Annotated in this window: 106 protein-coding genes, 3 tRNA genes and 1 riboswitch (2 of these 110 only partly in view); of the genes, 52 read left to right on the forward strand and 57 right to left on the reverse strand. The window is 60.6% G+C overall.

Going from position 1 to position 113,793, the window contains the following annotated elements:
- From CAK95_RS20610 to CAK95_RS20625, 4 genes are all read right to left on the reverse strand, one after another.
- Window positions 1-448: the 5' portion of a proteasome-type protease gene (locus CAK95_RS20610; RefSeq protein WP_086091550.1), read on the reverse strand. Its footprint begins 299 nt before the window's first position; only the first 448 of its 747 coding nucleotides appear in the window; it begins with the start codon at window positions 446-448; the stop codon falls past the left edge of the window.
- 136 nt (window positions 449-584) lie between these two features.
- On the reverse strand, window positions 585-1,406 hold the full coding sequence (locus tag CAK95_RS20615) for a transglutaminase family protein (protein ID WP_086091551.1): 822 nt from the start codon (window positions 1,404-1,406) through the stop codon (window positions 585-587).
- Window positions 1,407-1,487: 81 nt separating this feature from the next.
- Window positions 1,488-2,429, reverse strand: a complete 942-nt coding sequence (locus CAK95_RS20620) for an alpha-E domain-containing protein (RefSeq protein ID WP_086089619.1) — start codon at window positions 2,427-2,429, stop codon at window positions 1,488-1,490.
- On the reverse strand, window positions 2,429-3,847 hold the full coding sequence (locus CAK95_RS20625) for a circularly permuted type 2 ATP-grasp protein (protein WP_086089620.1): 1,419 nt from the start codon (window positions 3,845-3,847) through the stop codon (window positions 2,429-2,431). Before CAK95_RS20625 ends, CAK95_RS20620 begins: the two co-directional genes overlap by 1 nt.
- Window positions 3,848-4,058: 211 nt before the next feature.
- Here CAK95_RS20625 and CAK95_RS20630 point away from each other — a divergent pair, with 211 nt between their 5' ends.
- The 8 genes from CAK95_RS20630 (at window position 4,059) to CAK95_RS20665 (ending at window position 10,993) form a co-directional block, all read left to right on the forward strand.
- Window positions 4,059-4,811 (forward strand): competence/damage-inducible protein A, encoded by a 753-nt coding sequence (locus tag CAK95_RS20630; RefSeq protein ID WP_086091552.1) that lies wholly within the window; start codon window positions 4,059-4,061, stop codon window positions 4,809-4,811.
- Between the two features lie 165 nt (window positions 4,812-4,976).
- Window positions 4,977-5,531 carry a dioxygenase family protein gene (locus CAK95_RS20635; protein ID WP_198343746.1) on the forward strand — a complete coding sequence of 185 codons (555 nt, stop codon included), beginning with the start codon at window positions 4,977-4,979 and terminating at the stop codon, window positions 5,529-5,531.
- Window positions 5,532-5,642: 111 nt separating this feature from the next.
- Entirely contained in the window at window positions 5,643-6,146 is a 504-nt protein-coding gene (gene gpt, locus CAK95_RS20640) for a xanthine phosphoribosyltransferase (RefSeq protein WP_086091553.1), read from the forward strand.
- 720 nt (window positions 6,147-6,866) lie between these two features.
- Window positions 6,867-7,295 carry a PEGA domain-containing protein gene (locus tag CAK95_RS20645; protein WP_342588016.1) on the forward strand — a complete coding sequence of 143 codons (429 nt, stop codon included), beginning with the start codon at window positions 6,867-6,869 and terminating at the stop codon, window positions 7,293-7,295.
- A 155-nt stretch (window positions 7,296-7,450) separates the two neighbouring features.
- Window positions 7,451-9,568, forward strand: a complete 2,118-nt coding sequence (locus CAK95_RS20650; protein WP_086089623.1) for a hybrid sensor histidine kinase/response regulator — start codon at window positions 7,451-7,453, stop codon at window positions 9,566-9,568.
- A gap of 206 nt (window positions 9,569-9,774) precedes the next feature.
- Window positions 9,775-10,161, forward strand: coding sequence for a response regulator (locus CAK95_RS20655; protein ID WP_086089624.1), 387 nt, complete (start codon window positions 9,775-9,777; stop codon window positions 10,159-10,161).
- A gap of 188 nt (window positions 10,162-10,349) precedes the next feature.
- Window positions 10,350-10,610 (forward strand): hypothetical protein, encoded by a 261-nt coding sequence (locus CAK95_RS20660; protein ID WP_086089625.1) that lies wholly within the window; start codon window positions 10,350-10,352, stop codon window positions 10,608-10,610.
- A gap of 221 nt (window positions 10,611-10,831) precedes the next feature.
- The gene (locus tag CAK95_RS20665; RefSeq protein ID WP_086089626.1) at window positions 10,832-10,993 is read left to right on the forward strand and encodes a Thivi_2564 family membrane protein; all 162 of its coding nucleotides are present in this window, start codon (window positions 10,832-10,834) and stop codon (window positions 10,991-10,993) included.
- A gap of 20 nt (window positions 10,994-11,013) precedes the next feature.
- On the opposite strand, the gene CAK95_RS20670 is transcribed toward CAK95_RS20665, so the two are convergent.
- Window positions 11,014-13,374 carry a heavy metal translocating P-type ATPase gene (locus CAK95_RS20670; RefSeq protein WP_280949827.1) on the reverse strand — a complete coding sequence of 787 codons (2,361 nt, stop codon included), beginning with the start codon at window positions 13,372-13,374 and terminating at the stop codon, window positions 11,014-11,016.
- A 53-nt stretch (window positions 13,375-13,427) separates the two neighbouring features.
- Between CAK95_RS20670 and CAK95_RS20675 the strand changes: the two genes are divergently transcribed.
- On the forward strand, window positions 13,428-13,703 hold the full coding sequence (locus tag CAK95_RS20675) for a metal-sensitive transcriptional regulator (RefSeq protein WP_086089628.1): 276 nt from the start codon (window positions 13,428-13,430) through the stop codon (window positions 13,701-13,703).
- Between the two features lie 10 nt (window positions 13,704-13,713).
- Here CAK95_RS20675 and CAK95_RS20680 read toward each other — a convergent pair whose 3' ends face one another.
- From CAK95_RS20680 to CAK95_RS20690, 3 genes are read right to left on the reverse strand one after another with little or no spacing between them, the layout of a single operon-like run.
- Window positions 13,714-14,772, reverse strand: coding sequence for a methionine synthase (locus CAK95_RS20680; RefSeq protein WP_245303479.1), 1,059 nt, complete (start codon window positions 14,770-14,772; stop codon window positions 13,714-13,716).
- On the reverse strand, window positions 14,753-15,946 hold the full coding sequence (locus tag CAK95_RS20685) for an FAD-dependent monooxygenase (protein WP_086089629.1): 1,194 nt from the start codon (window positions 15,944-15,946) through the stop codon (window positions 14,753-14,755). The genes CAK95_RS20680 and CAK95_RS20685 overlap by 20 nt, the downstream gene beginning before the upstream one ends.
- Before the next feature lie 16 nt (window positions 15,947-15,962).
- A complete protein-coding gene (locus CAK95_RS20690; RefSeq protein WP_086089630.1) occupies window positions 15,963-16,211 on the reverse strand; it encodes a zinc-finger domain-containing protein in 249 nt (82 codons plus the stop codon).
- 205 nt (window positions 16,212-16,416) lie between these two features.
- Here CAK95_RS20690 and CAK95_RS20695 point away from each other — a divergent pair, with 205 nt between their 5' ends.
- The 5 genes from CAK95_RS20695 (at window position 16,417) to CAK95_RS20715 (ending at window position 20,548) form a co-directional block, all read left to right on the forward strand.
- On the forward strand, window positions 16,417-17,580 hold the full coding sequence (locus CAK95_RS20695; protein WP_245303480.1) for a hypothetical protein: 1,164 nt from the start codon (window positions 16,417-16,419) through the stop codon (window positions 17,578-17,580).
- A gap of 41 nt (window positions 17,581-17,621) precedes the next feature.
- Window positions 17,622-18,374, forward strand: a complete 753-nt coding sequence (locus CAK95_RS20700) for an alpha/beta fold hydrolase (RefSeq protein ID WP_086089631.1) — start codon at window positions 17,622-17,624, stop codon at window positions 18,372-18,374.
- 10 nt (window positions 18,375-18,384) lie between these two features.
- Window positions 18,385-19,293, forward strand: coding sequence for an alpha/beta fold hydrolase (locus CAK95_RS20705; protein WP_086089632.1), 909 nt, complete (start codon window positions 18,385-18,387; stop codon window positions 19,291-19,293).
- Between the two features lie 159 nt (window positions 19,294-19,452).
- The gene (gene cysE, locus CAK95_RS20710; RefSeq protein ID WP_086089633.1) at window positions 19,453-20,274 is read left to right on the forward strand and encodes a serine O-acetyltransferase; all 822 of its coding nucleotides are present in this window, start codon (window positions 19,453-19,455) and stop codon (window positions 20,272-20,274) included.
- Window positions 20,275-20,335: 61 nt separating this feature from the next.
- Complete coding sequence (locus CAK95_RS20715) at window positions 20,336-20,548, forward strand: DUF3126 family protein (protein WP_086089634.1); 213 nt, start codon at window positions 20,336-20,338, stop codon at window positions 20,546-20,548.
- 3 nt (window positions 20,549-20,551) lie between these two features.
- Here the strand turns inward: CAK95_RS20715 and CAK95_RS20720 are convergent, their stop codons facing one another.
- Entirely contained in the window at window positions 20,552-21,238 is a 687-nt protein-coding gene (locus tag CAK95_RS20720; protein ID WP_086089635.1) for a hypothetical protein, read from the reverse strand.
- Window positions 21,239-21,456: 218 nt separating this feature from the next.
- Between CAK95_RS20720 and CAK95_RS20725 the strand changes: the two genes are divergently transcribed.
- Window positions 21,457-21,783: a DUF6949 family protein gene (locus CAK95_RS20725; RefSeq protein ID WP_086089636.1), complete on the forward strand. Its 327-nt coding sequence runs from the start codon at window positions 21,457-21,459 to the stop codon at window positions 21,781-21,783.
- Between the two features lie 85 nt (window positions 21,784-21,868).
- Window positions 21,869-22,399: a gamma carbonic anhydrase family protein gene (locus tag CAK95_RS20730; RefSeq protein WP_086089637.1), complete on the forward strand. Its 531-nt coding sequence runs from the start codon at window positions 21,869-21,871 to the stop codon at window positions 22,397-22,399.
- Between the two features lie 117 nt (window positions 22,400-22,516).
- On the opposite strand, the gene CAK95_RS20735 is transcribed toward CAK95_RS20730, so the two are convergent.
- The 3 genes from CAK95_RS20735 to CAK95_RS20745 all read right to left on the reverse strand — a co-directional run bounded on the left by CAK95_RS20735 (window position 22,517) and on the right by CAK95_RS20745 (window position 24,807).
- Window positions 22,517-23,092 carry a transglutaminase-like cysteine peptidase gene (locus CAK95_RS20735; RefSeq protein WP_245303889.1) on the reverse strand — a complete coding sequence of 192 codons (576 nt, stop codon included), beginning with the start codon at window positions 23,090-23,092 and terminating at the stop codon, window positions 22,517-22,519.
- 382 nt (window positions 23,093-23,474) lie between these two features.
- Window positions 23,475-24,107 (reverse strand): PilZ domain-containing protein, encoded by a 633-nt coding sequence (locus CAK95_RS20740; protein ID WP_086089638.1) that lies wholly within the window; start codon window positions 24,105-24,107, stop codon window positions 23,475-23,477.
- 109 nt (window positions 24,108-24,216) lie between these two features.
- Complete coding sequence (locus tag CAK95_RS20745; protein WP_086089639.1) at window positions 24,217-24,807, reverse strand: PAS domain-containing protein; 591 nt, start codon at window positions 24,805-24,807, stop codon at window positions 24,217-24,219.
- 415 nt (window positions 24,808-25,222) lie between these two features.
- Here CAK95_RS20745 and CAK95_RS20750 point away from each other — a divergent pair, with 415 nt between their 5' ends.
- Entirely contained in the window at window positions 25,223-25,978 is a 756-nt protein-coding gene (locus CAK95_RS20750; protein ID WP_086089640.1) for a rhomboid family intramembrane serine protease, read from the forward strand.
- A 190-nt stretch (window positions 25,979-26,168) separates the two neighbouring features.
- Window positions 26,169-26,600 (forward strand): CBS domain-containing protein, encoded by a 432-nt coding sequence (locus CAK95_RS20755; protein ID WP_086089641.1) that lies wholly within the window; start codon window positions 26,169-26,171, stop codon window positions 26,598-26,600.
- Between the two features lie 28 nt (window positions 26,601-26,628).
- On the opposite strand, the gene CAK95_RS20760 is transcribed toward CAK95_RS20755, so the two are convergent.
- From CAK95_RS20760 to CAK95_RS20770, 3 genes are all read right to left on the reverse strand, one after another.
- The gene (locus tag CAK95_RS20760; protein ID WP_086089642.1) at window positions 26,629-27,627 is read right to left on the reverse strand and encodes a patatin-like phospholipase family protein; all 999 of its coding nucleotides are present in this window, start codon (window positions 27,625-27,627) and stop codon (window positions 26,629-26,631) included.
- A 197-nt stretch (window positions 27,628-27,824) separates the two neighbouring features.
- The gene (locus tag CAK95_RS20765) at window positions 27,825-28,433 is read right to left on the reverse strand and encodes a flavin reductase family protein (protein WP_086089643.1); all 609 of its coding nucleotides are present in this window, start codon (window positions 28,431-28,433) and stop codon (window positions 27,825-27,827) included.
- Between the two features lie 9 nt (window positions 28,434-28,442).
- Window positions 28,443-29,012, reverse strand: a complete 570-nt coding sequence (locus tag CAK95_RS20770; RefSeq protein ID WP_086089644.1) for a nitroreductase family protein — start codon at window positions 29,010-29,012, stop codon at window positions 28,443-28,445.
- Window positions 29,013-29,150: 138 nt separating this feature from the next.
- On the opposite strand from CAK95_RS20770, the gene CAK95_RS20775 reads away from it, so the two are divergent.
- Entirely contained in the window at window positions 29,151-30,164 is a 1,014-nt protein-coding gene (locus tag CAK95_RS20775) for a hypothetical protein (protein WP_245303481.1), read from the forward strand.
- Window positions 30,165-30,170: 6 nt separating this feature from the next.
- Here CAK95_RS20775 and thrS read toward each other — a convergent pair whose 3' ends face one another.
- On the reverse strand, window positions 30,171-32,144 hold the full coding sequence (gene thrS / locus CAK95_RS20780) for a threonine--tRNA ligase (protein ID WP_086091557.1): 1,974 nt from the start codon (window positions 32,142-32,144) through the stop codon (window positions 30,171-30,173).
- 620 nt (window positions 32,145-32,764) lie between these two features.
- Between thrS and CAK95_RS20785 the strand changes: the two genes are divergently transcribed.
- Together CAK95_RS20785 and CAK95_RS20790 are read left to right on the forward strand one after the other, a co-directional pair.
- Window positions 32,765-34,894 carry a hybrid sensor histidine kinase/response regulator gene (locus tag CAK95_RS20785; protein ID WP_086089646.1) on the forward strand — a complete coding sequence of 710 codons (2,130 nt, stop codon included), beginning with the start codon at window positions 32,765-32,767 and terminating at the stop codon, window positions 34,892-34,894.
- 70 nt (window positions 34,895-34,964) lie between these two features.
- Window positions 34,965-35,882 carry a protein-methionine-sulfoxide reductase heme-binding subunit MsrQ gene (locus CAK95_RS20790; RefSeq protein ID WP_086089647.1) on the forward strand — a complete coding sequence of 306 codons (918 nt, stop codon included), beginning with the start codon at window positions 34,965-34,967 and terminating at the stop codon, window positions 35,880-35,882.
- On the opposite strand, the gene yidD is transcribed toward CAK95_RS20790, so the two are convergent.
- A complete protein-coding gene (gene yidD / locus CAK95_RS20795) occupies window positions 35,837-36,184 on the reverse strand; it encodes a membrane protein insertion efficiency factor YidD (RefSeq protein ID WP_086089648.1) in 348 nt (115 codons plus the stop codon). The two genes, CAK95_RS20790 and yidD, sit on opposite strands and share 46 nt — an antisense overlap.
- A gap of 235 nt (window positions 36,185-36,419) precedes the next feature.
- Here yidD and CAK95_RS20800 point away from each other — a divergent pair, with 235 nt between their 5' ends.
- Entirely contained in the window at window positions 36,420-37,727 is a 1,308-nt protein-coding gene (locus CAK95_RS20800; protein WP_086089649.1) for a COG3904 family protein, read from the forward strand.
- Between the two features lie 29 nt (window positions 37,728-37,756).
- Here the strand turns inward: CAK95_RS20800 and CAK95_RS20805 are convergent, their stop codons facing one another.
- From CAK95_RS20805 to CAK95_RS20825, 5 genes are all read right to left on the reverse strand, one after another.
- The gene (locus tag CAK95_RS20805) at window positions 37,757-39,418 is read right to left on the reverse strand and encodes a hypothetical protein (RefSeq protein WP_086089650.1); all 1,662 of its coding nucleotides are present in this window, start codon (window positions 39,416-39,418) and stop codon (window positions 37,757-37,759) included.
- Window positions 39,419-39,492: 74 nt separating this feature from the next.
- Window positions 39,493-40,935: a hypothetical protein gene (locus CAK95_RS20810; protein WP_086089651.1), complete on the reverse strand. Its 1,443-nt coding sequence runs from the start codon at window positions 40,933-40,935 to the stop codon at window positions 39,493-39,495.
- Window positions 40,936-41,065: 130 nt separating this feature from the next.
- Window positions 41,066-41,485, reverse strand: a complete 420-nt coding sequence (locus CAK95_RS20815) for a GtrA family protein (protein ID WP_086089652.1) — start codon at window positions 41,483-41,485, stop codon at window positions 41,066-41,068.
- A gap of 14 nt (window positions 41,486-41,499) precedes the next feature.
- Window positions 41,500-42,972 (reverse strand): UbiA family prenyltransferase, encoded by a 1,473-nt coding sequence (locus CAK95_RS20820; RefSeq protein ID WP_086089653.1) that lies wholly within the window; start codon window positions 42,970-42,972, stop codon window positions 41,500-41,502.
- A gap of 144 nt (window positions 42,973-43,116) precedes the next feature.
- Window positions 43,117-43,578 carry an iron-sulfur cluster assembly scaffold protein gene (locus CAK95_RS20825; protein ID WP_086089654.1) on the reverse strand — a complete coding sequence of 154 codons (462 nt, stop codon included), beginning with the start codon at window positions 43,576-43,578 and terminating at the stop codon, window positions 43,117-43,119.
- A gap of 179 nt (window positions 43,579-43,757) precedes the next feature.
- Between CAK95_RS20825 and folE the strand changes: the two genes are divergently transcribed.
- On the forward strand, window positions 43,758-44,396 hold the full coding sequence (gene folE, locus CAK95_RS20830; RefSeq protein WP_086089655.1) for a GTP cyclohydrolase I FolE: 639 nt from the start codon (window positions 43,758-43,760) through the stop codon (window positions 44,394-44,396).
- 152 nt (window positions 44,397-44,548) lie between these two features.
- Entirely contained in the window at window positions 44,549-44,977 is a 429-nt protein-coding gene (hisI, locus tag CAK95_RS20835; RefSeq protein ID WP_086089656.1) for a phosphoribosyl-AMP cyclohydrolase, read from the forward strand.
- 44 nt (window positions 44,978-45,021) lie between these two features.
- Here the strand turns inward: hisI and CAK95_RS20840 are convergent, their stop codons facing one another.
- Window positions 45,022-45,855, reverse strand: coding sequence for a helix-turn-helix transcriptional regulator (locus CAK95_RS20840; protein WP_086089657.1), 834 nt, complete (start codon window positions 45,853-45,855; stop codon window positions 45,022-45,024).
- A 100-nt stretch (window positions 45,856-45,955) separates the two neighbouring features.
- Here CAK95_RS20840 and CAK95_RS20845 point away from each other — a divergent pair, with 100 nt between their 5' ends.
- Window positions 45,956-46,843, forward strand: coding sequence for an SDR family oxidoreductase (locus CAK95_RS20845; RefSeq protein ID WP_086091558.1), 888 nt, complete (start codon window positions 45,956-45,958; stop codon window positions 46,841-46,843).
- A gap of 13 nt (window positions 46,844-46,856) precedes the next feature.
- On the opposite strand, the gene CAK95_RS20850 is transcribed toward CAK95_RS20845, so the two are convergent.
- From CAK95_RS20850 to CAK95_RS20860, 3 genes are all read right to left on the reverse strand, one after another.
- Window positions 46,857-47,270 carry a hypothetical protein gene (locus CAK95_RS20850; protein WP_086089658.1) on the reverse strand — a complete coding sequence of 138 codons (414 nt, stop codon included), beginning with the start codon at window positions 47,268-47,270 and terminating at the stop codon, window positions 46,857-46,859.
- A gap of 168 nt (window positions 47,271-47,438) precedes the next feature.
- Window positions 47,439-48,320, reverse strand: coding sequence for an HpcH/HpaI aldolase/citrate lyase family protein (locus CAK95_RS20855; protein ID WP_086089659.1), 882 nt, complete (start codon window positions 48,318-48,320; stop codon window positions 47,439-47,441).
- Between the two features lie 123 nt (window positions 48,321-48,443).
- Complete coding sequence (locus tag CAK95_RS20860; protein WP_086089660.1) at window positions 48,444-48,929, reverse strand: MaoC family dehydratase; 486 nt, start codon at window positions 48,927-48,929, stop codon at window positions 48,444-48,446.
- A 195-nt stretch (window positions 48,930-49,124) separates the two neighbouring features.
- Here CAK95_RS20860 and CAK95_RS20865 point away from each other — a divergent pair, with 195 nt between their 5' ends.
- Both CAK95_RS20865 and CAK95_RS20870 read left to right on the forward strand, forming a co-directional pair.
- Entirely contained in the window at window positions 49,125-50,297 is a 1,173-nt protein-coding gene (locus tag CAK95_RS20865) for a transglycosylase SLT domain-containing protein (protein ID WP_086089661.1), read from the forward strand.
- Between the two features lie 111 nt (window positions 50,298-50,408).
- Window positions 50,409-51,878, forward strand: coding sequence for a DUF2336 domain-containing protein (locus CAK95_RS20870; protein ID WP_086089662.1), 1,470 nt, complete (start codon window positions 50,409-50,411; stop codon window positions 51,876-51,878).
- Between the two features lie 6 nt (window positions 51,879-51,884).
- Here CAK95_RS20870 and CAK95_RS20875 read toward each other — a convergent pair whose 3' ends face one another.
- From CAK95_RS20875 to CAK95_RS20895, 5 genes are all read right to left on the reverse strand, one after another.
- A complete protein-coding gene (locus CAK95_RS20875) occupies window positions 51,885-52,118 on the reverse strand; it encodes a ribbon-helix-helix domain-containing protein (RefSeq protein WP_086089663.1) in 234 nt (77 codons plus the stop codon).
- Window positions 52,119-52,127: 9 nt separating this feature from the next.
- A complete protein-coding gene (locus CAK95_RS20880; protein WP_086089664.1) occupies window positions 52,128-52,352 on the reverse strand; it encodes a hypothetical protein in 225 nt (74 codons plus the stop codon).
- A 57-nt stretch (window positions 52,353-52,409) separates the two neighbouring features.
- Complete coding sequence (locus tag CAK95_RS20885; protein ID WP_086089665.1) at window positions 52,410-53,003, reverse strand: Hpt domain-containing protein; 594 nt, start codon at window positions 53,001-53,003, stop codon at window positions 52,410-52,412.
- A gap of 10 nt (window positions 53,004-53,013) precedes the next feature.
- Entirely contained in the window at window positions 53,014-53,562 is a 549-nt protein-coding gene (locus tag CAK95_RS20890; RefSeq protein ID WP_086089666.1) for a response regulator, read from the reverse strand.
- 91 nt (window positions 53,563-53,653) lie between these two features.
- Complete coding sequence (locus tag CAK95_RS20895) at window positions 53,654-54,433, reverse strand: NAD kinase (RefSeq protein ID WP_086089667.1); 780 nt, start codon at window positions 54,431-54,433, stop codon at window positions 53,654-53,656.
- Between the two features lie 72 nt (window positions 54,434-54,505).
- Here CAK95_RS20895 and cutA point away from each other — a divergent pair, with 72 nt between their 5' ends.
- Window positions 54,506-54,838: a divalent-cation tolerance protein CutA gene (cutA, locus tag CAK95_RS20900; RefSeq protein WP_086089668.1), complete on the forward strand. Its 333-nt coding sequence runs from the start codon at window positions 54,506-54,508 to the stop codon at window positions 54,836-54,838.
- 166 nt (window positions 54,839-55,004) lie between these two features.
- On the opposite strand, the gene CAK95_RS20905 is transcribed toward cutA, so the two are convergent.
- The 4 genes from CAK95_RS20905 to CAK95_RS20920 form a co-directional block, all read right to left on the reverse strand.
- On the reverse strand, window positions 55,005-55,262 hold the full coding sequence (locus CAK95_RS20905; RefSeq protein ID WP_086089669.1) for a hypothetical protein: 258 nt from the start codon (window positions 55,260-55,262) through the stop codon (window positions 55,005-55,007).
- A gap of 402 nt (window positions 55,263-55,664) precedes the next feature.
- Window positions 55,665-57,485 (reverse strand): hypothetical protein, encoded by a 1,821-nt coding sequence (locus CAK95_RS20910; protein WP_086089670.1) that lies wholly within the window; start codon window positions 57,483-57,485, stop codon window positions 55,665-55,667.
- 291 nt (window positions 57,486-57,776) lie between these two features.
- Window positions 57,777-58,343 carry a tetratricopeptide repeat protein gene (locus CAK95_RS20915; protein WP_086089671.1) on the reverse strand — a complete coding sequence of 189 codons (567 nt, stop codon included), beginning with the start codon at window positions 58,341-58,343 and terminating at the stop codon, window positions 57,777-57,779.
- A gap of 21 nt (window positions 58,344-58,364) precedes the next feature.
- The gene (locus CAK95_RS20920) at window positions 58,365-58,964 is read right to left on the reverse strand and encodes a tetratricopeptide repeat protein (RefSeq protein ID WP_086091559.1); all 600 of its coding nucleotides are present in this window, start codon (window positions 58,962-58,964) and stop codon (window positions 58,365-58,367) included.
- Window positions 58,965-59,135: 171 nt separating this feature from the next.
- Window positions 59,136-59,339, forward strand: a riboswitch (cobalamin riboswitch).
- Window positions 59,340-59,611: 272 nt separating this feature from the next.
- On the opposite strand from CAK95_RS20920, the gene CAK95_RS20925 reads away from it, so the two are divergent.
- Window positions 59,612-61,744, forward strand: coding sequence for a TonB-dependent receptor (locus CAK95_RS20925; protein WP_086089672.1), 2,133 nt, complete (start codon window positions 59,612-59,614; stop codon window positions 61,742-61,744).
- A gap of 73 nt (window positions 61,745-61,817) precedes the next feature.
- Here CAK95_RS20925 and CAK95_RS20930 read toward each other — a convergent pair whose 3' ends face one another.
- The gene (locus CAK95_RS20930) at window positions 61,818-62,798 is read right to left on the reverse strand and encodes an MBL fold metallo-hydrolase (protein ID WP_086089673.1); all 981 of its coding nucleotides are present in this window, start codon (window positions 62,796-62,798) and stop codon (window positions 61,818-61,820) included.
- 251 nt (window positions 62,799-63,049) lie between these two features.
- Between CAK95_RS20930 and CAK95_RS20935 the strand changes: the two genes are divergently transcribed.
- The 3 genes from CAK95_RS20935 (at window position 63,050) to CAK95_RS20945 (ending at window position 66,446) form a co-directional block, all read left to right on the forward strand.
- Window positions 63,050-64,045 (forward strand): Bug family tripartite tricarboxylate transporter substrate binding protein, encoded by a 996-nt coding sequence (locus CAK95_RS20935; RefSeq protein WP_157699690.1) that lies wholly within the window; start codon window positions 63,050-63,052, stop codon window positions 64,043-64,045.
- Window positions 64,046-64,157: 112 nt separating this feature from the next.
- Complete coding sequence (locus CAK95_RS20940) at window positions 64,158-65,141, forward strand: Bug family tripartite tricarboxylate transporter substrate binding protein (RefSeq protein ID WP_086089675.1); 984 nt, start codon at window positions 64,158-64,160, stop codon at window positions 65,139-65,141.
- A gap of 21 nt (window positions 65,142-65,162) precedes the next feature.
- Window positions 65,163-66,446 (forward strand): cupin domain-containing protein, encoded by a 1,284-nt coding sequence (locus tag CAK95_RS20945; protein WP_086089676.1) that lies wholly within the window; start codon window positions 65,163-65,165, stop codon window positions 66,444-66,446.
- A 42-nt stretch (window positions 66,447-66,488) separates the two neighbouring features.
- Here the strand turns inward: CAK95_RS20945 and CAK95_RS20950 are convergent, their stop codons facing one another.
- From CAK95_RS20950 to CAK95_RS20960, 3 genes are all read right to left on the reverse strand, one after another.
- Complete coding sequence (locus CAK95_RS20950; RefSeq protein WP_086089677.1) at window positions 66,489-67,592, reverse strand: cupin domain-containing protein; 1,104 nt, start codon at window positions 67,590-67,592, stop codon at window positions 66,489-66,491.
- The gene (locus CAK95_RS20955) at window positions 67,589-68,683 is read right to left on the reverse strand and encodes a carbon-nitrogen hydrolase family protein (protein WP_086089678.1); all 1,095 of its coding nucleotides are present in this window, start codon (window positions 68,681-68,683) and stop codon (window positions 67,589-67,591) included. Before CAK95_RS20955 ends, CAK95_RS20950 begins: the two co-directional genes overlap by 4 nt.
- Window positions 68,684-68,788: 105 nt before the next feature.
- The gene (locus CAK95_RS20960; protein ID WP_086089679.1) at window positions 68,789-69,568 is read right to left on the reverse strand and encodes a GntR family transcriptional regulator; all 780 of its coding nucleotides are present in this window, start codon (window positions 69,566-69,568) and stop codon (window positions 68,789-68,791) included.
- Window positions 69,569-69,751: 183 nt separating this feature from the next.
- Here CAK95_RS20960 and CAK95_RS20965 point away from each other — a divergent pair, with 183 nt between their 5' ends.
- Both CAK95_RS20965 and CAK95_RS20970 read left to right on the forward strand, forming a co-directional pair.
- The gene (locus CAK95_RS20965; RefSeq protein WP_086089680.1) at window positions 69,752-70,651 is read left to right on the forward strand and encodes a fumarylacetoacetate hydrolase family protein; all 900 of its coding nucleotides are present in this window, start codon (window positions 69,752-69,754) and stop codon (window positions 70,649-70,651) included.
- Between the two features lie 126 nt (window positions 70,652-70,777).
- The gene (locus tag CAK95_RS20970; protein ID WP_086089681.1) at window positions 70,778-71,218 is read left to right on the forward strand and encodes a DUF3617 domain-containing protein; all 441 of its coding nucleotides are present in this window, start codon (window positions 70,778-70,780) and stop codon (window positions 71,216-71,218) included.
- A gap of 6 nt (window positions 71,219-71,224) precedes the next feature.
- Here the strand turns inward: CAK95_RS20970 and CAK95_RS20975 are convergent, their stop codons facing one another.
- Window positions 71,225-72,385: an AI-2E family transporter gene (locus CAK95_RS20975; protein WP_157699691.1), complete on the reverse strand. Its 1,161-nt coding sequence runs from the start codon at window positions 72,383-72,385 to the stop codon at window positions 71,225-71,227.
- A 234-nt stretch (window positions 72,386-72,619) separates the two neighbouring features.
- Here CAK95_RS20975 and CAK95_RS20980 point away from each other — a divergent pair, with 234 nt between their 5' ends.
- Entirely contained in the window at window positions 72,620-72,958 is a 339-nt protein-coding gene (locus CAK95_RS20980) for a hypothetical protein (protein WP_157699692.1), read from the forward strand.
- Window positions 72,959-73,198: 240 nt separating this feature from the next.
- Here the strand turns inward: CAK95_RS20980 and CAK95_RS29335 are convergent, their stop codons facing one another.
- Window positions 73,199-73,354 carry a hypothetical protein gene (locus tag CAK95_RS29335; protein WP_157699693.1) on the reverse strand — a complete coding sequence of 52 codons (156 nt, stop codon included), beginning with the start codon at window positions 73,352-73,354 and terminating at the stop codon, window positions 73,199-73,201.
- 369 nt (window positions 73,355-73,723) lie between these two features.
- On the opposite strand from CAK95_RS29335, the gene CAK95_RS20985 reads away from it, so the two are divergent.
- Together CAK95_RS20985 and CAK95_RS20990 are read left to right on the forward strand one after the other, a co-directional pair.
- Window positions 73,724-73,798, forward strand: a tRNA-Thr gene (locus CAK95_RS20985).
- A gap of 193 nt (window positions 73,799-73,991) precedes the next feature.
- Complete coding sequence (locus CAK95_RS20990; RefSeq protein ID WP_086089684.1) at window positions 73,992-75,047, forward strand: alpha/beta hydrolase; 1,056 nt, start codon at window positions 73,992-73,994, stop codon at window positions 75,045-75,047.
- A 13-nt stretch (window positions 75,048-75,060) separates the two neighbouring features.
- Here the strand turns inward: CAK95_RS20990 and CAK95_RS20995 are convergent, their stop codons facing one another.
- Together CAK95_RS20995 and CAK95_RS21000 are read right to left on the reverse strand one after the other, a co-directional pair.
- Entirely contained in the window at window positions 75,061-76,371 is a 1,311-nt protein-coding gene (locus CAK95_RS20995) for a calcium-binding protein (protein ID WP_086089685.1), read from the reverse strand.
- 556 nt (window positions 76,372-76,927) lie between these two features.
- Window positions 76,928-77,347: a hypothetical protein gene (locus CAK95_RS21000; protein WP_086089686.1), complete on the reverse strand. Its 420-nt coding sequence runs from the start codon at window positions 77,345-77,347 to the stop codon at window positions 76,928-76,930.
- A 487-nt stretch (window positions 77,348-77,834) separates the two neighbouring features.
- Here CAK95_RS21000 and CAK95_RS21005 point away from each other — a divergent pair, with 487 nt between their 5' ends.
- Together CAK95_RS21005 and CAK95_RS21010 are read left to right on the forward strand one after the other, a co-directional pair.
- Window positions 77,835-78,338 carry a hypothetical protein gene (locus CAK95_RS21005; RefSeq protein ID WP_086089687.1) on the forward strand — a complete coding sequence of 168 codons (504 nt, stop codon included), beginning with the start codon at window positions 77,835-77,837 and terminating at the stop codon, window positions 78,336-78,338.
- Between the two features lie 24 nt (window positions 78,339-78,362).
- Entirely contained in the window at window positions 78,363-78,752 is a 390-nt protein-coding gene (locus CAK95_RS21010) for a hypothetical protein (protein ID WP_086089688.1), read from the forward strand.
- A 19-nt stretch (window positions 78,753-78,771) separates the two neighbouring features.
- Here CAK95_RS21010 and rlmB read toward each other — a convergent pair whose 3' ends face one another.
- On the reverse strand, window positions 78,772-79,578 hold the full coding sequence (rlmB, locus tag CAK95_RS21015) for a 23S rRNA (guanosine(2251)-2'-O)-methyltransferase RlmB (RefSeq protein WP_086089689.1): 807 nt from the start codon (window positions 79,576-79,578) through the stop codon (window positions 78,772-78,774).
- A 98-nt stretch (window positions 79,579-79,676) separates the two neighbouring features.
- Between rlmB and CAK95_RS21020 the strand changes: the two genes are divergently transcribed.
- The 12 genes from CAK95_RS21020 (at window position 79,677) to CAK95_RS21080 (ending at window position 102,988) form a co-directional block, all read left to right on the forward strand.
- On the forward strand, window positions 79,677-81,293 hold the full coding sequence (locus CAK95_RS21020) for an ABC transporter substrate-binding protein (protein ID WP_086089690.1): 1,617 nt from the start codon (window positions 79,677-79,679) through the stop codon (window positions 81,291-81,293).
- 255 nt (window positions 81,294-81,548) lie between these two features.
- A tRNA-Tyr gene (locus CAK95_RS21025) sits at window positions 81,549-81,633 on the forward strand.
- 186 nt (window positions 81,634-81,819) lie between these two features.
- A complete protein-coding gene (iaaH, locus tag CAK95_RS21030) occupies window positions 81,820-83,370 on the forward strand; it encodes an indoleacetamide hydrolase (RefSeq protein ID WP_086089691.1) in 1,551 nt (516 codons plus the stop codon).
- Window positions 83,371-83,478: 108 nt separating this feature from the next.
- Window positions 83,479-83,552: transfer RNA gene (locus CAK95_RS21035), tRNA-Gly, on the forward strand.
- A gap of 122 nt (window positions 83,553-83,674) precedes the next feature.
- Complete coding sequence (locus tag CAK95_RS21040; protein WP_086089692.1) at window positions 83,675-83,884, forward strand: DUF6538 domain-containing protein; 210 nt, start codon at window positions 83,675-83,677, stop codon at window positions 83,882-83,884.
- Window positions 83,885-83,963: 79 nt separating this feature from the next.
- Window positions 83,964-84,431, forward strand: a complete 468-nt coding sequence (locus CAK95_RS21045; RefSeq protein WP_086089693.1) for a hypothetical protein — start codon at window positions 83,964-83,966, stop codon at window positions 84,429-84,431.
- Between the two features lie 308 nt (window positions 84,432-84,739).
- Window positions 84,740-91,399, forward strand: coding sequence for a calcium-binding protein (locus CAK95_RS21050; protein ID WP_120265349.1), 6,660 nt, complete (start codon window positions 84,740-84,742; stop codon window positions 91,397-91,399).
- Between the two features lie 200 nt (window positions 91,400-91,599).
- Window positions 91,600-93,300: a type I secretion system permease/ATPase gene (locus tag CAK95_RS21055; RefSeq protein WP_086089694.1), complete on the forward strand. Its 1,701-nt coding sequence runs from the start codon at window positions 91,600-91,602 to the stop codon at window positions 93,298-93,300.
- A 13-nt stretch (window positions 93,301-93,313) separates the two neighbouring features.
- Window positions 93,314-94,657 carry an HlyD family type I secretion periplasmic adaptor subunit gene (locus tag CAK95_RS21060; RefSeq protein WP_147413487.1) on the forward strand — a complete coding sequence of 448 codons (1,344 nt, stop codon included), beginning with the start codon at window positions 93,314-93,316 and terminating at the stop codon, window positions 94,655-94,657.
- Window positions 94,658-95,154: 497 nt separating this feature from the next.
- Complete coding sequence (locus CAK95_RS21065; RefSeq protein WP_086089696.1) at window positions 95,155-100,650, forward strand: 5'-nucleotidase C-terminal domain-containing protein; 5,496 nt, start codon at window positions 95,155-95,157, stop codon at window positions 100,648-100,650.
- Window positions 100,651-101,539: 889 nt separating this feature from the next.
- The gene (locus tag CAK95_RS21075) at window positions 101,540-102,289 is read left to right on the forward strand and encodes a haloacid dehalogenase type II (protein WP_086089698.1); all 750 of its coding nucleotides are present in this window, start codon (window positions 101,540-101,542) and stop codon (window positions 102,287-102,289) included.
- A gap of 30 nt (window positions 102,290-102,319) precedes the next feature.
- Window positions 102,320-102,988 (forward strand): methyltransferase family protein, encoded by a 669-nt coding sequence (locus CAK95_RS21080; protein WP_086089699.1) that lies wholly within the window; start codon window positions 102,320-102,322, stop codon window positions 102,986-102,988.
- 29 nt (window positions 102,989-103,017) lie between these two features.
- Here the strand turns inward: CAK95_RS21080 and CAK95_RS21085 are convergent, their stop codons facing one another.
- From CAK95_RS21085 to CAK95_RS21105, 5 genes are all read right to left on the reverse strand, one after another.
- Complete coding sequence (locus CAK95_RS21085) at window positions 103,018-103,374, reverse strand: response regulator (RefSeq protein WP_157699694.1); 357 nt, start codon at window positions 103,372-103,374, stop codon at window positions 103,018-103,020.
- 186 nt (window positions 103,375-103,560) lie between these two features.
- A complete protein-coding gene (locus tag CAK95_RS21090) occupies window positions 103,561-104,892 on the reverse strand; it encodes a CmpA/NrtA family ABC transporter substrate-binding protein (RefSeq protein ID WP_086089701.1) in 1,332 nt (443 codons plus the stop codon).
- Window positions 104,893-104,967: 75 nt separating this feature from the next.
- Window positions 104,968-105,849: a sulfurtransferase gene (locus CAK95_RS21095; RefSeq protein ID WP_086089702.1), complete on the reverse strand. Its 882-nt coding sequence runs from the start codon at window positions 105,847-105,849 to the stop codon at window positions 104,968-104,970.
- Window positions 105,850-105,905: 56 nt separating this feature from the next.
- The gene (locus tag CAK95_RS21100) at window positions 105,906-107,033 is read right to left on the reverse strand and encodes an acyl-CoA dehydrogenase family protein (RefSeq protein ID WP_086089703.1); all 1,128 of its coding nucleotides are present in this window, start codon (window positions 107,031-107,033) and stop codon (window positions 105,906-105,908) included.
- Window positions 107,034-107,072: 39 nt separating this feature from the next.
- Window positions 107,073-107,615 carry an OsmC family protein gene (locus CAK95_RS21105; RefSeq protein WP_086089704.1) on the reverse strand — a complete coding sequence of 181 codons (543 nt, stop codon included), beginning with the start codon at window positions 107,613-107,615 and terminating at the stop codon, window positions 107,073-107,075.
- 297 nt (window positions 107,616-107,912) lie between these two features.
- Here CAK95_RS21105 and CAK95_RS21110 point away from each other — a divergent pair, with 297 nt between their 5' ends.
- Window positions 107,913-108,590 carry a TetR/AcrR family transcriptional regulator gene (locus CAK95_RS21110; RefSeq protein WP_086089705.1) on the forward strand — a complete coding sequence of 226 codons (678 nt, stop codon included), beginning with the start codon at window positions 107,913-107,915 and terminating at the stop codon, window positions 108,588-108,590.
- 24 nt (window positions 108,591-108,614) lie between these two features.
- On the opposite strand, the gene CAK95_RS21115 is transcribed toward CAK95_RS21110, so the two are convergent.
- From CAK95_RS21115 to CAK95_RS21145, 8 genes are all read right to left on the reverse strand, one after another.
- Window positions 108,615-109,535: a prohibitin family protein gene (locus CAK95_RS21115; RefSeq protein ID WP_086091561.1), complete on the reverse strand. Its 921-nt coding sequence runs from the start codon at window positions 109,533-109,535 to the stop codon at window positions 108,615-108,617.
- Between the two features lie 252 nt (window positions 109,536-109,787).
- Window positions 109,788-110,117: a c-type cytochrome gene (locus CAK95_RS21120; protein ID WP_147413489.1), complete on the reverse strand. Its 330-nt coding sequence runs from the start codon at window positions 110,115-110,117 to the stop codon at window positions 109,788-109,790.
- A gap of 44 nt (window positions 110,118-110,161) precedes the next feature.
- Window positions 110,162-110,788: a protocatechuate 3,4-dioxygenase subunit alpha gene (pcaG, locus tag CAK95_RS21125; RefSeq protein ID WP_086089707.1), complete on the reverse strand. Its 627-nt coding sequence runs from the start codon at window positions 110,786-110,788 to the stop codon at window positions 110,162-110,164.
- 2 nt (window positions 110,789-110,790) lie between these two features.
- Window positions 110,791-111,579: a protocatechuate 3,4-dioxygenase subunit beta gene (pcaH, locus tag CAK95_RS21130; protein WP_086089708.1), complete on the reverse strand. Its 789-nt coding sequence runs from the start codon at window positions 111,577-111,579 to the stop codon at window positions 110,791-110,793.
- 172 nt (window positions 111,580-111,751) lie between these two features.
- A complete protein-coding gene (locus CAK95_RS29340) occupies window positions 111,752-111,982 on the reverse strand; it encodes a hypothetical protein (protein WP_147413491.1) in 231 nt (76 codons plus the stop codon).
- 345 nt (window positions 111,983-112,327) lie between these two features.
- On the reverse strand, window positions 112,328-113,077 hold the full coding sequence (locus CAK95_RS21135) for an amino acid ABC transporter ATP-binding protein (RefSeq protein WP_086089709.1): 750 nt from the start codon (window positions 113,075-113,077) through the stop codon (window positions 112,328-112,330).
- Window positions 113,064-113,714, reverse strand: coding sequence for an amino acid ABC transporter permease (locus CAK95_RS21140; RefSeq protein WP_086089710.1), 651 nt, complete (start codon window positions 113,712-113,714; stop codon window positions 113,064-113,066). Before CAK95_RS21140 ends, CAK95_RS21135 begins: the two co-directional genes overlap by 14 nt.
- Window positions 113,715-113,717: 3 nt before the next feature.
- Window positions 113,718-113,793 carry the end of an amino acid ABC transporter permease gene (locus tag CAK95_RS21145; RefSeq protein ID WP_086089711.1) on the reverse strand. 587 nt of this gene lie beyond the right edge of the window, so the window shows 76 of its 663 coding nt (coding positions 588-663); the start codon falls outside the window, past its right edge; the stop codon is at window positions 113,718-113,720.

Here is a 113,793-nt window from a genome sequence, read left to right on the forward strand (position 1 = left end):
GCAGGTAGGGCGTGTCGGTGGTGCATTCGATGAAATTGCCGGCGGAATAGACCATGAACAGGCGCATTCTTTCGCCCTTGATCTGACCGCCAAACAGGAAGGACACGTCGAATTTCACCTCGGACGCTTCAAGTGCGCTGCCCTCAAGCTCGTGAAGTTGGCGCACGACCCGGCCGATACGCTGCGCTGCCTGAAACATCGTCGGGGCGTTCATCAAGGTCTCGCGTTCGCCGGTGTCCTTGTTTTCGATTCCCTCGATCATGGTGGAAACGACAGACTGACTGAGCGATAGATTGCCGGAGGAGGCGATCGCCATGATGCGCTCGCCCGGCTGCTTGAACACATGTAACTTGCGAAAGGTCGAAACATTGTCGAGCCCGGCATTGGTCCGGGTATCGGCGATCATCACGAGGCCCTCGCGGACCAGAATTCCACAGCAATAAGTCATGTCAGCAAGCATCCGGCCAGTATGGCGGTTTGGGACAGCCCCGTGCCGCGACGCATTTATCCTCATTCGGTGGGATTGAAAAAGGGTTGTAGCGGCCGAAGGCTAGGCCATTGGGCTAGTTCTATGTGTCACTGGGCTAGTTTTGTGATTGACGCATGGCTTGATCGACCCGGACCTCGACGGTGAGATTTTCGCCGCTGCCGCCATAACGTGTGCCGCGGACCGGGGCCGCGCTCAGATAGTCCAGTCCAACGGCGACCCGCAGATGCGCATCGGTGGCACTGATACCGTTGGTCGGATCGAACGCAACCCAGCCGAGGTCTGGAACGAAGATTTCGGCCCATGCGTGTCCGGCCTCCTGTTCGACGACACCATCGGCACGATGGAAATAGCCTGAGACGTAGCGGGCCGGCATCCCGAGACTGCGGGCGGCGGCGATGAAAATATGGCTGATATCCTGGCAGACGCCACGTTTGAGCGCGAAAGCTTCTGCGGCCGTGGTGGCGGTGTGAGTCGGATCGGGATCAAAGATGATCTCGCGATGAAGGGCGTTCAGCATATTGTGCAGAAGCGCCAGATGGCCATCGCTGTTCGAGAAATCAGCTGCAAATCTGCGGATGGCGTCATCGGCCTCGGTGAGATTTGTTTCGCGCAGAAACAGTGATGGCGGAAAACGTTCAATCGTCCCCTTCACGACGCCGTTGGTGTCCTCGACTTCGGCTACGCCTTCGACATGGACGACAAGCTCTTCCAGCGGGCCATCGGCCGTGAAAGTGTGGGTCTTGTTGCCGAAAGCATCGATGTGACAGGATAGCGGACAATCGGCGGAAATATCCACCCGCCAGCTCGTGATGTATTGACCGTCGTGATTGCGCGGCGTCAGGCGGAGCGTCTGGATGACACCCGAAACAGGCCGGTCATAACGGTAGATTGTGTCGTGCAGGATTCGAATACGCATGTTCGGCCCGATGCTGGCGTCATCGCGCCGCAAAGGCAAGTGCCTGATGATCCGGGGGCTTCGGCCATCTCGGCCGCCAGGCTAGGCCAGATATTGCTGGGAAATCGTTCCGCCGATGCGATTGTTGTCGGCGATGAATTCCTGAATGAATTCATGCAGACCATTCTGGAAAATGTCTTCCATTTTGGCGTTTTGCAGCCGTGTCCGGATGCCGCGGGCAAGTCGTTGCGAGGGACCCTGCCGCCCATAGGCCACGGCAATGTCGTCAAGATAACGGACGACATTTTCGTAACAACTGGCCAGTGAGCGCGGCATTTCGTCCTTCAGGATCAGAAGGTCGGCCACGTGCCACGGCTTCAGGCTCTCGCGATAGACCCAGTGATAGGAGGTCAGGGCAGAGACCGAACGCAGGATTGCAGCCCATTGGAAATAGTCGAGTGGGCCGCCGATCTGCTCCTGCGCCGGTAGCAGCAGGTGGTATTTGACGTCGAGAATGCGCGCGGTGTTGTCGGCCCGTTCGAGATAGACGCCGAGACGCGTGAACCAGTAAGCATCGTTGCGCAGCATGGTCCGATAGGCCGAGCCATCGAAGCGCAGCGACGATTCCTGAACCCAGCGCAAGAAGCGCGACAATTCCTCGCGCGAGGTTGGGCCGTTGCCGTAGCGTTTGAGTTCGAGCCAGGTGCCGTTGATGGCATCCCACATCTCGACCGTCAGCGCGGTGCGTACCGCCCGCGCATTGGTGCGCGCGACTTCGAAACAGGAGCGGATCGAGGATGGGTTGGCGGTCGAGAAAGCCAAAAAGTCGGTGACGTTTTCCTCGTTGGCTTCGTCATAGATTTCGAAAAAAGCATGCGCACAGCCAGCAGTCGCAACGGCAGATTCCCATTCGTTGCTTTCGCGAATATAGGCGATCGGCAAGGAGGTCAGACGTTGCGTCGCCTCAAGGATACGCGCCAAATATTCGGCGCGTTCGACATAGCGCGCGAGCCAGTAAAGATTGTCTGCGGTGCGCGAGAGCATCAGCCGTCCAGTACCCAGGTGTCCTTGGTGCCGCCGCCCTGACTCGAATTCACCACCAGTGAGCCGGCCTTCATCGCCACGCGCGTCAGTCCGCCCGGCACGATACGAATTTTATCGCGGCCGGTCAGAACGAAAGGCCGCAGATCGACATGGCGGGGTGCGACGCCGGCATCGACATAGGTCGGGCAGGTGGACAGAGCCAGCGTCGGCTGCGCAATGAAATTCTTCGGCGTTGCTTTCAGCTTGGATCGGAAGACATTGATGGTCGCCTTGTCGGAGGTCGGTCCGATCAGCATGCCGTAACCGCCGGAACCGTGAACTTCCTTCACCACAAGCTGCTCGATGTTATCGAGCACATAGGTGAGGTGTTCTTCCTCCCGGCAGCGCCATGTCGGCACATTCTTCAGGATCGGTTCTTCGCCGAGGAAGAATTTCACGATGTCGGGCATGTAGCTGTAGACGGCTTTATCGTCGGCAACGCCGGTGCCGACCGCATTGGCCAACGTGACATTGCCGGCCTGATACGCAGCCATCAGCCCAGGAACGCCGAGTGCGGAATCGGGGCGGAAGGCGAGGGGATCGAGGAAGTCGTCGTCGATGCGGCGATAGATGACGTCGACGCGCTTTGGTCCCTGTGTCGTGCGCATATAGACCATTTCGCCCTTGACGAAGAGATCACGGCCTTCGACCAGTTCGATGCCGATCTTGTCGGCAAGGAACGAGTGTTCGTAATAGGCCGAGTTGAAGACGCCGGGCGTCAGCAGCACCGCGTTGGGTTCGGTGGGAGCGCCATTGGGTGCAACCGATTGCAGGGTGGCGAGCAGTTCGTCGGGGTAATTCTCGACCGGCGCCACGCGATGGCGTGAAAACAATTCGGGAAAAAGCCGCAGCATGATCTCCCGGTTTTCCAGCATGTAGGACACGCCCGATGGTGTCCGCGCATTATCCTCCAGCACATAAAAAGTATCGGCATCGACCCGCACGACATCGATTCCGGCGATATGGACATAAATGTCGTGCGGCACTTTTTGCCCGTTCATCTCGGGCCGGAATGCCGGGTTTTGAAAAACCAGATCCTCCGGCACGACGCCGGCTCGCATGCATTCGCGTTTGCCGTAGATGTCTTTGATGTAGGCGTTGATCGCCTTGACGCGCTGTTCGAGACCGCGCTGCAGCGTGCGCCATTCGGGTCCCGATAGAATACGGGGGATGACGTCGAAGGGAATCAGGCGTTCCTGCGCATCAGCTTCGCCGTAGACCGCAAAAGTGATGCCGATGCGCCGGAAGAGGAGTTCGGCCTCGCGGCGCCTGTAATCGAGGACGTCCGGCCGCACCTCGGAAAGCCAGGCCGACAATTGCTGGTAAGCCGGCCGGATCTGGCCGTCCACACCACTCATCTCATCGAACGCGACCGGCATGTCCCCCAAGCGTCCTTCCCAGCAGTCCTGTCAACGCTGCAAGCTTCGCGCCAGTTCCGTCCGGAGGGAAGAGCGGATTTTCGTCCTGCCGAAGACTCCGATGCCTAGCGTTTGTGCGAGGGTGGGGGCGGCTGGCTGCTTTTCGGTCATCGGCTTGAGCCGGAACGGCGCGCGGGGTACCAAGTCAGGACCGACACATGCGACGACCGACATGAGCCCAGATCAGACCGTTACCGCTGCAATCCTTGTCATTGGCGACGAAATCCTGTCCGGCCGGACCAAGGACAAGAATATCGGCTACATCGCCGAATACCTGACGGCGATCGGTGTGGACCTGCGCGAGGTCCGCGTGGTGCCGGATGTGGAAGAGGAGATCGTCGACGCACTGAACGCGCTGCGGCATCGCTACAGCTATGTGTTCACCACCGGCGGGATCGGCCCGACCCACGATGACATCACCGCCGACAGCGTTGCCAAGGCCTTTGGCGTGGCGATCGACTATGATCCACGCGCGGTTGCACTGCTCAGGCAGCGTTTCCATGGTGCCGAGCTGAACGAAGCCCGCATGCGCATGACCCGTATTCCGGACGGGGCGGACCTTGTCTCCAACAAGATATCGCTCGCACCGGGCTTCTGGATCGGCAATGTCATCGTCATGGCCGGTGTCCCCACCATCATGCAATCCATGCTCGACGAAGTCGGGCCAAAGCTGAAGACCGGCAAAAAAATGCTGGCGGAATCGGTGCGGGCCGACACCAAGGAAGGTGATATCGGCACCGAACTCGGCGAAATCGCCAGGGCGCATCCTGATGTGTCGATCGGCAGCTATCCGTTTTTCGACGACAAGCTTGGCCCGAACACCAATGTTGTCATCCGCTCACGCGATGCCGACAAGCTTGCAACAGCCAAGGCCGCGGTCGAAGCCATGCTGGCCTCCGTCAAGGCCAGGCTCAAAGCCGGGTAGCGACACCTCCACATCTGTTTCGATCTGACAGGTTTGTGACTCCAGACAACCTCGACGCCGCGAAATCGCCGTGAATGGCACGCGTTGTCCGAAGGGCGGTGGCTCAATTCCATCGAGGATGCCATGGGAAACGATCGTACTCCCTTGAGGCGTGATGTTCTGGTTATGGGTGCCGGTGCCCTGGCGGGCTTCGCGTTGCCAGGGTTGGCTGCAGGGCAGGAACTGACGCCGACACCACAATGCGATGCTGGCGGCGCCCCCACAGTCGCACAGACGGAGGGGCCGTTCTTTAAACCGAAATCGCCACGCATGTCCGATCTGCGCACTTCCGGTCTGTCCGGTGTGACGGTGACGCTAACCGGTTTCGTACTGACGCGCGCGTGCCGTCCCGTTCCGAATGCCCTTGTCGATCTCTGGCATGCTGATGCCAACGGCGATTACGACAACAAAGGATTTCGCGGGCGCGGGCATCAATTCACGGATGAGCAGGGCCGTTACCGCTTCGTCACCATCATTCCGGCACGGTATCCCGGACGCACGCGGCATTACCATGTGAAGGTACAGGCCGCGAACGGCCCGATCCTGACGACGCAGCTCTATTTCCCTGGTGAGCCCGGCAATTCCCGCGATCCGATATTCCGCCGTGAACTTCTCATGAGGATCGCCGAAAATGCGGCCGGGCGCGACGCCCGCTTTGATTTCGTGCTCGCGCAGAGCTAACGAAGCACCTGATTTTTCTGTGGATCGTGGCCTCCGGGCGGTTGGCACTATGCCGGCAGCCCGAAATGGTGCGCCACCTGCAAAAAAGCGCCCGCCGAGGAAGACAAAATGATGGCCGAAGCCCCGTCCCAGAAGCATTTTCCGGTCTCCTGGGATCAGTTTCATCGCGACGCACGGGCTCTGGCCTGGCGGCTGGCGGCGGCCGGCCCGTTCGATTCGGTCGTCTGCGTGACCCGCGGCGGCCTTGTTCCGGCGGCGATTGTGGCGCGTGAACTGAATGTGCGGATGATCGAGACGGTCTGCGTCGAGAGCTATACCGGCATCGGCCGGCAGGGCGAGTTGCGCGTGCTGAAAGGGATATCGGAGGCGATCACCAGCGGCAGCAATGCCGGCGGGCAGGGCGTGCTGATCGTCGACGATCTTGTCGACACCGGAAAGACCGCGCGGGTCGTGCGCGAACTCATTCCGAAGGCGCATTTTGCGACGGTTTATGCCAAGCCGATGGGGCGGCCGCTGGTCGATACCTTCATCACCGAGGTGTCGCAGGATACCTGGATCTTCTTCCCGTGGGACACCGGCCTTGCCTTCGTGCCCCCGATCCATGGCGGTGCGTAAGCCTTTGCGCTTGCTTGGCGATCCCCATGGCCGAGGTTATAAGGGCCGGTCACGCGGGCGTGGCGAAATGGTAGACGCAAGGGACTTAAATGCTTGAGTGCCCGCGGGGAAACCTGCGGTGCAGAACTGCTCAAACTCGGGGAAACCGGTCATAGGCAATCCCGAGCCAAGCGCATCAGCCGGACCGCTGAGGCGAAGGTGTAGAGACTAGACGGGCAGCGCCTAAAACGAACGCCACTCGGTGCGCGTCATGGCGAAGGTATAGTCCAGACCCCAAACCGAACCTTGCGTGTGATCATGCAAGGTGAGGGCGGCGAAAGCCGTAGCAGGTACGAAAATCCCTCGGGGGTTTCCCCGTGCCGGTTCGAGTCCGGCCGCCCGCACCACTTTTTAAATACTCGATCCAGCAGCGAGATTTATTCATTCGCGGGTGAGTTACGCCAGAGCCTTCTTTCAACCGCGCTCGCGTAAATGATCCGAGGCCACACAGCAGATGAGGTTTTTCATCGGCTTGTGCAAAGGTCCGGCGAAACGCCAGTGCGAACCCAAGCAATTCTCGAATTATCAGCAGACCTTTCAGCAGCACCACCTGTTCTCGTTGCAACTCAAATGACGATCCACAGAAGCAGCCTGTGATTGGTATCTGGTTGCCATCCCCGGACCGTTATGTGAAGGTATGAAGATAAGAAGCGTGGGGGCAATGTGCGTACTATTTTGATCGTGGGCTTTTTGGCCCTGAATTGTGCCGGGTGTGCGTCTGCAACGCGGGGGTGGACAGAACAAATAACAATCACCTCTACGCCGGCCGGCGCTGAAGCGACTGTGACCGGGCCCGAGGTTCCGACAACGTGCGTGACGCCATGCGTTGTTCAAGTGAAGCGAAACGATGATGTCTCGGTGGCCTTCAGCAAAGAAGGTTATGAACCGCAGGTCATCACACTCACCAAAGAAGTCGCCTCCGGGGGCGCCGCCGGCTTTGCAGGCAATATCCTTGTCGGCGGCCTGGTCGGCATGGCGGTCGATGGGGCGAGCGGCGCTGCCTACGATCACAAGCCTAACCCGGTTATCGTGACCTTGAAGCCAGTTGCGCCTCCGCCCGCGCCGCCGTCGATCATGCGAAGGCGCACACCAAAGCCGCCGACAAGCTGAGGCTTGAGACGGTTGGAGTGTTTCGGAGCTTTGGCGGCGTAGCCAATTGCAGTTGTGTTGCAGTTCAAGCTCGTCCGGCACGCATTTTTAACCGCCTCCTGTCACCCTTCCTGGATTGGTCCGTATCGTTTTGAATACGTGCAGGATTGCGTGCGATGCAGGGGCAGGCTGTTCCCGGGAATCAGAGCGTTTCGGCGACTTTCTGGTCCAGGAATCGTGGCCACCGTCTGCTGGTCGCCATTTTTCTGATCCTGCTGACATTTTGCATTCTGGATCTTGCGTACCTGCATCATGACTGGCTATCGCGGGTGGTTGCCGGCATTTCTATCACTCTTCTCAGCATTGCCGCTTATGGCGTCTGGGTCGAACGCAAACATTACGCCGCCAGACAATTTGAACTTCAGCATGAGGCCGACCAGAACCGGCGCATCTTCGAAACCTGTCTCGATCTCATTTTGGTTTCGGATCGCAAGGGCGTGTTCACGCGCGTCAGCCCGAGTTCGCTGCGAATTCTCGGCTATCGTCCCGAAGAAATGATCGGCCGCAATGCGCTGGAGTTTCTCAATCCCGACGATGTGGAGGGAACGCGCAACGAGATCAGGCTGGCGCGTCGCGGCCGCACCAGACGCAATTTCGAATCCCGTTTCAGGCACAAGGACGGCCACTTCGTCAGCATGAACTGGACCGGCGTTTGGTCCGACCCGGACGCGGAGTATTTTTCCATCGGTCGCGACATGACCGCACGCAAAGCGCTCGAACGGCGAGAGCGAGAGTCGAAAGAAACGCTCGCCGCCGTCATCAACGCGTCTCCCGTCGGCATTCTGTGTCTTGCGCCGGATCGTACGGTGCTGGTCTGGAGCCGCGCGGCCGAGCAGATCTTCGGTTACACAGCCGACGAAGTGGTGGGCCGGCCTTACGCACTGGTGCCCGAGGGACATGAGGCCGAGTTCAATACGCTAATCGCGCGATCGATGGGTGGCGAGACTTTGCGGGATATCCGCGTGCGGCGTCAGCGCAAGGATGGCTCTCTGGTCGATATCAGTTTCGAAGCGGCGCCAATGTATGACGACATGGGCGGGGTGACGTCGGTTGCCTTCGCTCTGACCGACATCACTGACCGCAACAAGCTCGAGCAACGTCTGCGTCAATCCGAGAAGATGGATGTGATCGGGCAGCTCACCGGCGGCGTGGCGCACGATTTCAACAACATGCTCACGGTCATCACCGGCACGATCGACCTTCTGGCCGAAGGCGTAGCCGACCGGCCGGAACTCGCAGTGATCGCCAAACTGATCAGCGAAGCGGCCGATCGCGGTGCCGAGTTGACCAGGCATCTTCTCGCCTTCGCGCGCAAGCAGCCGCTACGGCCGCGTCTGACCAATGTCACGCACGTGGCGCAGGAGGCCGCAAACCTGCTACGGCAGACGCTCGGCGAACAAATCAATATCGATTGGAAGCTTAGTGACCGTGCATGGTCGGCGATGGTCGATCCCGGACAGCTCGTCACAGCCATCGTCAATCTGGCGGTGAATGCGCGCGATGTCATGCCCGATGGCGGAAAACTGACGATCGAAACCAAGAACGTCTTCCTCGATGAGGCTTACGCCGACGAGCACAGCGAGGTTGTCTCGGGTGCCTATGTCATGATCGCTGTCAGCGACACCGGACCGGGTATTCCGATGGCGATCCGTGACAAGGTCTTCGAACCATTCTTCACGACAAAGGACGTGGGAAAGGGGACCGGCCTTGGCCTCAGTATGGTGTATGGATTCGTCAAACAATCGGGTGGACATATCAAGCTCTATAGCGAAGAGGGTTACGGCACGACTTTCAAGATCTATCTGCCGCGGGCGGGTTGTTCGCTCATCGATGCAGCGGACATGTCAGCAATGCCTCTTGTCGGCGGCAATGAAACGATCCTGGTCGTCGAGGACGATCCGATCGTGCGTGTGTCAGTGACCACGCAACTTAAGAGCATGGGCTATCAGGTGATGACGGCCGAGAATGGCCTCGATGCCCTTGCCGTCATTAACGAAGGGGCTGCATTTGATCTCTTGTTCACCGACGTCGTTATGCCAGGATCGATGAATGGTCGGGCGCTCGTCGAGGAGGTTCGAAAAAAGCGTCCATCCATTAAAGTGTTGTTCACCTCCGGCTACACGCAGGATGCCATCGTGCATCATGGCCGGCTCGATCCTGATGTTCTTTTGCTTGCCAAGCCTTACCGCAAGACAGACCTGGCGCAGATGATCCGCAAGGCGATCGCGGCGTAAGCCGACGTCGATTATGTATTTTTACGCGCAGCCGTTGTGTTAAAGAAGCATTCAATTTTTTCGACTTAGCTTCTCGATCGTGCAGCTGGCATATTGGCGGCATGTGTAATTTAGCCTGAGATCATATGTTGGCGACATGTCATTTCAGTCGAGAACGAGCTGCGGCCGACTGGCCTGCATCGTCGTCATGACATTGGGAGCGCGTCATGCCGAATATTCTGATCATTGATGACGACAAGCTCGTGTGCGAAGCGACCTCGATCCTGCTTCGCAGCAAGGGATATCAGGTGACAACGGCCAATGACGGTCAATCGGGTATCGATGCCGTACGCGGGGGCGGGATCGATTTGGCAATCGTCGATCTCTTCATGCCGGACATGGATGGCACAGTCGTGATGAGCATCCTGCGGGACGTCGATCCGACGATCACGATGATTGCGGCGTCCGGGTTTATGTTTGGCGGGCGCTGTCCCGAAATGCCGGGCTTTGAAGCCATGGCCAACGAGGCCGGCGCGGTTGCGACACTGTATAAACCTTTCCGCCCGGGGGACGTCGTCCAGGCGGTTGAGCAGGCCCTGAACGTCAGCGCCTGAAAGATCATGCGTCAGTCCGCTGCGGCGGATTGCGCGTGACCTTTTCTTCGGATGGGCTCGGACTGGCTTTTGCCAACATTGCCTTTTATTAAAGCGCGATGAACACTTTTTCCCGATTTGTCTCAGCAATCCTGTGCCTGGTTGCTCTCACGGGCCTAGCCGCTTGTGCCGGTTCAGAAGGCCTGAGCTTGAGCCGGCCCGGCAAGTATAACCTCTATAATTGCGCTCTCCTCAACGAGCAGGGGGCCAACCTGGTCAAGCGCGAACGACAGTTGCAAGATCTGATGCAGAAGGCGGCGCAAGGGCCAGGTGGAGAAATCGCCAGCACCCTTGCATACAAGAGCGAATACAACATCACGCAAGGCGACTTGCGTGAAATCGAGCGGGTCGGCGCCGAAAAAAAATGTGTGCTGAAGCACCGATCAGTCAGCGATCAAGTGGTCCGCTAGCGTTTGAACCAACGGTCGATCCGCCGCTCCTGGAACAAATCCCCCCGAACGCGATTATGATTCCGTAGATCACGCGGCTTTGGATCTCAGTCGATCCAAAGCCGTAAACGTGATCATGTCTGATACTGAAATCACGATGTCGTTCGAAGGCTGATTCGTGCTTTCCGACATCATGGGCCTGAAATCGGTCTGGTTTGAGCGGTTTTCAAAAGGGACACGCCATGTCAGCATTGATTGGTATTCTAATTACGTTTCTTGTCATTATTCTTGTTCTCTATCTCGTCAACATGTTGCCGATCGATGGGCGGGCCAAGCAGATCGTCCGCATCATCGTCATCATCATCGGTGTGCTGTCGTTGCTGAAATACCTCGCGGTCTTCTGATCAACGACCGGTGAGGGGCGTCACAACCTGACGCCCCGCAGCCGCAGCGCATTCCCGACGACGCTGACGGACGATAGCGCCATTGCTGCGGCCGCGACGATGGGCGACAGCAAGATTCCGAGGAAGGGATAGAGCAGCCCGGCGGCGATCGGCACGCCGGCTGCGTTGTAGATGAAAGCGAAGAACAGGTTCTGGCGGATATTGCGCATCACCGCTTCGGACAGGTGCCGCGCCCGCACGATGCCGGTGAGATCGCCTTTCAGCAGCGTCACGCCGGCGCTTTCAATCGCGACATCGGTGCCGGTGCCCATGGCAATGCCGACATCGGCAGCAGCAAGAGCGGGCGCATCGTTTACGCCATCGCCTGCCATCGCCACGATGCGGCCCTGAGCGCGCAGCTTTTCGACGACGGCACTCTTGCCATCCGGTAGTACGTCAGCCTCGACCTCATTGATGCCGAGACGGCGCGCGACGGCGAGCGCAGTGGTGCGGTTGTCACCGGTCAACATGACGATCCGGACTTTGTCGGCGCGCAAGGCGTCGAGCGCGGCGCGCGTCTCCGTCTTGACCGGATCGGCGATGGCCAGCGCTCCGGCGAGCGTACCCTCGATCGCGACGAAAACAACCGTTGCGCCATCGCCGCGCAGCCGGTCGGCATCCGTCGACAATGCATCAGTTGCAACGTTCAACTCGCCAAGGAAATTAGTATTACCGATGGCGATGCGCCTGCCATCGATCACACCGACGGCACCTTTGCCGGTCGGCGAATCGAAGTCCTGCACCGGAGCGAGATCGAGTTTGCGGTTCTTGGCCGCCGTCACGATGGCGAGCGCCAGCGGGTGTTCGCTCGCGGCTTCGACGCTTGCGGCGAGACGGAGCACATCGTTCTCCGTAAAGCCGTTTACGACCGCGACCGCCGTCAACGCGGGCTTTCCTTCCGTCAACGTACCGGTCTTGTCGACAATCAGCGTGTCGACCTTTTCCATGCGCTCCAGTGCTTCGGCATTGCGGATCAAGACGCCCGATTGCGCGCCGCGGCCGACGCCGACCATGATCGACATTGGCGTCGCGAGACCGAGCGCGCAGGGACAAGCGATAATCAGCACCGAAACCGCCGCTACAAGTCCATAAGCGAAGCGCGGTTCCGGGCCGAAATAGGCCCAGGCTGCGAATGCAATCAGCGCCACGGCGATGACCGCAGGGACGAACCAGCCAGAGACCTGATCCGCCAGCCGCTGGATCGGCGCGCGCGACCGCTGGGCTGCGGCAACCATCTGTACGATCTGGGAGAGCAGGGTATCGCGACCGACTTTCTCGGCACGCATAACGAAGGCGCCACTCTGGTTGATCGTACCAGCAATAACCTTGGCGCCGGCTTCTTTTGTCACCGGCATGGATTCGCCTGTCACCAGCGACTCGTCGAGGGCCGATCGGCCCTCGATCACCTCGCCATCCACCGGCACTTTGTCGCCAGGACGCACGCGCAACTTGTCGCCAACGATCACATCATCGAGCGGGATTTCCTCGTCGCTACCGTCAGGATTGATGCGCCGGGTTGTCTTGGGCGCAAGATCCAGAAGGGCTTTGATCGCGCCGGACGTCGCTTCACGGGCACGCAGTTCAAGCACTTGCCCGAGCAGCACCAACACGGTGATCACCGCCGCGGCTTCGAAGTAAACCGCAACCGAGCCGTCGGCAGCCCGGAAGGCCGCGGGAAAAATCTCCGGGGCAAATGTCGCAATGACGCTGTAGACCCAGGCTACGCCGGTTCCCATGGCAATCAGCGTAAACATGTTGAGATTGCGCGTGACGAGCGACTGCCATCCGCGCACAAAGAATGGCCAGCCCGCCCAGAGCACGACCGGAGTCGCCAGTGCAAACTGGATCAGGTTCGATTTCGCCTGACCAAGAATCATGTGCAGGCCGGTCAGATGTCCGCCCATTTCCAGCGCGAAAACCGGCAGGGTCAGCACAAGGCCGATCCAGAACCGGCGCGTCATGTCCGCGAGCTCAGGATTGGGACCGCTGTCGGCCGACACCAGTTCAGGCTCAAGCGCCATGCCGCAGATCGGGCAGGAGCCCGGGCCCACCTGCCGGATCTGCGGATGCATAGGGCAGGTGTAGATCGTGCCTTCCGGGACCTCTTCGGCCTTGCGCTGCTGTGGGGAGAGATATTTCTGCGGGTCGGCGATGAATTTCGTCTGGCAGCCGGCAGAGCAAAAGAAATAATCATGCCCCTGATGCGTATGACGGTACTTGGCCGTCGCTGGATCGACGCTCATGCCGCAGACGGGATCAATCACAGCCTGTGTGGCCGGGTTCTTATGGCCCCCGCAGCATCCCGCCTCATGGCCGGAATGATCGTGTGCGTCGTGTGCCATACTGTCCGCCTTCTTGTCTTGAAACATATACCCTGGGGGGGTATATAGACCTCATGCAGAAAGATGCCAAGGCTCAGGTTACAAAAAGATTGCAGCGCATTGAGGGGCAGGTGCGCGGTCTCTCGCGCATGGTCGAAGAGGACCGTTATTGCATCGACATCGTGACGCAGATTTCCGCGGTGCGTGCTGCTTTGCGGAAAGTCGAGGAAGAGGTGCTGCGCGATCACGTCGCCCATTGCGTGGAAGGCGCCATTGCCTCCGGCAACAGGGCCGATCAGCGCAAGAAGATTGCGGAGCTGATGGAGGTGTTCGGACGCGCGGAGCGATGACCGCTCGATCCTACCCGAAGCGCGTTCTCGCCAGCGCTGCGCCGTCGCCCAAAGCCTTCAGCTTCGCTTCGGCGATCTCGCGCTTCATCGGCGCCATGCCGCAATTGGTGCAGGCGATGATGCGTTCCTTCGGCACATATTGCATCACGTCCGCGATTGTTGCCGCCACATCTTCGGGCGTTTCGATCGCGTCGGTCGCGACATCGATCACGCCGACCAGAACATCCTTGTCTTTGAGGAGTGACAGGAGCGAGAGCGGTACGTGCGAATTGCGGCACTCCACCGACACCTGATCGATGCGGCTGTTCGCAAGGGCGGGGAAAATCTCCTCATATTGCCGCCACTCGTCGCCCAGGCTGTTCTTCCAGTCCACATTGGCCTTGATACCGTAGCCGTAGCAGATATGCACGGCGGTCTTGCAGGAGAGGCCGGCACTGGCGCGGTGCAGGGCTTCAATGCCCCATTCGGTCACCTCGCGCATGAACACGTTGAAAGCCGGTTCGTCGAACTGGATGACATCGACACCATCCTGTTCGAGTGCACGCGCTTCGGCATTCAGGCAATCGGCAAAGGCAAACGCCATTTTGACTTTGTCGCCGTAATATCGATCGGCCACCGTGTCGACGATGGTCATTGGCCCGGGCAGGGTGATTTTGAGCTTGTGCTTCGTGTGAGCGCGAGCAGCTTTCGCTTCCATCGCATGCACGCGGCCATTCAGGCGAAGCGGCGCGACCACCTGCGGCACCATCGCTTTGTAGCGGTCGTTGCGGATGCCCATCTCGACCTTGTTGGCGAAGTCGATGCCCTCGATGCGCTCCAGAAATCCGTGTACGAAATGCTGACGCGCCTGCTCGCCGTCGCAGACGATATCGATGCCGGAATCTTCCTGCAGCTTCACCGCAAGGATGGTGGCATCCCACTTGGCGGCTGTAAGCTCGTCGCCTTGCAGGCGCCATGGAGCCCACAGCTTTTCCGGTTCGGCAAGCCATGACGGTTTCGGCAGACTTCCGGCGATCGTCGTCTCGAACATGGCATCCTCGCTGCGCTGCTCAATCCGGGCGCCAATCATAGAGCCAGTCGTAGCGGGCGCGAAGCCGTTCTCCGCCGAGCCAGCGCATGGCCAGATTGCGCGCGACGACCGACGCACCGGACAGATGATAGGTGCGGCTGTTGGCGCGCGCGGCGTGCTGCACCCGGCGCACGCGGTTCTTGCGTGTGGTTTCGTACCGTCGCATCTCCGACGCAGGATCACCGTCCGGCGAGCCGAGGCATCGGGCGAGAACAGCAGCATCCTCGATCGCCATGGCCGCGCCTTGCGCAAGGAACGGCAGCATCGGATGTGCGGCATCGCCAAGCAGGGTCACCGGCCCCTGCCCGGGAAAGCCGGCGGTGTCACGGTCGAATAAGGCCCATTTCAACCAGTCTTCCGGCATGGCGAGCAGATCGCGGGCATCTTGCGCCCATTCGTCTTTGGTGAAGCGACGGAATAATTCATCGCGTGCGCCGGGTGCGGACCAGCCCGGTTCATTCCAGCGGTCGCGGACAATGGCGACGATGTTGATCAGCGTGCCGCAGCGGACCGGATAATGCACGAGATGAGCATTCTGTCCGAGCCAAAGATAAGTGACCGGCCGTCGGAATTGGTCCGGTACCATCGACGATGGCACCACCGCACGCCACGCCGTGCGATTGCGGAAACCGGGCCTGGTCTTGTCTCCCAAACGCGCGCGTGTCGCCGACCACAAACCATCGGCGCCGACGATGCCGAGGACACGCTCTTCGCTAACGCTCTGCTTGCTGCTGAGTTGCGCCGTCACGCCATGCGTATGAACGGCGAAATCGTCGAGCCTCGTTCCGAGTTTGATTGCGATGTCGGGTTGCTCCGCCACAGCTTCGAGCAGTCCGGCCTGCAGGTCGCCACGATGAAGCATCCAGTAGGGTGCGCCATAGCGAAACTGTGCGCCGTGACCCAACGTCATGAAGACGATTTCCGACCCCGAACGCGCGTGCCGCACTGACACGCCGTCCGGGACGACCGCTGTTGTTTTGAGCCGCGGGCCGACATCAAGCGCATTCAGAATGCGCGTTGCGTTGGGTGACAGCTGGATGCCGGCGCCGACATCGCCAAGGCTGTCGGCCTGTTCAGCGATAATGATCCGGTAGCCGACGCGGACGAGCGCCAGCGCCGCCGTCAATCCACCAATACCGGCGCCTGCAATAAGGATGGTTCGCGATGAGCCCACCTAAACCAATAACGGATCAGGCGGCCTTGGGCTCCGTCCACGCGCATTCCGGTGGCCGCGCTTCGTGCGGATCGAGCTTCGGGTCGTAGCGGAACAGGGTGGAGCAATATTCGCAGATGATCTCGGTGTCGTCGCCCATGTCGCAGAACACATGCGGGTGGTCGAACGGCGGCCGAGCGCCGATGCACATGAATTCCTTGGCGCCGACCTCGATCACCGGAACACCGGCATCGTTCTGGAAATGCGGGATGATGTGGTCGGCCATGGGCGGCGCCTCGAATTTGTCTGGAATGGTGCCTATATCGGCTGCACCATAGCGGCGGTTTTGGGTGAATCAATGCCGGTTTTCGGAATTAACCAGCCGGCGTGAATTGCCTAAATCCGCCAGTCTTGGTCGCGTTGAGGTTCTTGAAAAGTCCAGTTGCGGCAACAGGTTGAACAGCGACACACGGCGCGATCGAGATCTCACCATGTCCATCCCAGAACCACCCGCCGGGCGAAGACGCGCCTCGCTGCTGCGTGTGAAGCTGCTTGCCTTGGCCGCCGCCGCCTGCGGGGTTGCCGCCGTTGCACTGCTGCCGCACGCGATCGAAGCCGGTTGGCTCCTGGCCGTACAGGACGATCCGGCAGCCTTGGCCGATCGCAAGCTCGCCCGCAGCTTCAATGCCGATATCGCCGCAAAGGAAATCGAGGCGGCGCTGGCGGCGAACGACGCCGAACTCGCCAAAAGCTTCGTTGATCTCGCGCATGACCGGAACGTGACGGTTGCGCCGGAGCTGGCCTCCAAAGTCGATGCCGCCGTCGAGAAGGCGAATAGCGCCCTTTCAACCGCCGGCAATTTTACCCGTGGCCTGATCGTCGGCGAGCCTGACGATCTCGTCAGCCTTGCCGGAACAGCGGTCGGCGACCTGTTCGTGTTCGGTGATATCCGCGACATGATCCGGGAAGGCTCGCATCTGGCCGCAGGCCAGGAGGCCGATCATCTCATCCTCGGATTATCGGCGGTCGGCATCGCCGTCACGGCCGGCACCTACGCTTCGCTCGGTACCGGTGCACCGGCCCGCATGGGACTTTCGCTGGTGAAGGCGGCACGCAAGACCGGACGCATCAGTTCGCGGATGGCGGGCGCGGTGACGCGATCGCTTCGGTCGGTGGTGGACTGGAGCGCCATGCGCAAGGCCTTTGCCGGCGCCTCGCTGACCGAGCCGGCTGTTGCCGTACGCGCCGCGCGCGAAGCCGTGAAGCTCAACAAAGCCGACGATCTGTTTCGTCTGAGCAGCAATATCGGCAGCGTTCAGGGCAAGGCCGGTACGCGGGCAGCGCTGGACGGCCTGCGCATCTCCGACTCTCCGCGCGAAATGGCGCGTGTTGCCAAGCTGGCGGAGAAAGAAGGGGGCAAGACCCGCGCCATCCTGAAGTTGCTCGGACGCGGTGCCATCGCGCTGACCGTCGCCGCGTTCGATCTTTCCTTGTGGGTCTTGTGGGCGGCGCTCACGATCTTCGGATTCATTGCGTCCACCAAGGCCGCGGTGGAGCGGGTCACGTGGCGAGCCCTGCAACGGGGGAAGGTCCGCCGCGCAAAACGCGAACTCGCGCGGCAGCGGCGCTTGGCAATGGCGCCGTCGCAGGTTTAGTGTCCGGCCTCATTCCTCTATTCAGGCTGAACTCTCATCACATGCCGATTTTCAAACATGGCGACGTCGAGATCGCTTACCTCGACGAAGGCCAGGGCGACCCCATTGTTCTGATCCACGGCTTTGCGTCCAATCGCGAGGTCAACTGGGCTTTTCCGAGTTGGGTTACGACGCTGACTGGGGCCGGATTTCGTGTGATTGCGCACGATAATCGCGGCCACGGCCAGTCGTCCAAGCTCTACAATCCGGCGGATTATCATACTGACAAGATGGCCGAGGACGTTCGTGCGTTGCTTGATCATCTCGATATCGAACGCGCCGATATCATGGGCTATTCGATGGGCGCGCGGATCACGTCGTTCCTTTGTGCCGCGCATCCGCAGCGCGTGCGTTCGGCGATCCTCGGCGGGCTTGGCTACAAGCTCATCGATGGGGCAGGGCTGCCCGAAGACATTGCCGATGCGCTCGAAGCACCATCGCTCGATGATGTCACCGATCCGATGGGCCGCACATTCCGCGCTTTTGCCGATCAGACGAAATCAGATCGGCGCGCGCTTGCGGCCTGCATTCGCGGCTCCCGGCAGACCATGACGCCGGATGAAGTCGCAGCGATCGAGACGCCGACATTGGTCGCAGTTGGCACCACCGACGAAGTGGCGGGACCGGCGGACAAGCTGGCTGCGCTCATGCCACATGCGACAGTGCTCGATATTCCGGGACGCGATCACATGCGCGCTGTCGGCGACCGTGTGTTCAAGAATGGCGTGCTGCAATTCCTGAGCGAGAGAGCGTGACAGCAACCTCATGACCAAGCATGTGACACCGGACAAGACGACTTTCACCGGCGCGAGTGGCAACACACTTGTCAGCGATGTGTTCGGCGATCGAGGTGTTCCCGTTATCCTGTTGCATGGTGGCGGGCAGACGCGGCATGCTTGGCGTGCAACGGCTGCGCAACTCGCGCAGCGTGGCTGGACCGCTTATGCGATCGATCAGCGCGGCCATGGCGAGTCGGCGTGGGTGGATAATGGCGCTTACACCTTCGAGGACTTCGCGCAGGATGTGAAAGCCGTTGCCGCCGAGCTGGCGAGGCGGGCGGGACACAAGCCAGCTGCGATCGGCGCATCGCTTGGCGGCATTTCGTCAATGCTCGCCGAAGGCGAGACCATGCGCGACACTGGCAAGAATCTCCTGTCGTCCATCGTGCTGGTCGATATCACCCCGCGCGTCGACTATGAGGGCGTCGCCAAGGTGCAGGGCTTCATGCGCGCCCATGCCAAGGAAGGCTTCGCGACGGTCGAGGAGGCGGCCGATGCTGTGGCCGAATATCTGCCGCACCGGCCACGCCCGAAGAGCAACGAAGGTCTGAAGAAGAACCTGCGATTGTCGCCTGATGGCCGATGGCGCTGGCATTGGGACCCGCGGTTCATGGACTCGCGCAAGGGGTTCGATCCCGACCGCGAACGCATGGAACAGATGCTGCTCGGGGCTGCGCGCAACCTGAAAATCCCGACGCTGCTAGTGCGCGGCGGCTCATCCGAGCTGGTGCAGGAAGCGCATGTACAGGAATTTCGCGAACTCGTGCCGCACGCAAAGTATGTCGATGTCGGCGGTGCCCGGCACATGGTGGCAGGGGATCAGAACGATGATTTTGCCAGCGCCGTGCTGGATTTTCTCGGCGGATTGCATCAGTCCATTGCTACCAAAAGCTGAGACGGCAGAGATAGATAGCGCGTTTTCGTAGAATAATATTCTATAGCCATGCGGAAACCATAGCCCCCACAGCCTGAAAAGCGGGGTGGCGGAGATCAATTTCAACCTCTATGTGTTAGCCCACGTAAAGCAACAGTGGGCAGCCGAGGCGTATCCATCATGGCGCAGCATCTGACGAAGCCGGCAAGTACAGTCAGCAAAGTCGACCCGGTCTGGGCGAAGGTCCGTGAGGAGGCCGAGGAGATCGTGCGCGCCGAACCGGCGCTGGCCACCTTCATCTATTCCACGATCCTGCATCACGACCGTCTGGAAGACGCCGTCGTGCATCGTGCTTCGGAGCGGCTGGATCATCCGGATATGTCCGGTGAAGTGATCCGGCAGGCCTACGCCGACGCATTGCAGGACGAGCCCTCGATCGGCGATGCCTTCCGTGCCGACATCGTCGCGACGATCGACCGCGACCCGGCCACCAATCGTTTCATCGAGCCGGTCCTGTACTTCAAGGGTTTTCATGCCATCGTCACACATCGGCTGGCGAATTGGCTCTATCGCAAGCAGCGCACGGATTTTGCCTATTATCTACAGAGCCGCTCGTCCGCGGTTTTCCAGTGCGACATTCACCCCAACGCCCAGATCGGCCGCGGCATCTTCCTCGATCACGCCACTGGCCTGGTGGTCGGTGAAACCGCGGTGATCGATGACGACGTGTCGATGCTGCATGGCGTGACGCTCGGCGGCACCGGCAAGGAAGACGGCGATCGTCATCCGAAAATCCGCCATGGTGTGCTGATCGGGGCAGGGGCCAAGATCCTCGGTAATATCGAAGTCGGCCATTGCGCGCGCATCGCCTCCGGCTCGGTCGTCATCAAGCCGGTTCCCAACAATGTCACCGTCGCCGGCGTCCCCGCCCGTGTCGTCGGCACCGCAGGTTGCGCAGAACCGTCGCGGCGTATGGACATGCTCTTCGATATCGGGAATTGATAGCCGCCTGATTCACGGTTCGATGGCCTGCGTCGCGACGCGGGGTAGAGGGAGCGCGATAGTGGACGTCCAGGAAATCAAAAAGCTCGATTCCTATTTGAAGCGGCTGTTCGACAATCCGAAGATCCGGGTTGTACCGCGTCCAAAGAAGGACGATTCCGCCGAAGTCTATATCGGCGATGAGTTCATCGGTGTGCTGTTCGTCGATGACGAGGACGACGACAAGTCCTATAATTTCCAGATGGCGATTTTGGAAACGGATCTGGAGCCGTAAGACTTACGGCCGCTGCGCGGCACGCAGCCGCTTGATCAGCTTTTCAAGACCATCGGCGACAGCGGTCCAGTCCGACAACCATTCGCGCGGAAAGCGCGCGGTGATGTCGGCTTGGCCCGCGCGCTGCTCGTAGAGGCACATGCCGACTGTGCCTCGCGCATCGTCGCGCGTGCAGCGGACGATGAAGCGCTCCCGATTGCTGTTGTCGTAGAGGATGTCCTCGCCCTGATAGGGCGTGCTATCGCGAAAGGGACGGACGGTCAGGCCGCCCGGTTCCATGGCGATGCTGACATCCAGATAGCGCGGATAGATTGTCTTGAGACGATCGATCACCGGAAGCGTGTTGCCGTAAGACGCCACGGTCAGAAATACGCGGTCGACGGATATGGCCGAGGCGGCCGGATCGGCCCTCACAGCCGGGTCCGGCGGCATGAGCGAGGGCCACATGAAGACCAGGTCGATCCGTTCCTGAGTCCCGGCCTTTCTTTGTACCTTGTTGCGGATCGCAGCGGGCGGGATGTTGAAATTGACCCCGTTCACCGTGATCGGCAGGGTCGGGGCGTCGAGCGCTACATCCGCCGGCCAGCGCGGCCAAAGGAGATAGGTCACCCATATTCCGGCGGCGACCACGCCGGCGATGAAGATGGCAACCGGCAACCACAGGAAGCTGCGCTTACGCAGCTTTGGCATTGCATAAGATCGGTGATGAATGTGGCTCATCGCCATAGAGAAAGCCTGCCTGACAAAACGCGAATCAGCGGCGGAGTATAGGCGGGCTTCCTTAAGTGACCGTTCGAATTGAATTTTTGACCATTAACCCTTTCTTAACGAAGCGCTGGCCGTAGGCCGCAGCGTTTGCAACATCATGCGGGGAAAAGCGTTTTTGAAAGAGGCTGGGAGTACCGACGGTGTCGGCCGACGCATTGCATTCGATCTACGTTCTGTTGCTGGGATTTTCCGTCGCAGGTGCGCTTGCGACCGGCTACCAAGTATTCACCGCCCGTCCGGCAAGCTTCAATATTTTCGGTGACGGCACAGGGGTGGCCGCCGTCGCGCATGTGCCGTTCCTGGTTTTTGCAGCGCCGTTCATCATCATGCGGAATGCGATCTTCGTCCGCCGGTCGGGCCTTGATAATTTCGTTACCGCCATGGTCGCAACCGTGACAGCCGGGCTCTGGAGCGTGCTGTCCGGCAAATTCGTTGTCGCCGCTGTTGCCATGTTGGGATTGGCCTGAGCGGCATTCAAGGTTGCGTTCCCGCGTCATCATCCGCAAAACCGGAATTCATTTTTGCCGACGGCGTTGAGGGGAACAGCACAGGATGCCGATCTACGAGCTTGACGGGCAAGGGCCCGAATTTCCGGCCGATGGACGCTACTGGGTGGCCGAGACCGCCGTGCTTGTCGGCCGCGTCCGCATGAAGAGCGATACAAGCATCTGGTTCGGCGCCGTGCTGCGTGGCGACAACGAATGGATCGAACTCGGCCATCGCTCGCAGATCCAGGACAACGCGACCCTTCATACCGATCCCGGTTTTCCGATGATCATCGGTGAGGATTGCGTCATTGGCCACAAGGTGATGCTGCATGGCTGCACCATCGGCAACAACAGCCTGATCGGCATGGGCGCGATCGTGCTGAACGGCGCGCGGATCGGTAACAATTCGCTGGTGGGAGCGGGTGCCCTGGTGACCGAAGGCAAGTCGTTTCCGGACAATTCATTGATCGTAGGATCGCCGGCGCGTGTCATTCGTCCACTGACCGACGACGCCATTGCAGGCATACGACGCGGCGCCGATCATTACGTCCGCCGTTCACGCGAATATGCCGAACATCTAAAGCGCATCGGTTGAAAAAATTGCATCACCAAAAAAGGTGCGGCCGACCTTGGGGGGAAGGTCGGCCGCCGCGAGCCCGGTCTGGGACGGGGAGGGGTGGGGACGTGACCGGGACCGCGTTTCCTTCTCAACTCAGCGTGATGTTGCGGTTGCCATAAGCGGCCGCGGGTCGCCGAGTGAAACCCATACGTTCTGATCGAACTGTGTCTGCCGCTTTACGAAGCGATAATCCGTATCCGACCACAGACGAATGTCCGGATGCTGGTTATCGAGGATGAACTCCCCTTTGTCGGTTTTCACAGTCAGTACAGCATGACCGTCGCCGTTACGTTCGCGAACGACAGTGATCAGCAGCGCCTCGCGAGGCCATCCCGCCTGAATCAGCATGCGGCGCTTTAAAAGGACATAGTCCTCGCAATCGCCTTTGCCATCCTCCGGATAGGACCATTTTTCGACCACGCCCCAATGGTCCATATCCGTGACCGGCTTGATCGTATCATTGACCCATTTGTTGATCCGGGCCAGATCTTTCCAGGCCTTGTTCGTCAAAACCACGTCACGTGGTTCGCCCCGCGGCGCAGAGCATTCGCGCGGATTATCCGCGCAAAATTCGATCCATCCGATCGGCGGGCGCGATGCATCGCCGAGCGAGACGAAAAGCGGACGCGGACTTGTTTGCGCCTGCGCACCACCCGCACACAACACAATAAAACAGCCCGCCGCAGCAATTTTCAAACTGTCCCGCAGCTTGTGAGCAACCCGTCGCACGCCTGACCCCTTCCCTTTATTGTTGGGGCCACATTCCCACAAAGCCTTTGTATTGCCGCTAAGTCGGCGCAGTACTTTTGACGCGAAAGCAAGTCAAAACTGGCGCGAATACTTATCTCTATTGAAACGAAATTGAATAAAATGCGATCAATACGCATTTGATTAAAATGCGAATGATCGGCGCGGAAGTGCTTGATGAAATTGCAATAAAAGGTGCGCGCAGGCGCTTCCGATGCCGGCGCGTCAGCACGAAATTCGGTGTGAAACAAGAGAGCTTGAATGAAAAAAGATGCGCGTTTCCAGAAACTTGCGCGCGCAGCGTTTACCCGCCGGTGATGCTCTCTTCCAGAAAGTCTGGATGCTGTAAACGAAGGAATTCAACGGCAAAGCCGTCGTCCAGATGCCGGACCACCCGTCCTTGCACCTTTCCGATGGTGACAAGCGCGCCCATCGGCGGCCTTTGATCGGTTGCAACGGCAGCGCCGGACAGTGAGACGTCGATCAGACGGCAGCCGATATTCACACCGTTCGGCATGATCAGCATCGTCATCGGATTGCGTGGCACATAGCGGCCGTGGCGGCGATCTTCCGGCGAGGCCAGCAGGTGACGATTGGCGAGCCACGTCAATTGCGCTGCGAGCTTGTCGCGCTTGCGCATCGTTGCGCCGATGGTGGAGGCAAAGCCATTCTCGAAATGGCGCGTCGTTACACCTTCCAGCCGGCCGACATGATCGATATAGGCGATGACGCGTTCACCGATCTGCGGTGAGACCGGCGCAACCACCGCCATGCCGCCGGGGGACATATTGACAACCTGGCATGGAAATTCACGGCGGTCCGGCAGCATGTAGCGGCCGAGCAAATTGACTTTCACGCGCTGAAAGCGGCGCCGTTCTTCACTGTACGGAAGAATGCGTGCGCCGCCTTGAGGAACACCGGTATTCAAAATTGCCATGACGTTACGTCAATCACGCTACGCAATAAGCGATCCCCGCGGGCGATTGCACGCGGCGGTTAAAAGCTATTGAAAGCGCGTTAACGGCTGGTTAGCCCTGACAATTGGCTTAAATTGCCTGACGATTTTGGGCCGGATAGATGACCAATCCTGCGCGCGGCAGCGGATTGTTCCGTCCCGATATGAGCCCCCGCGTCGTATCGAGTGCGGGCCCGACGTAACGCAGATCCTCCAGATCGATAGCCTCGACCGCCCGCGAGCCGATCCAATAGGGCGCTCCGACCGGTGCGAATCCTCCCAGCAGGCGTGACACGCTGCCGCTCCCATCGAGCAACGGCAGCAGGATCATTTCGAGATCCAGGATCTCATTCTCGAGATTGCGGCCGATGACATGGGCAACCGCGCCGACCTTGTCCTCGGCAATGCTATGCAGCAATGCACCGATCCGAGGTTGGCTGATCGGGGACCACAGATCGTGGAAAACGCCGCCTTTGAGTTCCTTGCCAAAAAGCGCGCAGACCGAACTGCCGGCCAGCCGGAAGGCATGACCATGTTCCATGTTCAAGGCGAGCAAGAAGATATCCGCAAGGCGAGCGCGGATCGCACCGGGGTCGATATCGTCGCGCATAGGTGCGATCCGTGACCCCCGGAGCGCATTCCAATACTCGAACAATTCGCGGGTGACCGCCTGCTTCATCATTTTCTGTCCCAGCCGTCTCACTGGCGCCGCTGAATTTGTCCCGATGCGGGACAAAAAGGCGGTGCAACAGAGAGTGCGAGACCAGAGGAGCAGGTCGCGTGCCCGGCGTCAGAGGGGACCTTGCGATATCCTCTGCGGGCGGCCGTTATGGTTAACAACAGCTTGCGCTTGGAGTGAGAGCAGGACGCCGCTACGGTTGTCATCGAACCAGACGGCAAGCGAAACATCGCTTTGAAATGACAAGACCAATTAAGGGGACGTGACCTCGGTCACGTCGGGACAGCGGACGGGGAGAGCGAAAAGCTCTCCCCGTTGCATTTTTGACGGTCTGTTCTGGTAATCAGCAACCAATTCTTCGATTTCCCTTGAATATATGACCATCACGGGCGACCTATCGCCTTGGACAACCGCCCGAATGCTTTCTCCGACACCCCGCCGCGAGCCGATGCTGAATGTGCCTGCCGTTCTGGTCGGCACACTTTTGGTTTTATTGATTGTTCATGTCGTTCGCCTGTTCCTGTCGGAATCCGCCGAAGTCGAATTTCTGCTTCTGTTTGCGTTCATCCCGGCGCGCTACGACGCCAATATCATTGCCAATGCCGTGTGGCCGGGCGGTCTCGGCGCGGACGTTTGGACTTTCGTCACCTACGCGCTGATCCATGCGGATTGGATGCATCTTGGTTTCAACGCGATCTGGTTCTTGGCATTCGGGACGCCGGTGGCGCGCCGATTCGGACCGCTGCGCTTTCTCGCATTTTGTGTGGTAACGGCTGCGGCCGGTGCGCTGGCGCATCTCGTGACGCATTTCGGTCAGCTGGTGCCGATGGTGGGCGCGTCCGGCACGGTTTCGGGCATGATGTCCGGTGCAATGCGTTTTGCATTCCAACGCGGCGGACCGCTTCGGTTCGGCGGCACGGATGAATCGTATCGCGTACCGGCTCTGCCGCTGTCGGAGGCGTTGCGCGACATGCGGATTCTCGCATTCATCGCGGTATGGTTCGGGTTGAATTTGTTGTTCGGTCTCGGTTCGATAGCTCTAACCGGTGACGAACAGCCGATAGCATGGCAAGCGCATGTCGGTGGTTTTCTTGCCGGCTTGTTGTTGTTCAGTCTGTTCGACCCGGTAAAAACACCGTCGTACCGCAACGATCCGCCATCGCACGCAGCTTGATTGCAGTGCAGCACATCCGGCGCTAGCCAATGTGGCCATCTCGTGGAACACTCCAAGCTTCTTGCGATTGTCGTTCAGGCGCGGGTCCAGCCCGTTTCTGGCTCGCACCTCTGACGGATAAAGGTTGATCACGTTGATTTTGGATCGTTTCGACCCGAAATCATCGTGATCTAGAGGGAGGCGAACCCAAATGACCGTGAAGACGATCCTCTCGCAGAAGGGCAGCGACGTTGCGACGATCGCGCCGACTGCGAATGTCGCGGATGCCATTAAAATACTGTGTGAGCGCAAGATCGGCGCACTCGTGATCACCGGCGCTGGCGGACGGATCATCGGGATTGTATCGGAGCGCGACATCGTGCGGATGTTCGGAGCGCATGGCGCCGCCGCATTGGATATGCCGTTGACCGAAGTCATGACGCGAAAAGTCGTGACATGCGAACCGGCCGACAAAATGCCGGAGATCATGGAATTGATGACGACCGGGAAATTCCGTCATCTGCCTGTGCTGGAAGAGGATCGTCTTGTAGGCATCATCTCCATTGGCGACGTCGTGAAGATGCGGCTTGCCCAGCTCGAACACGAGCAGGATGCACTGAGGGATTATATCCAGACGGCGTGATCATGCGTCGCAGATATTGGGTCGCCGCTCAGGTGAGGGCGGCGATCGCCTCTGCAACATCGTCGATCGATCGTTCGGCTGCATGTGCCCCGATCTCGATCGCTTCTTTTGCACGATGAAATTCGAACAAGCCGAGCTTCCCGAGCCGCGGTGAGATCATCACGTCCGGTGGATCGCCGGCAAGGCGCGATCGCGTGACGCGATCCTGCATGATGTTGAATGCATCGCCCATGACGCTGGTGATGTTGGGGCTGCGCCTGCTGCCGACGAGTTGCCGCTTCAGCAGGAATTCGGGGCTGAGAATGCGCCGCAGTCCTTCGGGGCGCGAGCGCATCTCGTGCAACAGGCGTTCATCCTCTTCGTTCGGCCCGTGACTGGCGATAGTACCGCCGCGCCCCAAGAGATCGCTGTTGAGGTTGACGGCGATGACGAGGCGAGCGCCCAGCGCCCGCGCAGCCGAAACCGGAACAGGGTTCACCAGCGCGCCATCGACGAGCCAGCGTCCACCGAGCCGCACTGGTGTGAAAATGCCTGGCAATGCGTAGGAAGCGCGAGCGGCGTCAACCGCACGTCCATGTGTCAGCCAAATCTCGTGACCCGTGCCGAGTTCCGTGGCGATACAAGCGTACCGCTTCGGTAAGTCCTCGATCTGCGTGTCGCCGAGCGTTTCTTCCAACCGGGAGGCCAGCCGTTGGCCTCCGATCAGGCCGGAACCGCCGAGGCTGACATCGAGATAGCTCAGCACACCACGCGCCGTAAGACCACGGGCCCAGGTTTCGAATTCGGGCAGCTTTCCGTGTGCATAACACGCACCGACGACGGCGCCGATGGATGTGCCGACCACGATATCCGGTTCGATCCCATGTTTGGCCAGCACGCGCAAAACGCCGATATGGGCGAATCCACGCGCTGCCCCACCACCCAATGCAAGCCCGACGCTTGGCTTGGGTGGTGGGGCTTTTTTCTCGATCGTCGCTTCAACCGCGCGATCGCCATTGGTTGCGCGGCGGATCAGAGCCTGGAGCACGATTCATCCTCTATCGAGATGATTGGGGCGTCGGCGGAGGGAAACAAGGGGATTTGACGAAAACTCGCAAAAATGGTGAAGGAAAAGGCAGGCTCAGAGCATGACGCCAAAAAGTGTAAAGCGGGTGTCGAACGACATTATGCTCTCACGGATCAGAATCGATCACCTTTTATGAATTTGAATCACTCGAGCCGACGTCATGGTGATCTGGTAGGACGGACCAGCCGGAATTCGCTCTCGACCACGGCGTAATTATGGTACCCGCACCGTGCGATCGGTTTCATGGCCGCGGTGTCGAGCAGACCATTCTTGATGAATTTATCATCGATGTGGACGCCGACGACCTGCCCGAACACCACATGGCAATCGAGCGGCCGGCCTTCGATGTCGTTGATCGGCACGATTTGCAGAAGCTGACATTCCAGCGCGCAGGGCGATGCGGCCACACGCGGCGGCTTCACCAGTCGCGACGGCGCCGCAGCGAGCCCGGCTTGCTCCATCTCGTTGACACCGCGCGCCATCGGCGCGGACGTCTTGTTCATCGCGTCCCGTAGGTCCCAGGTCGCAAGGTTGCAGACGAATTCCTTCGTTTCGATGATGAATGCCAGCGAGTCTTTTCGTCCCTCGCTTGAGAACATGACCACAGAGGGCCGGCTCGAGACGCCGTTGAAGAAGGAATAAGGCGCGAGATTGATCTCGCCCTTGGCGCTCATCGAGGTGATCCAGCCGATCGGGCGCGGTGCGATGATGGCCTTGACCGGATCGTGCGGAAGGCCGTGATCGTTTTTGCGCGCGTCATAGAACATGACGCCGGCCTATGCGCCGTATCGGGTGACGATCTCCGACAAAACCGGACGCGGCCGATCTTCCGGTGGCCGTGCCGGGCGTCCGACATGAACGAAGCCGGCGATGCGTTCATTGTCGCCGAGACCCAACGCTTTCAGGATGCGCGGATCGTAGGCGTACCATTCGGTGATCCAGCTTCCGGCAAAGCCCATGGCGTGCGCAGCAGTCAACAGATTCATGGCGGCAGCGCCGGCCGAGAGAACCTGCTCCCATTCCGGAATCTTGGCATGCGGCGCGGCGCGGCTGACGACGCCGATCACCAGTGGCGCACGTGTAAAACGATTGCGCTCGAATTCGATCTGATCGGCTGTCGCATCCGGCCGGTCAGCCGTGAACGCTGCGGCGAGTGTCTCGCCGATCTGCTTGCGCGCATCGCCCTCGAACAAAATGAAACGCCACGGCGCCAGTTTTCCGTGATCGGGAACACGTGATGCAATGGTTAGAAGCGTTTCAATCTCGGCTTCGGTGGGGGCAGGGCCAATCAGCTCGATCGGCTTGACCGAGCGGCGGGTGGTCAGAAGGGGGAGAGCATCTGTCATGGCGATTGAGCGGCTATCACAGCCGCTTTCCACTGACAAACGGCAGCTCGACAGGGAAGGCTTGAATTCGCCGCGATTTCCGCCGAAAACGCGCGCATGAGGGTTCGCGGAGCGACGGCCGGGTGGGCAGCGGCGCGGATGGCATTTGCCATCGCGGTGCTTTTAGCCGTGCCGGCTTTGGCGCAGCCCTTCACCAGCGGCACCGGTTCGGGCGGCCCGATGCCGATTGCGCCCGGCGCAGCACCTCCGGCCGCCAGTCTGGCTGCTCCAGGCCCTTCCGATGTGTTGCGGCCGCCGGGGAATATTCCGATTCCCGTCGCGCCATTGCCGCCGCCGGCGCAGGTGGAGCGAACGCCGGCCGGGCCTGCTTTGACTGCACCTTCGGTCCCGGCTGGGCAGGTCGCTCTCTATCTCACCGCGCGATTCGGCAAGGATCTGCCGCAAATCCCCAGCGGGATCGTCTGGCGCGTGTATCCGGAGCGTCCGGACCATACAGGCGCCATGCGCCTGATCCGCGAGGACAAGACGGCAGCACCGACCATGCTGCTGCCGCCCGGCAGCTACATCATTCATGCCAGTATCGGCAACGCGCAGGCCCTGAAGAAAGTGCAATTGCGCGCCGAGACCGTGCGCGAGACGTTCGATATTCCAGCCGGCGGCATCCGCATCGAGGGCAAGGTTGGTGACGCCCGTATTCCGGCCGGACAGATTCACTTCGACATCTACAAAGGCAGCCAGTTCGAGCCCGGCGACAAGCACCCGCTGATGCAGAATGCGATGACCGGCGAAGTGATGCTGGTGCCCGAGGGCACCTATCACATCGTCTCGCATTATGGCGACGGCAACGCGGTGGTGCGTTCCGACATCCGTGTGCAGGCGGCAAAGGTGACGGATGTCTCCGTGACGCATCGCGCCGCCATTATCACGCTGAAGCTTGTCACCACCGCCGGCGGTGAAGCGCTTGCCAATACGCAATGGTCGGTGCTGACGCCGGGCGGCGACGTGATCAAGGAATCGATCGGCGCCTTCCCGCGGGTGATCCTCGCCGAGGGCGAGTATCGCGTGATCGCCCGCAATGAGGGCCGTTCCTTCCAGCACGACTTCAATGTCGTGACCGGCGTCGACAGCGAAATCGCTGTCGTCGCCCAGTAAAAACATTCAAGCCGCGTTCCGCGCTCGCTTCACGTCCGGCGGCGTCGCCTCTTCAGCCAGCAGCTTCAGCGCCTCGTCGAGCGGCATCACCTTCTGGCCTTCGCTGCCGAGGCGGCGGATCGACACGGTGCGCTCGGCCGCCTCCTTTTTGCCGACGACGAGAAGAGCAGGGACCTTGGCGAGCGAATGCTCGCGCACCTTGTAATTGATCTTCTCGTTGCGAAGATCAGTGGTGACGCGCAGACCCATGCGGGTCGCAAGCCGCGCGACTTCGGCCGCGTAATCGTCGGCATCCGACACGATGGTGCAGACCACGGCCTCCTTCGGCGCCAGCCAGAGCGGCAGGTGCCCGGCATAATGTTCGAGCACGACGCCGAGGAAGCGCTCCATCGATCCGCAGATGGCGCGGTGGATCATCACCGGCGTCGTCTTGGCTCCGTCGGCGCCAATGTAGAAAGCGTCGAACCGCTCCGGCAGGTTGAAGTCCACCTGCGTCGTGCCGCATTGCCAGTCGCGGCCGATGGCATCGCGCAGCACGTATTCGAATTTCGGACCGTAGAACGCGCCTTCGCCGGGATTGATCGCGGTCTTGATCTTCTGGTTATGATTGCGCGTCTCGATCTGCTTCAGCACATCCTGCATGATGCCTTCGGCATGATCCCACGCCTCATCCGAGCCGACCCGCTTTTCCGGCCGGGTCGAGAGCTTCACCGTCATCTCGCCCTCGAAACCGAAATCGGCATAGGTCGACAGGATCAGATCGTTGATCTTCAGGCATTCCTCGGCCATCTGGTCCTGCGTGCAGAACACATGCGCATCGTCCTGGGTGAAGCCGCGCACGCGCATCAGGCCGTGCAAAGCGCCCGACGGCTCATAGCGATGCACGATGCCGAACTCGGCCATGCGGAGCGGCAATTCACGATACGAGCGCAGGCCATGCTTGAAGATCTGGATATGGCCCGGGCAGTTCATCGGCTTGATCGCGTAGACGCGCTCGTCCTCGGTGTCGTCACCGGCAGACGTCGCTTGGAACATGTTCTCGCGGAACCAGCCCCAGTGGCCGGACGTCTCCCACAGCGACTTGTCGAGCAGCTGCGGCGCGTTCACTTCCTGATAGTCGCCCTTCAGGCGGCGCCGCATATAGGCGACGATCTCCTGAAACATGGTCCATCCGTTGGGATGCCAGAACACCGTGCCCGGACCTTCCTCCTGGAAGTGGAAGAGATCCATCTCGCGGCCGAGCTTGCGGTGGTCGCGCTTCTCGGCTTCCTCCATGCGGTGCAGGTAATCGTCGAGTTCATCCTGCTTGGCGAAGGCGGTACCGTAGATGCGCGACAGCATCTCGCGGTTTGAATCACCGCGCCAATAGGCGCCCGCGACCTTCATCAGCTTGAAGGCATTGCCGACCTTGCCGGTCGAGGTCATGTGCGGACCGCGGCACAGATCGAACCATTCGCCCTGTTTGTAGATCTTCAGGTCCTGGTCGGCCGGGATCGCGTCGATCAGTTCGACCTTGAAGTTCTCGCCCTTGTCGGCGAACACCTTTTTGGCCTGGTCGCGGGTCCAGACCTCCTTGGTGAAAGGCTGATCCCTGGCGATGATCTCGCGCATCTTCTTTTCGATGGCGCTGAGGTCTTCCGGCGTGAACGGCTGATTGCGGGCGAAATCGTAATAGAAGCCGTTCTCGATCACCGGGCCGATGGTGACCTGGGTGCCCGGCCACAGCGCCTGCACGGCCTCGGCGAGAACATGGGCGGCATCATGCCGGATCAGTTCCAGCGCGCGCGGATCCTCGCGGTTGAGGAACTCGATTTTGGCGTCTTTCTCGATCGGATCGGAAAGGTCGACCACCACGCCGTCCAGCGCCATGGCGACAGTGCGCTTGGCCAGCGAGGGCGAGATGCCCTTGGCGATATCGAGGCCGGAAATGCCATTGGGGAATTCACGGCGTGCGCCGTCGGGGAAGGTCAGCGAGACCATCATTCACTCCTGTTGCTCACTCCCGCGAACGAGCGCGGGTAAGCCAATTTCAGATGAGGCGGATATAGCAGGAGATTCGCAGACGGCAATGAGTTGTCTTTTTCATCGATGCGACGCCGCGCTCTTTTTACCCCCCCTTGTGGGGAGGGGCGATCATTCGAACGAAGTGAGGATGATCGGGGTGGGGGCGCAGCGCGATCGATGGCTATTACCCACACCCCGTCCGCTTTCGCTTCGCTTCAGCGGCCGATCCTTCCCACAAGGGGGAGGGAAAATCAGCCTCGTGTCCCGGGCGCAGCGGAGTGCGAAGCAAAGCGCAGTATCGCGCTGCTGACCCGGGACCCATGCCGTTTGATGGCCCAAAGGGGTCCCGGCTCCGCGGAGCACCGCTCCGTGTTGCTACGCGCTGCACCGCGTTCGGGACACGCGCGCTAACAATGCCAAACGATCATTCTTTGGGCGTGTCAGTGCGCACCGGTCGCGGCGACAATGAGGCTGGATTTAGCTGGAACCTTTCCCGCTCTCCGGCGTTCCCGGTTCTGGCTTTGTGTATATCGGCTGGAGAGGGTGCGGCCGGCCTTGCGTTGATTCAAGAGCTTTTTCGGACTGCCGGACGATTAATGGACAATTCGCAATTCTCGGCGATCCGGCTGCTGCGCCTTGCCATGCTGGCGGCTCTGGTGCTGCCGGTGATCCTGTTCTTGTTCCTTGCCGTTACCAATTACCGGCACACGCAGTATGTCGCAGACCAGCGCATTGAGCGCACGGCCAATGTCCTGCATGAGCACGGCCTCAAGGTCTTCGAGACGGTCGAGCGCGCTATTGCCGAAACCAACGAAATCGTTCGCGGCATGTCGGACGACGACATCCGGGCCAACGAAAAGCAACTGCATGAGCGGCTGCGCGCCATGGTGGAGTCGCTGCCGCAACTGAAGTCGCTCTGGATCTTCGGTTCGGACGGCCGGGCCCTGGTGAGTTCGCTTGCCTATCCCAACCCGAATGTCGATTTTTCCGACCGCGATTATTTCCGCGCCCATATCGACAAGGATGCCGGTCTGTTCTTCGGACGCGTGCTGCGGCCGCGCGAGCCTTATCCCGGCGGTGACTTCTTCAGTGTCAGCCGGCGCCGGCCAAGCGATGACGGCTCCTTCAGGGGAGTGGTCCAGATTTCGCTGCGACCGGAATATTTCGAACAGTTTTACGCCAAGCTGCAATCGGCCTATCCCGGAGGATATGCGGCGATGGTGCGTGAGGACGGAGCCGTGCTCGCACGCTTTCCCGTTCTGAACCAGGATGTCACCATTCGGAGCGCAAGCCCGCTTGGCGATTCCATGCGAGCCCATCCCAGCGGTGGCTTCGTCGAACAACAATCGGTCGTCGATCAGATCGACAGACGTCTGTCGTGGCAGAAGCTGTCAGACCTGCCGGTCTTCGTACTCGCGGGCACGGAAACCAAAGCGATCCGTTCGGAATGGCTCTCATCGATGGCAGGTTATGTGCTGTTCGGCATTCCGGCGACCGCCGTGTTGCTTGGCGTGATGGGCATGGCGCTCGAGCGGACACGGCGTCTGTATGTGGAGCAGGGCCGCCGTGTTGCGGCAGAAGGCGCATTGCGTCAGGCGCAGCGTATGGAGGCGATCGGCCAATTGACCGGTGGCGTCGCGCACGACTTCAACAACATCCTGATGATCGTGAAAGGCAATGTCCACCGGCTGCGACGCGACCTCGACGACGCCAAGCTGATCCGCAAGCTGGACATGATCGATACCGCGGCGCAGCGCGGCGAGACCCTGACCCGGCAATTGCTCGCCTTTTCACGCCGGCAGAATCTGACGCCGAGCGTGATCGATCTGGCCCAGCGCGTACGCGAATTCCGCTCGCTCTTGGCGCCGTCCCTGCGCGGCGATATCGAAATCCGCATCGATGTGCCATCGACCATCACCGCCGTGCGCGTGGATGTGAGCGAACTTGAACTCGCCGTGCTCAATCTCGCCGTCAATGCGCGCGATGCGATGCCCAATGGCGGCACGATCGAAATCGGCGTGCGGCCGGTGACGCTGCGCGGCGAGGTGGCCTATGACAAGCTGCAGGGCGAGTTCGTTGCACTCTCCGTCGCCGATACCGGCTCCGGCATCGCACCGGACGTCATTGCAAGGATCTTCGAGCCGTTCTTCACCACCAAGGAGGTCGGCAAGGGGACGGGCCTTGGGCTCAGTCAGGTCTATGGCTTTGCCAAGCAATCCGGTGGCACCGTCACCGTGTGGAGCCGGATCGGTGTCGGCACCACATTCACGCTGTATCTGCCGCGCTCGCGCGAAGTGCCGCAGCGGTCGGCGCCGGTGCGGGCCGACGATGCGGCGACGGAGGAGGCGGGTTCGGTTCTCGTGGTCGAGGACAATACCGAAGTCGCCGATATCGCAACGGCGCTCCTGAACGAACTCGGCTATCGCGTGACACGGGTCGGCAGCGCTCTCGCCGCACTGGACCTGCTGCGCGACGGCGAACGTTTCGATCTGGTCTTCTCCGACGTGGTGATGCCGGGCGGCATGAACGGCGTCGAACTCGCGCATGCGATCCGCAAGGACTATCCGGACCTGCCGGTGGTGCTGACGACCGGCTATTTCAATGCGCTCGACAAGCCGTTGCCGCGCGGTCTGCCGGTACTACGCAAGCCTTATGATATCGCCGAGCTGAAAAAGACATTGCAAACCGCCATGAGCCGCACCGGAAGCGCCGCCGCCACGGGCTAAACGGTCACATCCGCGTCAAACGCGATGACGATGCTTCGTTCATTCGTACCGATGTGATAGGCGGGCGATTATGGCACAGACGGTTCAGGTTCACGGCTATCAGCTTTGGCGCGACCGGCGCGGGCGGATTTCGGCTCTGCGCATCGCAGCGCTTGCCCTGCTGCTGGTTCCGGTGGCGCTGGCGCTGCAGGCCTGGTGGTCGGGCCAATTGGCGCCGCGGCTGCTCAACGATCTCGTGCATCGCACCGGCTATTGGGCGCTGCTGTTCATGCTCATTGCGCTGGCGATCACGCCGCTGCGGCGGAGCGGGCGCTTCAGCGGGCTGATCGATGTGCGCCGTCTGATCGGCGTCGGCGCATTCGTCTATGCGAGCCTGCATATCGGCCTCTATATCGCCGATGAGAAGTTTGATCTGGTCAAGGTTGCACTGGAAATCGTCAAACGGCTCTATCTCACTATCGGCTTCATCGCCTGGCTCGGATTGCTGGCGCTGGCGATCACCTCGAACGACACCATGGTGAAGCGGCTCGGGGCGTTGCGATGGCGGCAATTGCATCAACTGACTTATGTCATCGCGTTCCTGTCGCTGATCCATTTCTTCCAGCAGACCAAGGCCGATTTCACCTTGCCGGCGACGATCTGCGGCCTGTTCGGCTGGCTGATGGTGTATCGCCTGGTTGCGTGGCGCGTCCGGGAGCCGTCGATGTTGGTGCTGTTCGCGATGACGATTGGAGTCGCGCTGCTGACATTCTTCGGCGAAGCGATCGGCATCGCACTCTGGTACAAGGTCTCGCCGATGACGGTGCTGTCCACCGTGTTCGATTTCGACCTTGCCATTCGCCCCGGCTGGTATGTGCTCGGTGCGGGATTGGCGGTGTGCCTTATCGATCTTGTTCGAAGTTTCATGCAGCCGGAACGCAAGCAGCGATCGCCCGGCGCCGGTCAACCGGCGGGCGGGGTCTCGTTGGTGCCGCGCCAGCGCGCATAACGCCAGGGCAGATACCAACGCGCAACGTCGGGTTTCTTGTCCGGAACGAAATCGAGACCCGAGGTTCCATAAGGGTGGCAACGGCACAGCCGGCCGAGCGTCATCCAGCCACCCGCCCAAAGACCATGACGCGCAAGCGCTTCGTCGCCGTATTCGGAACAGGTCGGCAGGTGCCGGCAATGGAACCCGATCAGCGGGGAGAGTGTGTAGCGATAGGCCTTGATCAACGCGCGCCCGATGGTCCGTGGTGCGTCGCGGACACACCCTCTGCAATTCGTTTGAGCAGGTTCCTTCGGTTCCATGACGGCTTCTTCTAAAGCACTACTAAAAAATGCGGAAAAATGCCTTAAATGCAGTGCAGCAAGCGAGTTCCACGCCACCTAAGTGTGCAGCCTTAGGGTTAAAACCACTAAAGTCTGTGCTGGACGGGAATCTCGGGCGCATATTAAAAATTGAAACAAGTGGGTGACGTGTCCCGCAGACCGGCGCGAACAAGCCGGGTGCCGAAACGGCGCGGGCCAGAGCACGGGGAGTTGCATGAGACGGCGCCTGTTCGGTGCGATCGCACTGGGGTGTTTGTTCGTGTCTTTCGCGGCGCCGGTCGCGGAGAGCGACCCTTCGCGTTCGGCGCCGATGCAGTTCGTGCTGCGTCAGGACGCGGGCGCCTGCGGCGCCAAGTGCAGAACCTGGATTTCCGCCACCGGCATGATCCGGGCAGAAACGGCGCGCGATTTCGAGGAGTTCGCCCGCAAGAACAATATCCGTGGTGGAACCATTGCGCTGAATTCCGAGGGCGGCTCGGTGCATGGCGCGATCGCGCTCGGCCGCGCCATCCGCAAGCTCGGTCTGACCACGACGGTCGGTCGCACCGTCGACCTGCCGGGCTATTCCGGCGCTGGCGGCAAGATCATTCCCGCCAATCTCGTCGCCCGCGCCGATTGTGAATCGATGTGCGCCTTCGTGCTGCTGGCGGGTTCCCGGCGTGTTGTGCCGAATGAGGCGCGCGTCCGCGTCCACCAGATCTGGCTGGGCGACCGGCGCGACGATGCGGCTGCTGCGACCTATTCGGCGGAGGACCTCGTGCTGGTCCAGCGCGATATCGGCAAGCTGGCGCAATACACGGTCGAAATGGGTGGCAGCGTCGAGCTGCTCGAAATCTCGCTCCGCATTCCGCCCTGGGAGCCGATGCGCTCGCTGACCCGCGACGAATTGCGGCGCATGAGTCTCGATACGTCAGATGCGACCGACGCGCGCTCCGCGCCGGCTGACACCACCTCGACCATCACCCCCTCGCCATCATCGGGCGGGCCGCTGAAGCGCATTGCGCTGAGGCCGGCGAAGGAGAGCGATCGAGCGCGTGGATGGACGATGATCGAGCGTTCCGGCTCGTCGACGCTGACGCGCCGGCACCCGCTGACGATCGAGGGCGAGGACCTCGGGTCGCTGGATATCACCTTTGCCTGTGGCACCACCGCGGGCGATGTCATGGTGCTGTACACCGAGAACCGTCGTGGCAGCGCCGATGCGCAAGCCAAGCCGCTCAAGAGCGTCGAGTTGAGGCTGTCCGGCAAGATCGTTCCGATGGCGCTTGGCCTGTCGCGCGAGACTGAGACCGCCGGCGAGCGTATGTCGGCGGCGAGTGCGGTGATCCCTGTGAGTGTGCTGCGTAGTTTCGCGTCCGGTTCGGCCCGCTCAATCACGGTCGAGACCGCGAGCGAGACCGACGAGGCATCCGTGATCCGGATCGGCAATACCGGCGCGGCGCAGAATGTGCCCCAGTTCCTGACCGCCTGCGCCAAGACCGACCGCAGCGAGCACGCCCGGTTGCAGCCGGCAGCGCAGTGATCGACGGCTGTCGATAATTCGCCTGTCTCTCAGGACGTCTTGCGGCGATACATCGCCCAACAGGGCGTCAGCGGCTGTTCGGTGAATTGCTGTTTCAATGTCGCGCCGAACCACAATGCCGCCGGTTCGGTTGCAGACGTTTTGTTCAGCGCGCAGGCTGGCACGAAGACCGTATCGACATTGCTCAGATAGGCCTTCGCTTCATCGTCCGTCATCGGTGAGACCGTACGAATCGGATCCAGCACGATCTTCGTCCCTTTGGGTGGTGGCGCTTTCAACGCCACGCCGAACATATCGGCGAAGGCGACGGTCATGACGCGGCCAAGATCGGTGATCCCGCGGTCTTTCAGAATCTTGATGGCGTCATCGACCGTCTTCCATTGCGCCAGATAAAGCTCCGCGTCTGCTGGGTTGAGGTAGGAGTGGCCTTTGTCTTCCAGCGCACGCATCGTCGCCGCGCTCTCGGTCCAGAGCGCAACGCGGGATAACGCAGTCTCCACCATCGGCTCCGGCACGACGAGATGGGGCATGAAGGGATCAGTCCACGCGACATGCTGAGGTGCACCTAGCCGGTTCACAAGGTTGCACATGCCTTTCTCGAAGGCGCCGATCGCAAGGTTGCCGCCGATCAACGTCGCCGCTGTGACCAGCAAAACCAGCCGCGTCGTGTTGAATGGCTTGCCAAAAAGCCCCGGCGCAAACAGCAACCCGAGCGCTCCAACCATTTCGTGGCCATTGGTCGACTGGCTTTCCGCAACGATGATCGCGCCGATTGCCGCCGCCATGGCGACCGGCTGGCGGATGATCGACAGACGCGCGAACCAGTTGCCCGTGGCACGCGTGGCCAATGTCCAGCGCTCGAGCAAGAGGGCAAGGATGAGGCCGCCGAGCAGCAGCAATTCGAAGAATGATTTGTAGACGAAGGAAGCCAGGAAATAGAGTACGCGTCCCCGGTTCACCGCCGCCATGGCCCGAATATCGGCCAGGTAACCACCGAGGATACCGGTGGAGAGCTGAACCACGATCAATATCAGCGCCGTGATCGCGATGCTGATCAGGGCCGCCTTGCGCCAGCGGGCATCGAACAGGCTGTAGACGATCAGCGGTCCGAGGATGACACCGAGATAAACGAATTTACTGAAGATCGCGATCAGCAGCAGGGCGGCAATGATGACTGTATTGAGCCAGACCCTTGTCGAGGAAGCGCGGAAAAACCACGCAAGAGAGACGAGCGTGAACGCTGCTCCGAAACGGTTGTAGCTTGCATAAAAGGCATTGCCGCACATTTCGTTTACGTTCGTGTTGAACGGCAGCAGGGTGGCGATGGCCACAGCAGCAACGAGCGCTGCGCCTGCGATCCGGTTTGGAATCTGTGCGCAGGCGGCGGCGAGGAGCGGTGAAAGCAGAAGAAAGCCGAAAAGATGAGAGCCGATATAGGCCGGAATTTGTGGAAAAAGCTTTTCAGACAGGAAATACGAGAAATAGGGCAGTGCGCCGGTCGGAAGAGAGAAATCGATATGAGGAAGCTGACCCGCAGCGATGCGTCGGGCACCATCAGCGAGAAAGAGAGCGTCATTGCCGCCGGCGCCGGCGGTCAGGTGCGGAAACATGAACCAGACACCAGCATAGACGGCGGCAATGAAAAGAATAAGCAGGAAGGCCGCCAAGATGCGCGATCCAGTGTGATCCATCCTCGCTGTACTCATTGCTTCACTTTCGAACTGCAAATGGTGGCTGGACAAGCCTCGTTGATCGAGCGGATCAGCTAGCGCGCTACAGCCTCGTAAATCGCATAGTAGGTCCCCTTCGGTCGCAATAACCGCGCGAAGACCGATTGATCATAGTTGTTCTCAACCAGCTTGAAGCCGGGGATTTCTGCCGGCGGAGCTCCAAACTCTCTCTGTGAACGATACAGCACGTCAACATTCGGAGGATTGTCATTCTCCTTGTGCGGCTGGCCAAAGAACAGAATGGTGATGTCTTTCAGTTTTCTGACGTCATCGACGCCAGCCATGAGCGGCGGATCCATTGCGATCCGGCGGTTGGCAGCCATGTACCGATCCACCGATTGGGTGATGCCTTGTGCAAGCCTGTGTTGATCGCGAATGAACGTGACTGTCTGCATGGCCCAAACAGCCTGGCCAAGACAACAAGCGGCAGCGAATAGCGCAAGCGGCGCTATCAATGCGATCTTGGCATAACGTGTATGGGCTCCGGTTGCGCTGACGATCATGACCGCGATGAGTGCGATTGCCGGAACCAGAACCGTGAGATTGTAGGCGGTCAGCGGAATACGGATTGCGGTATAATACAGTAAATACGCCGCGGCGAAGCAGATCAGGATGAACAGCGCAGAGAAAATCCGGCTTCCGGCGCGCCATATCTGCATTAGCGCATAACCGGCAATGCCGGCCAGAACCATAAACATCACGGCCTGGAACGGGATCAGTCTTGCCGCCACATAGGCCTTCAGAAATCCGGAGGTGTCTTCGCGCGCCGCTGTTTTGGCGCTGTGCATGCGAATTCCCTCCAGCCAGTCTTGCGCCGCGTACGGATAGACGGCGGTCAGCATCACAGCGATCGTCACGAGCGCCGATACCAGACACACAAGGCCCTCCAGAGCGAAGCCGGTATAACCCGTGTCGCTCCGCCGGACATAAATCGTTGCGGCGGAGACGCCGATGCCGGTGAGGACACCGGCGACCGGGCTCGTCACTGTGACAAGTCCAACAAGCACGCCGGCGGCAAGGCCGCGTAAGGCGGCCCGCTCGTTGGGCAGAAAGTAAAAGAGTGCGGTGATCGCAACCAATCCCATCGCGGCCAGCAATTCGGGGCGTGCCGAGTACTGAAGAATACAGGCAACGGCAATCACATAGAGCATCCAGCGCAATACGCGGCTGGACGTCACGGTGTTCACGAGCGGATACCATGCGGCAAGGAAGACGCCGCCGATGGCGATCACCGCGATATTCAGACAATCCAGCGTTCCGCATGGCGAAAGCCAGCCGACCAGCATGGGCTGCAGGAAGCCGTGCCAGTTGAAAATGGCCGAGGAGATCGGATTGACCCAGACATTGTCGAAGCCAAGTCCGTTAAGCCACGAATAGCTCACCAGCAGGAAATAGGCGTCGTCGAAAAGGATTGGTGGCCCTTCAAGCCATCGAAAGGCGAGAGCCAAGCCACCGGCATAAAGGACGTACAACAGCAATCCACCAACTGCGCGGGAAGAGAGTCCAAGCTTTTTAGGGGAAGTAGAATGGATCGTTGATCCGAGATCGGATGCAGTCATGACGCAAACTCATGCTGTGGCGAATATCGAGTTGTATATGCAGCGATCATCACGCCCTGTGCGTTCGCGCGACGCTGAAAGTCAGCAGCTTGTGGCCGAAGAAATTCACGACGGCACCGATGCCGATGGCGACGCCATGCGCGAGGCCTTCCTTGATCGTGTCCGGCAGCGGCATCCCGCCTTGCAGATTGAGAAGCGCGAGCGTCAAGGCCAGCACCACGACCGCGCCGACAAGGTTGACCAGCAGAAACACAATGATCTGCTGTGCCATCGGGCGGTTGGAGCCGGGGAACACATAAGTCCGATAAAGGCAGAAACCCGCCGACATGCCGATCGCATAGGCCACGAGCACGGCAGCGCTGAGCGGCATGATCAGCGACAGCGGAAAGCGCACCAGCCAGTTGATGGCGGCGGCAAGGCCCCCGAGCAACAGGAAGCGGACGACCTGGTTCTGAAGCAGGGCCTGCATCGGTGCGTCCGGTGTCAGACCAGCCAGCCGGCAAGGAATGCCGCGCCCATGATGCCGCCGAGCGCAATACTGATTTTGTCGCGGACCGCGAAGGCGACGGGATCGTCATTCAGTTCGCCGCGATGGCAAAGCAGCCAGATGCGCGAGATCCACATGAACAAGGCCGCCGGCAGGACCCAGAGCAATTGCGGCATGTGGTAGAAGCCAGCCGGATAAACGTCGTTCATGATGTAAAGCACCATGATGACGATCGCCGACATGCCGGTGGCCATGCCCATCGCCAGCACAAGGCCGGAATCGGCACCGAGATAACCGCGGCCGCTGATCGTGGTCTGGCCCTTCGCAACGCTGCGCTGAATTTCGGTCTGCCGCTTGGCAAAGGACAGCGACGTGAACAGGAACATCGAGAAGACGAGCAGCCATGGCGAGGGTGGGGCCGCGACGGCGGTGATGCCGATGCCGAGCCGCAGCGTGAACAGGAAGGCCAGCGTGAACGCATCCACGATCGGCTGGCGCTTCAGATAGAAGGAATAGGCGAGCGTCGTCGCCATGTAGAGCGTCAGCACCGCCAGCGATGCGAGGCCGAGCCATGCTGCCGCCACGAAACTCGTGGCAATGAGGGCAGCCGCGATGGGAATGCCGTGCTTGATGCGCAACGCGCCGGAGGCCAGCGGCCGGTTGCGCTTGGTCCAGTGCTTGCGGTCGTCGGCCAGATCAAACAGGTCGTTGAGGAGGTAGGTGCCCGACGCCATCAGCGACATCGCCGCGAAGGCAACCACGCCCTGCAGCAAAGCCATCGGCTGGTCCGCCATGCCGGACAGGATGAGCGGCACGAACACCAGCGCATTCTTGGCCCATTGGTGAATGCGCAGCGCCTTGGCGAAACCCTTCAGGCCGAGTGAGGGACGTGGGAATTCCGCTTCGACCGGCTTGCCAAGGTTGCGGGCGGCTTGTGCAACGGATGGTGAGGCACCGGCCAGCACGATCGAACGCGATTGCCGCCACACTTTCAGATCGGCTTGGCTGTCGCCGGCATAGGCAAAGCCGCTCGGGAAACGGGCCGCGAGTTGCCGGGCTTTGTGTCCGCCCTTCAGATTGGTGACACCATCGCTGGCGATCACGAAACTGATGAAATCGAAGCGCCGGGCCAGGCGATGCGCGAGCAAGAGGTCGGCCGCTGTGGCGAGGCCGACCTTGCGTCCCTTGGCATGCTCTGCGGCCGCGAATGCGACGAGGTCTTCGTTGACCGGAAGATGATCGACGTCGAGGGGAACGCGCTCGCTCAGTTTGCGCTTGAGGACGGCCTTGCCCTGCAGCAGCCAAAGCCCAAGCTGAACAACACGAAGCGGATTGGCCTTCACGTAAGCGACTGCCGTCTCGTGCAAGAGGTCGGTGCGCAGCAGCGCATCATCGACATCGAGCACAAGAGGGGGCAGATCGGCCTGAAGAGCTTTCTGCTCCGCGGTCGCAAAATTAAGGGCACGCATTTGCAATATTCCCGTCGGCTGCATTCCGACGGGCTATCTAATGCGCAAAATTTGCTGGGTGTTTTGTTCCCTTTGTTAACCTGAATAGGCCCGGATTTCTTCGATCCTGGTAAGGTCCCGGTAAGGTCGGCGGACCTGCGACGATTATTCCGCGGGCTCTGTTTCCTTGGCCGCCTTGCGTTTCTGCTCGATCTGGTCGATCGCCGAGACGACCGCATCGAAGGTGAGAAGGGTCGAGGCGTGTCGGGCCTTGTAGTCGCGCACCGGCTCCAGCACCGCGATGTCGGCCCACTTGCCGGAGGGCGGGGCGCCGTTCTCCTTCAGCATCTGGCGCACCGTCTCGCGCAGCGACCGCAATTCCTCGGCCTGCGAGCCGATGACATGCCGCGCCATGATCGAGGACGAGGCCTGGCCGAGGGCGCAGGCTTTGACGTCATGGGAGAAGTCGGTGACGGTATCGCCGTCCATCTTCAGGTCCACGGTGACCGTGGAACCGCACAGTTTTGAATGCGCCGTAGCGCTGCCATGCGCGTCGGACATACGGCCGATCCGGGGGATGGAGCCGGCCAATTCGAGGATTTTGGTGTTGTAGACGTCGTTGATCATGAAAAAAGCTGACTGGTTCGTTCAGGAACCGTTATTGGAGTTGCAGCGCCAACCGATTATATAGGCGCTTGGGAATGCGGCGTCCAAGCCCGGAGGGGTGACGCGGCCGACCCGGTGACACCCCCGGTGGCCCAATCCGTTTCTGAATTGAGAGCCCCGGTCGAACGGAGAGACCTCGTATGGACGCCATTATCAAGCCCTGGCCCAAGACCGGCCAGCAGACTGCCGACACTTCCGATATTGCCCGCCCGACCCGCGAACAGGCGGAAGAGGCGGTGCGGACCCTGATCGCCTTTGCCGGCGACAACCCGGCGCGCGACGGCGTGCTGGATACGCCGGGCCGCGTGGTCGAGGCTTATGAGGAAATGTTCCGCGGCTATCGCGAAAATCCGAAGGAGGTGCTCGACCGGACCTTCTCGGAGAGCGAAGCCTATGACGATTTCGTGCTGGTGCGCGACATCACCTTCAACTCCCATTGCGAACACCACATGATGCCGTTTTACGGCCGGGCGCATGTGGCTTATCGGCCGGTCGATCGCGTGGTCGGCCTGTCGAAGCTGGCGCGCCTTGTCGATATCTACGCGCATCGCCTGCAGACGCAGGAGCACATGACCGCGCAGATCGTCACCGCGATCGACGAGATCCTGAAGCCGAAGGGCGTCGCCGTGATGATCGAGGCGGAGCATATGTGCATGTCGATCCGCGGCGTCACCAAGCCGGGCGCGCTGACGGTGACCACGCAATTCCGCGGCACCTTCCGCGAGGATCCGAACGAGCAGGTGCGTTTTTTGACCTCGATCCGCGCCGGACAGCGCTGATTGTCTGATCCGAGCGGGCGAAGCTTTTCGTCCGCTCATTCCCGCGCATTCGGGAATCCAGATAGACTGAATTTGTATGCCGACTCGATGCCGGGGCCCTGCCTGCGCGGGGACGAGCGGCATTGTCGCTGGCTTTTTTCTGGAGCGCCGTCATGGTCGCCACATCCGAAATCGAAGAAGGCCTGACGCTTCTTCCCAAATTCGACGCCGACGGTCTCGTCACCGCGGTGGCGACCGACGCTGCGACCGGCGAATTGCTGATGGTCGCGCATATGAACGAAGAGGCGCTGGCGAAGACCATCGCATCTGGCGAGGCGCATTATTTCAGCCGCTCGCGCAGGAAGCTGTGGCGAAAGGGCGAGGAATCCGGCCACACCCAGCGGGTGATCGAGATGCGCGTCGATTGCGATCAGGATGCCGTGTGGCTGCGGGTAGAGCAGAAGGGGCCGGGCGCCTGCCATACCGGTCGCAAAAGCTGCTTCTACCGCGCGGTGCCGCTCGGACAGACCGGCGAGGCGGCGCTGGAATTTCGCGAGGCGGACAAGGCCTTCGATCCGGCGAGTGCTTATCGGAAAGACTGAACGTAGAAAATCCGGCTCTCGCGTCATGCACCGTGACGGCACATTCAGCGCATTATCTTTTCTTTCTCCGCGATCAGCGTCTTAATCCTATCGGCATCCGCAGGCGTTGCCGGATTATAGACCACCATCCCAAGATCCGGCCGGCCATCGACGGCAAAGGCTGAATATTCCATCGCAAGCGGTCCAACGACCGGATGGTGCAGCGTCTTAGCGCCATCGCTATAGGCGCGCACGTCATTGTCGCGCCACATCGCCGCAAATTCAGGGCTCGACTGACAAAGGTCATCGACCAGCGCCTGGATCGAATGCACGGCGCCGGCGCGTGCGACATCGGCCCGGAACGCAGCGACCACAAAGCGCGCCACGCTTTCCCAATCGACCTGCGCCGCCCGCACGCGAGAGTCGCGAAAGACGAGCCGCAGGATGTTGCGTTGCTCGGGTGGGAGTGCACCATAGTCGGTCAGCACCGCTGCGGCGGCTTTGTTCCACGCGACGACATCCCAGGTCGGCGTCTTCACAAAAGCGGGGCTGATCTCCAGGGCGTCGAGCACGCGTTGCAATCGCGGCGTTACGCCGGTGACGGCCCGATAACGAATCTCGGGCGGGCGGCCGAGGCCGAGCAGGAACAGATGCTCGCGCTCGATGTCCGTCAGCATCATGGCGCGGGCAATGCGATCGAGCACATCGGACGACGGCGCGCCACCGCGTCCTTGCTCCAGCCATGTGTACCAGGTGGCGCTGACGTTGGCGCGCTGGGCGACTTCCTCGCGCCGCAGGCCCGGCGTGCGTCTGCGTTTCAGCGGCAAGCCGAACGCCGCGGGATCGAGCTTGGCGCGGCGATCTTTCAGGTAAGCGCCAAGGAGATTGCTGTCCGCCATCGCGTCGTCCAGTTAGTTTTTATAACAGTATAACACCACTACTTTACCAGAATATATTGGGCGACGACAGTACCCTCATCACATAAAGAGGGTTTTGAAGATGCGTGTGTTCGTCACCGGAGCGACGGGCTTCGTCGGCTCGGCTGTTGTTCGCGACTTGATGGTTGCCGGGCATGAGGTGCTTGGACTTGCCCGCTCTGAAGCGGCGGCCGCATCGCTGGCTGCGGCCGGAGTCGGGGTGCATCGTGGCTCGCTCGAGGATCTCGACAGCCTGCGGAAGGGAGCTGCGGCTGCAGATGGTGTGATCCACACCGCTTTCGACCACGACTTCTCGAAGTTCAAGGAGAATTGCGAAGCGGACCGGCACGTCATCAAGGCGCTTGGCTCTGCGCTTGTCGGTTCCAACCGGCCGCTGATCATCACATCGGGAATAGGACTTTTGCCGCAGGGCCGTCTTGTGACCGAAGGCGACGTGCCGGCGTCGTCCATCCCCCGCGTTGCGTCGGAGGAGGCGGCGAATTCGGTGGCGGCAGGCGGTGTGCGAGTCTCTATCGTTCGCCTATCGCCATCGGTGCATGGCGTCGGCGATCATGGCTTCGTGCCGATGCTGATCAACCTTGCACGCGAGAAAGGCGTTTCGGCCTATGTCGGTGACGGGCTGAACCGCTGGCCGGCGGTGCATCGGCTCGATGCCGCGCGCCTTTACAGGCTGGCGCTTGAGAAGAATGCTGCGGGCGCGCGCTATCACGGTGTCGCCGAGGAGGGCGTGCCGTTTCGCGCGATTGCCGAGGTGATCGGCCGCCGTCTGAATGTGCCGGTGGTCAGCAAGACCGCCGAGGAAGCCGCAGAACATTTCGGCTGGTTCGCCCATTTCGCCAGCATGAATGTGCCGGCCTCGAGTGCGAAAACGCGCGAATTGCTGGGATGGCAGCCACGACAGCGCGGGCTTATCGAGGATATCGATCAGCCCGGCTATTTCGGAAGCTAGAAACTAACTGCGCTCAGGGCGCGCAGCGCTCCTGCCATGGCGTCGGCCGCTTGAGCGAAAGCACCACGCCGTTGCGCACGCTGAACCGGCCTTTGCTGTCGTGATTGGCCATCGCGCGAATGCGCCCCGCCGCATCCTTGGCGAGGATATTGGTGCGCGTACCGGCTTTGCCGAAATCGATCACGATCGAGATCGTTCCGTCGGGCAAAGCCGACGCATCGACGATGGCGAGCGAGTCCTGGTTGCTGCCGACATCGCGATCCAGGAACACGGCTGCCTCGCGCTGCACATAACGCGCATAGGCGTTATCGGGCGACGGCGGCCTGGCGCAATTCACCGCGAAGGTGCCCAGCAGGTCCCAGCCGCGGACAACGTCGAGAACGTCGGCGGATGACGGCCCTGTCGTTGCGATGAAAGCAAACAGCATGGCGACGCCTCGATGGAGAATTGCCGCCACTTCAAACCTCGCCGCCGCCCTGACTAGCGGTTATCTGTAGTCGATCGCGCCGCGCGCAAGCGTCATTGTCCACGCGCTGATACAGTATTTTGGTTCAATCCGGTTGGGTTGCAGCTGTTCAGAAAAAGGTTCAACGCGTTAAACGGATTTCGCAGCCGCAGCGCGCGCCAACAGTTGCTGCGCGCGGACAAGATGAGGACGATCATACATCTTGCCGCCGATTCCCACGACGCCCGCGCCCGGCTGCGTCTCGAACGCGGCGATGATGCTTTCCGCCTGCGCGATCGCTTCGGCATTCGGCGTGAAGACGTCGTTGATAATCGCGACCTGCGCCGGGTGGATCGCCATCTTGGCCGTGAACCCGTCGCGGCGGGCCTCTTCCGCCTCGCGGCAAAGGCCGGCTTCATTGCGAAAATCGACATAGACGGTGTCGATGGCCGTGACGCCCGCGGCCGAAGCGCCGGCAAGGCACAGGACCCGCGCCAGACGATAGGGATCCAGGAAGTCGCCGCGTTCGTCGCGATTGGCTTCGGCGCCGAGATCTGCGGAGAGGTCCTCGGCGCCCCAGGTGAGGCCGGTGAGGCGAGGCGAGGAGCCGCCATAGGTGTCGGTCGTGAACAATGATGCCGCCGTTTCCGTCGCGATGGCGATGATGCCGATGGCGGCGTCCGGCAAACCGGCAATCGCTTCCCGGGCCGACAGCTTGGCATGCAGATGCGTGACCGATACACCGCCCGCGGCCTTCGGCAGCATGATCGCATCCGGCTTGCCGGCGACGACGGCATCGAGGTCTTCATCGGTCAGGCCGGTATCAAGAGCATTGACGCGGACGAAGAGGCGCGGGCGGTGCGCTTTCTTTGCAGCACCCTGCAGAAAGGCCAATGCGGTCGCGCGGGCCTCCGCCTTGCGGTCGGCGGCAACCGAATCCTCAAGATCGACGATCAGCGCATCGGCGCCGCTCGATAGACCCTTGTCGAGCTTCTTTGGACTGTCACCGGGAACGAAGAGCAGGGAGCGCATATCGGATGTCTCGATGGCTGTGAACCTATCCTCCGTTCATTCCCGCGAAAGCGGGAATCCAGCGCGACTGTTCTGGGTCCCCGCTTTCGCGGGGACGAACGGAGCCTCAGTTGCTTGCCGCAACTACACCACCGGCCGCTTCTTGATGAACGCCGACCGCCGGCATTCGGCCACCAGCTTGTTGTCCTGGTTGAAGGCGCGGTGGAGCAGTTCGACGATACCGGCATCGGATCGCGATTTCGATTCGCGTTTGCCGACGATCTCGGTCGAGGAATGCAGGGTGTCGTTCTCGAAGACCGGATGCGGGAAGCGCGTCTCCTGCATGCCGAGATTGGCGATGGTCGTGCCGGTGGAGATGTCACTCACCGACATGCCGATCATCAGCCCGAGGGTGAACAGCGAATTCATCAGCGGCTGGCCCCATTCGGTCTCGGTGGCGCAGAAATGCCGGTCGATATGCAGCGGCTGCGGGTTCAGCGTCATGTTGGAGAACAGCATGTTGTCCATCTGCGTGACCGTGCGGTAATAGCGATGCTCGTAGGTCCGGCCGACCTCGAAATCCTCGAAATACATGCCGCCGCGCGGGTGCCGCTTTGCTGTGTCCGTCATTCGCTTCCTCGATTTCTTTGAAGTTGGAGCATGATGTCACCCGAAAACCGCTTCACACTTTTCGGCATCATGCTCCTGCGGCAAAAAGTGCCGCTTGTCACACTCATTAAGGTCTCGTTTACCATAGTTCGACAAGGTCGCTTCGTCAGGGGGAGAATCGGCACACCGATTGCCTGACGACAGGGGCAGGAGATCATGGCCGTAGAAGCCACGCAGCCGATCGGTACCAGAGCAACCCACTCGGCGACAGCAGCGATACGGCAGGCCTCGCAGGTCACGGGCGCAAGGTTCAGCTATCTCCTCGCCACCGCCAAAGTCGAATCCAACCTCAATCCCAATGCCGCGGCGAAGACCTCGTCCGCCGGTGGCCTGTTCCAGTTCATCGATCGCACCTGGCTCGGCACCTTGAAAGAGGCGGGGCCTTATCTCGGCTACGACCGATATGCCGACGCGATCACCCGCACCGACGACGGCCGTTACATCGTCAACGATCCGTCGATGCGCCGCGAGATTATGGCGCTGCGGCAGGATCCCACCGCCAATGCGCTGATGGCCGGCGTCTTCACCAACAGCAACGCCAAGCAGCTCACCAACAATCTCGGCCGCGCACCGACCGACGGCGAATTGTATGTCGCGCATTTCATGGGTGCGACGGGAGCATCGCGCCTGATCGGCATGTCGGAGTCCAATCCCTCCGGCAAGGCGGCCGATGCATTTCCCGTTGCCGCGCGCGCCAACCGTTCGATCTTCTTCGATCAGAGCGGCCGGGCCCGCAGTTTTGCCGAAGTCGCCCGCAACCTGACCAACCGCTATGACGTCGCCCAGGCGCGCATGCGCGGGATCGATGCGGCCGATGCGACGACGGCGGCAACGCCATCGACCGCCTTCGTGCCGGAATCGCCGAATGTCGCGCGCGCCTATCAGGTGGCGGAAACCGCATCGCGCATTCCCGCCTTGCGCAACAATCCGCAGGCGATGGCGCACTATGTCACGCAGGCTGCCGCCGTGCAGAACCCGTTGCCCGGCGAGTCGATGTTCCACAATCCATACCGCTCCGCCCAGCCACGGCAGGCGGTGTCGAGCACGGTCGCCAATCTGTGGACCAACCAGAACCGCACCAGCCAGCAGGAAATGGCGCGGCAGATGGCGCTCGAGCTTGAGGGCAAGACACGGCCGCAAGCGCAGAGGCAGGCTAACTATTCGGTTCAAGCGCCACGCTATCAGACGCATCCGCAATATCCGGTTCAGCAGCCACAGACCGTCGCGCAGGCCGACACCCATGGCGCACCGAACAACGGGGCGCTCGGCCTGTTCCAGGATTCAGCGCCTGATGTCCGCTCGCTGTTCACGCACGGCGTGCGCGGTTAAGACTTCGGCAACAATCGCAAAGATTTATGGTGAACCCTTTATTAAGGGGGTATCTGCTAGCCTCACTGCAAGCCGGCGGGTGTGTCGTCGTCTTGTAGCGTTGAGCCAGACATGATTGTTCGACAGTTCCTTTTTTGGTTGCGTAGCGCGCCCGCCGGCGAGCGAGCCGAAGCGACTGCCGCTCTGGCCCGTGCTTATCTTTATTCCGACTTGTCGAATGACGACCTCGCCGCCGCCGAAGGCGCGATGACCATGCTGCTCGACGATCCGTCGCCGCTGGTCCGTGCGGCCATGGCGGAAGTGCTGGCGGCCAGCGAATACGCGCCGGCATCGGTGATCTACGCTTTGGCGGCTGACCAGCCCGAGATTTCCATCGTCATCCTTGAACGTTCGCCGCTGTTGCTCGATGCCGAACTCGTCGATGCCGTGGCGGCGTATGGCACGATGGCGCAGAGCGCGGTTGCACGCAGAGCCAAACTGCCGCGCTCCGTCGCCGCGGCGATCGCCGAAGTCGGGACCGCGGAGGCCTGTCTCGAGCTTGTGGAAAATCCCGGTGCCGATATCGCGCCATTCTCGATGGAACGTCTTGTCGAACGGTTCGGGCATCTCGCGGCGATCCGCGAGGCCTTGCTGGCGCGAAGCGATCTTCCGGCCTCGATGCGTCAGGCTTTGGTCGCGACATTGTCGCGGACACTCGCCGAATTTGTCATCGCTCGCGACTGGCTGAACGCGGATCGCGCTCACCGTATCGCCAAGGAAGCCTGCGAAAAGGCCACCGTCGCGCTTGCCGCATCGTCGTCAAAGGATGGAGTGCGGCCGCTGATCCGCCATCTGCGCGAAAGTGGGCAGCTGACCGCGGGGCTGATCCTGCGGGCGCTGCTGTCGGGCAACATGGCGATGTTCGAGGAGGCGCTGGCCGAACTGTCCGGCACGACAAGGACTCGCGTTTCGGCGTTGATCCAGGACCGGGGCGGGGCCGGCCTGCGCGCGCTCTACCACAAGGCGGGTCTGCCGGCTTTAGCCTATCCGGCTTTCCGCGAAGCGGTCGCGACCTTGAATGAGGACGGCTTCCTCGGTGATCCGTCCGGCGCGGCGCGTCTCAAGCGCCGGATGATCGAGCGTGTGCTGACGCGTTGCGCGGGCCTCGACAGCGACGATATCGAGCCGTTGATGATGCTGCTGCGCCGCTTCGCCACCGAGGCCGCGCGGGAAGAGGCGCGGATGTTCTGCGACGATCTCGTGGACGGCATGATGTCTGGCGGTGACCAGTGGCAGGATGTCGGTGCGCCTCACGACAACGCCGATCATCACGACGCCGCCGGCAATGCTGTCCAGGACAATGCCGGCTATGATTATGCTGACTACGGCAGTGCTGAATATGCCGGCGCTGATCACGGAAACTGGAACGATCTCAGTCCCGATGCCGGCTTGCTCGCTGAAGTGAGTGCGAACGACAGCTATGCGAATGATAGCGACGCTTATTACGATGATCCGTTGACTGGTGGAGTTGCGGACTACGAGAGTTTCGATGAGCTTGCGTCGCACTATTCCAACTATAACGACGAGCGCTTTGCGGCCTGACAGGGGCTAGCGCCGGCTGCGCTTTCGTCTCTCGGCAGGGCGGGGCTTGGCCGCGGCTTTTTCGTCATCGCGGCTGCTGTGGGTCAATGCGGCGCGCAGATCGGTAAACTTGCCATGCTTGCGCAGCACATCGCGCACTGCTTCATCGACCAGTTCCTGTAACGTCGAGGAGCGATCCTCCGCTAGCTCCTGCAGCGCGCGCAGATCTTCGGTGTGGAAGTCGATCAGCTTGCGGGGCATGCGGCGTCGCTATTGCTGCTCCGTGCGTGGATGCCGGTCATGCAGGAAAACGGCGAGCTGTTCGCGCAGGGATTCGTCGCGCTCGGTGTGATGCCCGGCCACGACGGCATCCTCGAACAATCGCTGCTGTATATCCTGCGGCAGCTTGCCCCAGGCCTTGATCACGGCTTTGCCGAGCGCCACGGCGTAGCGTGTATCTGTTTCCGCGTAGCGTGTGTCTGTGTCGATCGTCATGGCTCACCCCGCTATTCGCCCGGTAACGCAAAAAGGGCGAGAGGAGTTCCGTAACGGTCAATCGCCGACGGCAGCGCGAGGCGCGTCGAACAGGCCATCGAGATAGCCGGGGCGGTGGCGGTTTTCCCGGATCAGGAAATCCTGCGCCACTTCGGTCAGCCGCATGGTCAGCGCCCCTGCGACCTGTTCGATATCCGGCCGGCCATATTCGCGAACGATCGCACGGACCGCATCGACGTGCTGATCGATCAGCAGCAGCGGAATGCGATCGTGTTTTGGCGAATGCTCCAGAAGCATGCAAAGGCTGTTGGCCACCGGCGTGGTGAGCGGATAGCCGAATGTCGCGGCGTCGCCTTTCAGGTCATGGGCGGAATGAAACAATTCGGCGGTGGTCGCTTTGTTGAAGCCGTGCTGCCTGATGCTGGCGCGGGCCGCATCGAGACGGTCGCATTCCTTGACCATCCAATCGGCGAACTCGCTCGATAATTGCTCCATTGCCGCTTCAGCACGGGCGACGGGATCGTCATCGGGCAGCGAAACCCGCGCAATCGCCTTCGCCAGCGTGTTGACCGGCTTGATGATCTCGTGATCGGCAAAGGTGAGAACGCCAGGACGGTCATTGTAATGACGATCATTGTTATCGTTTGTCATGACGGCCCCATCAGCTCGATATATTCGCTTTGTCGTAAAGCGAATGCTGCTCGATGATGTCTGCCTTTTCTCCCTTGCGGCGTTCCGGTCCGGTATAGTTCGAGACGACACCACGCCGGCGATCGGGGCCGAAATAGGTCTTGGTCCGCACGAATGGCCGCGGGTTGATCACCACATTGAGAATGCGCTCATAGAGCGCCTTGGCCGATAGCGGCTTGGCCAGGAATTCGGTGACGCCGGCGTCGCGCGCCGCCATCACATGTTTCTTTTCCGAATGTCCCGTCACCATGATGATCGGCACGAACGGGTTGGCGTTTGCACCCGGCTGGCGGATCATCCGTGTCAGTTCCAGCCCGTCGAAGATCGGCATGGCCCAGTCGGTGATGACGATATCGGGGACGTGCTGCATGAAGGCTTCGAGGCCTGCGGCGCCGTCTTCCGCTTCAATGACCTCGCGCGCGCCGAAACTGTGCAACAGGGTGCGCAAAATGCGCCGCATATGTGCATTGTCGTCGATGATGACGAAACGCAGGCGATTGAAGTCGATGCGGGCAGCCATAGCGAAGCGAGGACGAAAGTCGCGGGAAAGCCAAGCTACGGTTGCCGCATTAACGAAGCCCTAACCATACCAGGGCGCGACGGCCAGTGCGCTAATAACCAAATTGCTCGCGCAGAATCCGCTCGTCGAGGCTGTGGCCCGGATCGAACAGCATGTGCATCGAGATGGCATGATCCATGGAGATTTCGACCCGCACGACATCGCGCATTTCGGCATGGTCGGCCACCGCGGCCACCGGACGTTTGACCGGATCCAGCACGTCGACCGCGACGCGTGCCGTATCCGGAAGCAGCGCGCCATGCCAGCGGCGCGGGCGGAACGGGCTGATCGGGGTGAGGGCGAGGAGCGGGGCCTTGATCGGGATGATCGGCCCTTGCACCGACAGGTTATAGGCGGTGGAGCCGGCCGGAGTGGCGACCATGACGCCGTCGGCGACTAGCTCCGGCAGCCGCTCCTTGCCGTCGATCAGGATCCGCAGCCGCGCCGCCTGGTAGGTCTGCCGGAAGATCGAGACTTCGTTGATGGCATAATGCTCGACGCTTGCGCCGTCGTTGTCGCGTGCGAGCATGACGAGCGGGTGAATGACCGTCGGCTCGGCCGCGGCGAGGCGTTCGGGCAGGCCGTCCAGCTGGAATTCGTTCATCAGGAAGCCGACGGTGCCGCGATGCATGCCATAGATCGGCTTGCCGCTGCGCATCAGGCTGCGTAGCGTCTGCAGCATGAGGCCGTCGCCGCCCAGTGCGACGATGACATCGGCTTGCGCCGGCTCGCAATTGCCGTAGCGATTGACGAGATGCGCGTGCGCCTCGACCGCCTCCGGGCTCTGGCTCGCCACGAAGGCGATCTTGTCGTACCGGCGGGCCGGGCTCATCGGTCGCCCCTCGCACTTCCTGTCGCAATTGCTATAACGCGGTCCGCTGAAAGTTAAGGCAAGAGGTGTCAGATGGAACGCGTGGTGCTCGTCTATACGACTTATCCGTCGCTTGTCGAGGCGGAGAAAGCCGGGCGGGATGTGGTCGAGCAGCGGCTGGCGGCTTGCGTCAATATCCTGCCGGGCATGGTGTCGCATTACTGGTGGGAGGGGAAAATCGAGCGGGGGCAGGAGGCGGTGATGATCGTCAAGACGAGAGCTTCGTTTTCCGACCGTGTCCGCAGGGCGCTGAAGGCCTCGCACCCCAACAAGACGCCGGCCATCATGGTGATCCCGACCGAAATGGTCGAGGACACGTATCTGCGCTGGATCATGCAGGAGACCGATCGCGCCGCGCTGGCGTGAGTTAGCCGATGCCTGGTTTAACCACGCGGTGACAGCGAGCAGTCTGCACCCTCTCCCGTGTGGGGAGAGGGTTGGGTGAGCGGGATCAGCTATTCATCAGGACCCAAACCCCTCACCCGACCGAGCTGAGCTCGGCCGAACCTCTCCAAAACGGAGAGGCGGGGCATCAACGCTGCTTACCCATGATGCAACCGTCGATGAACATCATGACGGCCATGTCCTGACCGTCATCGTCGCTGCTGGTGCCGCTCAGGCGGAAGCCTCGTGATGTCGCAAGATTCAGGCAGTCATTGAAGGTTTGACCGTGCTTTGCTTTCATTTCACTCATCATCTCACTCACGCTGCGTCTCTGGGATTGCGCGAGAGCGCTGGTGGCGAAGCTAACCGTGGCGAGCGCGGTGATGGCAACAATCAAAGTTCGCATGAGTTGCTCCTTCTGCAAAAGCGGCCGTAGCGTGCTAGGGCGCGAGTGGGGAGATCGACGCAAGTCTTGATTTGAAAACAGGCTTGGTTTTTTTAAGTTTTTTGATCAGCGAAGTTCATCAACGGCGCTTCGGCTGATGCCGGTCACTTCCGCTGAGAATTTGGATGCAATCACGACGGACGTCGATGTCATCACGGCGATGTGCGCAGACGACGTCGGATGGTTTATTCGCGATTACTGTTTCAAGGCGATTTTATCTTTCAATGGATCAAGATCGTTCTCGCCGACGTGAGTGATCGAAAAACACTTTTGTCGCACCAGCCCATTCCGCCCCATCCTTCGAGACGTTGCTTGGCAACGCTCCTCAGGATGAGGCCGATTGCAATCAGCAAGGTTGCAATCTCAATACACATGCAGCGGCAATAATCCGCCGGGCCCGATGATGAGGCCCCAGGCCTCGTCGGCGCCGACCGTGATCGTTTCGCGTTCCGACCTGCCGCCGATCTTGAGCGAAACCTGATACTGGCCGGGCGCGAGATCGAGCATCGGCCCGTCCGGATTCTTCGCGCCAGCGCCGGGCTTCACCCGGAAGGTCTGCTTGTTGATCGTGACGACCGCTTCGCTGTCGCCCGGATTGCCGATCAGCACCTTGGCCTGGCCCGGCTTCGGCAACACGCCCGCCTTCTGCGCAACCTCCGGCTTGCGCAAGGCGAGCCGTACTTGCGTATCGTTGCCCTTGCGTTCGAGCGTGAGCACGGCCGGTCCCTCCGGCGCCGTGAAAGCGGCTTGCGAACGCACTTCGCTGACCGACGCGCCCTGAGCTTCGCTCCAGCCGCGCGCGGTCAGTTCGCGCCGATAGAAGGCAAGCATGGTCGCGACATCCATTGGCACGGTGGCGTTGAGCACGACACGGTATTGCGTACGCTCGCTGCCGCTCGCTGTGCGGCGTTTCGGGACGGGATGGCCGGCGACATCCTCGGCCGTCAGATCGTCGTCGTTGAATTGTTGCGTTACTTTCGCTGCGGCGGCTGTTTTGCCCGGTGGCTGTGCCGCCGCGGTGACGAGGCCCGAGCCCGAGGCGCGCACCCGCACGCCCTGACCGAACTGCATGATGGTGAAGGAGAGCTTCTGGCCGCCCTTGGTGAAGTCTAACACCACCATATTGTCGCGGTCGATGGTCGGCTTGCGCGTGCTCCAGCCCGCGTTCGTCATCTCGGCTTTGTAGAAGGCGGCGAGCGAACGCACGTTCGGGCCGCCCATGAATTCCAGTTCGCCCTTGTCGCCATTGAATGCGACGTCATCGGCGCTCTCCGGTACCGGCACCGGTGCGGCATTGTCGCTCTTTGCCCGCAAGACTGTGACCGGCGCGTCGCTCTTGGCGGCGGGCGCTGCGGGGGCGCGCAGCGACTGCTGCACGTCGCGCAGCACATTGTCGATCTGCGCGTTGATCTGTGCATCGATGGCCGCGCTTGCGCGTTCATGTTGTTCGCGCGCGGCGGCCTTCGCCCGTGCTTGCTCCGGAGTTTCGGCCGGCGGCGTCTGCCGCTGTTCGGCGGTGAGCACGCGAGCGGTGGTCGGCGTGATGTCGATGCGTGTGCGGCCTTCGTCGTTGCGTGTCAGCGAGAGCACGAGGATCTTCTGGTTGTCGCGGGTAAAGAAGGTGAGCGCGCCTTTCTCCGACACCTGTTCGGGCTTTCCCGCCCAGGGCTGATAACCGAGTGCGGCCATGTCCTTGCGGAAGAAATCGAGCAGCGCCGCGACCGTCTCCCCCGACACGGCGCGCAGATGCGGGCGCTCGGGCGCGAAGCCGATCTCGGTCGCGTCCTTCGGGAAGGGCAGGTCGTTGGCGAGCGCATTGGCGCTGTAGCTCACACTCGTCGCGTTGCCCTGCGCAGGGGCCGCAGTGACGAAGGCGACGATCGCCTGCGCTCCCTTCTTGAAGGTCATGATCCGTTGCGGCGCGTCCGGCGCGCTCTGCGAGAACGGATCGCCATAGGTCTGCCAGCCTGCGGCGGCGAGCGCCCTGACAACGGCTTCGGCCGCCTGCGCGACACTGCCCGAGGTCGTGTAGATGGTCGAGGCCGGGCCGGCATAGGTCAGCTTGGCTCCGGCGACGCGCGGCAGCGTCGCGGTGTCGAGACCTTGCGCCAAAGCGGGAGTCAGGCCTGCAAGGCTGCCGAGAACGATGACGGAAAAGAAGGTGCGGCGCGCCGCGCGGATCATGAGTTTGCCCCTGATGGAAATTTTTGGTGCGTTGGAAAAGCTTTGGAATACGTTCGTCGCGTGAGGGCGGGAAAGGTTCAATAGATGCAGGGAGGGTGGGACTGAAGCGTTTCAGCGCAAGACATAGCGGCCTTCATCGAATTGATGCAAATTCGATGGAGTCACAAAACGGTGAGATCGCTCAGCGTTGTAAGGCGGGTTAGCGCAGCGTAACCCGCCGTCGTTGCGTTTGCGATGGTGGGTTACGCGATCGGGCCACGCGTCGCGTGCCGTCGATGGCGAAGGCATTGGTCAGTAAGTCTGATTCCCATCCAGCGCCGCCAGCAGCGATTTATAATCCTCGCAAGTCTCGCCGCAGATCGCCTTGATCGTGTCGAGATGATCTTCCGCCTTCAGGCGGTTGCCCTGTTCGAGATGCCACATCCCGTAATATTGCCAGGTGCGGGTGTGTTTCGGATCGGCGGCGAGCGCCTTCTCGTACCAGGTCCTGGCGTCGTCGGTACGGCCAAGCTTGCGGCTGGAGAAGCCGATCAGATTGGCGACATCGGGATGGTTGTCATGGTCGAGGGCACGCAACGCTGTGATCGCTGCCGCGTAATCCTGCTTCTTGTAGATGAGATCATGGGCGTGATGATAACGCTCGATGAAATCCCGCTCGGATTTCTTCGCCGGTGCTTTTTTCTTTTTCGGTGCGCTCTTCTTCGCCGGTTTGGCGGTGCTGCCGCCCGGCTTGGCCGATTGCAATTGCGGGCCGGTCATCACCGGATCGCGGGTATCGACAGCGAAGGTCGGTGTTGCAGTGATTGCGACGGCACTGATCAGCGCCGTCGCCAGAACAGTGATTCCAGGTGACTGCATGACAGCCTCCTTGGGTTGACGTTAGTAGGTCGAATTGCCCTCCAGCGCACTCTTCAGCGAGGTGTAGTCGTCGCAGCCCTGGCCGCAGATCAGACGGATCTGTTCGAGATGATCTTCTGCTTTCAGGCGGTTCCCCTGTTCGAGATGCCACATCCCATAATATTGCCAGGTGCGGGTGTGTTTCGGATCGGCGGCAAGAGCCTTCTCGTACCAGGTCTTGGCGTCCTCGACGCGGCCGAGCTTGCGGCTGGAGAAGCCGACGAGGTTGGCGACATCGGGATGGTCGTCGTGGCCGAGCGTCTTCAATACGGTGATGCCGCCGGCATAATCCTTCTGTTTGTAGATCAGGTCATAGGCCTGCTTGTAGCCGTCACGAAATTCGCGGTCCGATTTCTTCTCCGGGGCGGGCTTGGTTTCGGCTGGCTTTGAGGTCCCGGCCTTGCTGTCGGACGGTTTGGCATCCGGCTTGGTCTCGGATTTGGCGTCCGGTTTCTTGTCGGACGGTGCGGTTGCGGGGGTGGCCGGCTCGTCGATCGCCGCGGCATAAGCCTGGCCGGAGACGACAAGACCGATAATGGCGGCCGCGGCGAGAAGGTGAAGGCGTGGAATAAAGCGGGTCATGGTCTGATGCTCGCTGTGGATAAGGGAAAGATGGCGTGCAGCTTCGTCCCCGCTGATCTGTCGCTCCGAGCCGGCGCAACGTTCAGCCTCACCAACATACATGATCCCTGTGTCATTCGGCGGTCACATGCTCAAAACGGCGTGATCTTGACTCTGGGCGCGCCGGATCGGACATTGCCGCAACGCACTGGTTCTCCGGTACGCACCGGAGAGGCAAGAGGGAACACGGAACGGCTTTCGGGCCGAAGCCGTGGCTGCCCCCGCAACTGTGAGCGGCGAGTTTGCTGTCCAATCTTGGCCACTGGGCAACCGGGAAGGCCGGACGGTAAATCAGGACCCGCAAGCCAGGAGACCTGCCAGCGCAGTCACCCAACCGGTGGGCGGGGCGTCCATACGGAGCGGCTGTTCGCAGCGGTGACGCTTGAGAGCCGATGCGAAGGCCGTACGAGAAATTTTTCTCCTGCGACTTTCCGTAAGGCGTGAGCGGTGCTGGCCGGCGCGATGGCGGATTGCCATTGCTGATGGTGTTCTCTGTTCGCGTGTTCTTCGCATCGGGTTTTGTTCACCGAACGCTCCGGCCAAGGCCGGGGCAGCGAAGGGCTAAAAGGGCGATGGGGGCGATACTTCAAAGATTTTGTGCAGGCGCGATGGCATCGGCTGCATTCGTGGCCGTGACGGCCGGCAACGAGGCGGCAGCGCAGGTCACGCTGCCAGAGATCAATGTTACGGATACGCGGTTGAGCGGTGTCGGCAATGTGGACGGTGTCGTCCCGTTAGGGGCCGGTATCGTCGGCGCGTCAACGTCGGTCATTACCGCCGAGGATATCGCGCGATCGCCGGAACAAACGCTGCCGGGTATCCTGTCGCGCGAACCCGGTGTTCAGGTCACCAACCCTTTTGGTGCCGTCAACGGCGCGCGTAGCGTCGTCGATATGCGCGGCTTCGGCGCGTCGGCTGGATCCAATACGCTGATCCTTATCAACGGGCGGCGCGTCAACGATGTTGACATCGCTTCTTTCGATCTTGCTTCCATTCCGCGCGAGAGCATCGAACGAATCAAAATCACCCGCGGTAATAGCGGTGCCGTCCTGTATGGCGATGGGGCAATGGGTGGTGTCATCAATATCGTGACAAAGACCGGTGTGGCGTTGCCGCCGAAGTTGCGTCTCGATGGTGCATTCGGTTCGTTCAATTACAAAGAAGGCAATCTCTCGGTGAGCGGCTCGAACGGTCCGTGGTCAGCAAGCGTTTACTCAAATGCGATTGGATCGGATGGTTATCGTCAGAACAATCATTACACGCAATATAACGGCGTCGCGGACATTCGTTATACTGTGCAAGAGGGCAGCTTCTATCTGAACCTGTCCGCCGACGATCAATCGCTCGGGCTGCCCGGCGGCCGGCGCGTTCAGCCCGATATCGGCATGAACCAGCTGATCACCAATCGCCGGGGCGCGACGACGCCGTACGATTTCGGTGACAAGCAGGGATATAGCGGAACGATCGGCTTCACGCGGATGCTTGCGCCTGGCGCTGAACTGATCGTGGATGGCGGTATCCGTCAAAGACTGCAGCAAGCGGCATTTTTCAACGCAACGCCGACAATGGCGACAACGGACCCATTAAGAGCGGTCGATACCACGCTGACCACCAGCTCCTTCACGCCTCGCATTAAGCTCGATTCAGTCTTTGCGGGTATGAAGTGGAATGCGCTCGGCGGCATTGATTATTACAATGCCGACTACAATTCGGATCGGTCGCTGCAGCTGGGGTCTGCTCCGATCAACAAATACGATCTCAACCAGAGTTCGCTCGCGGCCTACTGGATGCAGACGATCTCGGTGTTGCCGACCACGGACATTTCCGGCGGCGGCCGTATTCAGCGCACCTCGATCGGTGCGCGCGACAAGTTCGACGCGAATGCGCCGGGTGGCTCGTCATGCTTTCCCCCATTTGGCTGTTTTCCGAACGGCGTGCAGGGCATTCCGCTGGACGAAAGCCAGACCAACCATGCCTTCCATCTCGGCATTGAGCACCGCTTTACGCCGGACTTCGCTTTGTTCGGGCGCTGGGCCCAGAGCTTCCGCGTGCCGAATGTCGATGAGCGCGTCGGCATGGTAACATCGGGAGGAATAGATCCCACCACTTTCAGATTGCGGACGCAGAAGTCGCACGATGTGGAAGGTGGCGTGCGCTTCAGCAACGGTCCGCTGAAGGTACAGTGGAGCATCTACAACATGAATCTAACGGATGAAATCCACTTCCGTTACGCACCGAACTTCATCGCCGACAATACCAACCTCGATCCGACGCGGCGCTACGGCAACGAAACCATCGTCACTTACGCGTTCAACGATGCGGTGCGTTTCAAAGGCGGCCTTGCTTACACGCGATCGGTGTTCCGTGAAGGCATCTTTGCCGGCAATGACGTGCCGCTGATTTCGAAATGGACCGGCAGTGGCGGCGTGTCATGGGATATCTGGCAGAAATATCTCACGCTCGACACGGTCGTTCGCTATGTCGGCGATCGCCGTATGGACAACGACCAGCGCAATCTTCAACCGCTGATCCCGGCGGCAACGACGGTCGATATGCGTCTCGGCGGCCAGTATGAACAGTTCTTCTGGTCGGTCGCGGTGGTGAATCTCTTCAACAAGCAATATTTCGATTACGCGATTGCCAGCCCGTTTCCGGACGGGCCGGGGAGCTCGCTCGGCACCTACAATGCCTATCCGTTGCCCGGCCGAACCTTCATGGTGAAGGCGGGCATGACGTGGTGAGCGCGCCTATTTGATGGAAACAGAAAGGGCCGCGTCGCGGCGGCCCTTTCTCTCATTCTGAAATACGCCCCGCTCAAAGCTGCGGCGACCACATTGCCGGCACGAGCTCGTAGCCCTTGGCGGTTTTGGCGATGTAGCCCGAGGCGGGGAAGGGCCAGTGATAGCCGTGTGCCCGCATCTTGTCGGCGGAGGCGCGGTCGAGCAGCGCCTTGCGCGTGGCGACGGCCTGATTGCCATCCATGTCGAAGGCGACCTGCCATTCCGGATTGCGCACGAACAGCCATGGATTGTTGGTGACATCGGCGAGATACAGCATCGACTGGTTGCCGGACGCGATCGAAAAGGCCGTGTGCCCCGGTGTGTGACCGGGCGCGGCAATGGCGGTGATGCCGCTTTCGACGTCCTTGCCGGGTTCGAAGCGCTGCACCTTGGCGGCGATATCGCCGAACACGCGCCGCGCGTTCTTGAACGAGCCTTGCGCCGCTTCCGGCGCCTTGCTCATGTTGCTGTCGTCCATCCAGAACGCCCATTCGGCTGCCGGCACGTTGATCGCGGCATTCGGGAAGAACAGCGCATTGTCCTTGGTCTTGATGCCGTTGATATGGTCGGGATGGAAATGCGAGATGTAGATCGCATCCACCGCTTTCGGATCGATGCCGGCCGCGGCGAGGTTGGCGGCAAAGGTGCCCGATTGCGGTGCCATCGAACCGAGTTGGCCGCCGGTGCCTGTGTCGAGCGCAATCAGCTTCGAGCCGGTATTGACGAGCAGCGTCGTGAACGGAATGGGCACGACGTCGGTGGGCAGGAACGCATCGGCCAAGGCCTTCTGCACATCGGCATTTTCCGCGTTGCGGACCCAGTTGGGCGCGAGTTTGAGGAACCAGGTGCCATCGTTGATGGCGGTCACTTCATAATCGCCGACCTTGAAACGGTAAAAACCCGGACCCTGCTGGCCGCTTTGCGGCGCGGCGGCAGGGACCGCTTTCGGCAACGCCATGCTGGCCGCCGCCAGAGCGGTACCGGCGAACAGGTGACGGCGAGACAATTCGATCATGACGATTTCTCCCCTTGCTGAGACTGGTTGCATTCGGGACTTGTTCTGATGCAGTGGGCCGATCGCGCCAACACCGCCTGCCTATGTCTATTCCATGAAGCTTCGATGGCGATGTGCCGCACAAACGTTATGGTGGGCAAGATATTTCCGCATCCATGCTTGCGGCCGGCCTTGTCGCCTGTCATCGCCACCTCTAGTCTTCCCGCACAAAAAATGACTGCCGCCTGACGGCAGCTATGGGGAGGTCAGCAATGGTGTTTCCGGTTCACGTCCGTACTGCGTGTCTTGCTCTATCGTTTGCCCTTTTTGCCGTGACGGGTTTTTCGACCGGGACTCTGGCGCAATCCTATCCATCGCGGCCGGTCACCCTGATGGTGCCGTTTCCGGCCGGTAGCACCACCGATCTGGTTGGACGGATTCTGGCCGACGAATTGTCCAAAGCTGTTGGGCAGAGCGTGGTGATCGACAATCGCGGCGGCGCAGGTGGCAGTGTCGGCTCCGAAGCGGTCGCGCGTTCCACGCCGGACGGTTACACGCTGCTGATGGGAACGATCGGCACGCACTCGATCAATCCGGCCGTCTATGCAAAGATCAACTACGATCCGATCAACGATTTCTCGCCGATCATCCAGTTCGGCACCGCGCCGAATGTGCTGGTCGTCAATCCCGATCTGCCGGTCAAGAATGTCAAGGATCTGATCGCCTATGTCGCCGCCAATCCGGGCAAGGTGAATTACGGATCGTCCGGCAACGGCACATCCAACCATCTGTCGGGCGCGATGTTCGTTGCCCGCAATGGGTTGAAGGCGACGCATGTGCCGTATCGCGGCGGCTCGCAGGCGATCACCGATCTTTTGCGGGGCGAAGTGCAGTTCATGTTCTATCACTATCTGCCGCTGCTCGGTCACATCAAGGACGGCAAGCTGCGTGCGATCGCCATCACCAGCGCCAACCGCATCGATGCCTTGCCGGGCGTGCCGGTGATGAAAGAGGCCGGCATGGACGATTTCGAAGTGTCGGCCTGGTTCGGCGTCTGGGCGCCGGCCAAGACACCGAAGGACGTCGTGGCCAAACTCAACCAGACGATCCTGAAAATCATCAAATCGCCCGAGGTACAGAAGAGCCTGCAGGCGCAGGGCATCGATCCGGTCGCCGGTTCGCCGGAAGACTTGCTCAATCTCAATAAGGCCGAACTGGCGCGATGGTCCAAGGCGGTGGAGCAGGCGGGCGCGAAATTGTCGAATTGAACGTGGGTGCCATCCCGCCGCGGTGTCCGACCGAGTGTTTGAGGAACCAAAAGCTGAGGGAGATCGGCCGACCTCCCTCTCATCACAAAATGATCGCTAGGGAGAAAGTCGAATGCTGAATGTTCGCACGGCTGCTGCTGTCCTCCTTGCTACACTGGCCGGTCTGGCGTCAGGTTCTGTGTCTGCCGCCGCACAGCAATGGCCGACCAAACCTGTCACCGTCATCGTGCCCTTCGCGGCGGGCGGCAATGTCGATGCGGCGGCGCGTCTGTTTTCCGAGCGCCTGTCGCAGCGGCTTGGCCAGCAATTCGTGATCGAGAACAAGAGCGGTGCCGGCGGCAGCATCGGCATTGCCGCGATGGCGAATGCCAAGCCGGATGGTTATACGCTCGCGGTGGTGTCCGCCGGCACGCTGTTCATCCTGCCGCACATCTACAAGGAGAAGCTCGGTTACAACAGCCAGAAGGACATTCTTCCGATCGCGATGGTCGCCTATCAGCCGAATATGGTGATCGTCGATCCGAAGGTGCCGGCCAAGACCGTTCCGGAATTCCTGGCCTATCTGAAGAACAATCCCGACAAGCTCAGCTATGGCTCGTCCGGCATCGGCACCTCGCAGCATCTGTGCATGGAGCTGATTGTGCAGCACACGGGGGCGAAGATCGCGCACGTGCCGTATCGTGCATCCAACCAGATCATTCAGGACCTGATCGGCGGCCAGATCCAGATGACCTGCGATCAATTCTCCACGGCCTATCCGCAGGTGCAGGGCGGCAAGGCGCGGGCGATCGCGGTGTCGTCGCTGGAGCGCTATTCCGTCGACCCGTCGATCCCGGCTCTGGCCGAGACGGTGCCCGGGCTGGAGGTGACATGGACCGCGGTCTTCGTTGCGCCCAGCAAGGTGCCGCCGGAGATCGCCGGAAAGTTGGCCGCAGAGTTGCGCGAGATCGCCAAGGATCCGGCGATGATCGAGAAGCTCAAGGGGCTTGGCGTGACGCCGATGAGTGTCACCGGCCCCGAACTGCAGAAGATGATCGCGAGCGATTACGACAAGTGGAAGCCGATTGTCGAGCGTGCGAAGATTCCGCAGCCTTAAATCTCCGTTTAGCAAGACTGCATGATTCGCGCGGACTGGCCGCGCGATCCGCAAAAAAGTTTGTCGCGCTGTGTTAAAAAACAGCGCGGCAATCTGGGTGCGTATGGCGCAAGAGCGCAACAGCGCTTCACGCTAGAGACGGATAGTACCGGCCTATCGCGGCGCGACCTGATGGGAGCGGCCGCAGCGACAGGGAGCCTGATCGTGGCTGCGAGCGGTTCGAACACATATGGCGACGGCGGACAGCCGCCATTCGGTCCGGGGCCCTCCGTCCTGCAAGGCAAGGAACTGCCGTCCTTCCGCTTTGACTTCAGCGCGCAGAAGCCAAGGACAAGCGATGGCGGCTGGGCGAAAGAAGCGACCGTCCTGAAATTTCCGGTTTCGGAAAAGCTCGCCGCTGTGCTGATGCAGCTGGTGCCGGGGGGCTTGCGTGAATTGCACTGGCACGCCAATGCGGCGGAGTGGGCCTACGTGATCAAGGGACGCTGCCGCGTCACGACGATCGATCCGGACGGACGTTCGGAGATCGTCGATTTTAATCCGGGCGATGTCTGGTATTTCCCGCGCGGTCACGGTCATTCCATTCAGGGGCTCGGGCCTGACGATTGCGAATTCCTTCTCGTGTTCGACAACGGCTATTTCTCCGAGTTCGGCACCTTCAGCATCACCGACTGGATCGGCCATGCACCGGCTGAGGTGTTGTCGAAGAATTTCGGCGTTCCGCCTTCGACCTTCGCATCCTTCCCGAAGGATGAGGTGTATCTGGTGAAAGGCGAAGTGCCGGCGCCATTGCCGCCTGAACCGGTGCCCGGTTCACTCGATATCCCGGCGCTATCTCACCGCTACCCATTCCTCGCACAACGTCCGCAGATTTTCGAGGGCGGCACGTTGCGGCTAGTATCAGAGCGCGAATTCCCGATTTCGACGACGATGACCGGCGGCCTGTTGCAGATCAAACCGGGCGGGATGCGCGAGCTGCATTGGCATCCGAATGCCGACGAGTGGCAATATTATCTCAAAGGCAAGGCGCGGATGACCGTGTTCGGCTCCGGCGGCCGCGCGCGCACCGAGGAATTTGCCGCCGGCGATGTCGGCTATGTGCCGCAGGGCTTTGGCCATTACATCGAGAATATCGGGCCCGACGATCTCGAGGTGGTGCTGGCGTTCAATAGCGGTATCTATCAGTCCATCTCGATCACCGCCTGGATGGCCGCCAATCCGGCGTTGTTGCTGTCTACCAATTTCGGCGTACCGCAATCGGTCTTTGCGAGTTTCCCGAAGGGCGAGACAACGATGCCGGATTGAATCCGGCTTTGTGCGCCGTCCGTTGTGCTGGGGCGGGATCGGTCAGTTGGCCAGAATCTGCTGCCCGCTGTTGTCGCCATAGGCTTCTTCGCGATAGAGCCCTAAGGCTTCCATCACCGGAAGATCGTTGAAGCTGAACAGGCACGCGTCTTCGCTTTCAGAGGCGTTGGCATGCTCATGCCACATCCATGACGGTACGCAGAAGATATCACGTTCGCGCCAGTCGAAACGTTTGCCGCCGATGATCGAGTAGCCGCGGCCCTTGGCGACCTGATAGATGAAACTGCCGGTGTGGCGGTGGGCCCGTGTTTTCTCACCGGGCCGGAGCATCTGCATGCTGGCGCCGATCGTCTGCATCACATGCCCGCCGGTGATCGGATTGACATACTTCATCATGACGCCGTCGAACGGCGAGCCGTCGGTGGCCTTGCCATAGTCCTGCAGGGCTTCGTAGGTCGGTGCCCATTCATACTTGAACAGCGGCGAATATCCTTTTGACCAGGTGGTGTTGACCGGTGTCAGCCCAGGATGTCCCCAGGTCTTGCTCGTATCGTTTACCGGATAAGTCACCTCCTGCTGGAGGTTTGGGTGGACGGCATAGAAATTGGCTTCAAGCGCGTTCACCAACGGGATATCCAGCCCGTCCTGCCAGATGCAGGGTGTACCGTCCGGCTCGACGCCGTGTTCATGCCAGGTGCCGTTGGGTGTCAGTACGAAGTCGTTGGCACCGAGCGTCATCTTGTGTCCGTCGACGATCGTATAAGCGCCGCTGCCTTCCATGATGAAGCGCAGCGCCGAGGCGGAATGCGCATGAGCGGATGCGACTTCGCCCGGATTCATCACCTGCAGACCGGAATACAGCCAGCCGACCGCCGCTGATACGTCGCGGCGGCCCGGATTGTTGAGATAGACGACCCGCCGTCCGGCCTTTTCAGGTGTCACCAGTTGCACAGAGCGCAGCACATGGTCGCGCAGGTCGGCGTAGCGCCACAGCACCGGCACGGAGGATGATTGCGGCGCCCATGGTTCGATCGTGTTGGCGACAGTCCATAACGCGCCGGTTTCGTACTGTTCGAGCTCGCGGTAGTAAGCCTCAAGCTCGGGCGTGTCTTCGACATTGGCGCGGCCGATGATGTTTTCTCTCATTGCGCTCTCCCTGGCTTGCCCGCGCCGCGACCTGCAAAAGCACTGGCCGCTTCGGGGCGTTCGAGCGGCAAATCCATGCGGTCCCAGTCGGTCTCGGCGGATATGTCCGGCTCGTTTGCACGAGCCGCAGCATCTCCCGAGCCGAGCGGGGAGTGCGCGCGGCGGTTGACGCGAAGATCGAAGATGTCGAAGCGGTTATAATGGCCGATGATGTCGTGCATCTGCTTGGGCTGAATGCACCGGGCGAGGTCGATCTCGGCATAGACGATGCCTTCGTCGTCGATCAGCGGCGAACCCACAGTGCGTCCGTCAGGGCCGATGATGCCGGTAAAGGCGCTCGACTTGCGTTCAAGCTTGGCTCGCGCATCGGGGACAAGGCTTTCCATCGCTTCGATGATCTCTTCAGAAACGGTCGAACACGACACGATGGTGAACAGCTTGCCTTCGAAGGAATGCGCGATCGCGCGCAGCTTGATGGCTTCCGCCATATCGTAATCGGGAGGCGCGACGGGGAGGGAGATGTAGCTTGCAACATGCACAAGCTCGCCCTGGGCCAGCAGCGAAAACCGCGCCAGCGTGTTGGTATTCTCGCCGCAGGCCAGTCCGCCCAGCGGGCCGATGGCGGTGTCGTAGACGCGAAGACTGGAGCCGTCGCCGTTTGTCCATGTCAGCTTTTCAGCCCAGGTCGGCACAAGTTTGCGATGCTTGCCGAGAAGCTTGCCGTCGGGGCCGATGAAGACCAGCGTGTTGTAGACCGCGCCAAGCGAGACCGGGCTGCGTTCATTCACGCCGATCACCACGTATATTTCCGCCTCGCGCGCAACACGCCGGAGTGCATCGATTTCGGCGCCGGGAACAAGGATCGATGCGCGCACCAACTTTTCGAACCACGCGCCGCCGCTCACCGGATCGGTGATCCAGTTCCAGTACGGATATCCCGGAACGAACACCTCCGGAAAGGCGACGATCTGCGCGCCGTTTCTCGCTGCCTCGCGGATCAGCGAACAGGCTTTTTCGATCGTCGCGGGCGTGTCGAGGAAGACAGGTGCCGCTTGCACAGCCGCCGCCTTAAAGCGTGGGAGCTTCAGCATGATTGTCACCTCGCGGTCAGCGGTCAGCGTCTGATTTTCGAAAATAAATATAATTTTGGAATATGAGTCAATGCGGTTTGCGGTTGTCCTCTTGATGAGAGGGGCTTAGGCCGCACGATGAAAATTGCGTTCGATGGCTTCGCCGGTTTTCCGATAGTGGGCCTTGAGGAGTTCCACGGCCCGCGCGGCATCGCGTTTGAGCGCCGCTTTCATGATCGCTTCGTGCTCGGCGTGGATATTGCGGCCTGACGGTTTGCCTTGCGTGCCGGCGATCAGGATCGGTCGACGGTAACGCTCGGTCTGTGCGTAAAGTTGCGCGGACATGTCGAGCAGGCAGCGTGAATCCGCTGCCCCGATCAGAGCGGCGTGAAAATCGCGATGTCGGCGTTCCAGTTCTTCATTTTCATCCTCGGTTCTCGGGCGAAGAAGCGCCGACAGGCGCTTGGCGCAACCCGACAGCGCCTGAAACGTGCCCATGACCGATCCCTCCCAATCGTCGTCGCCATGTTGCACCGAGCGCCGTAACGCCTCACCCTCGATCAGAATGCGAGTCTCAATGCAGTCCCACATTTCGCTCAGCGATAATTCGGCCACGCGAAAGCCGCGCAAGGCTGATGCCACCACAAGGCGCTCGCTTTGCAGCCGGCTCAAAGCCTCCCGCAGGGGCGAGAAGCTCAAGCCGTATCGCTCTTTCAGGACCTCCAGGCGCAGCGGCCTGCCGGCGCCGAAGAACCCGTTGAGAATGTCGGCATGCAGACGCTTGTAGGCCTGTTCGCCAAGCGTCGGTCCGGCTTCCTGGGCGACTGCTGGAGCGTTGCCGTTCCGGCTCGACGCGACGGCGAGGGGCTTGCCCGTGCGCCTGGTGGAATTGCCCTGATCTTTCATCAGCCGAACCCTTCGACCTGTTGCCTGTTGAATGCCGCCGCTCAGCGCCTTGTTCGCCCCTGAGCGCCAGTTCCCCTATCACATATTATCGTGAATATCACATATTTTCGTAAATCCTTGACTCGGGCCCTTGGTCGCGACTAAGTCGCCGACGATGCCGTGCGTCGAAAAGGACTGCGATCCATGAAGCTGGTCACTTATGAGCGAGAAGGGCAGCGTCGTCTGGGCGTGATCGTCGCTGACTCCGTTGTCGATTTGCCGGACCTCGCCGCCGCAGCGGGAAAAACCTGTCCGCAGGACATGCTGTCATTCATTCAGCAGAGCCCCGGCGCGCTGGAATTGGCCAAGGCTCTGCTCACCAAGGCCGATTTGATGGCGAGATCGTCCATCCCTCTTAGTCAGACGAAGTTGCTCGCGCCGCTGCCGCAAACGCCAAAGGGTGTGATCGGTGTCGGACTGAACTATGTCGCGCACGTTGCGGAATCGAGCCGCACCATGGAAACGCAGAAGGATGTGCCGTCGCATCCGGTCATCTTCATCAAGCCATCGACATCGATCGTCGGGCCGGAAGAGGCGATCGTGCATGACGCACAGCTGACAAAGATGCTGGACTGGGAGGCCGAGCTCGGCGCCGTGATCGGCCGGCGATGCAGGAATGTGTCTGAAACCGAGGCCATGGATTACGTCTTTGGCTACACCTGCGTGAATGACGTATCGGCAAGGGACTTGCGGCATGGCGGGCAATGGTGCTTCGCCAAGGGGCAGGACACCTATGCGCCGATGGGCCCCTGGATCGTGACCGCGGACGAGATTGCCGATGCGCACGATCTGGACATCAGTCTGGTCCTGAATGGTGTCGAAAAGCAAAAGAGCAACACGCGGCATATGATTTTCAATATTCCGAAGCTGATCGCTCATTTGTCGTCGGGCATCACGCTGGAGCCGGGCGATGTCATCGCCACGGGAACGCCGGAGGGTGTGGGCATCAGCCGGACGCCGCCGGAATTCATGAAGGCAGGCGATGTGGTGGAGGTGGTGATCGAAAGCGTCGGCACCTTGCGCAATCACGTCATCGCCGCATGATCGCGGGCTCGCGCGAGAACGACATGCTCCCGTGACTGAGGCTGCTGTGTCGTTGCGGCGAGCGCAATACGCTGGGCTATCCTCCCGGCGCGCGATGGGTTAGGACGCCTCCGCCTTGGAGGTTCCATGAAATTCCCGTTTGCGGCATTGTGCGTCCTGCTCGTGGTCGATGCGGCGCAAGCCCAGCAGCTTGAGCCAGGGCGTTGGCGGGTGATGACCACGCAACTTAATCAAGGGCCGGTATCCGAACCGCCGCAGATCAAGATGCGCTGTCTGACGCCGGCGGAGGTGGCGGATCCGGCCAAGACTTTCACACCGGAAGTGTCGACCGTGAACGCCATTTGCGAGCGGACGGAATACAGCCTCGAAGGGAACTTCCTGAAATGGAGGCTGCAATGCCGCGGCCAGATCGACATGGATGTGGCCGGGCAATTCATCTTCGAAAGTCCGACGCGCTACACCGCCATGATCGCGACCAAGGCAACCGCCATGGAGCGGATCGTGCATTCGACATTGTCGACCATCGACGGCCAGCGGGTCGGAGATTGCTCCAAGACCGGCGAATGATATGCGTCAGTCCGGCAGCATGTTCTTCTGGCGCGGATAAAGGTGGTCGCTGGCGACCGTCGCCATGATCAGGATCGGGGTGGCGAGAAAGGCGCCGATCGGCCCCCACAGCCACGCCCAGAAGGCAAGCGACAGAAACACCGCCAGAGGATGCATGAGCAGCTGTTTTCCGATGATGCTCGGCACGAGGAAGTGACCTTCTATGAAGGTGAAGGTCATGAAGATCGCAGGCGCAATCAGCGCCGGCCACAAGGTGTCGAAAGTCAGCAAGCCGATGAAAAACAAGATGGCGTGCATGATCCCGGGGCCGACATACGGGATGTAGTTGAGGATGAAGGCGAGGGCGCCCCATAACAGCGGCGCCGGAAATCCAAGTACCCATGTCACGGCGACTGCAAACAATCCGACACCAGCATTGATGATCGTCACGGTGATGAGATAGCCGCTCAAGCTGCGCTCGATATCGTTGACGATTTTCAGCGCCCGCAATCGGCCGTCACGCGTGCTGAAGATGTTGACGACATAGCGGCGCATCGCGGCGCGGCCGAACACGAAAAAGAACAGCGTCGCAAAAAATAGAACGAACTGAAGGACGGCTGGTGTCACGGCGCCGAGCACGTTGCCGATAACTTCGGCCGGTTGATTGACATCCACCGAAAGGCCGCTGGCGCCCATGATCTCGGCACGCAATTCCTGGATGGCGGCGAGCGGCCGATCCATGAAACGGAATTTTTCCTTGATCGCGGTGCCGATTTCGGATGAGCGCGCGATGAGATCCGATGCCGGTTCGGATACCAGGACGATTGCGACATAGAGCGCGGCCGCGATCAGTATGACGATCGCCAGCGCCGGGACCCAGGCGGGCAAACCGTGCCGTGTTGCAGAACCGGCGAGGGGCCCGAGCGTCAGGCTCACGATCAGCGCGCCAAGGATCGGCATCAGCAACGGCCGTGCAACGTAGAGAAACGCACCGAACATGATCACGGCCATCAGGATGGTCGCGACTTGCGCCATGGTGCGCCAGAACGCGGCTGTATCTTCGAATGGAAACGGATCATGAGCACCGACGCGGATATTGCGTCCGGCGAAGGTCCAGTTCGAAACGGGCGTGGATGCAGACCCAGAGTTTGCCGCGATCGGCGTTTCGCTTTCGGCTTCGCGTGCCATTCGAGTATCCGGCCGGACCTCCGGCAATGGGCGCTGCAGACGCAAACTCCGCACGAGGGCCGGTCCGTCGGCATCGTCGGGATCGCGCTTCGTTTCGAGACAATCCGTTAGCCATACCGAAGTTCCATTTGGGTCTGAGGGCCTGGAACCTGTGCCGGATTGGCACGTTTTCGATGGCACTGCGCTTGCTAACCTTTCCTTAACCATAAACTGTCCGCTCGGACGGAGGCAGGAATGATCGGCAAGCTGGCGATTGCGTATGTCTTGGCTGTATTGGGTCTGCCGGCGGCGATGACCGGATCGGCGTTCGCCCAGCCGGTCACTGACAGGGCTGTTGGAAGCTGCGTGTTTTCCGGCGGGCTCCGCCATTGTGTGCGCCAGTATCGCTACGACGCCGGCGCGACTGGTATCAAGACAGTGCGTGAGTCAGGACCGGAGGATGTGGCCGAGAACCGCGAGCGCGAACGCAAGTGGGTCGAGCATTGCAAACCGATCGTGCGTCAGGATGCGTATGGTGTTGGCCGCTACGCCTATGCCGCGCGCGGTTGCGAATACGGCCGGATCGGGGATTGAGCTTCGCCACGTGCAGCGGCAGCGCAGGTCAATAATATTGGCTCCGGCGTGACGTCATGAGCGGCACGACCAACAGCACGAGAAAAACCAGTCCCACGGTCATCAATGCGGCCATCGGCACCTCCCAGGGCGCCGCGATCGTGCGCGTGGACTGCTAATGCGCGCTGAAGAAAGACGGTTAATGGTGTGATTGTCGGCCTACGTGCCACCGATGATGCGCACCGGAATCGTCGGTGGCCGCTATCCATCGTGCGCTTCGTTGATCACGAGCGTATGCGGCCGCGACTTCACGTCCGCCAATTCCCATGTCGCCTGTCGAGGCCGTGGCGGCTTGACGTTTCCCTGTGTGGTCATAACCGCGACAAAGGCGGCGGCGAGGATAGCAATCATTCGCATGGCAGAACTCCCGGCACTGGGTCGTTGCTGCACTGCGGTAGGTTCAAGCCGGGCCGGGAAAATGCGACGGGTGAGGGGCGGAGGCGGCCTCCGTGGGGATGGCGCTTAAAATGAACGGCAATTTTTATTACATCTTTGTAACGTTGCTTGCCGGTGGGCTGACGGCCACTATCTGACCGTCAGACGGATGGGCTTTGACGCCCCTGAGCCTGTCTGTTCAAGCCCGGCCTTCGTGCCGGGCTTTTTTATGTGCCGGGCTTTTTTATTTTTCGAGCCGCCCGCGAACGGGATGGAGCTTCGTCTGCGCTGTTGGCAGCGGCATCTCGGTGCTTGCGAACATGTATCGGCGCTGTTAGCTCTGCCCGCCGTGCCGGCATAGCTCAGCGGTAGAGCAGCGGTTTTGTAAACCGAAGGTCGGGAGTTCAATCCTCTCTGCCGGCACCACTGCGGCCCCGACGAAAGCCTCAGCATTACCGGCCGGAATCCCGCCTGGGGCCATTTCACAGCGACCGGAACGGTATGGACGGAGGGTTATGGCCCATTCCGGCCACGCTATCGCCCCGTTCCCCCGGCACAGATCGCACTCCCCGGGGCAGTCCTCTTCCACTTCGACAACATTGCAGGTCCAGACCTCTTGATGGCGTTCGCAGCAATCCAGACAACCGTCCTTGCGCGCTGTTGTGCGCTGCTGTTCGGGCTTGCCGGATTGTCCGCCGGTGTCAGCGGCTGTTCGACCTCGCCCGAAGGGCCGGCGGCCTTTGCCGCGACGACCACGCAGGCGCCCGCTCAGGCGGGCATCGCCAACAATCCGACTTTGGTGGCGGTGACCACACGCAACGCCGTGAAAGGCGCCCGGTCGAAGCCGTGGTTCGGCACGCAGCGGGCCAACCAGCCGAGCAATGTGCGCATTCACTTGTCGTCTCCCGCCGATGGTCCGCTCTCCGCGGTCGGCATCGGCGACTGGAGCATCAAGACGGTCGAGACGGTGCCGTTCGGAGAAAGTTTCTCCGCCAGCTACGGCCGCCGCGACGTGCTGGTCTATGTTCACGGCTTCAATCAGACCTTCGAGACGGCAGCTCTCGACGCGGCACGGTTGTCCGATGGTCTGAAATTCCGCGGCGACACGATGCTGTTCTCTTGGCCGTCCAAGAACAGCCTCTTGAATTACATCTACGACCGCGAGAGCGCGCTGTGGTCGCGCGACGCGCTGGAGGAGATGCTCGATCAGTTGATGGCAGACCCATCTGTCGGCACCATCCACATTGTCGCGCATTCCATGGGCACGATGGTGACGGTCGAAGCGCTGCGGCAGCTTTACGACCGTCGTGCTGCGGCCATGGCGAGCCGCCTTGGCGCCGTCGTTCTGGCGTCTCCCGATATCGACATGGATGGTTTCAAATCGTCGATCACGCGGCTTGGCGGCTTTTCGCGCAAGATCACCGTGCTGACGGTGGCGAACGATCGCGCGCTCAGCGCGATGCGCAACATGGCGGGCGGCGTCACCCGCGTCGGCATCGCGGAAAAAGCTCAGCTCGAAGCGTTGGGCCTGCGCGTCATTGATGCGTCCGATTATGCCGGTGGCGGCCTCAACCACGATCTGTTCCTGACCAACGGGCAGGTGCGGGAGGTGATCCGCCGCGTCATGGACGATGGCCGGCCGCCCGCTTTCGCGAGCGGCGGCGCAATCCAATAGGCTGTCGACGCAGCTAAATGATCAGGAAGTCGTTCTGCGTCAGCAACGGAGCGCCGGTCAGCGTCGCGAAATACACCGCCGCTTCACCGCCCGATCCATCCGCGTCCCAGCTCAGATTGCCGCTGCGGGAATCGTAGATCATGGTCGGCATGTCGGTCAGTGGGTCCGAGGTCCGCGCGAAGACGAAATCGTCGACACTTTCCAGTCCGAATCCCTCGGCCGACAGTGCGATGTGATCGCTAAAAAAGTCGGTAATCGTATCGCCGGCCTCGGCCGCGGAGGCGAAGTAAAACGTATCTGGGGCGTCGCCGATGCCAGCACCGCCGGTCAGCACATCCCGGTTGGCGCCGCCGTCGATGAAATCGCTGCCGGCGCCGCCGCGGACGGTGTCGCCGCCTTCGCGGCCAAACAGCCGGTCATTGCCGTCGCCGCCTTCAAGCATGTTGCGGCTCTGCCCGCCGGACAGCGTATCGTTGAAGGCGGAGCCGATCAGGTTCTCGATCGAGAACAGATACTCGCCGGTGGCGCTGCCGCCATTGTTATACGGCCGGGTGAGATCGATGATCACCGCGGACTCGGCATCCGCGAACACGCCGGTGTCGTTGCCGCCGCTGCCGCTCAGCATGTCGACGCCGCGGCCGCCATAGAGCATGTCGTCGCCGAGGCCGCCATACAGGAAATCGTCGCCCTCGCCACCATAGAGAATGTCATTGCCAGCATAGGGCGCATTGAGGTCGTCGCCATAGATGCGGTCGGTGCCGCCCATGCCATAGACGATGTCATCGCCGCCGTATGCCAGGATCAGGTTTTCGCTCTCGGAGCCGATGATGAAGTTGTCCTGCGTGTTGCCTTCGCCCATCTGCCAGCCGGAGCCGGTCATGATCATCTGTTCGACATTGAGAGCCATCCGGTGGCTGTTGCCGTAGATGCCGTCCGGATTCGTGAACATGATATCGTAGCCGCCATCGGCCTCTTCGATGATGACGTCTTGGAAGTGATCGACATAGTAGATGTCGTTGCCTGCACCGCCTTCCAGCCGGTCCGCTTCGGTTCCGCCGTCGAGGATGTCGTTGCCGTCCTGGCCGAACAGCTGGTCATTGTGCGCGCCGCCATACAATCTGTTATCTCTTTCGTCGCCGGTGAGCCGGTCGGCGCCAGTGAGACCGGCAAGATGCGGATATTGCGGAGTTGTGAACAGCACGTCATCGCGGTTGGTGCCGTAGAGGATACCATTCTCCAATGTTGCCGCGCTTGGCTGTACGATAGTGCTGCTTGTGCGCAATGTTGCAGCGGTATTGACCGACTCGAACCGAGCATTCTGCATTACAGTTTTCTCCCCAGGGGTGATGCACAGCGGGCATAGGCAATCACAGAAACGGCTGACATCGAGTCCAACTGCGCCGGATTTCTCCTGATGTTACACTCGGCCTGAAGTGTGAACGACATTGCACTGTTTGCTTCAAAATGCATGTCACGAAAGAAAGACAAAATGATCTGATGCGACACATCGCGTGCTGGTGTGATGTGAGATGTTATGCGTGATGATGTTGTGAGTGGTATGATGCGCACGCGTTAGCAGATACCAGGTACGAGCCAACCGCTGCTCCTAGATTCGCGTTTCAATCGCGGTATTTTCAGCGCGAAATTTTTTGCAAGCTAATCGCGATCTGGTGGACATCGCGCGTACGTTCAGCCCGCATGTAATTCGTCGATCATCGGAAGTGCGTCGGTATTTTTGCACGTGCCTGATGTCCGGTGCGCGCAAGCGTTGCCGGCATGGATTGTTGCGCGGCTTTCGTTCTGATGTCGTGCTGAGGGACAAAAAGAAAACGGCCCACGCCGATGCGCGAGCCGTCTCATATTTCAGATGTCCATTGTAATCAGATAATGCGGTCTTTCGTCTGCTGCACCGAATAATACATTTTCGGTTCGACGATCTTGAGTCCGCTCGGCGTTCCGACCGCCAGGACCAGCACCTCGATCACGTTCACGACCGAACCATTCTTCTCAAGCTCGGCAACCTTCTGTCCCGGAAAAAAGCCCACAGTCGCGACAACGCAGGCATCGCTCTGGCCGGCTTCGTTATTCACGGTCGTCAAGGTGTTCTGGATATCTGCCGAGGCATCGTCGCCCATCAGGCTGACAAATCGTTCGGCTTGCTGCTTGGTGTCGCAAATGAGACCCGATCCGACCATGATCTCATTGGCTGTCGTCGTCTGAGTCCTTGCCTTGTCTTTGGCATTCGCCACGACAGTACAGGACAAAACGGTGGCCAGCACCAAACCCGCACATAATTTCATTGCTGCCTCCTAAGGCGTCACCGGAGCGGTGAGGACGCATTTCCTGCGTCCTGCACCAACGTCCCCATGTAGTCAGCAGTTCCTCTTTAGCCACGCGCTGATGGCATGGCGTGACCGCAATGGCGCGGGAACTGTGACCTTGTTCTTGTCTGACGGGCCTTATTCGCCGCCGATGGGCCGCAATGAAAACGCGTTCGCACAATCGTGAAGACGAAGGTTTAAAGGGGGCGTCCAGAAACCCTTAGACTTTAGTCGCTTCCAGCGGATTCAGGCGATGTCCCAATGGACCGTGCTGAAGCCTCCGCTCGGGGAGACGCGTCGGCACAATGGCGGCGCATGCGGCCATATCCGCCCGGCGCTCCGGTCACTTTGAATTAATCGTAAGCGGAGAAAGCCGTGTGGTATTAACGGCCTGACCAGTTCGCATTGTCATAACTCACCCGCAGCGGCCGGCGCAGGACGCCGCCGTCGGGAGTGTGTTGTGTACATGCGTGGGCTTTTGGTGGCGCTCTGCGTCACATCTTTTTGCACGGGTGATCTTGCGCGGGCCGATCATCAGCCGGCTTTCGTCGTCCCCGGACGATCGAACGTGCCTGTGCCGATCAACGGCATGAATGCGGCATGGGGTATCGTCAACGGCGATATCGGTCTGTACCGGCCGGGCGCCGTGCCGGTGACCGTCCTTCCATCGCCATACGTGCCGCCGCTGCAGCCGGATCCGCCGGTGCATTACCGGCCGGCGCGCCCCTATTATCCGACGATGGGCCGGCAGCCCTATGTCGGCCGCCTCGAAGTCGAGCCGTCCCCCAATCAGCCGCCGCCGAAACCGGCAAAGAGCTTCAGCCGCTCGTGGTCTGCGGAATCGCCCGACGTGCCTCCGACGCAATACCCGCCATCACCGCCGATGATGGTGAGTCCGGAAGTGAATTTCGGCGAACCCTGGGGAGGAAATGTGCCTCCTCGTCCTCCGCGTCCGCCTCATCGCCGCTGAACCAATTGTAGAGAAGGACATCCTATGTCTCGCGTTGCATTTTCCATTCTTGCCGCCGCTGCTATTTCGGTCTCCGCAGTCGGCTCCGCTCAGGCCGGATGCGGCTGCAATACCGATTACGCGGTTGCGTCGGTGGTCGTTCAACCGGCGCCGGTCCTCGTGCAGCCCGCGCCGGTCATGGTCGCCGTTCAGCCACCGCCGGTCCTCGTACAGCCTGCGCCGATCGTGCAGCAATATGTCGTCAATCAAGGACCGCTTTATGCCGGCCCCATGCTGACCGACTACAATCCAGCGATTTATTATGCGCCGCGCGCTGTCGGTGGTTTCCCGTATGTGTCGGGTTATCGCGCCGCTTACGGGCCGCGGCCATATCGTCCGTATCGCGGCTATCCGCCGCTCCGCCGTTATTACTGAGCGCAAACCCGGCTGACGCTCAGCGCTTCAGCCGCGTGGTTGCGACGTAGAGCGCCAGAGCTGCAGCGTTCGAGACGTTGAGGCTCTTGATCTCGCCCGGAAGATCGAGACGCGCGGTCCTGTCACAGGTCTCGCGCGTCAATTGGCGCAGGCCCTTGCCTTCGGCGCCGAGCACCAGAGCCAGCGGAGCGGTGAGGGCGGTCTCGGCGAGGTCGGCGTGGCCCTCGCTGTCGAGTCCGACGACCAGGAAGCCGCGGTCCTTCAGCGCCCCGAGCGCACGCGCCAAATTCTGCACCAGCACCAGCGGCACATAATCCAGCGCACCGGAGGCGGACTTGGCCAGCACGCCGGTGGCTTCCGGCGAATGCCGCGCGGTGGTGATGAGCGCCTTCACACCGAAGGCGGCGGCGCTGCGCATGATGGCGCCGACGTTATGCGGGTCGGTGATCTGATCGAGCACCAACACCACGCCATCGTCCGGCACCTCGGCAATGTCGGGATTGTCGAGCGGGTCGGCCTCCGCAAGGAGGCCGTTATGGACCGCATCTGGCCCGAGCTTGCGCGCGATTTCATCCGGCCGGACGATCTGCGCCGTGACCTTCAGGGGAACACCTTCCTCGGCCAGCCGCTTGGCGGCGTTTTCGGTGGCGAACAGGGTGCGGATGCGCCGCTTGGGGTTTGCCAACGCCGCCTGGACCGTGTGCCAGCCATAGAGAATGGCGACCGACACGTCGGTCTGCGGACGAGCACGACCGCGAGCAGCGAAGGTGGAGGGGCCACCTTTCTTTCGCGTAAATGGCTTTTTCCGTATCCCGTCTCGGGCCATCCGAAATCGCGTCCTGACAGTTCGATCAAACGTAGATGGCATGGTCTTTGCTGATTCACGAGTCTGCGGTTTGTGCCGTGAAAAGGGGAGGACAAGGCATGTCGTTTGGCGGATTCGGCCGGCGGAATTTCTTAAAGGGGATGTTGGGCGCGGGCGCCGCCCTGCCATTCGGTGTGAACCCTGCTTTTTCGCAGTCGCGGGCAGAGACCCTGCTGGTGGTCCAGGAGCTGGGGCCCAACAGCCTCGACATGCACGGCGTGGGCTCCAACCAGACAGTCAATGGCCTGTCGTGGAATTGCTATGACCGTCTTCTGAGCTATGCGGCAAAAACACTGCCGGACGGGACGCCATCCTACGACCGAGGCACCCTCGCGCCCGAACTGGCAGAGAGCTGGCAGGTCGCGTCGGACGGCATGTCCTGCACATTCAATCTGCGCAAGGATGCGACCTTTCATAACGGCGCGCCGGTCACCGCACGCGATGTGAAATGGTCGTTCGATCGAGCTGTGAAAGTCGGCGGCTTTCCGACGTTCCAGATGTCGGCCGGCTCGCTTCTCGATCCCGAGCAATTCGTCGTTGTCGACGATCACACCTTTCGCATTGATTACGTGCGCAAGGACAAGATGCTGTTGTTCAACGTCGCGGTGGTGGTGCCGTTCGTGATCAATTCCGAACTGGCCAAGAAGCACGCGACCGAGGCGGACCCCTGGGCGATGAACTGGCTGCGCAACAACGAAGCCGGGGGCGGAGCCTATCGGATCGAAAGCTGGAAGCCGGGGACTGAGACAGTCCTTGCGCGCTTCGACGGCTGGAAGAGCGGGCCGTTACCGAAAATCCGGCGGATCATCGCGCGTGATGTGCCATCGGCGGGCACGCGCCGTGCGCTGCTGGAGAAGGGCGATGTGGATTTCTCCACTGGCTTCGCGCCGAAAGATTTCGATCAGCTGATCAAGGACGGCAAGGTGCAGGTCTCCGGCGTTCCGATCCCCAATTGTCTCTGGTATGTCGCGCTCAACACGGCGAAGCCGCCGTTCGACAACGTCAAGCTGCGGCAGGCCATCGCCTATGCGATGCCTTATGAGCAGATCCAGAATGCCGCATTCTTCGGCCGCGCCGTGCCGATGTATGGTGGTTCGGCTACCGTCGAAAAAGTGACCTGGCCGCAAGCCTTTCCGTATGTCACCGATCTCGACAAGGCGAAGGCGTTGGTGGCTGAGGCTGGCTTTGCGCAAGGCCTGGAAACGACGCTCGGTTTTGACACCGGAACAGCCACGGTGGGTGAGCCGACGGCGACGCTGATCGCAGAAAATCTCGGGCAGATCGGTATCAAGGTGACGCTCGACAAGATCCCCGGCGCCAACTGGCGCTCGACGCTGAACAAGAAGGAGCTGCCGATGGCGCTCAACCGGTTCAGCGGATGGCTCGACTATCCCGAATATTACTTTTACTGGAATTTCCACGGCAACAATTCGATCTTCAACATCTCGGCCTACAGGAACCCGCAGATGGATGCCCTGATTGACAAGGCGCGATTCACCGAGGACCCGGCCGAATATGACGCTGCTGTCAGGGCGTTCGTGACCCTGTCCGTGCAGGAGGTCCCGGTCGTGCCGCTCAACCAGCCGATCCACGACGTGGCCTTGAAAAAAGGCGTGGGCGGGTACCAATTCTGGTTCCACCGGGAGCCAGATTACCGGCAATTCGCCAAGGGTTGAGCCTGTCTGGGGATATCTCGCCGGCGCCTGAATTCGCAGGATGTGCCTGATTTCCCATTGACTTAACGGGACTGTGCCTCGATAAAGCGCGCCGCTGGCCGCTGTGGCGGGAACGCCCTGCGGCTTTGCGTTTTACATGGCGCCGATCCGGGTTAAACCTTTTATCGGCGTCGTGCGTCTAAGGATCAGACGCGCGAGCATGATGCCGGGAAAACGAACGGTTTCACGCTCTGACGTCGATCTTGCGATGGCCCCGGAGGGGTGCCCGAGTGGCTAAAGGGGACGGACTGTAAATCCGTTGGCTATGCCTACGTTGGTTCGAATCCAACCCCCTCCACCAGCCGTCGCATGACGTTACGACCGGTACGCAGAGCCTTCGCGCAGGCGGCGGCAATTTATTTATGTCATTCTGCCGAGCGGATAGCAGCGCCAGGAGAGGCCTGCAGGAATCGAGTCTGCAGGAATCGGGTTTGGTTGTCGCGGTTGCCATGTAAAGTCGGCACGGACAAACAAATCGGGGACCGTCATGGCCGCAGACCGCACTCGCCGTACGATTCTGAAATCGTTTCTGGGCGCAGCCACAGGGCCGGCCATAACCTCTTTCGCCTATGTCGCCCCGGCGATGGCTCAAGGCGCATCCTCGCCGATGACAGCCGCCGATATCGTCGGCGCGATCCGCGCGAAGAAAATGTCCGCCGTTGACGCTGTACAGGCCGCGCTCGCCCGCGCCGAGCAGGTGAAGCATCTGAACGCGCTGATCACGCTGAACCGGGATGGCGCGCTCGCAGCGGCACGGAAAGTGGACGCGGCGGTTGCGGCTGGAGAAAAGTTGCCTGTCCTTGCCGGCCTGCCGATCGTGGTGAAGGACAATATCAATACGGCCGACATGCCGACCAGCGGCGGCACACCCGCGTTGCAGAATGCGCGGCCGAAAGGAAATGCGCCGTCGCTGCAGAAGCTGCTCGATGCCGGCGCCATCGTCATCGGCAAGACCAACATGCATGAGCTGGCGTTCGGCATCACCAGCACGAATCTGGCGTCCTTTGCGGGCCCCGTGAAGAATCCTCATGACGAAAGCCGCATTCCCGGCGGTTCCTCGGGCGGAACAGCGGCGGCGATCGCCGCCGGGATCGTGACCTGCGGGCTCGGCAGCGATACCGGCGGTTCGACGCGTATTCCTGCCGCCTTGACAGGAACAGTCGGCTTGCGCCCGTCGGTCGGCAATGGCGGCGCGCAGCGGCGCTATCACGACGATGGCGCGGTCATCCCGATCAGCCACACCCGTGACACGGTCGGACCGATGGGACGCACGGTCGCAGATGTCGCCTTGCTCGACAGTGTTATCACAGGAGCGCCGATGCCTACCGCTGTGTCCTTGCGCGGCAAGCGCGTCGGCATTCCTGCATCTTTCTGGGCCGGACTCGACAGCGAGTTGGAAGCGGTGGCGAAGGCTGCGCGCGAAAAGCTTGCCGGCGCGGGCGTTGAATTCGTCGAAGCCGATCTTCCGGGCTGGTCGGAACTGAACGCGAAAATGTCGTTCCCGATCGCGCTGCACGAGCCGATCGCCGACATTCCGGCTTATTTGAAGGCATCAGGCATCGAAGGTGTGACGCTCGCCGACATCGCCGGCAAGATTTCAAGCCCTGATGTGAAAGGCGCTTTCGGCGCGATCATGAACGATGCATTTGGTAGCGCTTATCCGGACGCGATCAATGTGCAGCGGCCGCTGTTGCAGAAGCTCTATGCAACCTATTTCAGCGACAACAAGCTCGACGCCATGCTGTTTCCGACCACAATCGCACCGGCCATTCCGATCGACGCCGAGAAAGGATCGGGCGAGATGACCATTAATGGCGGCAAGCCGGTTCCGGCTTTCGCCACCATGATCCGCAATACCGATCCGGGCAGCAATGCCGGCATTCCCGGCTTGTCGTTGTTCGGCGGCATGACGCGCGGCGGCCTGCCGGTCGGCCTCGAAATCGACGGCCCGCTTGGCAGCGACCAGATGCTGCTGGCTCTTGGGCTTGCGATCGAGGCCGTGCTCGGCACGGCGCCGCTGCCGGGAAGGGCCCGTTAGGGGTTTGCGAGGCTTTTAGGGCTAAGTGGGACTTTTCGCGGCAGGCCCTTGTTTCGGGCGGCAAAATATGAAACCAAGCGGGCCGGCCGCCTGACCGGTTGGTACTTTGCGGGTGTAGCTCAATGGTAGAGCAGCAGCCTTCCAAGCTGAATACGAGGGTTCGATTCCCTTCACCCGCTCCACTTTATTAGCCCCTGAAGATCCATAAGCGATTGAAAAACAAGCGGACTTTCTAAGTCCGGTGTTACCGTTTGCCTGTCTGTGCGATATTGCATGATACAAATTGGGATACACGCTGGGACACTTGACAGGCGTCGATATTCTCCAGAAGTCCGACCAGGATCGTTTCCTGCTTTCGCGGTATGGAGTGCTGTATTATTGGCGCCGCGTGCCCAAGGCGCTCGCTGAGATTGACGGCCGCGCACCGATCATTCGCCATTCCCTCAAGACCGACGACCTAGCAAAGGCGCGAGCGCAGCGCGACGTTCTTGAGAAAGCGGACAATCAACTCTAGGCGGCGATGTTGCTGGAGGGAAGGAGTCCCCCCTCGAGCCGCCGAGAGGTACCAGGCCGCAAGACTGCTCTGCGAAGTAATGGGCTTCAACTGCCAGCCCGTTGATGAATTGGCGGAGTACCCTATCCAGCACATCCTCCAGCGCATGAACGCGGTCATGCCGGCGCACACGCCCGCGGTTGTCGTCGAGGCGGTCCTGGGAGCCGAGCCACGCCCCAAGGTCAAGGTCAGCGGAGCGTTCAAAATTTATTGTGAGGAAATTGTTGCAGGCGAGCTTGCGGGAAAGAGTCCGGCACAGCGCGAGCGCTGGAAGAACGTCAAGAAACGAGCAATCAACTCGTTCATCAACGTCGTTGGTGACAAGCCAATTGTCAACATCACGCGCGATGACGGAAGGGCCTTCTACAAATTTTGGCTCGCCAAACTCGTGAACAAAAGCGCCAAGGACCCAGATCCGCATCCATGTGCAATCGTATGGTCGGAAATCTGCGGGTGCTTTATGACGCGTACTTCCTTGATCGTCAAAACCCGTTTGCCAGCTCGCTGACAAGTTTAAAAAGACGCGTCCGCCCTTCGCGGTTGATTGGATCAAGGAAAAAGTTGAGCCGTGCGCTGTCATGAGGCAGTTAAATTTTTGTTAAAATCACCTGCTTTGGTCCCGCCCAAGTCGGAACGGCAGACGCTGTTTTCGGTAGCTAGTTTGTTTTTGTCCAATCCATCGCCCACGGAAAGATCAACTCGCACCATCCCTCTCTTTAGCTAGCCCGCCCGCTCGTCCACCCCCTTTGGTCTCACCCACGTGGAAACATCGGTTTCTGCGAGCAAGCTTTTGCATCTTTATTTCAGGAGAATTCCATGCGCCCCGAGTCTGTCACTCTTGCTGGTTACAAGGCTGATGGCAAAAAGAGTGTCGCCTTTGTCCTGCCTGAGAAAGTTGCCCCTGGCACGGTCGTCAATTTTACGGATGGCACATGGCAGAAAAGCGATTCCAGCGAATGGAAACTGTCTCACGTAAAAAACCACTGGAGCTGGACCGCAACGGATAACGTGGATGCCGGTACGGCGATCAACATCGACGATCTGTTGACAACAGGCTCGGCCACACCAGGTTCGGGTGACGTCGCGACGAGCAATAATGCGGATGGCAGCAAACATGCTGTTTCGGCTTACATTGGCAGCTCGACCAACCCGACATTCCTTGCGCCCGTTGATACAAACACATCCTCGAATGAATCCGGATTGACGGCGGGCCTGTACAGGGTTGCTGCGCCGACCATCGTTCTTGACAGGGCGAAGGTTTACGAAAGCACCGGTTTTCAGACACCTCAGTTGATTGGGACTTACTCGGCCGCCTCCATTGAGCAGAATGCAGAAGACAGCATGGATGGCGACGACACCGTCGAAGTCCGCGCCGGCGCCCCAGTCAATGGGCCACTTGATGGCGGTACGGGTGAAGACACACTCAAGCTGATCGGTCCGGGCGTCGGCACACTCGGTGCCAATGCCAATTTCGAAAATCTCGATGTGCAGAGCGGCATGTGGACGCTGCAAAGCGATGCCTATGACACTGTGAATGTCGCGACTGGCGCGATAGTGACGTCGCAGCTCAAGCTTGCCGATCAGGGTAAGATGAAGGTTGCTCTCGGCGGCTCGGTGCTCGTCACCAATGGCGATGATGCCGTCGTGGCCGAAGGCGCAGCCAGCATCGAGAATGCCGGCTTGGTCCAGGCGCTCGGTATGCAAGGCACCACGCCCGCGCGGGCGGTCAACCTCGCCGGCGGTTCTGTCTACAACAAACTCGGCGGCATCATTCTGGCGCAGGGCGCAGCCATCGTCTCGACCGCGGCTCCTGCCCCCGGCGTCGAAATCGTCAACGATGGCATGATTCAGAGCCTGTCGGGTCAGGCTATCGTCCTCAACGGCAACGAGGGCGATCTTCTGGTCAATACCCGGTCGGGTTCGATCGTCGGTACGGTGTCCACCGGCGGCGGCAATGATCTGGTAACGAACCAAGGTTCGGTCTCCGCGGCCAACGGCACGGCATTCGACCTCGGCGATGGAAACGATACCCTCAATCTCCACGATGGTTCGACGGTCGTCGGCAAGATCCTGCTCGGCGCAGGCAATGATGTGCTGTCGTCGCAATCGGCGAGCGATCTGGTAATCGATGCGGGTGCTGGTCAGGATTCGATCGCCACGGGCGATGGTAACGACCACATCATCGGCGGCGCCGGTATCGATCTGATCCACGCGGGAGGCGGCAATGATTTCGTCGATGGTGGTGCAGACAATGACCAAATCCGCGGCGGTGACGGCAACGATGAACTGAGCGGCGGTGCTGGCAACGACTATCTCGAAGGCGGCAATGGCAATGACATCATCCGCGGCGATGATGGCAACGACGAGATCCACGGCAACGACGGTGACGACAACCTGCAGGGTGCGGCCGGGTCCGACACCATCTGGGGTGGCGCCGGAAATGACAAGATCAACGGCGGCGGGTCTGCCGACTTGCTCTACGGCGACGCCGGGCAGGACACGATCTATGGCAGCGATGGCAATGATGAAATCCATGGTGGCGCCGACAACGATCAGCTTCATGGCGAAGGCGGCGATGACACGATCTATGGCGATGCCGGCAACGACACGCTGTACGGCGGCATTGGGCGGGACACGCTGACCGGCGGCGACGGCAACGACCAGATCTATGGTCAGGACGGCGACGATACGCTGATCGGCGGCGCCGGGTTCGATAAGCTGCATGGCGGCACGGGGATCGACACCGCGGATTATTCGCAGGACGGCGAAGCTATCTATGCTCGGCTCGATCAAGGTTGGGCCATGGCTCAGGCCGGCCGGCTGCCGAACTGGACGGATCTCGTTGCCGGTATCAATCGCAACACGATCGAGCACGACGATCTGATCGAAATCGAGAACATTACCGGGACGGCCTTCAACGACGAAATCGTGGGTAATTCCGGTGACAACGTCATCAAGGGCGGCGCCGGGAATGACCTTCTTGCCGGCCTCGGCGGCAACGACACGATCTATGGCGGCGAAGGCGACGACACCATCGTGGCGGGGGGCGGCGATCAGATCTATGGCGATCAGGGCAATGACACGATCGAAATTTCGGTCGCGGACGGCACCCCAGCCTCGATTGATGGCGGCGAAGGCAACGACACCGTGAAGCTGCTTGGCACCGGTACGGGTTCTCTTGGCGCGACAAGCAGCATCGAGAACTTGCTTGTCCAGTCCGGCATCTGGTCAGTTGCGGCCAGCGACTATTCGTCGGTCACCATCGAGAATGGCGCGACCGTCACCAGCACGCTCACGCTCAACAATCACGATGCGCTGACGGTCGAAAATGGCGGCACGCTGAGAGCCGCCACCGCGATGAACTGGGCCGGCGGCGGCAATGCGGTGGTGGACAATGCAGGGCTGATCGAAGCGGTAACCCGTGTTCTCAACACCACCACGGGCGCCACTGGCTCCCTGACCTTGAACAACGCTGCCGGCGGCGTAGTCCGCGGCGCGTTGAGCCCGCAGCAGGCTGCTCATGCCGATGCGACCATCACGATCAACAATGCCGGTGTGATGGAGGCCAACGGTCGCGTTATGGACTTCCGCAATTTCGATGGAAACGGCGCCTCGGTGGTGATCAACAATCTCGCTGGCGGCGTCATCCGGCAATATGGCAGCAACACCGACGTGATCCGCCCGGGCAATGACGGTGTTGTCAACAACTGGGGAACAATCACGACAGATCCCGGCTTTGTCGGTGGTGGCGACCTGATTGATTTCCAGAGCGACACCGGCGGTAAGGTCAACAACTATGCCGGCGGCTGGATGGAAGGCGCGCGTCATGCTGTGACCGGCGACAATGCCGTCACCGTTGTCAACGATGGCACGATGATCGGCCGCAACGGCTCGGCGGTGAACATCGACAATGATGGCACGGAAGCCGACAAAGTGTTCATCACCAACCGCGGCACCATGGAAGGCCGCTCGGCAGAGCTGTCCGACAGCGATGGCGATGCGATCGATGTTGATGGTCTGGCTTATATCCTCAACTATGGCCGCATCGCCGGCCTGGGCCATCAAGGCTATCACGACGGCGAGCCAAACGTGTCGGAAGGCATCGCCATCGGCGGCGGTACCATCCTGAACTATGGTGCGAATGCCGTGATCTACGGCTATGGCCGCGCCATCCAGGTCGACAATTCCAGCAACAGCAATGCGCTGGGCAGGACCTTCATCAACAATGACGGCCTGATCCAGGGTGACGGCCATGGTCCGGAAGGCGTGTCAGCCGAAGATGCCGCGCGCTTTGACCTGCGTGGCAACGAGGCGGTCAATCTCGTTGGTGATTACAACGACGAGCTCATCAATGGCAGCTCCGGTCGGATCGTCGGCGGTGTCTCGATGGGCGGCGGCAACGATCACCTGCAAAGTCTAGGTTCGTTCACGGCGACTGGTGGCTCGGCGATCGACATGGGCGCCGGCAATGACACGGTGTATTTCTACACCGGTACGACGGTGCAGGGCACGGTCCTGCTCGGCACCGGCGATGATTTGCTGCTCTCGACCGCAAGCGGCGGCTTTGTAATCGATGCTGGCGACGGTAACGATCAGATCTATCTGGACTCGAACTACAGCGGCAATGACGTGCTTGCCGGTGGTGCTGGTAACGACACGATTTATAGCGGTGCCGGCAACGACCAGATTGAAGGCGGTGAAGGCGACGATACGTTGAACGGCGAGAACGGGGACGATCTGATCATCGGTGGTGCTGGCAACGACACCATCAGGGGTGGTAACGGCAATGACACCATCGTAGCGGGGGCCGGCGACACTGTTGAAGGCGGTGCCGGTGACGACGTGATTGAGCTTGCAACCGATGCCGGTACGCCTGCGTCAATTGACGGTGGCCAGGGTGATGACATGATTAAGCTTCTCGGCGCCGGCATGGGGTCGCTGGGGACGGCGACGGGCATCGAAAATCTGCTGGTCCAGTGCGGCACCTGGTCGGTTGCGGCCAGCGACTACTCCTCGATCACTATCAAGGACGGCGCCACGGTTACGAGCACACTCACGCTCAACAACGATGACATGCTGACGATCGAAGCTGGCGGCAAGCTCGCGGCTGGCACGGCCATCAACTGGACTGGCGGTGGCAACGTGGTGGTTGAGAACGCGGGACGGATCGAAGCCTCGAGCCGTGTGCTGAATACGACGAGCGGCGTGACCGGATCCCTGACCTTCAACAACGAAGGCACGGTTATTGGTGCTCTTACTCCGCAAGGTGCGGGGCATGCCGATGCGGTCATCACGATCAACAACTCGGGCATCATCGAGTCGGCGGTGAATGGCCGCGTGCTCGACTTCCGTAGCTTCGACGCCAATGGCGCCAGCGCCATCATCAACAATCTTGAGGGTGGCATCATCCGCAAGATCGGCGGCGACGATGCCGACGTGATCCGGCCCGGCGTCGATGGCGTCGTCAACAACTGGGGCACCATCACGGTCGATGTGGCTGGAGTCGACGCGATCGACTTCCAGAGCGATGCCGGCGGCAAAGTCAACAATTATGCCGGCGGCCTCATCCAAGGCACCAAGCATGCGGTGACCGGCGATAGGGCTGTCACGGTCGTCAACAGTGGCACGATGGTGGGCCTCAACGGCTCGGCGGTGAACATCGACAACGACGGCACCGAAGCGGAGAAGGTGTTCATCACCAACAACGCCACCGGCGTCATGGAAGGCCGTTCGGCCGAGCTGTCCGACTCGGATGGCGACGCCATCGATGTCGATGGTCTGGCTTATATCCTGAACTATGGCCGTATCGCCGGTCTCGGTCATCAGGGCTACCATGATGGCGAGCCGAACGTCTCCGAAGGCATCGCCATCGGTGGCGGCACGATCCTGAACTATGGTGCCAATGCTGTGATCTACGGCTATGGCCGCGCCATCCAGGTCGACAATTCCAGCAACAGCAATGCGCTGGGTAAGACGTTCATCAACAACGACGGCCTGATCCAGGGTGATGGCCATGGTCCGGAAGGCGTGTCGGCCGAAGATGCCGCGCGCTTTGACCTGCGTGGCAACGAGGCGATCAATCTCGTTGGCGATTATGACGACGAGATCCTCAACCAGAGCACGGGGCGCATCGTCGGCGGCGTATCGATGGGTGGTGGCAATGATCGGCTGAACAACTCGGGTTCGATCATGGCAACCGGTGGTTCGGCGATCGATATGGGTGCCGGCGACGACTGGCTGTATCTGTATGCCGGTCCAAACTCGAAGGTTGAGGGCACGATCCTGCTCGGCACCGGCAACGATCTGGTGTTCTCAACGGCTGACAGCAGCTTTGTGATCGATGGCGGCGATGGTGACGACGAGATGTATATCTCGGGTTACACCGGCGGCGACGACACGCTCTCTGGCGGTGCCGGCAAGGATCGCATCTATGCTGGACTGGGGGAGGACCGCATTGACGGCGGTACTGGTGACGACAGTCTATATGGCGAAGCCGGCGATGACCTGATCTTCGGCGGTTCCGGTGACGACTTTATCGATGGCGGCGCCGATGATGACGTCATCTTTGGCGATAACGGTAACGACACCATTATTGGCGGCCTCGGCAATGATACCATCAAGGGCAATGCCGGAAACGATACCTTTGTCGTCACCTCGACCGGCGATGGCCGCGACAGCTATGATGGCGGCGATGGTATCGATACGCTCGATTATAGTGCCTTGAACACCGCAGTGAACCTGACCCTGAAAGACGGTGTTACCACCTACCAGACCGACACTATCGAGAATATCGAGAATATCATCGGCGGCTCGGCTGGCGATAAGCTGACAGGCAATTCGCTCGACAACGTGCTCACCGGCAATGCCGGCGACGACACGCTGAACGGCGGTGCTGGCAATGATACGCTTTACGGTGGTGAAGGCCTTGACACCCTCAACGGCGGCGAAGGCAATGACCAGCTCTTCGGCGGCGCTGGGGATGACGTGCTGAAAGGTGCAGCCGGCGATGACCATCTCGATGGCGGTGACGGCGACGACGAACTCGATGGTGGAGCCGACAACGACACGCTGCTTGGCGGAGCCGGCGACGATATCATCAAGGGCGGTGCCGGAAACGACATCATCATTGGCGGTGCTGGCAGCGACACGCTGACGGGTGGTGCAGGAAACGATCTCTTTGTCTTCAACAGCCTGACTGATGGCATCGACACGATCACCGACTTCAAGGTCTCCGGTGCGTCCGAAGACAGGATCTCTCTGGCTGCCTCGATGTTCCAGAATTTCTCTGGCGACGATGCCTTTGATCTGATCGGCTCAGGCTTCCTGCGGGCCATATCGAGCAATGGCACGACGCAGATTCAGATCGACGTCGACGGCGGTGGTGATGCATTCGTCACCTTGGCGACGCTGACGGGCAACATCAGCAATGGTGTGCTTGCCGATCACGTCATTGTTCATCAGGATCCCATCGCGTAAAGATAGACCTCGCCTACGAGGTCATCGGTTTATGAGACATCGAGCCGGCCGGGCCGAAAAGCGCGGCCGGCTTTTTGTCGGCTGTTGAACGAAATGCCAACGCAGGATCCGGCTTCGACCCGCTCCGCTTTTGTCATCACTGTGTCACGGTATCGTCGTTGATCGTCAATCGCAGATCGTCACGTGTGCACAATCAAAAAATGCTTTTTCCCAATCTCATTAATCGCTCGGTCTCATTTGGCCTCATCATTGTCGGGGCACTGACCTTCGTTTTGAATCTGCTGGCGCTGGTGCTGCCGGTTTACATGCTGCAGGTGTATGATCGCGTGCTGCCATCCTCCAGCCTGCCAACGCTGATTTATCTCACGCTGATTGCGGTTATGATCCTTGGTGTTCTCGGCGTAATCGAGGGAATTCGGCAGATCGCTGTTCAACGGGTTGGAGCCGGGCTTGAAGTCAATGTCGGTCAGCGGCTTCTGGCAGCGTCTTTCTCAGGCCGCTCTCCTGGACAGGATGCCGCCAGTTTGTTGCGTGACCTTGCGCAAGCTCGTTCATTTTTTTCAAGCCCCGTCTTTTCGGCGTTACTTGATGCACCCTTTGTGCCGCTATTTCTGTTTATCGTCTTTATGATTCATTCGGTGCTCGGTAGCTTGGTTCTGCTCGGCATCTGCATTTTGTTGATCGTTACCCTGTTGAACCAATGGTCGCTGAACCGGCCGCAACGGCAAAGCAGCGAAGCTGCGGCGGTTGCCGGCAATCTGGTGATGGCATTCACGCGCAGCGGCGAAGCGATGCGCTCCATGGGCATGTCGAATCATGCCATCAGCATCTGGGGGCACGTCACTGCGAATGCGTTGAATGCGCAGGACAAGGCGACAAGGTCGAACGCGTTCTTTTCAGGCTTTTCCCGCTTTATTCGCCTCGTGGTACAGATGGGCATCCTCGGCCTCGGCGCGTACCTCGTGCTGAAGCAGGAAATGACCGCTGGCATGATTTTCGCAACATCGCTAGTGGCGGCCCGTGCGCTCGGGCCGGTCGATAACCTGATCGCCGGATGGAAGGGCTTGCTGCAGACGCTGATGAGCCTGCGCAAGATCGACAACGCGCTTCACAGCGTGAAGGACGAAGCGGAAAAGCTGCAATTGCCGGTACCGGAGGGCAACGTCACCTTCGAGAAGGTCGTGTATGCGCCGGCAGGCGCCGCCGAACCGACGATCAAGGGTGTTTCTTTGCCAGTGGAAGCGGGCGAGGCGATCTGTATTGTCGGTCCGTCGGGCGCAGGCAAGTCGACATTTGCGAAGCTTGCAGCAGGTGCGCTGAAGCCCTCCCATGGTGTGATCCGGCTGGACAATTCGGATTTCCAGAACTGGGACCCCGTCGATCGCGGCCGCCACACCGGCTATCTGCCGCAGGATGTCGAATTGCTGCCAGGCACGATCGCACAGAATATTGCTCGGCTCGATCCGACAGCGACATCGGAAGAGATTGTAGCTGCGGCGCAACTTGCCGGTGTCATGGATCTCGTCAAGAAACTGCCAAATGGCTTTGACACGGGCGTCGGGCCGGGTGGCCTGCCGCTTTCTGGCGGTCAGCGGCAACGCATCGCACTGGCGCGCGCCGTGTTCAGGTTGCCGCGCCTTGTTGTGCTGGATGAGCCGAATTCGCATCTCGATTCCGAAGGCGAGATGGCCCTCAACCACACGATCGGCCAGCTGAAAAAGGCAGGGGCGACCGTGATCGTCGTGTCGCAACGCTCTGGCGTGCTGCAATGTGTCGACCGCATTCTCTTCATGCGGGATGGACAGATCGCAGCCTCGCAAAGTCGCGAGGAGGCTCTCGCGCGCCTGACGCCGGCGCAACGGGCGGGCGACATGATGCCACGCGCCGCAACGGGTGCGTGACGGGATCAAATCAATGACCAGTGCTTCGAGCAAGACGCCCGGCAACGATGATTGGAGCGCGACGGTGAAGACGTCGTTGCGTGGCCCTGCCGTTGCCGCATTGACGATCATTGGCATCGGGCTTGGCGGATTTCTCGTTTGGGCGTCGACGGCGGAGCTGACCGGCGCGGTAATGGCCAGTGGTAGCATTGCCGCCAATGGCGAAAACCAGACAATCCAGCATCTCGAAGGCGGGATCGTGAAAGACATCTTTGTCAAGGACGGCGATGCGGTAGTGGCCGGTCAGCCGCTCATCGCGCTCGATCCGACATTGGTGGAAGCCAATCTCAATCGCGCACGCAAGACGCTGGTGACGTTGCGTGCGGACGAGGCACGATTGTTGGCGGAGCTGGGAGACCATGAAACGATCGAATTTTCTGCCGATCTGATGTCGGCAGCACTTGATCCTGCGATCAACGACTTCATCCAGTCAAAAAAATCGGAGTTCGAGCTCCGCTCGCTGCGCTATCGCAACGAGGTCAGCATTCTGCGACAGCGTCTCGCCGGATTGCACGAGGAGATGGCCGGAACCGAAGCCCAGCGTGTTGCCAACAAGAAGCAAATGGGCCTGATGCGCGACGAGCTGAAGGACCTCGATTATCTCTATCAAAAGGGGCTCGCGCGCCAGGACCGCATGTTTGCGATGCAGCGCTCCGAGGCCGATCTGGAAGGCAAGGACGGCGCGCTACAGGCCGCGATCGGCAAGGCCAAGCAGACCATCGCCGAAATTCAACAGCAGATCGAGAAGCTGGGGCATGATCGACGCACCGAAGCAGGAGCCAAGCTGTCGGAAACGCGAACCCGCATCGCCGATACGCTGGAACAGATCATTGCCTACAAGAGCGTTTTATCGCGGATCATCGTACGTGCGCCCACGGATGGAACGGTCGTGCGGCTGAACGTCAATACAGTCGGCGCGGTGATTTCGCCCGGCCAGGCGCTGATGGAATTGCTGCCCAAGAATGCAGATCTGGTTGTCGAGGCCAAGCTGCAAGTGACCGATATCGACGCGGTTCACGTTGGCCAGGAAGCGAATATACGTCTCGCTGCGCTCAATCAGCGCACGACGCCGGTCGTTCCGTCTCATGTCCTGTTTGTCTCGGCGGACAAGCTGATCGACAAACAGAATCCGAACCAGCCGCCGTATTATCGTGTGCGGCTCGCCCTCAATCTCGAACAGCTCAGTCCGCGCGAGCGATCACTGCTTGCGCCCGGCATGCCGGCGGAAGCATTCATCGCGACGTCGGAGCGCACCATGATGCGCTATCTGTTCCGTCCGATTGAAGACAGCTTCGCCAGGGCGTTGCGCGAAGAATAGTCAATTTTCTCACATCAGAACGGCCGCTGGTCACGTTGATCAAAGCGCGCAGCGTGCAGTATCGCTCGCGTAGATGAAAGGTCTTTGCGGTATCATTCGCCGCCGGAGCATTTGCTGCACAGATTTTTTGATCTGTCTCAAGCACGTCACGCGTCTGTAAAAGAGTCTTTCTAGCTTCCGCGACATGGTTAACGGCAGCTTAACGTGATCCCGACCGGGATTTTGTTTCGCGGCTATCCGGCGTTCTTGCGTGTTTTCTTGCGTGACTGAAGACGATTGATCGCATTGCGCCCGCCAGGCGCAGTCGCGTTGACGATAATCTTTGGAAAAGCCCTCATGAGCCGTGCGTCGATGTTCATTGCGCCTGTTGCAATCATATCGCTCGCGCTGATGTGGCCATCTTCCAGCGATTGTCGCTCACGCGTTCAGTTCGCGGCACGCCTCGCATCATAGATCAGCATTTCATCAACTGTCGGTACGAAGCAGGGAGCGGCATTATGTCGACTGTTTATCATCAGCTCAGCGCAGGGTTATTGCAGCAGGACTGGAGCAACACCGGCCTGATCACCGGTAACGATAGCTGGGCTAATGTCCCCAGCATTCAGGGATTTCTCGGCGATATCGGTGGGGCCATTGGCGCCGATCCGCGGACAGTGACGGGAGCGGCCGTTGGTGCTGTCGATGTGATTGCCAATCAGACCGATCCGAGCACATTGACCAATGGTGGTGTAGCGGAATTCCACATTTCCAATCCAACCGTGGCGCTAAATGGATCGGGCACCGCAAATGCGCCATGCCTTGTTCTGTATCTGAATGCATCGGGCTGCGAGAATGTTCGCGTGCAGTTCAACGTGCGCGATCTTGACGGATCCTCAGACAACGCCGTTCAGCAGATTGCCGTTCAGTACCGTATCGGTGAGTCCGGCACCTGGAGCAACCTTCCCAACGGGTATATTGCCGACGCGACCCAAGGGGGACAGGCCGGGCTCACGACTGCCGTCGATGTGACGCTGCCAAGCGCGGCCAATAACCAGGCTCAGCTTCAGGTCCGCATTCTAACCACCAACGCATCGGGCAATGACGAGTGGGTCGGCATCGATGATATCAACGTGTCGAGCAATGGCGAAGACCCGTCCGTGATCACGATCATGGCGATCCAGGGCAGCGGGCATGTGTCGGAGATGGACGGCGACATCGTCACAACGACAGGCGTCGTGACGGCGGTTGATACCAATGGCAGCCGCGGGTTCTGGATCCAGGACCCGAATGGTGACGGCAACGCGGCGACATCGGATGCGATCTTCGTATTCCGTCCGTCGGGCGATCTGCCGGCGGTCGGCCAGATGGTCAGCGTGACCGGCACTGTTGACGAATACACGCCGAACGGTGCCGCGCCCGGCAGCTTCTCGACCACGGAAATCATCGCGACGGGTGCCGGCGCCGTCACCGTGATTGGAACCGGGCCGGCCATCGAGGCTGTTGTGATTGGCGGCGAAGGCGGTCTTCTGCCGCCGTCGAGCAGCTTTGCCGATGCGGCGGCCTTCTATGAAAGCATGGAAGGCATGTTGGTCACGGTGAAGGAAGCCGTGGTCGTCGGCCCCACTAACGACTTTGGTGAAATCTATGCCGTGGTGGACAACGACTCCGATCGCGCGAACGGCGTCAATGGCTCGGAACTGAACGACCGTGGTGCGTTGCCGATCGAAGGTGGTGCGTCCGACTTCGGCAACACCAATGTCAGCGGCGGTGATTTCAATCCGGAACGCATCCAGATCGATGACGACAGCGGTGTCTTCAATATGCCGACGCCGAGCGTCTCGAACGGTGCGGAGCTGGGTGATGTCACCGGCATCCTGCGTTACGATTTCGGCAATTACGAAGTTGTGGCGACCCAAGCCTACACCGTCGACAAGCAGAGCGATCTCGTCAAGGAGACCACGACGCTGGTCGGCGATGCCTACCGGCTGACGGTCGCCAGCTACAACGCCGAAAATCTAGATCCGAACGACGGCGCTGCGCGCTTCAACACGATCGCGCAGGAAATTGTCACCAACCTGAAGACGCCGGACATCATTTCCCTGCAGGAAGTGCAGGACAATGACGGCCCCGGCAATGCGAATGGCTCGTCCGTCACCAGCGCCAGCCAGACGCTGCAGATGCTGATCGATGCGATCAACGCGGCGGCGCCGGACGGCGTGGAATATGCCTTCCTCGACAACCCGTTCATCGGCGATGACACCAATGGCGGCGAGGGCGGCGGTAACATCCGCACGGCCTTTATCTATCGTGTCGACCGCGTCGACTTCGTCGAAGGTTCGCTGAAGACCATTGCTGCCGACGGCACGGCGATCACCGATCCGGCCGGCAATGTCGACCAGCAGACGAACCCGGACAACCCGTTCTACGACTCGCGGCCGCCGCTGGTCGCCACCTTCGAGTTCAATGGCGAGGAAGTCACGATCGTCAACAACCACTTCACCTCGAAGGGTGGCAGCGGCGCTCTCTATGGCTCCGACGAATCGCCGCGCAATGGCGGTGAAGTGCAGCGCGCAGCGCAAGCCCAGGCCGTCAACAATTTCGTTGACAGCCTGCTGTCCAACGATCCGGACGCCAAGATCGTGGTCGCCGGCGATCTCAACGACTTCGAGTTCGAAGAGCCGATGTCCGTTGTGAAAGGCACCGGATCGATCTCGAACTACGACGTTCCGGGCGAAGATCCGATTGCCGCGACGGCTGATTATACGGCTGGTGGAGAGCAGGTGCTGCACGATCTGCTGGAGACGCTGCCGGCCGACGAACGCTATGACTATGTGTATGAAGGCAATGCCCAGTCGCTCGATCATGTGCTGGTCACCGACGGCTTGAAGGACGGTGCGCAATTCGACGTTGTGCGCATCAACGCGGAATTCGGAGACCAGACCAGCGATCACGATCCGCTCGTGGCCAGCTTCGAAATTCCGGCGCAACCGGCGCAGAACTTCACGCTGCAGCTTCTGCATCTGGCCGATGGTGAGGCTGGTCTGCTGGCCGGCGACACGGCTCCGATGCTGGCGGCTTTGGTGGATGCCTTCGACGACGATTACGCCAACACGCTGATCCTTTCGGGCGGCGACAACTACATCCCCGGCCCGTTCATCAATGCGGGGAGCGATCCGTCTCTGAATGCCGTCATCGGCGCGACGGCACCGGGCCGGCCGGACGTGGCGATCCACAATGCTCTTGGCGTCGAGGTGTCGGCGATCGGTAACCATGAATGGGATCTCGGATCGAATATCTTTGCCGACTCGATCCGCGGCTCAGGTGCATGGACCGGCGCTGACTACGCGCTAGTGTCGGCCAATCTCGACTTCAGCACAGATTCGGCGATGCGCGGCCTCGCCGATCAGTCGCTCGGCGGTACGGCCGGCGACATTGCCGGCTCGGAAGCCTCGAGCATCAAGGGCAAGGTCGCTCCCTGGGTGACGGTGACGGAAGGCGGCGAGAGGATCGGCATCCTCGGCGCCACGACGCAGATCCTCGAGCGCATCTCTTCGCCGACCGGGACCGAAGTGGACGGCTTCCCGAAGAACGGGGAACCGGGTGATAACACGACCGAAGTCGATGACATGGATCTGCTCGCTGCGCAGCTTCAACCGATCATCGACGAGATGATTGCCAGCGGCATCAACAAGATCATTCTGCAATCGCATTTGCAGAGCATCGAAAACGAGAAGCTGCTGGCGACCAAGCTGCACGGCGTCGATATTATCCTCGCGGCGGGCTCGAACACCCGTCTCGGCGATAGCGATGACGAAGCCGTGGAATTCCCCGGCCACGGCGCTGACTTTGCCGATACCTATCCGCTCGTGACACAGGGTACTGACGGCAAGACCACGCTGATCGTCAACACCGACAACGAATACACCTATCTCGGCCGCCTTGTGGTCGAGTTCGATCAGAATGGCGATATCGTCCTCGATAGCCTCGCTGAGAATGTCGGCATCAACGGTGCTTACGCCTCCACCGCCGAGAACGTGGCTGAAGCCTGGGGTGTTGATGTCGAGGATCTCGATGAGACGGCCTTTGCCGAGGGCACCAAGGGCGACTTGGTGCGCGATATCACGGAGGCGGTCGATGCGGTTATCGCCGCCAAGGACGGCAATGTCTTCGGCTACACCGATGTTTATCTGGAGGGTGAGCGCTCCTTCGTTCGCAATCAGGAAACCAATTTCGGCAACCTGAGTGCGGATGCCAACGGCCATGCCGCGCGCGAGGCGGTTGGTGATGAGCCCTTCATCGTTTCGCTGAAGAACGGCGGCGGCATCCGGGCGCAGATCGGCGCCGTCGACGTGGTCACCGGCGAAAAAATCCCGCCCATCGCCAATCCGGATGCGGACAAGCCGACTGGCGCTGTCTCGGAGCTCGATGTCGAAAACGCGCTGCGCTTCGACAACAAGCTGATGATGTTCGACACCACGCCGGAAGGCTTGCTGGCGCTGCTGAATTGGGGCGCCGGACTCTCGGCGAACAACGGCGGCTTTCCGCAGATCGGTGGCGTCCGCTTCTCGTTCGATCCGGATCTGCCTGGCAATTCCGGCTCGACCCCTGGCTCGCGCGTGCGCGACGTGGCGTTGATCGACGAGGAGGGCAACTTCCTGCGGCTGATCGTCGATGACGGTGTTGTCGTCGAGGGCGCGCCAGGGACCATTAGTGTCGTGACGCTGAATTTCACCGCCAATGGCGGCGACGGCTATCCGGCCAAACAGGTGGGCGAAAACTTCCGCTATCTCCTGCAGGATGGCACGCTGTCGGCTCCGATCGATGAGTCGCTTGACTTCACCGCGGCGGCCAACGTTCCGGCCAATGCGCTGGGTGAACAGCAGGCGTTCGAAGAGTATATGCAGGAGTTCCACGGCACGCCGGAAACCGCCTATGACGTGGCCGATACGTCAATCGAACTCGACGAGCGCATCCAGAACCTCAACTTCCGCGAGGACACGGTTGCCGAAGGTGCCCTGATCACGGGCGACAACGGCGACAACGTCCTCGACGGTACGGCCAATGCCGACACGATCGACGGCAAGGGTGGTGAGGACCGCATCGATGGTCTGGCAGGTGACGACAGGCTGTTCGGCGGCGCTGGCGATGATCTGATCGAAGGCGGCGAAGGCAACGACTACATCGACGGCGGTGATGATGACGATGTGATCTTCGGCGATGCCGGCGACGACATCCTCATTTGCGGTCTTGGCAACGACGTGATCAAGGGCAATGCGGGTGACGACACCTTTGTCGTTACCAGCCTGGCCGATGGTCGCGACAGCTACGACGGCGGCGATGGCATCGATACGCTGGACCTCAGCGCGCTCAGCCAGTCGATCACGCTAACGCTGAAGGATGGCGTGACGACCTTCGCCACTGACACGATCGAGAATATCGAGAATGTCATCGGTGGTTCGGCAGACGACAAGCTCACCGGCAATTCCTTCGACAACGTGCTCTCCGGCAATGCCGGCGATGACACGCTGAAAGGTGGTGCGGGTAACGACACGCTCGATGGCGGTGACGGGAACGACACGCTCGATGGCGGCACCGGCAACGATACGCTGCTGGGCGGCGCAGGCGACGATATCCTCAAGGGCGGTGCAGGCGACGATGTGATCAAGGGTGGTGCCGGCAACGACACCCTGACCGGCGGTGCCGGCCTCGACCGCTTTGTCTTCGACAGCGTCAGCGACGGCATCGACACCATCACCGACTTCAAGCTGTCGGGTGCCTCGGAAGACCGGATCGTGCTGTCGGCCTCGATGTTCGAGGGATTCACCGGCGACGACGCGTTCGACCTGATCGGCTCGGGCTTCCTGCGGGCTGTCGTCAACGGCAACACCACCGAGATGCAGATCGACGTCGATGGCGGTGGTGACGACTTCGCCACCTTGGCGATCCTGAACGGAAAGCTCAGCAACGGAGTGCTGGCTGACCACACGATTGTCGAACTGGATCCGGTTGCGTAAGGTACAAATCTCATTACAGAAGCAAATCTACGGTCGCGCAGCAATGCGCGACCGTATTCTTTTGCCGCAGGGACTGTCGGAACGTGGCCACCACGTAAACTGGCGGCCGGGGCGGCTTCGATGCGGTCAAGCGTATCAAGCGACGCAAAATGCTGCATCGCCACTGATACGCAGCGCTCACCAAATTGTCGGCGTTGGCGCGCTCACCGAGGATGAGAAGCTGCAATTGGCCGATTCCGAACGTTGCAATTTCGCGGGCGGACGCTGACGGAAGGCAGGTGTTTCTTGGCCGGCAACGGGTGATCCGACCTCTTTCAAACGACCTGCCTGCGCGCGTGGTGCGGTGGTCGCGGGCGGCGAGAGCTGTCGGGTCGATAGCATCGTGGTTCGGGGTTTCGGCATCTTCGGTGGTGAAGTGGCCGCACACGCCGAGCGGCGCAGCTAAGGAACAACACCAAGCATTTTCCGTAATAAGGAGCGTCGGGCGGTCTCGTCTTCGCTTCGCTTGTGCAGGCCGATTGATCCCCCCTAGGATGTGAGCGCTTGGCGAGCGGATTCTGCGTGTAAAGAGCAACGGTGTGCTGGCAATCAAGTTTGTAGAAGCATAGTACGGTCGTGAGGCTTGTCGCGCCGACAATTCCCGAGTCGTGGCCGGCTGGTGAAAGTCGTAGCAAAAAGCGAGGCAGAAATCTGGGCTACAAGGTGAGATACAACTGGGATACATGGCCTTTGGATGGGATCAAAAACGATAGTACTATCAAGGCGGTGTGAGGTAGTTTGTGGCGCTTCACCCGCTCCAGCCGCCTTTCTGTTTCCATTTCGTCCGTTCTCGGCGTGAGATGCGTGTCGCCGCGCGGTTGCGCCGCCGTTCCGTCATGGATTTGCCGTCATGGACATAAAAGCGGTCGTCTTCGATGCCTATGGCACGCTTTACGACATTCAGTCGGTGGCGTCCGTCACGGAAGAAGCGTTTCCCGGCCATGGCAATGCCATCACGCAGATCTGGCGAATGAAGCAGCTGGAATATACTTGGCTGCGATCGCTGATGGAGCGGTACGAGGATTTCTCGGTCGTCACGCATGAATCGCTCATCTACGCGCTTAACGTTCTCGGCCTGACATACGACACTGATGTGCTCGCGCGCATCATGGACAAGTATGCCCATCTCGATCTTTACAATGATGCACGCGATGCGCTGCTTGCGCTCAAGGGGCGGAAGCTGGCAATCCTGTCGAACGGAAGCCGGGCCATGCTTGATGCGCTGGTACGCAATAGCGGCCTCGATCGGATCCTCGATGCGACGATCAGCGTCGATGCGGTGAAGATATTCAAGCCAAGCCCCAGGACCTATGCGCTGGTCGAAACGACGATCGGCGTAAAGCCGAACGAGGTGATGTTCGTGTCGTCAAACCCGTTCGATGTCTGCGGTGCGCGCGCTTTTGGCTTCAACGTCGCATGGATCGAACGCGTCACGCCCGATGCCGTTGCCCTGGAATTTGCCAATCGCGATCTGGTCTCGCCATTGTCGATGTTCAAGGCTGTCAGGACCCAGATGGACGAACTGGGGCTGCAGCCAACCTGCCGCATCCGGACGCTTGCGGAGCTGCCCGCGGCCGTCGCGCAGATCGATCGCAGATAGAGACCAAAGTTTTTCTTTTTTGGAGCGCCCATGATCCGCTACATGCTCCAGATGCTGTTCTGGACCATCTTCATGGGCGTCCTGCTGTTTTGGCCGGCCGGGACTTTGGCTTATCCGGGCGCGTGGGCATTGCTCGTTCTCTTTACAGCCGGTGGCATCGCCATGGTGCTGTGGCTGTCGAAGTACAGCCCGAGCCTCCTTCGCGAGCGCATGGCCTCGCCGTTGCAACGCGAGCAGAAGCTATGGGATCGCGTCTGGCTGATGACGTTCATTCTCGGCTTTTGCGCCTGGTTGGCCATTATGGGCTTCGATGCCGCGCGGACGGGCTTCACCGCGGTGCCGGTCTGGCTGCAGGTGCTGGGCGGGGTGCTGATCATCGCCAACGGTGCCGGCACCTATTGGACATTTCGCGAGAACGCTTTCGCAGCGCCGGTGGTCAAGATTCAGCAAGGGCAGAAGGCGATCGACACAGGTCCTTACGCCTTCGTGCGTCACCCGATGTATACGAGCGCGGTGTTGCTGCTGATCGGCATGCCGCTGCTGCTCGGGTCCTGGATCGGACTTGCGCTATCTCTCGTGTTCATGCTGGGCATCGCTTGGCGTGCCGTGCATGAGGAGGGCGCCTTGCGAGACGAGCTTCAAGGCTACAGCGATTATGCTGCGCGTGTGCGCTATCGCCTGATCCCTTATGTCTGGTAGCGCTTAGGGCGGCGTTCGCGGCGAGCGCGCTACAGCCTGCGCAGGATATCGGCGGCCTGCCATGGCTTGGGAATAAAGGTCATCTCCGAGGGCAGATCCCTCGGCCGGCGCTGGCTCGACGTCACCACAATGGTGATGTTCGGATAACGCTGCTTCGCGCGCACCGCCAGCGAAGCGCCATCCATCAAGCCCGCCAGTTCGACACCCGTGAACAGGAATGAGATGCCGATTCCCATCTTGCTCAGCACCACGCAAGCCGCTTCCGCGCTTTCGCATTGAATGACCTGCATCTGATGTTTTTCGAGAAGTGTCGCGAGTGTGTCGCGCTGGTCCTTGTCCTCTTCGACAACCAGCGCCAACGGCCGTGGGGGATTGATCTGCGCCATCTTCCACCTCCGCATGGTGAAAAACGGGTTCAGCGTATCGCGCGCCCCTTAGATCGCGATGACGAAATTTTCGGCAATTCGCTGCTTTTTTGATGCGGATCGTCAGCAACCGATGACGTTGCTCCGGTATCTAAAGGCAGATCGGAATCATGTCGTCCGGCTGGTTTGTTGGGAAAGCGCGCCTTTCTAGACGCGCCTGATCGTGAAGCTGTCGACATATTCATTCGGCTTCGATGGATCGAAGGTCTTGCCCATCACCGAGAAAGTCTTTGTGGACGAGGCTGGTGGCGTCATACCGGCATCCTTCATTGCCTTGCCGGCTTCGGTGGTCAGGAACACCTTCTTGGCAATGCCGGCATAATCGACATCGCCCTTGATCTGACCCCAGCGCTTCATCTGCGTCATGATCCAGATCGCGAAGCTGTCGTAGGGGAACGGATCGAAGGTGACGCGGTTCGGATCCTTCTTCACGCCGCCAAGACCGTCAGCATAGGTGCCGGTCAGCACCTGCTCGAGCACCGTCACGGGCGCATTGATGTAGTTGGCGGGTGCGATCGCTTCGGCGATCTCCTTGCGATGATCGGGCTTGGCCGAATAGGCGCTGGCTTCCATGATCGCCCGCAGGAGTGCCGCATAGGTGTTCGGCATCTCGGTCGCGAAATCGGCACGCGCGGAAAAGCTGCAGCAGGGATGTCCGTCCCAGATGTCCTTCGACAGAATGTGGATGAAACCGATGCCGTCGAACACTGCGCGCTGCACGATGTTGTCCGGAGCGAGAAAGCCATCGACATTGCCGGCGCGCAGATTGGCGACCATTTCCGGTGGCGGCACGACGCGCAATTGCACGTCTTGATCCGGATCGATGCCATGCTCGGCGAGATAATAGCGCAGCAGGTAATTGTGATTGGAATAGTCGAAGGGGATGGCGAATTTCATGCCCTTCCAGGTCTTCGGATCGCGTTGGTCCTTGAACTTGGTCGCCAGACAAATGGCCTGGCCGTTGACGTTCTCGATGGCGGGGACGGTGAACGGCGTTGCCGTCGAGCCAAGACCCATCGAGATCGCGATCGGCATCGGCGCCAGCATATGGGCGGCGTCGTATTCCCTGTTGATGGTCTTGTCGCGGACGACGGCCCAGCCGGCGGTCTTGACCACGTCGACGTCGAGCTTCTGCTTGGCATAGAAGCCGAGCGGATGCGCCATGATGATCGGCGTCGCGCAAGTGATCGGAATGAAGCCGACGGCGAGTTTGGTTTTCTCGAGAGGACCAGACTGCGCGAAGGCGTCCGTTGCCGTCGCGATCGGGAAAATCTGCGACAAAGCCGTTGTCAGTGTGGCGCTGCCGACAGCCGCCAGCATCGACCGCCGCGTCATCGCGTTCGGGAATGCGGCGCGCAATACGGCGGTTTCGACGCGCCGTTGCAGGCCGGCGTCACTCGTGCCTTCGCAAACAATGCTGGTGTCGTGATCGGCGCCACAGGAACAGCCCTGCATGCGTCCGGAAATCAGATCGGTCATTTGAAATTCCCCTGAAGTCGATACGTGCCGGAATGCGCAACGCCTCACGCCGCGCATTCCGCAAAGGTGCAAGAACTAAGCCGCCTGCATGGCCTGCGACTTGGGCGCGGCGGGATGGCCTTCCTCGATCGGCAAGGACGGATCGCGCGACCATTCGTTCCAGGAGCCGAAATACATCCGCACATCCTTTACGCCGGCATTCTTGAGCGCGAGCAGCGTGTTGGATGCACGCGCGCCCTTGAAGCAATAAAGATAAACCGGCGTGTCGGCGGTGATGCCGACGGTCGCGCATTCGGCGAGGATTTCTTCGGATGACTTGAAGCGCGGGCCTTCGGCAGTCGGCTTCATCATGCGATACCATTCGAGCCAAACCGCGCCGGGAATGCGTCCCTTGCGCGGGCAGAAATCCTTTCCGTAGGGCGAGGAGCTTTCGCCGATCCATTCATCGACATCGCGCACATCGAGCAGGGCAATGCTTGGATTGCCAACCGCGGCGAGCATGGTCTTATAGTCGATCAGGATTTCGCCGGCTTCCGGGATAATATCGAAAGAGGCGGGTGTGGGCGTTGCGGCGTCCGTTGTTATCGGCAGTCCCTTCATGGTCCAGGCGTCGTAACCGCCATGCAGCACCTTCACTTTGGGATAGCCGAGCATGGTCAGGAGAAAATAGCCGCGGCAGGACTGCCCGAAGCCGGAATTCATCGATTGTTCGTAAATGACCGCCGTTTCCTTACCGGAGAGGCCGGCTGCGCCGAATGCATCGGCGAATTTGGTTTTCAGTTCGGCAATGCCTTCCGGCGTCGAGGTCGCAAGATAGGTGAAGATGTCATGGACATTGACGGCGCCGGGAATATGTCCGGCGGCATAGGCTTCGGGGCTTCTGGTATCGATGATGACGATGGGCTCGGCTGTCATCATTGTGTTGAGGTCTTCCGCAGTAATCAACGCCGCAGTCATGTCGAACCTCCGTTGCTGTTATCCTCTGTCGCTGCCGTCCTTGGTGTGCCTCATCCCTATTGCGCGCCGTCGGCGAGCATTTTTTTGAGTTGCTTGGTCGCCGGCGTGACGATGGCGACGAAGTAGGCTTCGCGCAGGCGGCGTTGCGCCCGGTGCGATTTCAGATAGCCGCGCGCACCACAATGCAGCATCGCGGCGTGAGCGGCGGCGACACTGGCTTCGCCGGCGCGCAAGCGGATCTTGATGACGCGCTCCCAATAGGCGGTGCTGGTGTCGTAAGGCGTGGCGGCGAGCGCCATGACTTCACGCTCGCAATCGGCCAGCATCTGTTCGAAATCCTCGGGCTGGTGATCGAGGAAGCAATTGACGTGTCCAAGCGGCCCGCGCAGCGAGGTCATGATGTCGATGCAATCACGGATCAGGCCAAGGCCCATGCCGGTCTGCAGCAGGATGAAGCCGGCGCGGATCTTCTTCACGAACGGCATCGCATTGTCGGCGAGTACGAGAGCGTCCGGCACGAACAGATCGCGGATATGCACCGCGTATGTGCCGGTGCCGTCCATGGCGAGGAAGGGTGGGCAGGGCTGCAGCGTGACGGCCGGATCGCCGCAATCGACGATGAACATCACCCGTTCACCGGGCGCATCCTCACGCTCGAAGATGGTGCCGAACATGTGGTCGGGGCCGAGATTGGAGACCCAGGGCAGGGCGCCGCGCACCACATAACCGCCCTCGACCTTGCGGCCTTTCAGCTTGATCTTCTCGATCCCGAAGATGGTCTTCATCGGGTTCGACAGACCGGTGCCGCCCAGCATCGATGCACTGGAAACGGGATCGAGCAGCTTTGCTTTCAGTGCAGTATTGGTTGAGTTGGCGACATACCAGGCGAGTGTGTCCTGGCACCACGCCATGAAGGCGGTGGCGCCGCAATATTCCGACAAGACCGACATCGCCGCGATCGCCGGTCGAAGATCCGCCACACCATCCTTTGGCATATGCGAGGCGAAAGCGCCCTCGGCGCCGAAAGCCCGCATGATCTCAGCCGGGTACAGTTCCCCGGTATCGATCGCATCCACCACCGGCAGAAGCTTTGCCTTTGCGATGGAGCGGACCCGCTCGCACAGGTCGGTCGCAGACGTTGTGTCGAACGGTTGCGTGTCCAATGCGAGCGCGGCCTGCGTCATGGGCAAAGACCTTTCGGTACCAGCAGTGTCAGCGGGAAATTAGCGTCCAACCTCGAGATTGACCGGACGCGTGAAGGTGTTGGCGACCGGCGACCATTTCTTCACATGGTCGATCAGCGCATCGACTTCGGATTGCGCGATGCCGTCGCACTCCATGTCGACCTTCACACGCACATCGGTGAAGCCGACCGGCTTGTCGCTGACATCGCCGGTGCCCCAGACGGCGGTGATGTTGAGATCGCCTTCGAGTTCGAGCTCAAGCTTGCGCACGGTCCAGCCGCGATGCACCGCATTGGCATGCAGGCCGACGGCGAGGCACGAGCCGAGCGCAGCGAGCGAAGCTTCCGACGGATTGGGCGCGGTATCGTCACCGAGCAATGCCGGCGGTTCGTCGACGATGTAAGGCGGCAGATTGCGGATGTAATTGGCGTGCCGGAATTTACCCTCGGCGACGGTCTTGCATTTCAGGGTCTTGATAACTTTGGGATTGGCTTTTCCGTTCTCGATCAGCTGGTCCAGCCCGCCCTTGTCGATTGGAGCGAGACATCCAGTGAGCACGACTTTTTCCGCGGCAACGGCCATGCGTTCCTCCAGTTTTCGGTTTCGCGAAGCTACTAACCGTTCTGTTTCTTGCAGGAGCCGTGCCAGCCCCGCCGGGCCGAAAAAGGTGAGGAAATTCAATTGGGGGGATTGTTGGACGGTGGGTGGAGCTGCCGCAGCTTGCCTATTGCGGGGGCATTCGGTGTCCAAATGAGCGGGGTGCGCCGAATTTGTGCTCAGCCGATCACAGGCGCGCATAGACACGTGCTTGCTGCGGTCCATGCGCGATGATGCAAGCGAGCAATTCCGTTTCCGCCGATCCTGCGCTAAGGATGCGGCATGACTGGTAAGACCGCCGCTGCTGTCGATTCGGCTTCGCGTACGGCCAATGAGGCCGAGAGCGCGCGCCAGCGGCTCCTTGATGCTGCGACTGAATTGTTTTGTCGTTACGGCATCAATGCCACCGGCGTCGATGCCGTCATTGACGAGGCCAAGACCGCCAAGACGACGCTCTATCGCATCTTCGGATCGAAGGAGGGATTGATCGAAGCGGTGCTGGACAACGAAGGCCAGCGCTGGCGCGACTGGTTCATCAATGGCGTCGATGCCGGGCAGGCGAGTTCGCGGACCAAATTGCTGCGCATCTTCCCGCTGCTGAAAGAATGGTTTTCGCAGGAGCGATTTTACGGTTGTCCTTTCATCAACGCCGTCGGCGAACATGACAAGGCCGACGAGCGGATGCGCACAATTGCCATTCGCCACAAGACGGTGGTGCTTAAAAAGATCGAGACGTTGGCGGCCGATGCCGGTTTTGCCAATGCTTCATCGATGGCGCACCAGATCGGCCTTCTGATCGATGGTGCGATCATCGCCGCGATGGTGACTCGCAACCCGGGCGTTGCGGACGATGCCGATGCGGTGTTGCGTGTGTTGATCGATAACCTCGCCAACGGGAAGCCGGCCACGCGCAAACAGAGCGCCGCGAAACCGCGGGCCGAGAATCCCGTGCCCGCCTGAGTTCTTGTGCCGCCCGGCGACGAGTTATCGTGCGATCGCTGTGGTCGGAGCAGATAGCGATGTCGATGCGCGCGGGGCGGGCGCCGAAGCAGGTGCAACCGCGCGCTGATCGAGATTGAGCATCGGCACCGCGCCGCCCGGCAGCATGGTGACCGGCAAACGGCCGTCCCATTTCTCCGCCTGAACGAGCGTGACGAGGTTCGGGTTGTCGCCAAGTGCCGCACCACGTGCGCGGATGGCGGAGGCTTCCGCTTCGCCGCGCAGCCGGATTGCTTCGGACTCGGCCTGGGCGCGCTGGCGCACTGCGTTGGCTTCCGCCGTCGCCTTGGTGACCACGATCTCGGCCTGCACCTTTTCGCGCTCGGCATTCTGGCGCAGCCGTTGCACCTCGACCTCAGCCAGCATGCGCTGCTCAATCGATTTTTCGTATTCCTTGCTGAAATCGAGATTCTCGATCTGCACTGACTCGATTACCACTGGTCCGCCAGCAGATTTCAGCACGGCGGCCATGACTTCGGCATTCAGCCGCCCGCGTTCCTGGATCGCCGTGACAGCGTTGAACTGACCAAACACGATCTTCGATTCAGACTGGACCTTCGGCAGAAGGACGCGGTCGGCGTAGCCGCGAATGCCCCCGAATTGGGCATAAAGCTCGTCCACCTTGTCCTCGGTCGCGCGGTAATTGACGGAAATCAGCAGGTCGGCCGGCTGCTGATCGCGGCTATAGGAATTGACCTTGTCGAATTGAACGCGCTGCGTCTCGAGCGAGATCTTCACGATGGAATCGAAGAAGGGCAGCTTAAAGCCGAGTCCCGGTGTCGCCGTGCCGATTAGCTTGCCGTTGCGCAGGATGACGCCGCGCTCGCGCTGATCGATCGTGTACCAGCTTCCCGATACGATCGACGCGCCCAACAGGGCGATTGCAGCGATACCGACAATGAGCATGATGCGGCTGCCGCTGCCGGTACTGCTCGCGCTGCCGGATGCGCTGGCTACCGCTTTCGACAGAATATTGCTCACGATTGTCTCCCCTCAGAATGATGCCTGATGCTGTGCTGCAGCTGTTCAGCGCGACGACGCGGCCGCGGGCGACTTGCACATCGCCAACGACCCTCATGTCCTTCGTCGCAATACGAAGGACTGCCGTTCAATGGAAAACAAGATTTGTTGACGTTAGGGCAGGCTGGCGGCTCTGGCTCAGCGCGCGCGGTCGGTCTGGAGCGATCGGAGATAGGTCACGAGAGCCCGCGCCTCGCGTTCTCTCAACACGAAGACCGGCATTTCCGGATGACCGGCAATGAGTCCCTCTTGCAGACGCTTGCCAAGCTCATCCAGATCGACACGGGGCTCGATGTGACGAAAGGCCGGCGCAGCGGCATTGGGGCTGCGCTCGGCCGACCCGATGGCGTGACAGGTTGCGCAGAGGCGAAGCGCCAGGTCCTGACCTTCCTGCACAGGTCCGTATTGCGCGAATGCTGTTCCGGCCGCGCAAAGGATCATCGACACGGTCAGCGATACCCAACGCATCGGATATCCCTCGCGTGTGATTGATACGCGGCCGCTCGTGCGCATCAGACGTCGAAGAAGACGGTTTCGTTGTCGCCCTGCAAAACGATGTCGAACAGATAGACAGGCTTTCCGTCGCGCATCGTGCGCCTGGCGATCAGCGTGTCGCGGCGTGCTTCCTGCTCAATCAGGTTGAGCACCGGATCGGCGGCATTGGCCTCGGTTTCATCGGAGAAATACAGGCGCGTATGCAGTCCGATATTGATGCCGCGCGATACGATCCAGACGTTGATATGCGGCGCCATCGTCCGCGTATTCCGGCCGGGCACCGGGCCGGGCTTGATCGTGTCGAAAGTGTAGAGCCCGGTCTGGAAATGCGCGCCGGTCCGCCCCCAGCCACGGAAATCGGGGTCGAGCGCCTTCTTTTGCGTATCGGCGGGACTATTGTAGCGGCCATCGGCATTGGCCTGCCAGATCTCAAGCAGCGCGTCGCGAACCGGCGTGCCGATGCCGTCGAGTACGCGACCTTCGATGGTGATGCGCTCACCCTTGGTCGAGGCACCGGCCAGCACGTTATCGAAATTGTTCTGGAAGATATCGAAGCCCGCCATATGCGGAATAAGCCCGATATGCACATACGGGCCCGCCGTTTGCGATGCGGTTTCTTTCAGGTAGCCGAGAGCTTGCGGCATGATCAGTTTCCTTCCAGGCGATTTTCAAACAGGGTCGAACGCCGGCCGCGCAATACGATATTGAAGCGATAGGCCAGCGTATCCATCGGTACGGCGGCGTTCATGTCGAGCGGAGCGACCAGGCGGTCGATGGCAGTCTCGTCAGGAACGGTGTGGACGATTGGGCAGACTTTGATCAGCGGATCGCCTTCGAAATACATCTGCGTGATCAGGCGTTGCGCAAAGCCCGTGCCGAACACCGAAAAATGGATATGCGCCGGGCGCCAGCTATTGACGTAGTTGCGCCAAGGATAGGGGCCGGGTTTCACCGTGCGGAAATAGTAATAGCCATTCTCATCGGTGAGCGTGCGTCCGCAGCCGCCGAAATTCGGATCGATCGGCGCGAGATAGGTGTCATTTTTGTGCCGATAGCGGCCGGCGGCGTTCGCTTGCCAGAACTCGACCAATGTATTCGGCACCGCCTTGCCGTTCTCGTCGAGTACCTGGCCGTGCACAATGATGCGTTCGCCGATCGGCTCTCCGGTCTTGGCGTAGTTGCGGATCAGGTCGTTGTCGAGCAGGCCGATATGGTTGTGGCCGAATACCGGCCCGGTCACTTCCGACAGCGAATTTTGCAAGGACAGCAGTGCCTTGCGTGGCGATCGTGTGATGCTCGTCTTGTAGCCCGGAGCATAGGCAGGAGGATGGATGTCGCGGTCGCGCTGGAAGAACTCCACCGGATGCACCGACGGCAAAAACAGATTGGGAATGGGTTCTGCGTCGCGGTCGGAAATCTGTGGCCGGACATTCATGAGGCATCCTCCTGATCATCATTTTATGAAAACGATGGAGGAAAATGCCCTGGTGCGGCTTGATGCAGGTCAAAGGTGGCCGCGATTGTTTGTAATCTTTGAAAGGTCGCGCGGGGTGGGCTGATGGGCCTGAGGGCGCGACGTCAGCGAGTAGCGGATCGAGGCGCTCGACCTATCTGAATTGCAATATCTTCCGGTTCGCCGCGTTTGCGACGCGCGAGAGCCGAGCTTCCTCGGCCTCGATCAGATTCATCCAGCCTTCGAAGATACGCAGATATTGCTGCCGGACGGCTTCGCTCTTGGCCACCTGGATACGCAATGCACACTCTTCAGCACGATCTTGAAAGTGCGAGAGCATCGGACTTCCCCACGAATCCCTTTCGATGTCCGCTTCTTCTCCCATGGCCCGGAATGGCTGGTGAGTCGTAGCGAAATACCTGAATGGAACTTTTGTGCAGGGGCATGGTTAATCGATAGTAAATGCCCGCATTCTTTCAGTGTCTCCTGCTCAATCGTCAGTCCTGCGCTTCCGTCGTCGGGAGAATCTCGTCCAGTAGACAAAGATGGCGCCGCCCGCGATCAAGAATATGACCCCGGAACTGATCCGGCCTGTGAACCAGGCCGTCCCGGCAGCGATCGCGATGACACAAAGCCAATATTTGATGGTGTCCGACAGCATTTATGTAATGTAGGTCGCCCCGCCTGTGCTGGCCATAGCGATAAAGAGCAAACAGGTTGTCGTGGTGTGTCAGTGAACCGAGCCGACGAAGTTCTGCAATTCCGGTGTCTTCGGATTTGCGAACAGGTCTTTCGGCGGACCTTCTTCATGCACTTTGCCCATATGCATGAAGACGAGCTTGGTGCCGACATCGCGAGCGAATCGCATCTCATGCGTCACCAGAATCAGCGTGATGCCTTCTCTGGCGAGGCTTTCGACCACGCGCAGCACTTCATTGACGAGTTCGGGATCGAGCGCCGAGGTGATCTCATCGCAGAGAAGGACGTTCGGCCGCATCGCCAGTGCCCGCGCGATGGCTACGCGCTGCTGCTGTCCGCCCGATAGCTGCGAGGGATAGTTGCCGGCCTTGTCCGACAGGCCGACCTTGGCCAGCATTTCGGCGGCGAGGTCTTTGGCTTCCAGCGGCTGCACCTTGTTGACGATCTTCGGTGCCAGCATGACATTCTCCGCGGCGGTGAGGTGCGGAAACAGATTGAATTGTTGAAACACCATGCCGACGTTGCGGCGCAGGTCGCGCAGCTTTCCTTCTTTTGCCGACAGCCCGACATCGATGCCGTCGACAACGATGGCGCCAGAGTCATAAGTCTCGAGCCCGTTGATGCAGCGGAGCAGGGTGCTCTTGCCGGAGCCCGAGCGGCCGATGATCGCGACCACGTCGCCGCGTTCGACGTCGATCGATACCCCCTTCAGGACTTCGGTCGGGCCGAAACTCTTGCGCACATCTACGATATCAACGAGCGGCGCTTTAGCGAGCGGCATGGAGCTGCCTTTCCAGACGATGGGCATACCAGGAGAGCGGGAAACAGAGCGCGAAATAGATCAGAGCCACCAGCGAATAGACGAGGAAGGGCCGGAAAGTCGCGTTGTTGAGCATCGTCCCGGCCTTGGTCAGATCGACAAAGCCGATGATCGAGGCGAGCGCGGTGCCCTTGATGACCTGCACCGAGAAGCCGACGGTTGGCGCGATAGCGATGCGTGCGGCCTGCGGCAGGATCACGTAGCGCATCTGCTCGACATAGGAGAGGGCCAAGGTGTCGGACGCCTCCCATTGTCCTTTCGGAATGGCTTCGACGCAGCCACGCCAGATGTCGGTGAGGAAGGCCGAAGTCCAGAAGGTGAGCGCCAGCCAGGCCGCGATCCAGGGATCGACATCGACGCCGAACAGGGCGACGCCGAAGAAGAACAGAAAGAGCTGCATCAAGAGCGGCGTGCCCTGGAAGAATTCGATGTACCAGCGCGTCAGACGCTCCAGCCATGGTCTTCCGGATACCCGAGCGAAAAGAAGGATCAGCGCAACGATGCCGCCGGAGACGAAGGCGATCAGCGACAGCAGGATCGTCCAGCGCGTCGCCAGCAGGAGGTTGGAGAGGATCACCCAGAAAGAGAAATCGCTCATGCGCTATGCTTTCGGGAAGGCCCAGCGGCCGATGCCGCGCAGGATCGCGCGGGCAGCGATAGCGAGGAGGAGATAGAGC

It is taken from the genome of Pseudorhodoplanes sinuspersici, assembly GCF_002119765.1.
Lineage (GTDB): Bacteria > Pseudomonadota > Alphaproteobacteria > Rhizobiales > Xanthobacteraceae > Pseudorhodoplanes > Pseudorhodoplanes sinuspersici.

Excerpts from the sequence above, each read along its gene's own strand:
- CAK95_RS21055 (WP_086089694.1), top strand. The coding sequence starts at position 91,600 with ATGCTTTTTCCCAATCTCATTAATCGCTCGGTCTCATTTGGCCTCATC.
- CAK95_RS20935 (WP_157699690.1), top strand. The coding sequence starts at position 63,050 with ATGGTGTTTCCGGTTCACGTCCGTACTGCGTGTCTTGCTCTATCGTTT.
- CAK95_RS21060 (WP_147413487.1), top strand. The coding sequence starts at position 93,314 with ATGACCAGTGCTTCGAGCAAGACGCCCGGCAACGATGATTGGAGCGCG.
- CAK95_RS20730 (WP_086089637.1), top strand. The coding sequence starts at position 21,869 with ATGCCGATCTACGAGCTTGACGGGCAAGGGCCCGAATTTCCGGCCGAT.
- CAK95_RS20980 (WP_157699692.1), top strand. The coding sequence starts at position 72,620 with ATGATCGGCAAGCTGGCGATTGCGTATGTCTTGGCTGTATTGGGTCTG.
- iaaH (WP_086089691.1), top strand. The coding sequence starts at position 81,820 with ATGGCCGCAGACCGCACTCGCCGTACGATTCTGAAATCGTTTCTGGGC.
- CAK95_RS29335 (WP_157699693.1), bottom strand. The coding sequence starts at position 73,354 with ATGCGAATGATTGCTATCCTCGCCGCCGCCTTTGTCGCGGTTATGACC.
- CAK95_RS20945 (WP_086089676.1), top strand. The coding sequence starts at position 65,163 with ATGATTCGCGCGGACTGGCCGCGCGATCCGCAAAAAAGTTTGTCGCGC.
- CAK95_RS20960 (WP_086089679.1), bottom strand. The coding sequence starts at position 69,568 with ATGAAAGATCAGGGCAATTCCACCAGGCGCACGGGCAAGCCCCTCGCC.
- CAK95_RS20635 (WP_198343746.1), top strand. The coding sequence starts at position 4,977 with ATGGGTGCCGGTGCCCTGGCGGGCTTCGCGTTGCCAGGGTTGGCTGCA.
- cutA (WP_086089668.1), top strand. The coding sequence starts at position 54,506 with ATGGAACGCGTGGTGCTCGTCTATACGACTTATCCGTCGCTTGTCGAG.
- CAK95_RS20670 (WP_280949827.1), bottom strand. The coding sequence starts at position 13,374 with ATGGCACACGACGCACACGATCATTCCGGCCATGAGGCGGGATGCTGC.
- CAK95_RS21090 (WP_086089701.1), bottom strand. The coding sequence starts at position 104,892 with ATGACCGATCTGATTTCCGGACGCATGCAGGGCTGTTCCTGTGGCGCC.
- CAK95_RS20895 (WP_086089667.1), bottom strand. The coding sequence starts at position 54,433 with ATGAGCCCGGCCCGCCGGTACGACAAGATCGCCTTCGTGGCGAGCCAG.
- CAK95_RS20965 (WP_086089680.1), top strand. The coding sequence starts at position 69,752 with ATGAAGCTGGTCACTTATGAGCGAGAAGGGCAGCGTCGTCTGGGCGTG.
- CAK95_RS20765 (WP_086089643.1), bottom strand. The coding sequence starts at position 28,433 with ATGTTCTATGACGCGCGCAAAAACGATCACGGCCTTCCGCACGATCCG.
- rlmB (WP_086089689.1), bottom strand. The coding sequence starts at position 79,578 with ATGGCCCGAGACGGGATACGGAAAAAGCCATTTACGCGAAAGAAAGGT.
- CAK95_RS20955 (WP_086089678.1), bottom strand. The coding sequence starts at position 68,683 with ATGCTGAAGCTCCCACGCTTTAAGGCGGCGGCTGTGCAAGCGGCACCT.
- CAK95_RS20825 (WP_086089654.1), bottom strand. The coding sequence starts at position 43,578 with ATGATCAACGACGTCTACAACACCAAAATCCTCGAATTGGCCGGCTCC.
- CAK95_RS21100 (WP_086089703.1), bottom strand. The coding sequence starts at position 107,033 with ATGACGCAGGCCGCGCTCGCATTGGACACGCAACCGTTCGACACAACG.
- CAK95_RS21075 (WP_086089698.1), top strand. The coding sequence starts at position 101,540 with ATGGACATAAAAGCGGTCGTCTTCGATGCCTATGGCACGCTTTACGAC.
- CAK95_RS20620 (WP_086089619.1), bottom strand. The coding sequence starts at position 2,429 with ATGCTCTCGCGCACCGCAGACAATCTTTACTGGCTCGCGCGCTATGTC.
- CAK95_RS20885 (WP_086089665.1), bottom strand. The coding sequence starts at position 53,003 with ATGACAAACGATAACAATGATCGTCATTACAATGACCGTCCTGGCGTT.
- CAK95_RS21045 (WP_086089693.1), top strand. The coding sequence starts at position 83,964 with ATGGGCTTCAACTGCCAGCCCGTTGATGAATTGGCGGAGTACCCTATC.
- pcaH (WP_086089708.1), bottom strand. The coding sequence starts at position 111,579 with ATGAATGTCCGGCCACAGATTTCCGACCGCGACGCAGAACCCATTCCC.
- CAK95_RS20695 (WP_245303480.1), top strand. The coding sequence starts at position 16,417 with ATGTCCATCCCAGAACCACCCGCCGGGCGAAGACGCGCCTCGCTGCTG.
- pcaG (WP_086089707.1), bottom strand. The coding sequence starts at position 110,788 with ATGCCGCAAGCTCTCGGCTACCTGAAAGAAACCGCATCGCAAACGGCG.
- CAK95_RS20675 (WP_086089628.1), top strand. The coding sequence starts at position 13,428 with ATGCAGAAAGATGCCAAGGCTCAGGTTACAAAAAGATTGCAGCGCATT.
- CAK95_RS21050 (WP_120265349.1), top strand. The coding sequence starts at position 84,740 with ATGCGCCCCGAGTCTGTCACTCTTGCTGGTTACAAGGCTGATGGCAAA.
- CAK95_RS20680 (WP_245303479.1), bottom strand. The coding sequence starts at position 14,772 with ATGATTGGCGCCCGGATTGAGCAGCGCAGCGAGGATGCCATGTTCGAG.
- CAK95_RS21135 (WP_086089709.1), bottom strand. The coding sequence starts at position 113,077 with ATGCCGCTCGCTAAAGCGCCGCTCGTTGATATCGTAGATGTGCGCAAG.
- CAK95_RS20865 (WP_086089661.1), top strand. The coding sequence starts at position 49,125 with ATGGCCGTAGAAGCCACGCAGCCGATCGGTACCAGAGCAACCCACTCG.
- CAK95_RS29340 (WP_147413491.1), bottom strand. The coding sequence starts at position 111,982 with ATGGGAGAAGAAGCGGACATCGAAAGGGATTCGTGGGGAAGTCCGATG.
- CAK95_RS21010 (WP_086089688.1), top strand. The coding sequence starts at position 78,363 with ATGTCTCGCGTTGCATTTTCCATTCTTGCCGCCGCTGCTATTTCGGTC.
- CAK95_RS20775 (WP_245303481.1), top strand. The coding sequence starts at position 29,151 with ATGGCATTTGCCATCGCGGTGCTTTTAGCCGTGCCGGCTTTGGCGCAG.
- CAK95_RS20700 (WP_086089631.1), top strand. The coding sequence starts at position 17,622 with ATGCCGATTTTCAAACATGGCGACGTCGAGATCGCTTACCTCGACGAA.
- CAK95_RS20860 (WP_086089660.1), bottom strand. The coding sequence starts at position 48,929 with ATGACGGACACAGCAAAGCGGCACCCGCGCGGCGGCATGTATTTCGAG.
- CAK95_RS20755 (WP_086089641.1), top strand. The coding sequence starts at position 26,169 with ATGACCGTGAAGACGATCCTCTCGCAGAAGGGCAGCGACGTTGCGACG.
- CAK95_RS21120 (WP_147413489.1), bottom strand. The coding sequence starts at position 110,117 with ATGCGTTGGGTATCGCTGACCGTGTCGATGATCCTTTGCGCGGCCGGA.
- CAK95_RS20995 (WP_086089685.1), bottom strand. The coding sequence starts at position 76,371 with ATGCAGAATGCTCGGTTCGAGTCGGTCAATACCGCTGCAACATTGCGC.
- CAK95_RS20690 (WP_086089630.1), bottom strand. The coding sequence starts at position 16,211 with ATGGCCGACCACATCATCCCGCATTTCCAGAACGATGCCGGTGTTCCG.
- CAK95_RS20970 (WP_086089681.1), top strand. The coding sequence starts at position 70,778 with ATGAAATTCCCGTTTGCGGCATTGTGCGTCCTGCTCGTGGTCGATGCG.
- CAK95_RS21110 (WP_086089705.1), top strand. The coding sequence starts at position 107,913 with ATGACTGGTAAGACCGCCGCTGCTGTCGATTCGGCTTCGCGTACGGCC.
- CAK95_RS21080 (WP_086089699.1), top strand. The coding sequence starts at position 102,320 with ATGATCCGCTACATGCTCCAGATGCTGTTCTGGACCATCTTCATGGGC.
- CAK95_RS20750 (WP_086089640.1), top strand. The coding sequence starts at position 25,223 with ATGCTTTCTCCGACACCCCGCCGCGAGCCGATGCTGAATGTGCCTGCC.
- CAK95_RS20625 (WP_086089620.1), bottom strand. The coding sequence starts at position 3,847 with ATGCCGGTCGCGTTCGATGAGATGAGTGGTGTGGACGGCCAGATCCGG.
- CAK95_RS20880 (WP_086089664.1), bottom strand. The coding sequence starts at position 52,352 with ATGACGATCGACACAGACACACGCTACGCGGAAACAGATACACGCTAC.
- gpt (WP_086091553.1), top strand. The coding sequence starts at position 5,643 with ATGGCCGAAGCCCCGTCCCAGAAGCATTTTCCGGTCTCCTGGGATCAG.
- CAK95_RS21140 (WP_086089710.1), bottom strand. The coding sequence starts at position 113,714 with ATGAGCGATTTCTCTTTCTGGGTGATCCTCTCCAACCTCCTGCTGGCG.
- CAK95_RS20990 (WP_086089684.1), top strand. The coding sequence starts at position 73,992 with ATGGCGTTCGCAGCAATCCAGACAACCGTCCTTGCGCGCTGTTGTGCG.
- CAK95_RS21095 (WP_086089702.1), bottom strand. The coding sequence starts at position 105,849 with ATGACTGCGGCGTTGATTACTGCGGAAGACCTCAACACAATGATGACA.
- CAK95_RS20840 (WP_086089657.1), bottom strand. The coding sequence starts at position 45,855 with ATGGCGGACAGCAATCTCCTTGGCGCTTACCTGAAAGATCGCCGCGCC.
- CAK95_RS20975 (WP_157699691.1), bottom strand. The coding sequence starts at position 72,385 with ATGGCACGCGAAGCCGAAAGCGAAACGCCGATCGCGGCAAACTCTGGG.
- CAK95_RS20940 (WP_086089675.1), top strand. The coding sequence starts at position 64,158 with ATGCTGAATGTTCGCACGGCTGCTGCTGTCCTCCTTGCTACACTGGCC.
- CAK95_RS20820 (WP_086089653.1), bottom strand. The coding sequence starts at position 42,972 with ATGCGTGCCCTTAATTTTGCGACCGCGGAGCAGAAAGCTCTTCAGGCC.
- CAK95_RS20930 (WP_086089673.1), bottom strand. The coding sequence starts at position 62,798 with ATGATCGAATTGTCTCGCCGTCACCTGTTCGCCGGTACCGCTCTGGCG.
- CAK95_RS20920 (WP_086091559.1), bottom strand. The coding sequence starts at position 58,964 with ATGACCCGCTTTATTCCACGCCTTCACCTTCTCGCCGCGGCCGCCATT.
- CAK95_RS21115 (WP_086091561.1), bottom strand. The coding sequence starts at position 109,535 with ATGCTCATTGTCGGTATCGCTGCAATCGCCCTGTTGGGCGCGTCGATC.
- CAK95_RS20705 (WP_086089632.1), top strand. The coding sequence starts at position 18,385 with ATGACCAAGCATGTGACACCGGACAAGACGACTTTCACCGGCGCGAGT.
- CAK95_RS20665 (WP_086089626.1), top strand. The coding sequence starts at position 10,832 with ATGTCAGCATTGATTGGTATTCTAATTACGTTTCTTGTCATTATTCTT.
- CAK95_RS20800 (WP_086089649.1), top strand. The coding sequence starts at position 36,420 with ATGAGACGGCGCCTGTTCGGTGCGATCGCACTGGGGTGTTTGTTCGTG.
- CAK95_RS21065 (WP_086089696.1), top strand. The coding sequence starts at position 95,155 with ATGTCGACTGTTTATCATCAGCTCAGCGCAGGGTTATTGCAGCAGGAC.
- CAK95_RS20850 (WP_086089658.1), bottom strand. The coding sequence starts at position 47,270 with ATGCTGTTTGCTTTCATCGCAACGACAGGGCCGTCATCCGCCGACGTT.
- CAK95_RS20870 (WP_086089662.1), top strand. The coding sequence starts at position 50,409 with ATGATTGTTCGACAGTTCCTTTTTTGGTTGCGTAGCGCGCCCGCCGGC.
- CAK95_RS20905 (WP_086089669.1), bottom strand. The coding sequence starts at position 55,262 with ATGCGAACTTTGATTGTTGCCATCACCGCGCTCGCCACGGTTAGCTTC.
- CAK95_RS20655 (WP_086089624.1), top strand. The coding sequence starts at position 9,775 with ATGCCGAATATTCTGATCATTGATGACGACAAGCTCGTGTGCGAAGCG.
- CAK95_RS20745 (WP_086089639.1), bottom strand. The coding sequence starts at position 24,807 with ATGATGAAGCAGGCGGTCACCCGCGAATTGTTCGAGTATTGGAATGCG.
- CAK95_RS20950 (WP_086089677.1), bottom strand. The coding sequence starts at position 67,592 with ATGAGAGAAAACATCATCGGCCGCGCCAATGTCGAAGACACGCCCGAG.
- CAK95_RS20815 (WP_086089652.1), bottom strand. The coding sequence starts at position 41,485 with ATGCAGGCCCTGCTTCAGAACCAGGTCGTCCGCTTCCTGTTGCTCGGG.
- CAK95_RS20925 (WP_086089672.1), top strand. The coding sequence starts at position 59,612 with ATGGCATCGGCTGCATTCGTGGCCGTGACGGCCGGCAACGAGGCGGCA.
- CAK95_RS20630 (WP_086091552.1), top strand. The coding sequence starts at position 4,059 with ATGAGCCCAGATCAGACCGTTACCGCTGCAATCCTTGTCATTGGCGAC.
- CAK95_RS20910 (WP_086089670.1), bottom strand. The coding sequence starts at position 57,485 with ATGATCCGCGCGGCGCGCCGCACCTTCTTTTCCGTCATCGTTCTCGGC.
- CAK95_RS20915 (WP_086089671.1), bottom strand. The coding sequence starts at position 58,343 with ATGCAGTCACCTGGAATCACTGTTCTGGCGACGGCGCTGATCAGTGCC.
- CAK95_RS20650 (WP_086089623.1), top strand. The coding sequence starts at position 7,451 with ATGCAGGGGCAGGCTGTTCCCGGGAATCAGAGCGTTTCGGCGACTTTC.
- yidD (WP_086089648.1), bottom strand. The coding sequence starts at position 36,184 with ATGGAACCGAAGGAACCTGCTCAAACGAATTGCAGAGGGTGTGTCCGC.
- CAK95_RS20875 (WP_086089663.1), bottom strand. The coding sequence starts at position 52,118 with ATGCCCCGCAAGCTGATCGACTTCCACACCGAAGATCTGCGCGCGCTG.
- CAK95_RS20805 (WP_086089650.1), bottom strand. The coding sequence starts at position 39,418 with ATGGATCACACTGGATCGCGCATCTTGGCGGCCTTCCTGCTTATTCTT.
- CAK95_RS20785 (WP_086089646.1), top strand. The coding sequence starts at position 32,765 with ATGGACAATTCGCAATTCTCGGCGATCCGGCTGCTGCGCCTTGCCATG.
- CAK95_RS20855 (WP_086089659.1), bottom strand. The coding sequence starts at position 48,320 with ATGCGCTCCCTGCTCTTCGTTCCCGGTGACAGTCCAAAGAAGCTCGAC.
- CAK95_RS20790 (WP_086089647.1), top strand. The coding sequence starts at position 34,965 with ATGGCACAGACGGTTCAGGTTCACGGCTATCAGCTTTGGCGCGACCGG.
- CAK95_RS20615 (WP_086091551.1), bottom strand. The coding sequence starts at position 1,406 with ATGCGTATTCGAATCCTGCACGACACAATCTACCGTTATGACCGGCCT.
- CAK95_RS20845 (WP_086091558.1), top strand. The coding sequence starts at position 45,956 with ATGCGTGTGTTCGTCACCGGAGCGACGGGCTTCGTCGGCTCGGCTGTT.
- CAK95_RS20740 (WP_086089638.1), bottom strand. The coding sequence starts at position 24,107 with ATGGCAATTTTGAATACCGGTGTTCCTCAAGGCGGCGCACGCATTCTT.
- CAK95_RS20720 (WP_086089635.1), bottom strand. The coding sequence starts at position 21,238 with ATGCCAAAGCTGCGTAAGCGCAGCTTCCTGTGGTTGCCGGTTGCCATC.
- CAK95_RS21005 (WP_086089687.1), top strand. The coding sequence starts at position 77,835 with ATGCGTGGGCTTTTGGTGGCGCTCTGCGTCACATCTTTTTGCACGGGT.
- CAK95_RS20770 (WP_086089644.1), bottom strand. The coding sequence starts at position 29,012 with ATGACAGATGCTCTCCCCCTTCTGACCACCCGCCGCTCGGTCAAGCCG.
- CAK95_RS21085 (WP_157699694.1), bottom strand. The coding sequence starts at position 103,374 with ATGGCGCAGATCAATCCCCCACGGCCGTTGGCGCTGGTTGTCGAAGAG.
- CAK95_RS21000 (WP_086089686.1), bottom strand. The coding sequence starts at position 77,347 with ATGAAATTATGTGCGGGTTTGGTGCTGGCCACCGTTTTGTCCTGTACT.
- CAK95_RS21105 (WP_086089704.1), bottom strand. The coding sequence starts at position 107,615 with ATGGCCGTTGCCGCGGAAAAAGTCGTGCTCACTGGATGTCTCGCTCCA.
- CAK95_RS20890 (WP_086089666.1), bottom strand. The coding sequence starts at position 53,562 with ATGGCTGCCCGCATCGACTTCAATCGCCTGCGTTTCGTCATCATCGAC.
- folE (WP_086089655.1), top strand. The coding sequence starts at position 43,758 with ATGGACGCCATTATCAAGCCCTGGCCCAAGACCGGCCAGCAGACTGCC.
- cysE (WP_086089633.1), top strand. The coding sequence starts at position 19,453 with ATGGCGCAGCATCTGACGAAGCCGGCAAGTACAGTCAGCAAAGTCGAC.
- CAK95_RS21020 (WP_086089690.1), top strand. The coding sequence starts at position 79,677 with ATGTCGTTTGGCGGATTCGGCCGGCGGAATTTCTTAAAGGGGATGTTG.
- hisI (WP_086089656.1), top strand. The coding sequence starts at position 44,549 with ATGGTCGCCACATCCGAAATCGAAGAAGGCCTGACGCTTCTTCCCAAA.
- thrS (WP_086091557.1), bottom strand. The coding sequence starts at position 32,144 with ATGGTCTCGCTGACCTTCCCCGACGGCGCACGCCGTGAATTCCCCAAT.